The following is a 113098-nucleotide window of genomic DNA, read 5'->3' on the forward strand; positions in this document are numbered from 1 at the left end:
AAAAAGTTAATTGAAGCAGGAAATTTTAATTCATTATTTCCAAAAGAAATTATTGATTTTGACGCCCAATCGGGAAGATTTACCATTCGGAAATAATTATATTTACTGTAATTGTTATTCAAATGAACGAAACTTTTTTATTCCTACTTCTTGCTGCCATCTGCATATTGATCGGTGCTTTTGTGGGCAATTATTTTTCACGTTTGAAGCATACATCTGAAACCGGAAAACTGGAAGAGCGGCTTTTGAATGCAAAGCTGCAGGAAGAAAAATTGAATGAAAATTTTGAAAAAGTTTCTACGGAACGTGAAGAAATACGAAAAGAAAAAGAAATTTTAAGCAATCAATTATCCAGACAAAGCGCAGAATATGATTCACTCTACGCGCAACTTGAAAAGGAAAAAGAGCGCTTCAAAAATTTTGAAAATGATTTTAATGACAAGTTTGAAAATCTTGCCAACAAAATTTTGGATGAAAAATCGAGTAAGTTTACGCTTCAGAACAAAGAAAATTTGGCGATTATTTTAAATCCGCTTCACGAGAAAATCCAAAATTTTGAAAAGCGTGTGGAAGACACCCACAAAGAAAGCATTGACCGCCACGCAATGCTTCGGCAACAAATAATTGGATTGAAGGAATTGAATGAGCAGATGAGCAAAGAAGCCACCAATCTCACGAAGGCTTTAAAAGGCGATAGCAAAATTCAAGGAAATTGGGGCGAACTGGTCTTGGAACGTGTTCTGGAAAAGAGCGGTTTGGAGAAAAACAGGGAGTATTTTGTGCAAAATAGTTTTATCACGGACAGCGGAAAACGAGTTTTACCCGATGTGGTTTTGCATCTACCCGATAACAAAAAAATGATTATCGACTCTAAAGTTTCCTTGGTGGCCTATGAAAAGTTCGTAAATGAGGAAGAAGAAAATTTGCGTTCGCAATATTTGAGGGAGCACATTTCTTCACTGAAAAGGCATATCGAACAATTAAGCTCAAAAAATTATCATACTCTCTACAAAATTGAAAGTCCAGATTTTGTGCTTCTTTTTGTGCCTATAGAGACAGCATTTGCCGTGGCAATAAATAACGATACATCCCTTTATAATTGGGCCTTCGAGAAAAATATTGTAATCGTTACGCCATCAACCTTGCTCGCAACATTGCGAACGGTAGATAGTATGTGGACCAATGAAAAACAACAGCAAAATGCTATTGAAATTGCCACGCAAGCCGGTGCACTTTATGATTCATTTACCAATCTTACAGAAGATTTAATTAAAGTGGGGAAACAAATGGGTACGGTGCAAGGGAGTTATGAAAGCGCCATGAAAAAACTCACGGGCAAAGGAAATTTAATTACCCGCGTGGAAAAATTAAAGAAACTTGGAGCAAAAACCAATAAAAGAATAGATGATAAACTTCTAAAACGAGCTAATAATACCGATTAATTTTTTGAAATATGAAAAAAACACTTTTTATAATTTTGGGATGCCTCCTGGCGCTTTATTTATGCTATTTTGCGTTTGTATACTACGTGCCCTACAGCGAAGGAACGCGTGCTGGCGAACTTATAAAGTTCAGTAATCGCGGGGTTATGATAAAAACCTGGGAAGGCGAAATTAGTCAGGGGATAAGTGGGGCGCAAATCTTTTCTTTTTCAGTTTTGGATAAAAATGAAGATGTAATTGAAAAAATGAAGGAATATCAAGGGAGCTATGTAAAAGTCACTTATGTTGAAAGATATACCACCTTTGCATTTTGGGGCGATACAAAATATTTTATTACCGATGTGGTAAAGGAGAATTCACCACATTTCAATAGAAACTAACTTACTTTTTGGCGATTTTCAATGTAGCCTGAAGCGAGTTTGAAATAACTTTCACAAAGTATAGACCGCTGTTCAAGCGGCTCATATCAATTTGTGTATAGTTTCCACTACCCTTTCCCTCAGCAACCATCGACCCCAACACATTAAAAATCTGATACGAATCAACTTTATAGATCGAAAAAATTGTAAGGTCTGATTTAACTGGATTTGGATAAAAACTAAGATTTTTTACGAATTTGTCCTCCGTGCTTAATTTTTGAACAACCGTTACAGTGCCGTGCATCGCCGGGTTTGCATCATTTTGATAATCATTTGTGCCTGGCTGGGTAAATTTATACGAAAATTTATTGGAGCCTGTAACTACGCCACTATCAAAATTCTCTTTACTATCGGGGAGACTTGTCACACTTTTGGGCGAAGAATCTCGCCAAGACCAAGTAACGGTCTCACCAACTTCAATCGTTGGGCTGGCAATGGTTCCACTAATCGAATTTTCCCAAATAATCTCAACAGCACTTTGCGCTGAAATTATATTGTAAATTAGAAAAAATACACAGAAAGTAATTTTCCCCATAAATAAAGTAGTTAGTAGGTTTTACTTAAAAATACGAAAAAAATTAACACAAATATTGTTGTGTAAAAAACAACATCTATTTACTTAAATACATTTTCCGGCGCGAATATAAGTCATAAAATGCATCGTCCTTCAAATTATCTATAAAAAGTATGCTCTCTCCCGTACTCTTCATTTCAGGGCCCAATTGTTTATTAACGTTCGGAAATTTATTAAAACTGAAGACTGGTTGCTTTATGGCGTATCCTTCCAGTTGGGGGTTGAAATCAAAATCTGTGACTTTATTTTCGCCAAGCATTATCTTGGTTGCATAATTTACGTATGGTTCGCCGTAAGCTTTTGCAATAAATGGAACGGTTCGCGAAGCACGCGGATTGGCTTCAATTATATAAACCATATCATCCTTTATTGCAAATTGAATATTGATGAGCCCAACGGTGTTCAAAGCTTTTGCGATTTTAACCGTGTGATCCTTTATTTGCTGAAGTACAAATTCCCCTAAATTAAAAGGTGGCAATGTAGCGTTTGAATCTCCAGAGTGGATCCCGCAGGGTTCAATGTGCTCCATAATTCCAATAATATACACATTTTCGCCATCGCAAATGGCATCAGCTTCAGCTTCAATGGCACCATCCAAGTAATGGTCCAGCAATAGTTTGTTATTCGGGATTTTCCGAAGCAAATCGACTACGTGCTCTTCAAGTTCCTTCTTGTTGATAACGATTTTCATTCCCTGCCCGCCCAAAACATAGGAAGGCCTTATGAGTAAAGGAAAATCCAATTTATCAGACAGAACCATTGCTTCTTCTGTAGTTTCAGCGGTTCCAAATTCTGGATAGGGAATATTATTTTCTTTCAATAATGTTGAAAAACTTCCGCGATCCTCGGCCAAATCTAACGATTGGTAGGTCGTTCCCATAATTTTGATGCCGTATCTGTCCAATTTTTCCGCAAGTTTCAATGCCGTTTGCCCACCCAACTGAACGATTACGCCTTCGGGTTTTTCGTGACGGATAATATCGTAAATATGTTCCCAAAATACGGGTTCAAAATAAAGTTTATCCGCAACATCAAAATCTGTTGAAACCGTTTCGGGATTACAATTGATCATAATTGTTTCATAACCACATTCTGCCGCGGCAAGTACGCCGTGAACGCAGCAATAGTCAAATTCAATACCCTGCCCTATCCTATTTGGACCAGAACCAAGAACGATAATTTTTTTCTTTTCGGTTACAACACTGTCATTTTCTGAATAAGCTTTTCCATTTGGAAGCTGTATTTCATTTTCAAAAGTGGAATAATAATAAGGTGTTTGAGCCTTAAATTCAGCAGCGCAGGTATCAACCAATTTATAAACGCGCTGAATGTTCAATTCTTCACGTTTTTTATATACTTGACTTTCCAAACATTTCAGCATATGCGCAATCTGTCGATCGCCGTATCCTTTTTGTTTGGCTTCCAATAATAATTCACGCGGAAGCGTATCAAGATTGTATTTTGAAATTTCTTTTTCAAGAAGAAAAAGTTCTTCATATTGGCGTAGAAACCACATATCAATTTTTGTGATTTCGTGAATTCGCGTAAGCGGAATACCAATCTGTATGGCATCATAAATCACGAAAACACGATCCCAACTTGGGTTCTTTAGCTTATCAAGAATTTGTTCATAATTGGTATAGCTTTTCCCGTCTGCACCAATTCCATTTCGCTTTATTTCCAAAGACTGTGTTGCCTTATGAAGTGCTTCTTGAAAAGAGCGACCAATACCCATAACTTCCCCTACGGATTTCATTTGAAGACCCAACGTACGGTCCGAGCCTTCGAATTTATCGAAATTCCAACGTGGGATTTTTACGATAACATAATCCAAAGTAGGTTCAAATAAAGCTGAAGTTGTTTTGGTAATTTGGTTTTGTAACTCATCCAAAGTATATCCTATGGCGAGTTTTGAAGCAATTTTGGCAATAGGATAACCCGTTGCCTTTGAAGCTAATGCGGAAGAACGTGACACGCGAGGATTAATTTCAATGGCAATAATATCTTCAGCTTCATCTGGACTTACCGCAAACTGTACATTGCAACCACCAGCAAAATCGCCAATACTGCGCATCATATGGATTGCCATATCGCGCATTTTTTGGAAAGTCCTATCGCTGAGAGTCATCGCAGGAGCTACGGTAATAGAATCCCCGGTGTGAATACCCATTGGATCCATATTTTCAATAGTACAGATAATAACAACATTGTCATTATTATCGCGAAGCAATTCCAGTTCATATTCTTTCCACCCCATCATTGCCTTATCAATCATCACTTCGTGGATGGGCGAAATTTCCAATCCGTGGGAAAGAAGTGCATCAAAATCTTCTTCCTTATAAACAATGGATGCACCTGCCCCACCCAGTGTATAAGAAGCCCTGATAACCAAAGGAAACCCAAATTCCTGGGCAATTTCCTTTCCTTGAAGGTAGGAATTTGCAGTGGCCTGTGGCGCCATAGGTACGCCAATTTTCTCCATCAATTCCCTGAACTTTTCACGGTCCTCGGTAATATTGATGGCATCAATGTCGACCCCAATAATTTTTACATCAAAATCTTTCCAGATGCCTTTTTCGTCTGCTTCAATACATAAATTAAGCGCCGTTTGACCACCCATAGTTGGCAAAACTGCATCAATCTGTGGGTGTTCCTTCAAAATCTTGATTATTGATTTTGTATTCAACGGCAACAAATAAACGTGATCCGCCATTGCTGGATCGGTCATAATTGTTGCGGGGTTACTATTAATCAATATGGTCTCAATTCCATCCTCGCGAAGTGAACGTAACGCTTGTGACCCAGAATAGTCAAACTCGCAAGCTTGACCAATAACAATTGGGCCGGAGCCGATAATTAGAACTGATTTTAGGGAAGTGTTTTTAGGCATTTTGGTACTTTTTTCTAGGCTTTAAAATTACGATGCATTAGGGTATAAAAAAAAGGTGCTGCTTAGTAAACAACACCTTTTATATATTTTTTATCAACATTATTTTTTGTGACGTGCTTCAGAAGAAACCGTAAGTTTTTTTCTGCCTTTTGCTCTTCGGGCAGCCAAAACTTTTCTTCCGTTTACAGAAGCCATACGCTCTCTAAAACCGTGTTTGTTTCTTCTTTTTCTTTTCGATGGCTGAAATGTTCTTTTGCTCATTTTCTTATTCTTTAACTTCTGTAATATCGTTGTTCATCAATCTTATAAGGTACTACCTTAAAAGTCGGGTGCAAAAATACAAGAACTTTTTACACAGGCAAACCTTTTTCAAAAAAAATAATCTGCTTTCGAAATAGAATTTATTATTAGTTAATCTTAGTTATATAGAACTTTACACATTTTTTAATTTCAAAAAAGAAATAAATGTTTTGAACAATATAAAAATCTTCAATTTTATACCTTTGCAGGCCAATTAAAAAATTATTCATGTTCAATAAAAATATAAAGCTTGTACTTGCCGCTTTGGTCTTGGGCGCAGCCGTTTGGCAATTTACGGAAACAAATATTGGCAATGGAATAATGCTAATATTGCTATCACTCATATTCGTTTTTCTGTATTTTAAAAATGAAATGATATTATTGGCCTTCCTAAGACTTAGAAAACAAGATTTTCCAGGCGCAAAAGTATGGCTGGATAAAATAAAGAATCCGTCTGGAGCGCTTGTTCCTAAGCAGGAAGGTTATTACAATTACCTTAACGGTTTAATGGTTTCACAAACTAACATGAATGAAGCCGAAAAATATTTTAAAAAGGCGGAAAAACTTGGTTTGAATATGTCTGCAGATATGGCGATGACAAAATTGAACCTTGCCGGAATTGCAATGACAAAAAACAGAAAACGCGAAGCCGAATTACTTATGACGGAAGCTAAAAAATTGGATAAGCACAATATGCTGGATGACCAAATAAAAATGATGAAGCAAAATATGAAGCGGATGGGGCAGCCAAAACAGCACTTTGGTCGCGGCGGCCGAGGCGGAAGACCCTATTAACAGTACTCTAAAATTATAGGTTTAAATACCTGCATTTCAACGAGTTTTCTCGTGCGGTAATCGAAAAAAACTTTCAGTTTGACCTATACCCTGTACCTTTGCTACAATGCGTAGGCTTATGGATAGAAAACTACTTTTTTTCGTTTTATTGTTATCCATTTCCGCCCAATCACAGCATTTGGGTCAAAGGACTTTTTTTTCTGAAGCAATTGGTCTAAACATCAAAAAATACACAGCCAAATCTCAATTAGCTTATTTTGAACAAGATTTTGAACGGGCTGAAAATCTCTTCGATTCACTAATAAATAATGTTGTTAACGGAAGTTATCTTGACAATTTTAAAGTGCGCAGAATTTCCGGTAAAAAAATTGAGCTTTATCAATTTGAAAAACCGCTATTCTTAATGACCTATGCTTCGTGGTGCACCCCAGGTGTTGGCGAAATTCCCGCATTAAATGAAATTGCTGAAAAATATAATAGTGAAATTGACTTTGTAGTTTTATTCTGGGATTCCAAAGAAAACGTGAAAAAATCTACACGGGAATATTTCAGTAAAATACACGTTCTTTACGTTGACGAATTAGAAAACACTCACGATCACATTGTTGAGATAATGAAACACAGTCTAGGTTTTCCCACTTCGTTTTTTATAGATGAGAATAAGAAAATTGTGGATGTGAGACGCGGCGTACTGCACCCTTATAACGAACAATATGCCATTTCCTTTGAATTGAACTACAATTCCTTCCTAAACGGAATATCCCTTCTCAAAAATTTAGGTGACGCAAATGGTAGTGACATTGTTGCAAAAGAAAACCCATAGAATTTTATGGGTTCCCTTTTGTTTCTGACAGTTTTCTACAATGTATAATATCCTTTTTCCGGTATCTCTACATAATATTCTTTTCCCGAGGCATTTTTTAAATAAGTATCACGGAGCCAAGGATTATGCAATTTCAAAATCTTATAATTTATTCCGTATGGTTTTGACCATTCTGCCCAATCATCCACGGGCGTATTTACTTTAACCTTGTAGGTTGGGATTGGTTGATACAGATCTTTCTCCCTAAAGTTAAATCCATATTTTTTTGGGTTCGTCATAATTTCCTTTAACGCCAAAATCCTAAAAACATATCGGCTTGTTTCATCGTTAAGAAGTAGATTGTAATAACCTGTGGTATTCTGTCTATCCATTTGCTTATTCATTCCTGCAACCCCAGCATTGTAGGAAGCTGCCGCCATCGTCCAAGTCCCGAATTTCGCTTTCGATTTTTTTAAGTATTCCGCTGCTACCATCGTTGCCTTTTCAAGATCATACCGTTCATCCACATATTCATTAATTTCCAATCCGTACTCACTTCCAGTGGCTTTCATAAAATGCCAAATTCCAGAGGCTCCAACGGGGGAACTTGTGTATTCCAAACCGCTTTCAGCAACTGCTAAATATTTAAAGTCGTCTGGCAGACCATATTTTTTTAGAAGGGGTTCAATCAACGGAAAGTATTTATTGGCACGCTTAAAGAGCAACAATCCATTGGATTGCCAATAGGTATTCACCAATAATTCCCTATCCATACGCTCGCGTATGTCCGGATTTTCCAAAGGCACGGGTTCCCCAGCAAAGTCCATTTTCTCAGGCAAAGGAAGGGCGTAAACATTGTAATCGTTAACTAATTTTTCTTCCAAATTTTCATCTGTGGGCGCATTTTGCACTGCATTTATGCTTACGGCGCAAACAATAAAAATTCCAGTTGCCAGCCCAATTTTTCCTAACATATTCATACGTTCAATTTTTTTTAAAGATACTAATTCTGAATTTTATGTTCTCTTTATTCTTCAATAATATCCACCAGTTTTTGCGATATTTCTTTACCTCTTGTAATAATCATTATATGTGTGCCATCGTGTATAACCTTTGATTTTGAAATATTTTTGATAGGAAAAACTGGGTCTTTGTCCCCGTGCAGATGATAAACTTCTGAAATGGGATTTTTACGTGGCCAGTTTACCATATTAGCTATGGCCCAATCTAAATAATCTTTATCGCGGACGTGCAGATATTCTTGATAAATTGCCAACCTTTTGCGAGTTCTGGGACCAATGGCAAACTTCGTGAGATCTTTTGCACCAAGGACTAAGCGCGTGGGTATCAATTTGTACATCTTTGTGTTGCTTGCCCACTTCATACGCTTGGGAAGTTCATTCCTGGACTTAACACTAGAAATAATTATCAATTTTTTTAATTCCAAAAATTCACTCATTTCCTGAACCATAACACCACCGAAGGAAACTCCCACTAAAACTGAATTGTCATTTTCCACACGTTTCGCCATTCGCTTGGCATATTCCTGTAATTTTTCATTTTTCTTCGGGATTAACCATTCAAGAATATGTATTTCATAATCTTGTTCGGGAAGTTTTATATTTCTGAAAATTTCCTTCCCTGCAGCTAGACCTGGGACAAAATAAACGTGAGTTTTTTCAGATTTCATAAGTCTTTTGTGAATTTAATGGCATAGCCCAAAGATTATTCGTAAATTTACAAAGCAAAATGAATTTCACGAGGTTCTATTCGTAAAGTTGGTGTTTTCAAACCAAAATTTGAAATTTTGCTCTGTCAACTAGATTTTAATTATATCAGTGAATTTATATTCAAATGATTGTTCTCAATCACAGGCTTTCATTTGTAAAAACCTAAAAATGCCCCATTTCGTATATAAAATTAACCATCTTTCTTTTCAACCCATCATTGCTACTAGCTATGGATTGAATTTCAAACTTACCGCCAAAATACGAGTATATAATCTAAAAAAATTACAATGATCGAAGATGTAGAAATTACGGACAACGAATTTTTGAGACAATTTGAACTTGAAATTGGCGATAATATGGCCCGCATTGAATATGCGTTGCAGGACAGAAAAATTTTCTTAACAAAATATCATATGCCAGAAACGCTTGAAGAGCAAGGGTTTCGGGATATTTTTATTAAGGCGGTTTTTGAGGAAATAAAAGAACGTGGAATAAGTCTGGTACCTACAAGTCCCGAAATTGCTGGTTTTATGCGGAAAAATAGAAGAAAATATAAAAGCCTTCTTCCCGTGGGAATTAATATTTAGGCTAAAACGTTATTCAAAATTTCGATCCTAACCATTCCGTCTTCATCGATATTTGAAAGTGTAACCTCGTGTAATGTATTTACCAATTCTGGATTCCACGGATATTTTACCTTGACGTAGTTTTCAGTAAAACCGTGGATATAACCATACTTATTCTCACCTTCAAACAGCACGGTGCGATTTGTTCCCAACTGACTTTCGTAAAACGCTCTCCGCTTTTTTGCTGAAAGCCCGCGCAGCATTTTGCTTCGTTTATTTCTTACTTTCATAGGAACAACATTTTCCATTTCGGCAGCTGGTGTGTTATCCCTTTCAGAATAGGTAAAAACGTGAAGGTATGAGATATCCAATTCATCCAAGAAATGGTACGTTTCCAAAAAACACTCTTCAGTCTCGCCGGGAAAACCTACAATTACGTCCACGCCTATGCAAGCGTGGGGCATTACTTCTTTTATTTTGGAAACGCGTTCCGTATATAATTCACTCATATAACGGCGGCGCATCAACTTCAAAATATCGTTGCTTCCACTTTGTAAAGGAATATGGAAATGTGGTACGAAAGTTCTCGACTTTGAAACAAATTCAATAGTCTCGTTTTTCAAAAGGTTGGGTTCAATTGAAGATATTCGCAATCGCTCAATTCCGTCGACTTGATCCAATGCCTTTACCAATTCCAAAAAGGTGTGCTCGTGCTTTTTATTTCCGAATTCACCTTTTCCGTAATCGCCAATATTAACGCCGGTTAAAACAATTTCCTTTATGCCCTGTTTCGATATTTCAGAAGCGTTATTGAGCACATTCTCAAGCGTGTCGCTCCGCGAAATGCCACGCGCTAGCGGAATGGTACAATAGGTACATTTATAATCACAACCATCCTGCACTTTTAAGAAAGCACGCGTTCTATCGCCAATAGAATACGAACCCACGTAAAAATCAGCATCCTCAATTTCGCAGGAATGTACCTCTGCCCCATTTTTTGAGGTGCGATTGGGGTTGGCGAGCAAATCGTTTATATAATGTGTAAGTTTAAATTTTTCCGTGGCGCCCAAAACCAGATCCACACCTTCAACATCAGCGAGCTCGTGCGGTTTTAATTGGGCGTAACAGCCAACTGCTGCAACAAAAGCTTCGGGATTTATCTTTTGCGCCTGTTTTACAATGGTTTTAAATTTTTTATCGGCATTTTCAGTAACGCTACAAGTGTTGATTACATAAATATCTGCCGGCTCAGAAAACTCAACGCGCTCAAAACCTTCGCCCTCAAAACTTCTGGCAATCGTAGAGGTCTCGCTGAAATTCAGCTTGCAGCCCAGAGTGTAAAAAGCGACTTTTTTTGATGCGTCCATTATCGTACTTTTGGCAATTGTGGGGGCAAAAGTACAAACTTCTGCAAGAAAATACTGATAACTATTTTTTTTTTGAACCACCTTTTGCATTTTCTCTATTTTAGAAAAAGACTGATCAATAACTAAAGATGAATATAAATTTTATGGCTTGGTTCAAAATAGTTCATATGAATACTTTAGTCGCATATTCATTACTTTTTTTATTATCATTTTCTTGCTCCAAATATTCAGAAAAAGATAATGACCATCTCGTTTTCCGCTATAACGAACACGGCAATATTCCCACGCTAGACCCTGCATTTGCAAGAAATCCACAAGCTATTTGGCCTGCAAACCAACTCTATAATGGGTTGGTTCAACTCGATGATTCACTAAATTTAAAACCGGATATTGCAAAAAAATGGCTTATTAACGATTCTACGTTAACCTATACCTTTTTTCTTCGGGATGACGTTTATTTCCATAAGGATAAAGCCTTCGGAAAAGATTCCACGCGCAGGGTAAAGGCAAGCGATTTTGTTTACAGTTTTAATAGGCTGAAGGACGAGCGCGTTGCGTCTCCGGGAAGTTGGGTGCTTCAAAATGTAGAAAACTATTTAGCTGAAAATGATACCATCCTTCATATTCAATTGAAAAAACCTTTTCCCGCCTTTTTGGGGTTGCTTTCCATGCGCTATTGCTCCGTTGTTCCAAAGGAGGCCGTTGATTTCTACGGTAATAACTTCCGAAGAAATCCAGTGGGAACGGGACCGTTCCAGTTTAAAATGTGGGAAGAAAACGTAAAATTGGTTTTCAGAAAAAATCCATTGTATTTTGAAAAAGACAAAAACGGTAATCGGCTTCCCTATCTCGAGGCCGTAAGTATCACATTTTTGCCTGATAAGCAGAGTGAATTTCTGCAGTTTGCGCAGGGAAAAATCGATTTTATTTCTGGTTTGGATAATAGTTATAAAGATGAGTTGCTGACGACCCACGGGAAGCTTCAGAAAAAATATGCGGATTTGGCTTACATGCTTACAACTCCCTATCTCAATACGGAATATTTGGGTTTTTATCTAGATGCAAATTCGCCTGAAATAAAAAGCAAAGCGCTTCGGCAGGCAATTAACTATGGTTTTGATCGAAAAAAAATGGTAACGTATTTACGCAATGGAATGGGAATTGCCGCGAACAACGGCTTTATTCCCAAAGGTTTGCCTGGATTTGCGAACATCGATGGCTACACTTACCAGCCTGAAAAGGCAAGAGAACTTATCCAACAATATACATTAGAAACGGGTGACAAAAATCCCGAGATAATCATCGGGACCAATAGTCAATATCTGGACTTATGTGAATATATACAGCGGGAACTTGAAAAATTAGGAATTGCCGTGACCATAGATGTAATGCCTCCTTCAACGCTACGGCAAATGAAAAGTAGTGGCGAGCTAGATATATTTCGTGCCAGCTGGATTGCAGACTATCCCGACGCAGAAAATTATCTTTCACTTTTTTATAGTCCTAATTTTGCGCCCAACGGCCCCAATTATATGCACTTCAAAAATGAGGTTTATGACAGTCTGTACACGAAATCTCTATCTATTTCCAATATTTTGGAACGAAAGCAATTATACACAAAAATGGATTCCATAATTATTGCCGAAGCGCCCGTAGTACCTCTATTCTATGACATGGCCGTACGATTTGTAAATAAAAAAGTTTCAGGGTTGGGGATAAACCCCCAGAATTTTTTGGTCTTGAAACACGTTAAAAAAGATAGATAAATAAAATTGAAGTGCTTTTGCCAAATTAATTTCAATGGAATTTTAAATATCCAATTTTCTGATTTTAATTTTATATTTATCAGAATCAATAAAAAAAATAAAATGTTCGGTGTCGGTTTTGTAATGGATATGATTCAAACGCATAAAACAATAAGCGAAATCAAAAGACACTTTTTGATAAAGATGCCAACGGATTCAATTCAAACTACGGCAAAATTGTTGACCATAAAAAAATGTCTGCCCAAGAATTTGAAGAATTCAGGAAAAAATTAAAACAAAACGAATTACGCCGACAAAAAAATCTTGCGATTGTTTTCGGCGGCGTAATGCTCGTAATTATTGGTGTTGTTATTTACTTACTCTTTTTTGCTAACCTTTTCTCCACTTCGCAGTTTCTTCAAAAACGTGTTCCATAATTTTTGCATCTATTTCTGAAAATTCAATATTTCTGCGCGCCATTACTACTTTTGCCACTTCAAAAGCTTTATCTGTCTTAAAAGTTGTAAAACCACCGCTACCGCCCCAACTGAAACTGGGAACAAAATTACGCGGAAATCCGCTTCCAAAAATATTCGCGCTTACACCTACCACGGTGCCCGTATTGAACATGGTATTAATGCCGCACTTGCTGTGGTCGCCCATCATCAATCCGCAAAATTGAAGACCAGTCTTTGCAAACCCTTCACTTTCATAATCCCATAGGCGTACTTCGGCGTAATTGTTTTTTAAATTTGAATTGTTGGTATCCGCACCCAAATTGCACCATTCGCCCAGAACAGAATTTCCTAAAAACCCATCGTGGCCTTTGTTTGAATATCCAAAAATCACCGAATTATTCACCTCTCCCCCAACCTTACTGTGGGGGCCAACTGTGGTATTGCTGTAAATCTTCGCACCCATTTTTAGCGTGGAATTTTCGCAAAGCGCAAAAGGTCCACGCACTAGCGAACCTTCCATAATTTCTGAATCTTTACCTATATAAATTGGACCTTCGGAAGCATTGAGTGTACAGAATTCCAATTTTGCTCCTTCTTCGATAAATATTTGCTGCGCATTTTTTGTCCAAATTCCCTCAGGGATTTTTTGTGATTCCCTGCCTTGCGTAAGCATTTGAAAATCACGCTTTATCGCTTCGCCGTTTTTTGAGAAAATATCCCAGGTATGCTCAATTTTCAATATATCGTTATGCTGGTATTGAATAATATCGAACGTTTCAAAATCTATTTCTTGACCTTCTGAAGAAAAAAAAGCAATGGGCTCATCTTCAAAAAAAATCGCTTGATTTTCACTTAGGCTTTTTACAATAGCTGCCAAATTTTCAGAAGGTAAAAAGGCCGCGTTTATCAAAACATTACTTTCCAATTCCACGAATGGGTATTTTTCTGAAAGATAACCTTCTGTAATCGTGGTGGTTGAAGCCCCTAAAAAATATTCCCACTTTTCACGAATGGTTAAAATGCCCACACGAATTTCTGCCACCGGGCGCGTAAAGGTAAAAGGCAACAGCTGGTTGCGAACGTTTCCGTCAAAAAGGATGTAATTCATTTTTAAATTTTAATTGAAATATTCAGTTATAATTTTAAAGCCAAAAGAAAAATGCAAGCCACGATCGCTATAATTGAAATACTTAAACCAATGATTGCGAATTTGTAATTTTTCTCAGCCTTTTGAATGAGGATCAAATTTTGCTGGGTCAATTGCTGAAGTATTTCAGCCTGTTTGAGTTCATTTTTTTCAAGAATTTCAATTCGTTTTATCAAACTTGCAGTATCCGCATCCGCGGTATTATCAATTTTTAGTTTTTCCTTTTTATTCGAAGAAAGAACTTTTCCGGCCATTTCGGCCAACGAAATTGCTGTGGGTATAAGGGTTGTCCAAGGAAGCATTCTTAAATTTTATAATGAAAACTAAAGATACTAAAGTAGCGCCCAACCCCAAACAAAAAGCCTCCGATTTCTCGAAGGCTTTATTTATGTGTCAATAACGAAGATTACTCTTCTGTCTTAGCTTCTTTAGCAGCAGGTTTTTTGAACTTATCGTATTTATTTTTGAATTTATCGATACGTCCTGCGGTGTCTATAAGTTTCGCTTTTCCAGTATAAAATGGATGCGAAGAACGTGAAATCTCCATTTTTACCAAAGGATATTCAACGCCATCTACTTCAATTGTCTCTCTAGTTTCTGCGGTTGATTTTGTAAGGAACACATCTTCATTGCTCATGTCCTTAAAAGCAACTAATCTATAATTTTCTGGGTGGATACCTTTTTTCATGACTTTACTGTTTTTAAAATACACGCTCCCGACCTTTCGGAAATGAGTTTGCAAATTTAATATTTTATTAGAAACGAGCAATATAATTATCCATTTTTTTAATTCGTTTCTGGCAATGTCGCAAATGTAACGTTTTGCTATATTTGTCCACTAACTACTTGAACCAAAAAAACCAACATAATTATGGAAACCCAATCACCTTCGATCAAAAAAATTGCCCTTAATTTCGGTTTACTTTTAGCACTTTTATCTATAGTTCTTCAAGTAATTGCTTTTGTTGTCGATGCTCATATTGAAAGACCTTGGTGGCTCACGGTATTGCAGCTCGGTATTTCAATAAGTATAATAGTTTATGCTTTAAAAATTTTCAAACAAGGTAATTCGGGTTACCTTACATTAGGCCAAGCCATAAAAATAGGTCTTGCCATAAGTGTAATAGCCGGAATAGTGGCGGTACTTTTCAATTTTATTTTCATTAATTATATAGACCCAGAATTTGTTGCCAAAACCATGGACTATTCTAGGGAGCAAATGATTGAACAAAACCCAAATATGACGCAGGAACAAATTGATTCAGCTATGAGCATATCTGAAAAATTTATGTCGCCACTCATTATGTCTGCATTTGCAATTATTGGATCATTATTTTTCGGTTTTATAATATCATTGATTGCGGGGGTAATTATGAAAAGAAATCCTCCACAGCAATTTTAAAAATTCTGAATGCAAATTTCCCTCGTCATCCCGCTTCTTAATGAAGACGAATCTTTAAATGAACTTTATCTTTGGATTGCAAACGTTATGCAATCCAATGGTTTTCTATATGAAGTCATTTTTGTTGACGACGGTAGCACGGATAATTCCTGGAATATTATTGATACACTCTCAAGGGAAAATCCACAGGTAAAAGGTATTCGTTTTCAGAAAAACTATGGAAAATCCCAAGCACTGCACGCAGGTTTTTCGATGGCAGAAGGCGATGTGGTGATTACTATGGATGCAGATTTGCAGGACAGTCCAGAGGAAATTCCTGAACTTTACAGACTCATTTCAGAACAAAACATGGATTTGGTTTCTGGCTGGAAAAAGAAACGCTATGATTCCGTAATCAGTAAAAATCTTCCTTCAAAGTTATTCAATTACGCTGCGCGAAAAACCAGTGGCGTGAAGCTTCACGATTTTAATTGCGGACTTAAAGCCTTTAAAAAAGAGGTTATAAAAACCATAGAAGTTACGGGCGAAATGCACAGATATATTCCTGTTCTGGCAAAAAATGCGGGTTTCACCAATATTGCCGAAAAGCCAGTGGAACACCAAGCCAGAAAATACGGAACTACTAAGTTTGGCGCTGAACGCTTCATTAGAGGTTTTTTGGATTTGATAACCATTTGGTTTTTATCGCGTTTCGGAAAAAGGCCGATGCACCTTTTTGGCGCTTGGGGCGCATTAATGCTTTTTGTAGGTTTCTGTTTCGCTGTTTATTTGGGAATTGATAAACTATTTGTGAACCCTACCGGAAGGCTATTGACAGAACGCCCTCAATTTTTCTTGGCACTTACGTCCATGATTTTGGGCACCCAGCTTTTTCTTGTTGGTTTTTTGGGTGAATTAATCCTTCGAAATAAAAAAGATTCGAAAAACTACATCATCAAAGAACGCCGAAACTTCACAGAATAACCGCTTATATTCCTTATTTTTGCACATTAAATTTGATTCATGATTTACGTAGATCCAAAGACGTTGGAACGCGTCAATAAATGGCTTACTCCTTTTTTCGACCAAAAAACCCAGCAACAAATTAAAGATATGATTGCCAACGACCCTGAAGGACTCGAAGACAGTTTTTATAGGGATTTGGAATTTGGCACTGGCGGAATGCGTGGAGTTATGGGGCTTGGCGATAACAGGATCAATAAATATACATTGGGCAAAAACACCCAAGGTCTTTCCAATTATTTAAAAAAGCAATTTCCAAATAAAGAAATTAAGGTTGCAATAGCTTATGATTGCCGCCATAACAGTAAAGAACTGGCGAAGCTTGTAGCAGATGTCTTTTCGGCGAATGGGATTAAAGTTTTTCTTTTTTCTGAATTGAGGCCCACACCAGAGCTTTCCTTTGCAGTAAAAAAACTCGCTTGCCAGTGCGGTATCGTTTTAACCGCATCTCACAACCCTCCCGAATACAATGGATATAAAGTATATTGGGAAGATGGCGGCCAATTGGTTCCGCCGCAGGATGCTGAAATTATTACGGAGATAAATTCGCTTACGTATGAAAACATTAATTTTCAAGCGAATGGAAATTTAATAGAATCTATTGATAGTGAAGTTGACGAAGCATTCGCGGAAGCTTCGGTTAAGAACGGATCTTTTAACACTTCCCAAGAAGCAAAAAACAATTTAAAAATAGTCTTTACCTCGCTTCACGGTACATCGATTACAATGGTCCCGAAGGTTTTGGAAACAGCCGGGTACAAAAATGTTTTCATTGTAAACGAACAGGCACAGCCCGATGGCGATTTTCCCACGGTAAAATCCCCAAATCCCGAAGAACCCGCTGCTTTACAAATGGCCTTAAAATTGGCTGAAAAAGAGCAAGCAGATATTGTAATAGGAACCGATCCGGACTGTGATAGATTGGGAATTGCCATACGCGATGCCAACAATAAAATGGTGTTGTTGAACGGAAACCAAACCATGGTGGTAATGACGCATTTTCTTTTGGAAAATTGGAAAAAATTGGGAAAATTGAATGGCAAACAATTTGTTGCATCTACCATAGTTTCTACACCAATGGTCCAAAAAGTAACCGAAGATTTTGATGTAAATTATTTTGAAGTTTTAACCGGTTTTAAATGGATTGCCAAACTTATAAAAGATCATCCAGAACTTGAATTTATTGGTGGTGGCGAAGAAAGCTTCGGATATATGGTTGGTGATTTTGTTCGGGATAAGGATGCGGTGACTTCAACATTGCTGGCTTGTGAAATTGCCGCGCAGAAAAAAGCAGCTGGTAGCAGTATATTTCAGTATTTAAATGAGATTTACAATACATATGGCAATTACCGCGAGCATCTTATTTCTATTGTGAAAAAAGGAAAAAAAGGCGCTTCCGAAATTTCTGGAATTATGAAAACCTTACGCGAAAATCCGTTTAAGGAAGTTGGCGGAAGCAAAGTCGTAAAAATTGATGATTACTCAATTGGCAAATCCAAAAATATTAATGAGAACAATAGTTCAGAATTAAATATTCCAAAGTCCAACGTTTTGATTTTTCATACAGAAGATGGCAGTAAAATTGCGGTACGGCCTAGCGGTACGGAACCAAAAATAAAATTTTATATAAGCGTGAATTCTTCGGAAAAGGAAAATTTTGAAGCCATTCTCCAACAAAAAATTGAAGCCATTGCCTCGCAACTAAATTTCGGTTAATGAATTATTTCAAAAAAATATTGCGGTACGCGTATCCGTACAAAAAATTCGCATTTCTCAATATATTCTTCAACATACTTTACGCACTTTTCAGTACGCTTTCCTTTGTGGCGCTTATTCCGGTTTTGGAGATCATTTTCAGCAAAAAACGTACGCTGGGACCGAAACCTATTTATGACGGCTTGAGTAACATAAAAGATTATTCACAGGAATATCTTAACTATTTTGTAATTGACAACATCAATAGAAACGGGGAGTTTCAAGTGCTGATGTATATGGTTGGGATTATAATTTCGCTGTTTCTTCTGAAAAATCTTTGCAACTATTTGGCAATGTTCTATTCCACTTTTTTGAGAAATGGAGTTTTAAAGGATTTGCGAAACGATCTGTATAGCAAAGTGATACAATTTCCTCTCGCTTTTTATTCTGAAAAAAGAAAAGGCGACACCATTTCCCGCATTAGCAGTGATGTGGATGAAGTGAAAAATTCTGTGCTTTCGGTTTTGGAAATGATAGTTCGGGAGCCTTTGACAATTATATTTTCACTGGCAACCATGCTTTTCATCAGCCCAAAGCTAACCTTATTCGTTTTTCTTTTTCTGCCTATTTCGGGGTTTTTGATTTCTAGAATAGGAAAATCCCTTAAAAAAGGATCGCTTCGGGTGCAGCAGGAACAGGGTACTTTTTTGTCAATTTTAGAAGAAACCATGGGCGGTTTGCGCATTATAAAAGCCTTTCACGCAGAAAATCTTTTCCAAAAAAAGTTTGAGGACAGCAACGAGCGATTTTATAAATATTCAAATTCGGTTCTCAATCGGCAGAATTTGGCATCGCCGGTAAGTGAACTTTTAGGAATTATCACCATCGGGGTTTTGCTCGTGTACGGCGGTTTTTTGGTTTTTATAGATAACACTTTGGAAGCTAGCTTTTTTATAGGTTACATTATGTTGGCATATAATATTTTAACGCCGGCAAAAGCGATCGCAAAAGCAAGTTATTCCTTAAAAAGGGCAGATGGTTCCGCGCTTCGTATTTTAGAGATTTTAGAAGCGAAAAATACCATTACTGATATTGAAAACCCAATTCAGAAAGAAGATTTCAGCAATAAAATTTCACTAAAGAATATCTCCTTTAAATATGAAGATCAGTACGTTTTGAAAGATTTCTCATTGGAAATTGAAAAAGGAAAAACTGTTGCGCTCGTGGGCCAATCCGGAAGCGGAAAAAGTACGATTGCCAATTTGCTCACCCGCTTTTATGATGTAAATGAAGGCAGCATCGAGATTGATGGCGAGGATATTAAGAATATTTCAAAAAAGTCATTGCGAAGCTTGATGGGCATTGTTTCGCAGGATTCCATACTTTTTAACGATACGGTTGCGAATAACTTGAAGCTGGGTAAACCATTGGCAAATGAAGCAGAATTAAGGGAAGCCGCAGAAATTAGCAACAGTTACGAATTTATAAAAAATCTTCCCGAACAATTTGAGACCAATATTGGCGATAGCGGAAATAAATTGAGCGGCGGGCAAAAGCAACGGTTGAGCATAGCGCGCGCCGTATTGAAAAATCCGCCGATCATGATTCTGGATGAAGCTACTTCTGCATTGGATACCGAAAGTGAGCGATTGGTGCAGGATGCATTGGAAAAAATGATGAAAAACCGAACCTCAATCGTCATTGCCCACCGACTTTCTACTATTCAAAACGCAGATTTAATTGTGGTTCTTTCCAAAGGAAAAATTGTGGAACAGGGCAGGCACCAAGAGCTTCTTGAGCAAAAAGGTGTTTATTACAGTTTGGTTGAGATGCAATCGCTAAACTGAAATTTTAAAAAATCGATTAAACTTTTCCAAAAACCTTTAGTCATACAATCAATTGCAAAAAAGTGGTTGAAGAAAAGGAACTTGTAAATGCATTACAGCAGGAAGAAGCCAGAGAGGCTGCCTTCCGTGAGCTTGTTTCGCAATATAAGGAACGCCTATACTGGCAAATACGCCGAATGGTTTTGGATCATGATGATGCGGATGATGTTCTTCAGAATACCTTTATCAAAATTTATCGAAATATTGGTTCATTTAAAGGTGAAAGCAAGCTGCACACGTGGATGTATCGTATAGCAGCGAATGAATCCATAACCTTTCTCAATAAAAAGGCGAGACAGAAAAATATTTCCTGGGAACAAGTAAAAGATGGCGCCGCAAAAAAACTGGAAAGCGATGTTTATTTTGAAGGGGATAAAATTCAGTTGCTCTTCCAAAAGGCAATTGCCTCACTGCCAGAAAAGCAACAACTCATTTTTACAATGAAGTATTTTGATGACCATACCTACGAAGAACTTTCAGAAATTTTGGAGACCTCTGTTGGCGGCTTAAAAAGCAGTTATCACATTGCGGTAAAAAAAATTACGGAATTTATTAAAACCCACAATGAAACCCTTTAGCATTTTGAAAGTCAAAAGTTAACAATGAAAAAAGAAACCATAAATCCAAAGTTCAAAACACCGGAAGGGTATTTCGAAAATTTTGAGGAATCAATTTTCCTAAGAATTGCAGAAGAAAAATTTCCGAAGCAGACTGGCTTTACGGTACCTAAAAATTATTTTGAAAGCTTTGATGACAGAATTTTAAATAGGGCAACACATAAAAAACCGAAAGTTCTTCCCCTGTTTAAAAAGCAGTATCTGGGCTATGTCGCCGCTATTGCCGCCTGCACCGTCTTGTTGATTTCTATTTTCAATAAACAAGAAATCAGTTCTGCGGATTTCAACAGTATAGATTCCGCCAGTATTTCTTCTTATATTGAAGATGGCAATTTAGATGTTGACATTGAGGATGTTATGGCAATTTTAGATACAGATGAATTAGGTAGCTTGGACTTTCAGGATGAAATTTTTTCACAGGAAAATCTTGAGGAATATTTAATTCAGAGAATTGATGACAACGATTTTATAAACGAAGAATGATGAAAAATATACTGCTGCTCTACTTATTTTTGAGCTCGACCTTTTTGATTGCGCAAAATAAGCACGAAAAAATTCAGGCTTTTAAAGCTGCCTTTATTACTGAAAGAATGGGTTTTACCCCAGCTGAAGCAGAAAAATTTTGGCCTATATATAATGTATATGAAGAAAAATTCCACGATTTACGTAAAAAGAATAAGGATATTCTCTTAAAACTAAAAAAGGGAACTGATGCGCTAACGGATGCTGAAGCGAATGATTTAATTGACAAGGATCTAAACCTCAACTCAGAACGTGCAACACTTGAAATGAAACGCGTTGCAGCGCTTCGAAAAGTTTTGAATCCCAAAAAAATTATCGTGCTGAAAAAAGTGGAGGAAGATTTTAAAAAAGAACTTTTGGAACACTTTAAACGTGGAAAATTCAAAAATGAAGATTAGTTTAATTTTTATAAGTTAGTGCCAGTTAAAAGCCCCGCAATTGCGGGGCTTTTTTTAAAATTTTGGATGCAAATTTCTACATTGCACCCCACTCTTTTAAAGATTTTTGGTTCAGCGCAACATAGTCCTCATTGCCAGCTTTTTTAGCCAATTCCATTGACTTTTTAGCGGCTTCAATGGCACCTTTTTTATCACCAGATTTCGCATAAATTAAAGACTTTTGTCTCATTTGCCAAAATGCTGGCTCAGGATTCATTTCAATGGATTTATCAATCCACGTTTTAGCTTGCTTTATATCTTTTCCGGATTCAAGATAATAAACAGCGGCGGCATAATAATCATTGGCATTTGGGCCTTTCATCACTTTATCTATACTTGCGGAAACGCTTTTGTCTGTATTGAATTTAATAGGCACGCCCACGTAGGTTTTCTCCCAAAGCATTCCCAACATGACGGAATCATTTTTAACATCATCAAAGGTCATCGTATACGTTTCAATATTCATAGGCATCTGCTCCGTTTTCGCAGTAGCTTTTGCAGCCACTTTGCTGTCATCCCATATTTCTGGATTTCCCCAGTTGTTGGTATCAGTATAAAAATATACCTCCCATTCATTTATTCCCGGTTTGGTATAGATGGCGTACGTACCTTTTTTTAAAGGCTTGCCACCTATCTCCACATCTTCACTGAAAGTTATTTTTGTATTGGCATTAGCCCCAGTTCTCCATATTTTATCGTAGGGTACAAGATCCCCCATAATAGTTCTGCCTTTCATTGATGGTCTAGAATACTCAAGGGTAACATCTGTCAATCCCACTTTTTGCTCGATTTTTTGGGATGGACTTGGCTGTGGCGTAGTGATTTGTGCTTGCGTAGCAAATGCCAAAACAAATGCACAAACAAGTAAAAAAGATTTTTTCATTGGTTTAAGTTTTTTAAAATTTAGAAGTCAAACGAAAGTACAACTAGCACTGCTCTTTGACCGTTAAGAAATCCTTAAAAAACAACTCATTTCATAGCATCTTTAATGACGATTTCATAAATATCAATGCATTATAGATCAGACTTTTAAATGTAGGAATTTTGCAATGTTAATCTTTTCCTTATTCGTTTTGTGAAATATATATTGCAGAGTACTTTTATGAAAAAAATAAAGTTATGTTCAAATTTTTAAAAAATATTTTACGATTTCGGGTTACAAATAAGATTGATGATACCAATCTTTATAGACTTGCACGTATGAATCGAAAAGTTTTTACCGGAAGCAAAAAATTCTGATAAATTCTAAATGAAGATTTACAAACTCGATTCAACTCAGCGGTTACCCATTACACTCGATAATGCGTGGAAATTTTTTTCGGACCCAAAAAATCTGAAGACAATAACCCCGGATTATATGGGCTTCGATATTATTTCTGATATCGATAGCACCATGTTTCCAGGCCAAATTATTGAATACATTGTTACTCCCGTTTTAGGCATTAAAACAAAATGGGTTACGGAGATAACTCATGTTACTGAAAATAAATATTTTGTGGATGAACAACGTTTTGGACCCTATGCACTTTGGCACCACAAACATTTTTTTAAAGAAATTGATGGAGGTGTTGAAATGCGTGATGTAGTACACTATAAAATTCCGCTAGGCATTTTGGGCCAAATGGTACATCCATTATTAGTAAAACCCAAGTTGGACGAAATATTTGAATATCGAAAAAATAAATTAATTGAACTTTTTGGAACTCACCAATAAAACTTAAATGGCGAAAAATATTCTACTCATAGGCGGATCTTACGGCATAGGTGCCGAAATTGCGAATGAGCTAAAAAATGAAAACAATATAATAATTGCCTCAAGAAGCAATGACTCACTTCCAGATGGGGTAAAACATATAAAGTTTGATGCGCTTGAAGATGATATAGAAAAGATAGAACTTCCGGATTGCATCGATGGACTCGTATACTGCCCGGGCAGTATAAATTTGAAGCCTTTCAAATCAATGAGTATTGAATCTTTTCGTGAAGATCTGGAACTAAATTTTATTTCATTGGTGCGGGTAGTCCACGGTCTTTTACCTCGATTAAAAAAATCGGATCAAGCAAGTCTTGTATTTTTCAGCACGGTTGCTGTAAAACTGGGAATGCCGTTCCATACTAGCGTGGCGGCCTCTAAAGGAGCGATTGAAGGTTTTGCGAAAGCACTTGCAGCAGAATATGCCCCCAGCTTTCGAGTAAATGTTATTGCCCCTTCTCTCACTGACACACCCTTAGCCGAAAAACTTTTGAATAGTGATTCAAAAAAAGAAAAAATGGCAGAAAGGCATCCATTAAAAAGAGTAGGAAAACGCGAGGATATTGCAAGTGTCGCAGCATTTTTATTAAGTGAGAAATCCAGCTGGATCACAGGACAAATAATTGGCGTGGATGGGGGATTATCAAATTTAAACATTACATAATTTTGGCTGAAAAAGTAAATATTTTCTGGTTTCGACGTGATTTAAGGTTAGATGACAACATAGGATTTTACAAGGCACTACACGGAAAATTTCCAGTATTGCCTATTTTCATTTTTGATACCGAAATCTTAGACGGTCTTCCCGAGGATGACGCCAGAGTTACTTTCATTTTTGAAAATCTTCAAAAAATGCGTTCAGAATTGCAAGAGCATAAAAGTAGCATTGCAATTTATCACGGAAAACCCGAAACGGTCTTCAAAAAAATTATTTCAGAATTTGATGTTCAGCATGTAATTACAAATCACGATTATGAACCGTACGCTCGAGAGCGGGACCAGAAAATCAAAAAATTACTTTCGGAGAAAGAAATTGGTTTTCACACCTACAAAGATCAGGTAATTTTTGAAAAAGACGAAGTGGTAAAAGCTGATGGCGATCCTTACGTTGTGTATACACCGTATATGAAAGTATGGAAGGAAAAATTCAAAAAAGAGTATTCAGAAAAAATTTATTATACCAGCCAGCATCTTGACAATTTGATTGAAAATTCCAGATTGCCCAATCTTTCATTGTCTGATATAGGCTTTAAAAAGTCTAAAATTGAAATTCCGGAATATGATGTTACCCCTACAACAATTCAGGATTATAAAAAAACACGCAATTTCCCCGCGGCTGATGGCACCTCACACCTGGGCCCCCATTTACGATTTGGCACCGTGAGCATCCGCAAAATGATAAAAAAAGCTACGGCCGAAAAAAATGAAACATTTTGGCAGGAACTTATCTGGCGCGAATTTTTTATGCAAATACTCTGGCATTACCCAGAAACTGTAAACAATGCTTTCAAATCAAAATACGATCGCATAAACTGGAGAAATAATAAGGCAGATTTCAAAAAATGGAAGGAAGGAAAAACCGGTTACCCATTAGTTGATGCCGGAATGCGGCAGCTAAATGAAAGTGGCTATATGCATAATAGGGTACGTATGGTCGTAGCCAGTTTTTTGTGCAAGCACTTACTCATTGATTGGCGGTGGGGTGAAGCTTATTTTGCTGAAAAACTACTGGATTACGAAATGAGTAGCAACGTTGGGAATTGGCAATGGGCAGCTGGAAGCGGCGTAGATGCTGCACCCTACTTCAGAATTTTTAATCCCACTACCCAGATTGAAAAATTTGATAAAGACCATAAATATATTAAGGAGTGGGTACCCGAATTTGAAACGGAAGATTATCCTGAAAAAATGGTGAATCATAAAGAAGCCCGTGAAAGATGCCTCAAGACCTATAAAGAGGCGGTTTCTTAATTATCTTTATATCACAAATGTGGTTGTTAAAAAAAATGTAATTGACGCTTAATTTTAGGCACTTCTACACAATTTTACTACTCTTGCACGTTTTAATAATCACCACCAACAAACTCGAAAAATGAAGAAGATTTTAATTGTTGTCCTTCCCCTATTATTTATGAATTGGAATATTTCTGCCCAAGATTCCATTCAAATACGAAAAAATACATTAAATGAGCAAATGATTGATGCTTTTGAAAAAAGCAATAGCTATCAAGAATACAAAGTGATTAAAAAATCACAACTTAATTCACTACGCAAAAATATTTCAGACTCTATTTCAGCTTATGAAAAGGAAATTTCGCAACAAAAAGTTGAGTTGGGAATTCAAAATACAATTATAGATTCCCTGAAACAAAATTTAAAAATAACTAAGGAAAATCTTGACGTTTCAAAGGAAAAAGAGGATGGCATATACTTTCTCGGAATTTTGACTTCAAAAACAACTTACAATACGATTATGTGGAGCATCATTTTGATTTTACTTTTAGCGGGTGGATTTTTGTTTTACCGTTTCATAAATAGTGCGAAAATTACCAATGCCACAGAATTGAAAATGGCAGAACTTGAAATCGAGCTGGAAGATTACCGCAGAAACAGTTTGGAGCGGGAACAAAAACTTCGAAGAAAACTTCAGGATGAAATTAACAAAAACAGAAAACTATAAATTTAGCTTTCTGTCCTTGTAATTTTAGCTCCTATTGCTCGCAGGCGCTCATCAATATTTTCATATCCACGGTCTATCTGTTCAATATTATGGATGGTACTCGTACCTTGCGCCGAAAGTGCGGCAATCAATAGGGAAATACCAGCACGGATATCTGGAGATACCATAGTTGTGGCCTTTAAATTTGATTGAAAATTATGACCAATTACCGTGGCTCGGTGCGGATCGCAAAGAATTATTTTTGCACCCATATCAATCAATTTATCGACGAAAAACAAACGGCTCTCAAACATTTTTTGATGAATGAGAACACTTCCTTTTGCTTGTGTACACACTACCAATACAATGCTCAATAAGTCTGGCGTAAATCCTGGCCACGGAGCGTCTGCAACAGTTAAAATAGATCCGTCAATATATCCCTGGATTTCATATTCGTCTTGCGAGGGCAAATAAATATCGTCCCCCCTTTTTTCAACTTTTATACCCAGTTTACGAAACGTTTCCGGGATAAGTCCTAAATTTTCCCAGCTTACATCTTTTATGGTTATTTCACTTTTTGTCATTGCGGCCAAGCCTATCCAGCTACCTATTTCAATCATATCTGGTAGAATACGGTGGTTGCAGCCCTGCAGGGATTCTACCCCTTCAATTGTTAAAAGATTTGAACCAACACCGTTTATTTTTGCCCCCATCGAATTCAACATTTTACACAATTGCTGAAGATAGGGCTCACAAGCGGCATTGTAGATGGTAGTCACTCCTTTGGCCAAAACCGCCGCCATTACAATATTGGCGGTGCCGGTAACCGAAGCTTGGTCCAGCAACATATAAGTTCCCGTTAAACCATTGGGTGCTTCTACACCATAAAAACGCTCTTCTTTGTTATATCTAAATTTTGCCCCAAGGTTTATAAAACCTTCAAAATGGGTGTCGAGTCTTCTTCTTCCTATTTTATCACCACCGGGTCGTGGAATATATCCTTTTCCGAAACGAGCCAAGAGCGGGCCCACAATCATAATGGAACCGCGCAACGAACTTCCCTCCTGTTTGAAAAGTTCAGATTCAAGGTAATCGAGGTTTAGATCATCTGCAGTAAAGGCGTATTTACCTTTTGCCAGTTTTTGAATGGTAACCCCTAAATTTTCAAGAATTTTTATGAGTTTGTTTACGTCAACAATATCTGGAATATTCTCTATAACTACTTTTTCCTTTGTTAACAAAACTGCGCAGAGTATCTGCAAGGCTTCGTTTTTGGCACCTTGGGGCGTAATTTCGCCATGAAGTTTGTGCCCGCCTTCTATTTGAAATGTTCCCATAAATTATGGCTGAAATTTTAGTATCGTTTCCGGTTGCGGTTATTGGACTTATAATTTTTCTTCCCGGAATTGTTGGTGTTGTACCGTTTTTTATTCTTCAGCAAATCTGATGCATTTGAAAGATCCTCATCGCTGTTCTTTAAATTGATTTTCCCTTCAGATAATTCAAATAAATGATCAAAAATTACCCCATCATCTACCGTATCCTTGTTCCAATTCAAAAAACATTTTTTCATATGGTTGGCGATGGTAAGAATCAGTCCTTCTTTTTTATCGCCTTCTTCCCAACTGTTTGCCACGTCTATCATTCGCTTTATATTATTTCCATAAAAGCGATATTTTGGATGATTTTGTGGATATTTCAAAGGATCCGGGCGTTCCATTAATTCTTCTTTTGAAGGAATTGGGTATGGAGAGTCCACATCCAGCTTAAAATCTGAAATAATGAACAAATGGTCCCACAACATAGGTTGAAAATCTGGAACATCCCGTAAATGTGGGTTCAAGTTACCCATAACGGCAATAATGCTTTTTGCTGTTTTGTTGCGTTCTTCCTTATTTTCCTGGGAAATGGCGTGATCCACCATTTTTTGAATGTGGCGTCCGTATTCCGGAATAACCAATTTTGGGCGCTCAGTATTGTATTCTATTTGAGTTACTGCTTGTGTCAAATCTGTGTAATTAGTGTGGAAATAAATCTATGGAGAGATTAAAATCAATTTACTTGCAAAATAAGGAAATTAAAGCGAAATAACGCCCTCAACGTTCGAAACTTCGAGATATTTTTCAACAACGGCGTCCGGTGATTCCATCATAACCTTAATTGAAACACTGGTATACGTTCCCTTTGTAGAATCCCTGGTTGTAATTTCTGCGCCACTTCCATCAAATATAGCGCGTATTTCCGCAATTTTCTCAAGTTCAGCTGGTATTATGAATTTAAAAAGATAGGGCGAAGGCCATTCTGTATCCTCTTTCAATTGGTTTCTTAAACGTTCGTAAAATTCAGTGGTATTCTTATCTTGATCCATCGATAAAATTTAGGTTTTGTCCTACAAATATACGTTTTCAGTATCAATATATATTTACGTACTTTGTATAAAAAATTGTTGGATTGAAAACAAAAAGAATTGTGATTACTGGCGGTCCGGGCTCTGGTAAAACTTCAATAATCAAATACATTGAGGAAAATGGATTTTCAGTAATACACGAAATTTCCCGAAGCGTTATTCTCGAAGCACAAAAAGAGGGAATTGAACAGTTATTTCTCACAAATCCCATTCTTTTCAGCCAAAAATTATTGGAAGGACGCCTCAAACAATTCCACGATGCTTCAAAATATACCTCTGATTTTTTATTTTATGACCGCGGAATGCCAGATGTTACGGCATATATGGATTTCGTAAAAACCGATTATCCCAAAAATTTTTCACAGATATGTAATGAAAATCGGTACGATTGTATTTTCATACTTCCACCGTGGAAAGAAATTTACCATACGGATAATGAGCGCTATGAAAATTATGAACAAGCTGAATCCCTGTATCATTATTTGTATGCAGCGTATGAAAATTATGGCTACAATGTCATTAATGTACCAGTTGGGAAAATCGCGGAACGCGTAGACTTCATAGTAAATAAACTGAAAAAATAATTGAGCACACCGCACGAAATCCTTTCAAAATTTTGGGGTTATGCTTCCTTCAAACCAATGCAGGAAGAAATTATAACTTCCATTTTAAAGGGAAAGGATACGGTGGCATTATTGCCCACGGGCGGTGGAAAATCATTATGCTTTCAAATTCCAGCGCTCTCACAGGAAGGAATTTGCATCGTTGTTTCGCCATTAGTTGCGTTGATGGAAGATCAAGTGAACAATCTTAAGGAGCGTGGTATAAAAGCGCTCAAGATTACTGGCGGAATTTCCTTTGATGAGTTGAATACTCTTTTGGGCAACGCCCTTTATGGAAATTATAAGTTTCTATACCTTTCTCCGGAAAGGCTTCAGCAGGAAATTGTACAGAATTACATTCGGCAAATGAATGTGAACTTGATCGCGGTTGATGAGGCGCACTGCATCTCACAATGGGGCAATGATTTTCGTCCGGCTTACAAAAACATTACAATTTTAAGAGAGCTGAAACCCTTGGCGCCCATAATTGCACTTACGGCAACAGCAACGCCAGATGTTTTGGAAGATACCATTTCAGAATTGAAAATGGAACTCCCTGAAATTTTCAAAAATTCATTTGTCCGCCGCAATATCTCGTATCAAGTTTTAAAGGAAGATGACAAACTTTATAGAATCCAGCAATTGCTGAAAAGTAATGTGGGCTCCGCGATTGTTTACGTTCGTAGTAGAAGTGGTTCCGTTGAAATGAGTGAGCATTTGAACAAATTGGGTATTTCCTCCACTTTTTATCACGGTGGTATTTCAAACAAGGACAAAAATAAAAAACTTGAAGAATGGCGAACGGGCGCGGTTTCAACTATGGTGGCTACCAACGCTTTTGGGATGGGAATTGACCACCCTAACGTTCGCTTTGTCATCCACATTCAAATACCGGAAAGCTTGGAAAGTTATTTTCAGGAAGCTGGAAGGGCTGGCCGGGACGGAAATTTTGCCACAGCTATTTTAATTTACAATGAATACGATAAAATTTTAGTCGAAAAACAGTTTGTGGAATCTCTAGCTTCCCCAAATGACTTGAAAAAATTATATAAAAACTTGAATAATTTTTTTCAAGTGCCATACGGCGAAGGCGAATTTGTGGAGCACAGCTTCAGCTTTACGGAATTTTGCAAAACCTATAATCTCAATTCGCTTTTGGCCTATAATGGATTGAACAGTCTCGACAGGTTGGGGATTATTCAACTTTCACAGGAATTCGGTAGAAAATCAATTTTGCAATTCATAATTCCGTCGCAACGTTTGCTGGATTATTTTGAAAAAGATATGGCCGCTTCCGTTATCGGAAAGACTATTCTCCGGATTTACGGTGGCATTTTTGAAACGCCAACTCCCGTAAATTTGGACCTTCTGGTATCGAAAACTGGGCAAAATCTCGATAAAATTGTCAATGTTCTAAAAAAAATGGAACAAGATGGCGTGCTGGAAATGTCTTTGCGCACCACAGATTCAAGCATTACTTTTTTGGTGCCGCGTGAGGACGAACGCACGATTAATGTGATCTCACGTGAGGTGGAACAGCTCAATCAAAAAAAGAGAATGCAAGTAAATGCAATGCTGAATTATGTTGAAAACTCCAAACTATGCAGAAGTATTCAATTGGTTTCGCATTTTGGTGAAGTAGATGCGGAAAAATGTAGAATTTGTTCCGTCTGTGCCAAAGAAAATTCAATTTTGACCAAAACCGAAGCGCGATTGATTTCAAAGGAAATTCTTCAACTTTTGGAGGAAAGAGAAATGTCATCACGTGAAATTTCAGAAAAACTTACCTTTAATGAAACAAAGATTATTAAGGTTATAAGACTTTTGGTCGATTTAAAAAAGATAAAATTGAACCTAAAAAATGAATATTATTTAAGGTAATAATTCTTAAAAAAAACAAATGTCAAAAGATTTACGGATAGTATTTATGGGCACGCCAGAATTTGCGGTAGGCGTTTTAAAGGAACTGGTTGCGGCGGAGAAAAATATTGTAGGCGTTGTTACGGCACCGGACAAACCTGCTGGCCGCGGCAGGCAAATTTCCACATCTGCGGTGAAAGATTTTGCAATGGAGAAAAACCTCAACATTTTGCAGCCTACCAATTTAAAGGATGAAAGTTTTCTGGCAGAATTAAAAAAACTGAATGCCAACCTCCAAATTGTTGTAGCATTTAGAATGCTGCCCAAAATAGTTTGGCAAATGCCAGAATTGGGGACTTTTAACCTTCACGCCTCCCTCCTACCGCAATATCGCGGTGCGGCACCCATAAATTGGGCAATTATAAACGGTGAAAAGAAAACAGGCGTCACTACTTTTTTTATCGATGAAAAAATTGATACCGGCGACATCATTCTAAATAAGGAAGTAGGAATTGAAAAAAAAGAAACAGCCGGAACGCTTTACAAAAAACTCATGGATACCGGGAGCCAGCTTGTTTTGGAAACTGTTTCACAAATTGAAAATGGTACGGTAAAAACTATAACCCAACCCAAAAGGGATATTTTAAAGGACGCCCCGAAATTAACGCCAGAAAACACCAAAATCAATTGGCAAAAAGCTGGGGATGAAATCGATTCTTTTATTAGAGGACTTGCGCCGTATCCCGTGGCGTGGTCGTTTCTCATTAATAATAATGAAAAAGTAAAGGTGAAAATTTATGCCGCAACTTTTTTAAAAGAAACTCATAATATGAATAATGGGCAAATTTTAAGTTCAAAAAAAGAACTCAAAATTGCGGTGAATGATGGTTTTGTTTCAATTACTGAAATGCAACTTCCCGGAAAGCGAAAAATGGACATTGCTTCGCTATTGAACGGATATTCGTTTGAAGCCAATTCTAAACTTTTGTAAAGCCTTGCCATTGCTGCTATTGTAAAAAATGAGTAAAAAAGCTCGTGTTTATTAACAAACCGCCAAAGTTATCAACAAAAAAAGCGATTTAGCGCGTGGTTACTTGCCTGAACCGATAATCCTGTTAAATTTGTAGGGCAATTAATAGAAGTTTAACCAACAATTTAATTTAAAAAAATTATGAACAAATCAGATTTAATCGATGCAATGGCAGAAGATGCTGGTATCACAAAAGCATCTGCGAAAAAAGCATTGGAATCTTTCTTAGGAAATGTAGAAAAATCCCTAAAAAAAGGTGACAGAGTATCTCTTGTAGGTTTTGGATCTTGGTCAGTTTCAAAAAGAGCTGCTAGAGAAGGAAGAAATCCACAAACTGGAAAAACAATTAAAATTGCTGCAAAGAAAGTAGTGAAATTTAAGGCTGGTTCAGATTTACAAAACAGCGTAAACTAATTGTAAATCATATTTTACAAATTCAGAATCCTTCTGGCTCAAGTAGTTAGAAGGATTTTTTATTTTATTAGAAGTAAATTATAATATTCCATTTTATCATTTGCGTCAAAACGAACTTCAAATACGTTAAATCTTGCTTTTTTAGAAATTAATACTTAGATTTAAAAGACCAAAACACGCGTATGACTACCCTTAAGCCAGCCAAAGGATTATTGCTAGTTGCCGAGCCTTCAATAATTGGGGATGTATCCTTCAATAGATCTGTAGTTTTAATCGCAGAATACAACGAAGCTGGCTCTGTAGGTTTTATCCTGAATAAGCCTCTTGACTATAAATTAAAAGATTTTGTGCCAGAGGTTTCCTCAAATTTGCCTGTATATAATGGAGGTCCAGTAGAACAGGATAATCTCTACTTCATCCACCGAATCCCAGAAATGATTCCGGAAAGTATTGAAATTTCCAATGGAATTTATTGGGGTGGCGATTTTAATGCCATACTCCATTTATTAAAGGACGATCAAATAAAAAAAGACCAGATTCGATTTTTCTTGGGATACTCCGGTTGGGGAATTGATCAATTGGAAAAGGAACTTGAAGTGAACAGTTGGGTTGTAGCACCAAATAATTATGATAATTTAATCGTGGGAAAATCAAACAGCAATTTCTGGAAAGAAAAAATGATTGAATTTGGAGGTGATTATCTGTTGTGGTCCAATGCTCCCGAAAACCCGGCCTTTAATTAGTCTAACCGAGCCTTTGCATTCAATCTTGAAATCAAATTTTTAGCCACGGTTGTGGAAAATTCCTTTTTTCTGAATTTCGTTATGGGCCTAATCCCCACAATCACATTCGTTATAAAAATTTCATCTGCTTTTTGAAGCTCGAACGGCGAAATGGATGCTTCTTCAAAAGTATATTCGGAAAAATTTTTCAACAACGAAATTATTTGTTTCCGCATTATTCCGTTTAAGCAACCATCGGATAATGGCGGAGTTTTTATTTGATTTTCTTTAACCAAAAAAATATTTCCGTTTAACGCTTCCACGATTTGTTTGTCTTCATTGATAAGCAAACAATTATCATACTCATTCTCCGAAGCGTAGATACTTCCCAATATATTTACAATTTTACCTGTGGTTTTAATTGTTGAAAGCAGACCGGAATTTATGTAATGGTCCTTGAAAAGTTCCACTTCGTATTCGTTTTCTTCCAATGTATAAAATGGAATTTTGAGTGTCTCGAAGGATATGGCGTATTCAACATTATTTGTAGCTGGTCTATATTTTCCGCCCGTTTTTCGCCAAACAAGCATTTTAACACGAAAGGTCTTCGTATCAGATTTTTCGCTTTCAAGTGTTTTAAAAATTTCATTCTGCAAAAACTCCATAGTAAAGTTCATAGGGATTTCCATTCTTAGAATCCGCATGGAGGCCATTAAACGGAAATAGTGATCTTCCCAAAAAAAAATCTTTCCGCCAGAGACTTTCATGGTTTCAAAAACCGCATCTCCATAATTGAGGCCTCGATTGTGAAGTTCAATTTGCTTTTCTTCTAAAAGTAATGTGCCGTTAAAATTTATCATGAAAAAAACCGTCCTGATTTTTCAAGACGGTGGAAAGATAGTTTTGCATTTTTAGGCAGAACCCAGTATTTGTTTAAGGTTTGAAACCAAATTATCCCAAAGCATTTTGCCTTCCTCGATTTCATCTTCTTCGGCATAGTCTGTAATCATCAAAGATACATCCTTTGTGATTTCGTCAACTTGTATCCGCAGTTCAAAATAAAAGTCGCTTCCCTCATCCTCAACCCATCTAAATTTGATACGCTCAGGACTTTTTTTGCTAAGCAGCTTTGCTTTTTCCTCACTTCCGGACCAAATAAAGGTGTAAAACTCGCCGCGGGAATTTACATTGTCCGCGTACCATTCTGAAAGCCCAGATGGTGTAGAAATATATTGATATAGTAATGAAGGGGATACCTGAATGGGAAACTCCATTTCATATTTTATCTTGTCTTCCATAGTTGTCTGTTAGTTATCGCCCAATATATAGATATTAATTTTAACCTCAAATATAAGTTTGAAAAAAAAATCGCATTTTTCGACTTAGTTTAAAATGAAAATATTTTTGACTAAAAAGCCATACATTATTTGCCGCAGATGAATTTGTTTCTATCTTTGCAAACTCAAAAATACGGCGAGGTAGCTCAGCTGGTTAGAGCGTCGGATTCATAACCCGGAGGTCGCGAGTTCAAGTCTCGCTCTCGCTACAAAAACCTAGTGGAATTCACTGGGTTTTTTTATTTCCGATTTTTCATCCTTTCAACATTTGGTTACAGGTCATCAAAAATATCGTTTGTTGCAATGTTGGAACTTTGATGAATATTCTTACATTTGTTCAAAACAAGTTGATAAGTTATTTCGCACTGCTCTAGTGGTGAGGGCTTTAAGAGTTATCTTTATTTCGAACTCTTAAACCCACATTATTATGAAAAATTATTTTATCGCATTCGTAATGCTAGCAGGCGTAGCTATGAGCTGCACACCAGAAAATCAAATTAGTGATGAACAAGCAATCGACAAAGTCAAAATCTGCCCCCCAGGCGACCGCAACTGTAACGGGATCCTGGATTCTGAAGAATAAAACTAAAATTAGTTTCTATATTACATTTTTGGCAGTCGTGGCTATTTTATCGCCATTCTTACATATTTTTTATCTGCTAAATGACAATGAGGGCATATTTGGCTTTGCTTATATGTCCTCATTTATGTATACCTTAGCACTCCCACTAATGGCTATTTCCTCAGGACTTCTCTTAAAATTTGTCAGTAGTAAAATTTTTGAATTTAAGTCACTTTTTAATTTTATAGGAAACTCTTTCCTTTTTGTGGGTATATTTTTTATGATATATACTTTTATGCCGATGAGTGATTTTTCTAAAGAAGTATATTTCGGCTCCTTATTAGTCCTTTCTTTCATAATCACTTTCATTTTCCATTATGCTCAAAAAGCCGTTCTAAGAACCGAACAACGCCTAAAAAATATTATATCTAAACTTTTTGATTTTATTATTCTTGAAACTCCCCGTAAACACGTTGCTGAGGAAAAGCAGATTGATTATGTGATTTCTTACGAGAAAATCATTAACGATATAAGCGAAGAATGAACGCGACCTTAAAAAATCTCAGAAAATTGTATACGCTTGGTATGCTTTCTGAGGCCGCAAAAAAGCACGCGGAACGCTGCATAAAGGAAAGATATGCTCGCTTTAAAGAACAACCTACTCCTGAAAAATTTGACTTTGTTACAATGGATTATATAAATTAATACTAATCTCTTTATTTTATAGCAGTTTTGAGTTCATCAAAATTTAAAGAGAATTGTTCACCAGTTTTCATGTTTTTTAAAGTATATGCTTTTTCATTCATTTCCTTTTCTCCCGCCAAGACTACAAAAGCAATATTTCGTTTATCGGCATAACCCATTTGTTTGCCCATTTTTGCTTCATCAGGATACAACTCTGCGGCAATCTGGCTCTTACGTAATTTTGAAATTGCTTCCATTGCATATAGCGATTCCTTTTCGCCAAAATTGATAAAAAGAATTTTGGTGTTTGCCGAAACGGTTTCCGGAAACAAGTTTAGTTGCTCCAGTACGAGATAAATTCTATCTAGGCCAAAGGAAATTCCTACTCCACTAACATTCTTAAGTCCAAAAATCCCTGTAAGATCATCATACCTACCGCCGCCGCCTATGCTTCCCATAGCCACACCATCTGGCGCTACAACCTCAAAAATCGCACCCGTGTAATAATTTAAGCCGCGAGCCAGGGTGACATCAATTTCCAGATTGGCCGTTTGTAACCCAAGCTTCGAAATAGTTTCGGTAATAAATCGAATTTCATTTATTCCCATAATACCTACTTCGGAAGTACTGAGCATCTTTTCCAGATTATTCAACTTTTCTTCAGAAGTACCTTTAAATGAAAATAAAGGCTGTAACTTTTCAAGTGCATTTTCAGAAATTCCTTTTTCTCGCATTTCCTTTTTGACACCTTCTTCACCTATTTTATCGAGCTTATCCAGTGCTACAGTAAAATCTATCAATTGTTCTTCGGCTCCCATGACTTCGGCAATTCCACTTAAAATCTTCCGATTATTTATTTTGATGGTAACGCCTTTTAAATTCAGCTTGTTAAAAACATCGTCATACAATTGAACGAATTCCACTTCCTGCCATAGCGATGTAGAGCCAACAACATCCGCGTCACATTGAAAAAATTCACGAAAACGCCCTTTTTGGGGTCTATCTGCACGCCAAACCGGTTGTATTTGATAACGTTTGAAAGGAAATGTAATTTCATTTTGGTGCTGTACCACGTAGCGCGCAAATGGTACTGTTAAATCATAACGCAGCGCCTTTTCTGAAATATGTGAAGTAATTTTATTGCTATCTTTTTCAGTATAAATTTCAGTATCCACTTTGGAAAGAAAATCCCCGCTGTTCAAAATTTTAAAAATCAAACGGTCGCCCTCATCGCCATATTTTCCCATCAGAGTTTCGCTATTTTCAAAAGATGGTGTTTCAATAGGTTGAAAACCGTAAAGTGAGAATGCCTGCTTTATGATGTTCATTATGTAATTACGGCGCGTAACCTCTTCCGGTCCAAAATCTCGTGTTCCCTTGGGGATGGATGGCTTTTTCAAAATAAAATCAATATTAAAATGTAAGGGGCAAAGATAGTTTAATTTTAAAGGTTGCCTCGATTCTTTTATAGTTGAAGAAATACAAATTTTCAAATAATGGTAACTTTATCGTCTATTTAAAGTCTAACCAGTAACTAAACACAACTTATGTTTTCACTTTTTCGGGAAAATGTGCGCATTGCGCTAGATTCTATAAGAGGCCAGCTTTTGCGTACCATTCTCACTATTGTAATTATAGGGATTGGCATTTGGGCACTTGTGGGAATTTTGAGCGCCGTAAAAGCGCTGGAAACTACGGTATCCAGTGGTTTTGCTTCAATGGGTTCCAATACATTTAATATTCAACAATATGAATTTTCAATACAGGGCAACAATGGTAAAAGGGAAAGAATCAATCCTGTAATCAGTTACAATAACGTCCGGGAATTTGTGGATAAATATCAATATCCATTAACAAAGACATCGGTTTCTTTTCAGGGAACCAGTGCTGCGGAAGTACGCTACGGAAGTGAAAAGACCGATCCTGAAGTACAGGTTTATGGCGTAAATGAAAACTACCTCGAAAATACCGGGACCGAAATTGATAAAGGCCGAAATTTTACAATCTTTGACATCGAAAACAATAATAAGGTTTGTATTATAGGATCAGATTTTCTGAAAAAATTGTTTGAAAATGATGATCCCATTAACAAAACGATCAGTATTCGCGGTGCAAAATTCAAAATTATTGGTGTTTTGGAATCAAAAGGTTCCACCTTTGGGAATAATCAGGATTTGAAAGTACTTATTCCCATTCAAGTGGCGCGGGGTATGTATACGCAAGCAAATATAAATTATACAATAAGTGTGAAAGTGGGCGAACAGGAAATGATGGAAGGCGCGCAGGATGAAGCCATTATCACATTTAGGAATATAAGAAGCCTTAGCCCCGTTGAAGAAAATAATTTTGGGATTGAGCGCAGTGACGATTTACTGAACCGGATTGCCACAATTTCAGGCTATCTAGAAGTTGCCGCTTGGATTATAAGCATTATTACAATTTTAGGGTCATCCATAGCGCTTATGAATATAATGTTGGTTTCGGTTACGGAACGCACACGGGAAATAGGTGTACGAAAAGCTTTGGGCGCAAAACGCTCCACAATTTCAACACAATTTTTTATGGAGACCATTGTAATTGGTCAGTTCGGGAGTGTGTTGGGAATTATCTTGGGAATTTTGACCGGTTTCGCGTTTGCGAAAATTTTTGATTTTGAATTTACAATTCCTTGGGCTGCGATGATTTGGGCAACCATAATAACTTTTATCGTCGCAGTTATTGCGGGTAGTTATCCAGCTTCAAAAGCGGCACGGCTTGACCCTATTGAAAGTTTGAGATACGAGTAATCTTAAAATTGAGTTTCAGCAAAAACTCAATTCATTATTCATTCAATAAATCACTAAAATAATCGAAAAGTTCACCTTTGGTGATGACTGCGCCTTGTTGTATCAATGCAAAAATATCTTTATTCCGATCGTCGCTTATCGCTTTCGCGGAAGTATACATACTCACGCTATCGTTCTGGATGTTTTGCTGAAGCCATTTATATCCATACTTAGTTGTTATGTCCACATTCTCCTCTTCAACTTTAATTGCCACCAATTGCATATCAAATTCTGAAATGTGAAATAAAAAAAGTTGCTTGGGCGAAAAATGTTCTAAATATTTCACTTGATTCAATACACCTTCCCAAATCAAATCACTGAAAATATCCAATTCCTTCTCAGCAACTTCAGGTTTGCCTTTTTTTATTTCATCCCATTCCTTCGCAGTAATAGATTGAGTGGCCAAAAAATTGATGAATTCTTGATGCAATTCCTCAAATTGCTCCTTTGTAAGACGTGCGTATTTCATATGTATATAAAAAAATAAAACCCTTCCCGATAACGGAAAAGGTTTTAAAACAATTAATAGAGTGTATTATTCAGCCTCGGCCTCTGGCGTAGCATCCTGCTTTGCCTCTGGTTTTGGCTCAGACTTCGTTTTATTTGCTGGCTTTGCTTCTGCAACCACATCAAAAGATAAATTGCTTATCACTTCTCTGTGGAAACGGACAGTAGCATCGTATTGTCCGGTACGTTTTACGGCACCACCTGCAACGCTGATGTATTTCTTATCGATTGAAACCCCTTCTTTCTCAAGAGCTTCTGCAAGATCAGCATTAGTTACGGATCCAAAAAGTTTATCACCTTCGCCAGTTTTGGCAGTGATTTTTATTTCAATTCCATTCAATTTATCTGCTTGGCTCTTTGCGTCGTCAATAGATTTTTTCTCTTTAAAAGCGCGTTGCTTCAACATTTCAGCCAAAACTTTTTTAGCTGAAGGTGTTGCAAGTACTGCGTGCCCTTGCGGAATCAAAAAATTTCTTCCATAGCCGTTCTTCACGGTTACTATATCATCTGTAAATCCCAGATTTTCTACGTCTTTCTTTAATATAAGTTCCATAATACTTTCTGGTTTTATTTTAATAAATCTGCTACGTATGGCATAAGTGCAAGGTGACGCGCTCTTTTAACGGCAACGGCTACCTTACGTTGGTATTTCAATGAAGTTCCGGTAAGTCTTCTAGGAAGGATTTTACCTTGCTCATTCACAAATTTCAATAAGAAATCTGGATCCTTATAATCAACATACTTAATGCCCGATCTTTTAAAACGGCAGTATTTCTTTGTTTTGCTTGTCTCTATGTTAAGAGGAGTAAGATATCTTATCTCTCCGTCTTTTTTTCCTTTTGCTTGTTGTTGTAATGTAGCCATAATTTATGCTGATTTTTTATCGCGGTTTCTTCTCTTTTCTGCCCAAGCAATTGCGTGCTTGTCTAGGCTCACTGTAAGGTAACGCATAAAACGCTCATCCCTTTTGAACTCTGTTTCAAGTTCGTGTACAACTTCACCGTCAACGGTGAATTCAAAAAGGTGGTAGAATCCACTTTTTTTGTTTTGGATTGGGTAAGCAAGTTTTTTCAAGCCCCAATTTTCTTTGGATATCATCTTAGCACCTTTAGAAACAAGAAGATCTTCGTATTTCTTTACTGTTTCCTTTATCTGGTCTTCAGATAAAACGGGATTTAAGATGAAAACAGTTTCGTAATGATTCATAAAAAATCGATTAAAATTATTATTTGAACTCATGGCTTTCTGCCAAGAGCGTGCAAAAATACTACTTTATTTTAAATATTCAAACATCACCGATAATTAGATTTTTTGAAGCATTTATTAGATGAAATGCATATTTTTTTCGACAAATGAAAAAATAGTTGCATTTCATCGGATTTTTTGATAATATTGCCTAAGTAAACCTACTACTGTGGAGAAGACAATTCTTAAATGTGCGATTGTAGACGATTCTACATTGCAAAGGCTTTCAATTGTAAAGCTTGTTCAAATGCACCCATCTCTTGAACTTGTCGGAGAGTACAAAAACGCCATTGAGGCCAAAATGGGACTTGCCTCAACCGAAATTGACCTCGTTTTTTTGGACATTGAAATGCCCATTCTATCAGGTTTTGATTTGCTGGACGATCTTCTGCGTAAGCCTCAGGTCATTTTCGTTACGGGAAAGACCAAATATGCATTTAAGGCATTTGACTACGATGCTGTAGATTATCTGCGAAAGCCAATTTCGAAAGAACGTTTCTTGAATGCGGTGCATAAGGCAATCACTAATTATAAAATGAAACACGAAGAAGGTTTTGACGATGAAGATTTCATTTTCGTGAAAAGTAATTTGAAAAAAAGAAAAGTTTTCTTAAATGAACTTCGTTACATTGAAGCACTTGGCGATTATGTAAAGCTTGTTACAGAACACGATTCCTTAGTAGTTCTGTCCACAATGAAGGCATTTCAAGCCTTGTTGCCCGATGAACGGTTTTTGCGCATACATAAATCCTATATTGTAAACCTGGAAAAAGTGCAACGCTACAACAGCAAGACCATTGAACTGGAAAAGGAAAAATTGCCGTTAAGCCGCAACCGAAAAGCAGATCTCGCCGAAGCGCTTGCCGCAAGCAGCAACTAGTAGCTATCTACATCGATATTCACGCGAACGCTAACAAATTCCTTTATGGAATTAAAACTGCGCTCCACTCCCAATATGTATTTTTTGGTTTTCTCCAGCGATTGTGTTTTTGGAATTTTAACCAATAAATGGATAATATATTTATTTTTAATTCTACCCACCGGCGGGGCTTCCGGTCCTAATACATTTTCATGTAATTTCAATTCCAATGCCTGCCCAAACCACGTAGCGGCTTTTTGTACCCTTTCCAAATTTTTATCCTTAAATACTATTTTTATAATTCTGAAAAATGGCGGATACTTGTATTGATAACGCTCCTCAAGCTGTTCCTTATACATAGCTCTATAATCATTTACACTAACCTGTTTCAATATTTGATGGTATGGATTATAAGTCTGTATCAATACCTTGCCACGCTTTTTCGTACGGCCTGCCCTACCGGAAACCTGTTGCAGTAAATGAAAACTTCTTTCGTGCGCCCTAAAGTCGGGGAAATTCAAAAGATTATCTGCGTTCATTACACCCACCAGGCTTATATTTCTGAAATCGAGTCCTTTTGCGAGCATTTGTGTGCCGACCAAAATATCAATTTCTTCGTTTTCAAGGGATTCAATCAATTTTCCGTAGGCATTTTTTCCCTTCGTGGTATCTTGATCCATGCGAGCAATGGTAGAATTTGGAAAAAGCGATTTTAATTCGGTTTCAATTTGTTCGGTTCCAAAACCTTTCGTGTCCAGCGTTTGGCTTCCGCAAGCCATACAGCTTTGCATCATTGCCATGTGGTAACCGCAGTAATGGCAGCGCAGCTGATTTTTATGCTGATGAAATGTCAAACTAACATCGCAATTGGGACATTGGGGAGAAACACCGCAAGTAGTACATTCCACAACCGGAGAAAAACCTCTTCTATTCTGAAAAAGAATTGCTTGTTCACCGTTTTTCAAAACTTCACGCATTTCTTCCAAAAGCCTATCACTAAAATGCCCAGTCATCAGTTTCTTCTTGTTTTTCTCTTTAATATCAACCAATTCGATATCAGGCATCAACACATCACCAAAACGTTTTTTTAATGTAACCAGACCATATTTTCCAATTTCAGCATTGTGGTAACTTTCCAACGAAGGCGTGGCAGAACCCATCAAAAGTTTTGACTTGTGAAAATTTGCCAAAACCACAGCGCTATCGCGGGCGTGATAACGTGGAGCGGGACTGTATTGTTTAAAGGAAGGCTCGTGCTCCTCATCCACTACAATAAGCCCCAAATTTTGGAAAGGCAGAAAAAGTGACGACCGCGCCCCTATTACAATTTGAGCTTTCGGTTTTTCGTTTAAAACATTTTTCCAAACTTCAACCCGTTCGTTTACTGAAAATTTTGAGTGATATACGGAAATTCTTTCGCCAAAATATTTTTGCAGTCGGCTGATGAGTTGGGTGGTCAAGGCAATTTCCGGAAGCATATACAAAATCTGCTTGCCAGCTTCCAGCATTTCTTCGATCAACCGAACGTAAATTTCAGTTTTACCGCTGGAGGTTACACCGTGCAACAACACAATTTCGTTTTCTTTAAATGAAGTTTTTATCTCTTGAAAGGCATCAGACTGAGCAGCGCTAAGCTCCTTTATTTCTGAATTTGATTCGCCAGCGTATTCAAATCTATCTTTTTGGATAAAATATTCCTCTAAAATACCCTTGTCAATCAACGTTTTCAACGTGCTGGAAGTGCTTCCACTTTTCTTTTGAAGGGAAATGGAACCAACCGGTTTTCTGGTTTGTGCCGAAAGCATAAAAAGCGTCATTAAAACCTCTTTTTGTTTAGTGGCATTCGCGTTGAGCGAATCCAACAGCAAACGCAATTTTTCTTCAGAAGTGTACTGTGGCGCTAGTTTTATAAATCGCTTTAATTTTGGGGTATACTGTTCGTAAATTTTTTCTTCGACGGTAACAATGTTCTTCTCGATTAATTTCTGAATAACGGCAACCACATTTTTTCGGTCCAAAATGGAACGCGCATCATTTATATGAAGCGAGGACTGATGTTGAAGCGCTTCGTAAAGCAAAAATTCATCATCACTCATATTCTCATCCTTCACATTTCTATTGGAGCCAATTTTTATAATTGTTTCACTTTGCAAAAGAAATGCGCTTGGCAGTGCAGCTTTTATGACCTCTCCCAGCGAGCACAAATAATAATCCGCAATCCATTGCCAATGCTGTAATTGAAGTGGAGTAATTATTGGCTCTTCATCCAGAATTTGGTCTATGGATTTTGCCTCGTACCCCAGCGGTGGCGTGTCGTGGACTTGATAGACAATTGCAGTATAGATTTTTGACTTCCCAAAAGGAACCGAGACACGCATTCCCTGTTTCAAAAATGCCGCCTCATGGCTATTTACCGTGTAGGTAAATGCTTGCTTTAGGGGAATGGGCAAAATTACATCTATAAAATACACTGGGTCTCGTTGAAGTTTAGCGATTCTAGTTTTTTGAAAAAAAGTACGGAAATTGAAATAAAAAAGCCACCAAAAATTGGTGGCTTAAAGATACTATATTTAATATTTTAATTGACGCGCTGCCAATATTGTGTTCTTCCCAAAAGTGAAAAACCGATATATCCACGAACCTTCAATTTATTTTCGCCTTCAAGTTCAATATAGGATTTATAAACTTTTCCTGATGTAGGATCGGTGATGGTTCCATCATTGTATTCAGAACCATCTTTTGTAAGACCTTTTAAAATTACCATTCCCATAATTGGTTTGCCCTTATCACTACCGGTACATTCTGAGCATACTGCTTTCTGTTTTGCGGGATCAAGTATTTCAACAATTTTTCCATACACTTTCCCATCCTTTTTATAAATTTCAATAATGGATTTTGCCTCTCCGGTTTCATCATCTATTGTTTTCCATTTTCCAGTAACATCTTGTGCCACAACGCTCATAACGGTAAGCGCAATAAGTGAAATTGATAAAAATAGTTTTTTCATAGTTTCTAATTTAAGTTTGTCTTTCTAGTTTTTCTTTTAAACGTTGCAGTGAAATATTCAACTCAAATCCCAGCAACAGCAAATTTGAGTTAATCCAAATATATAACATCAAAATTAAAAGTGCACCTATAGAGCCATATAACTCGTTATAATTTGAAAAATTATTTATATAAACGCCAAAAAAATAGGTCGTCAACATAAAGAGTATAGTTGTTACTACCGCGCCCAAAGAGAAAAACCGTGAAGACTTTCCTTCTTTGGTTCCATAATAATAAAGGGTAGCAATTACAACATAAATCATTACAACAAAGACCGCAAGCTGAAAGGCCGAAAGCCAGAAAACATCATTAACAATGTAGGCCCTGCTTTCCAAGTCATTAATTACATATTCTCCGTATAAAATGACCCCAACCGAAGTTAACAACAACAATGCCAAGAAAATGGAAACGGCCAAAGCCACGAAATACTGACGAAAAAATGTTCGATTTATGGTTACATGAAACGAATATTCAAAAGCGCTAAAAATAGCATTTACGCCATTTGCCGAAAGAAAAACCGATAGAAAAAAAACGAATGACAATAACCCAGCACGTGGATTCACAGCAATATCCGCAATTACTGGATAAAAAAATTCAGTTGTCTGTGCCGGTAATAACGCTTCAATGAAAATCAAAAAGCGGGTTTGAAATCCCTCTACGGGAATTATTGGAATTAAATTTAAAAGCAAAAGCAAAAAGGGAAAAAGTGCCAAAAAAAAACTATAAGCTATAGAGCTGGCGCGTGACGAAAATGTACCCCTTATAATTCCAGTGCCATAAATGTCTAGCAAATTATAAAGAGTAAGGCCATCTAAGCCCGGCAATTTTATGCGCTTGCTATACCGCACCAAGTTCCGGATTACCGGAATATTTATTTCATCATCTTCAGTTTTATTCATTTCACCGCTTTTAGGCTCAAATCCATATTATAAACTGAGTGCGTTAGCGCGCCACTGGAGATAAAATCAACACCGCAATCAGCATATTTTCTAGCGGTTTCCAAGGTAATGCCACCACTGGATTCCGTTTGGCATTTGCCATTTATAAGTTGAACGGCCCTTCGGGTGTCTTCATAATTAAAATTATCAATCAATATTCTATGGATACTCTCATTTTGCAGAATTTCCTCAATTTCTTTAAGATTTCTCGCTTCAATTATAATTTTCAAGTCAAGTGATTTTTCGGCTAAATATTGCTTCGTTTTATTGATTGCCTTTGTAATACCACCACAAAAATCGATGTGATTGTCTTTCAGCATAATCATATCATAAAGTGCAAACCGGTGATTTTCACCACCGCCAATTTTTACCGCCCATTTTTCCAAAGCACGGATTCCTGGCGTTGTTTTCCTCGTATCGAGAATCTTTGTTTTTGTGCCCTCAAGCAGTTTCACATATTCATTCGTTTTTGTGGCAATGGCACTCATACGCTGCATCGCATTCAGCAGTAATCGTTCTGCCTTCAGGATGGATTGCGAATGGCCTTCCACATAAAAACAAACATCGCCATATTTTACTGGTGTACCATCGGTAATTTTCACATCCATTTTCAGGCCCGGATCCACATATTCCAGAACTTGGCGCGCAAAATCAACTCCAGCAATAATCCCTTCATCCTTAACTAAAAGCTTCGCGACACCGGTCGCTTCCTCTGGGATGCAAGCCAATGAACTATGGTCGCCATCTCCCACGTCTTCGCGGATGGCGTTTGCAATTATTACATCTATTTCTTTATTGAATTGTTTTTCGGAAATCATGACAAGCCATTTTCTGCTAAAATACTTTAAAAAGTTTGAAGCTGGAAGCACGAAGCTGGAAGCAGCGCAATTATCTTTGTATTTTTGAATTCTGAAAATTTTTTAAATGAAAATTACACTGCTCGCCATTGGGAAAACGGACAATAAACAACTGCAATCTTTAATGGATGATTACAGCAAGCGTTTGGGATTTTATGTTTCTTTTGAAATGGAAGTGATTCCAGACGTGAAAAATGCTAAAAATCTTTCGGAAATGCTTCAAAAGCAGGCAGAAGGCGATGAAATTTTAAGGCGAATCACAACTTCTGAAATGTTGATACTTTTAGATGAAAAGGGAAAAAGTTTTTCTTCGGAAGGTTTTTCAGAATTTCTTCAGAAAAAAATGAATAGCGGGCTAAAAAATTTGGTTTTTGCAATCGGCGGCCCTTATGGTTTCAGCGATGCAGTCTATCAACGGGCGAATGGCAAAATATCGCTTTCGGCAATGACGTTTTCGCACCAAATGGTTCGGCTTTTTTTCATTGAACAAGTGTACAGGGCATTTACCATTTTAAGAAACGAGCCCTACCACCACCGTTAAATCTGCAATTTTCGATAGTTACTTTTATCTGCAAACAAAAAACTGTACGTATTATTACCTTCGAAGTTGGGCGGGACGGTTACTTTCACAACATACGACCTATTTTCGTAGATTTTTTCAATATTTCCATTTTCAGGTCTTGAAGATTTCATTTTGAATTTCAAATTATCCAACTGAGTCATAAAATTGTCGTACAGTTCCTTATTCTTAAAAATCATTTTAAGCGCCATCGCGGATTGGTCTTCCGAATAAAAATAGGTAATGAAATAACTGGCCCGCGAAGTTCCTACCTTAAAATCCGGCACATCAAAAACAAATTTTGCGCTGCCGTAGGTTTTGTCCGTTTCCTCAGTAGCCTGATAGAAATACCATGAAATTTCACTTAAATTTTCCTGAACCTCCCCAATGCTTTGTTCGCTAAGTTCCAGCAATTGGCTAACGGATAGGTTTTGTCCAGATAGCATTATGGATGCAAATAAGGCGAAACAAAGAAATATTCTTTTCTTCATAATTAAAATTTGGATTGCTTATTTAGGTGGGGATGGCGGCAAATTTATTAAAATTAATTAAAAAACCGAAGCCAATTGCAATCCACAAAATCCGTGAACATATGGAATAAAAGCCCCACTGCGATTATTCTGGTTGGCTTGAAGAATAAGCCGATGAAATAGATTACCATTGCCCAATACCCGTGCAGTGGATGAAACCCTATGCTGCATCTATCTGCTTGAAAAATAGGAGTTGCCAGCAAATGATCCAGATCTACCAGCATAGTTGCCAGCATAATGAGCCATGCTTTTTTCCATTGGCTATGGAAAAAGACCAGCGCAATAATCCCTGGTGCCAAAAAATGAAGTGAGTAATGTACAAGAGTTTGCCACATTTTCAGCAATTAATTTTCTTGCCAAAGCAATTTTTGTGCGGTGCCATTATCGCCTAATTGATAAACACTGAGAGAAGTGGGCGTAAATTCAAATTTTTCAAACCGATTTGTAGAAAGGCTATCCAAAAAATCTTTTTTTGCAACGCCTACGGTTACGTGCGGATTATACTTATCATAACAGCTTTCATTTAAAAAACCATTTACATAATCTACCGTAAATTTCCCAATGGATGAACCATCAGGATTTTGAATGAATGCGCTATCATCACCCTTGGCCGCCATAAAAGGCCTGACACGCTTTATCACTTCTTCGTGAAGTTTCAGCAATGGCTCGCTTTTTTGAATATTAATCATAGCAAAGCTAGGGTCATTTTCTTTTGAATAATAAAATGCCTCAGCAAGCAAATTTTCTTCTTTAATTGATTCGTAACTACCTTGTAAACGCTCAAAAATGGCAGGTAAGTCCTTTTCAAAAACGTAGCATTGCAACAGTGTAATGTGTGGGACGTGGTTTTCATCAAGGCTGAAACCCGCATTGTAGTTTTGTTTTAATTGTTTGTTTATTGAAACAGCCTTCTCGTGCATTTTAGAGGAAGGAGTGAGCAAAACATCTATGGCCACTGTCTTCTCCGTTTTTGGAGAACAGGCAACAGCTAAAATTGCAAATGTTATGGCTGCGGAAAATTTCATATAAAAATTTTTAAATGAAAAATAGGCAATTGATAAAGAAATGATTTGTTCTCTAAATAAAAAAAAATGAAGCGCCCTACTCTTTTTCCCTGTTCAAAATTTTATACTCTTCATAACAGCTACTTATGGCATCCAGAATTTGAAGATCATTTGCAGTCCGGATGAAATCTTTGGAATAGCTGCATTTATTTAAAATTTCATCGATATCGGACTTTTCAAGCTGGAGAACGGCCATCAGCGTTTCACGATCATATTTACTTTGAAGCAGATTTCTTATTTCATCATCATCCTTCATTTGGCGCAACTTTTTCATTTGTCGCGGCCGTTTCCCAAAAATATTATAGAGGAAATCCGCTGGGTTAAAAATGGAGCTCAAAACTTTGCTCACCGCGCTGGGCTGGTTGCTACCGCCCTCGTAACCCGTACTAAGTCCCGCAATTCTGTATCGATAATTATCATATACGGGTATCAGTTTCGCATCAATTTCCACATATCCCGTAAGCTGCACGGGGCGTACTACTACCTCTTCCAAGGCAATTCCCAATTCGGTCATTTTTACCTTGATATCGCCAAATTTCAACCAGTCATTCGTTACCCGAACGCGCAAGGATTTAAAACCCAAATACGAGAAATACAATGTATCATTCACGGAAGCCTTGATGGCAAATTCACCTTTTTCATTTGTGGTAGTACCCACAACTTGATTCAGGTTTACGATGTTTACATTTTCCAGCAGTGCATCATCCGCATCATTCTGGACAATACCCTTAACTGTGGTAATTTCCTGCGACCAAGCAAAGCCAACAATAAATAGAAAAGCAAAAAATAGAATAATCTTTTTCATAGCAAAGCGTAATATACCAAAAAGTATAAAAACGGGCCCTAAAATAGGGCCCGTAAATATAGTTATATAGACATAATTTTTTCTGAAAAGTTTCAGAATAACTATTCTAAAAATCTATCCATTGCGGCGACGGCGTCCGCCCGTACCCTTGGTATTGGGGCGCTCGTTTTTTCTTCGGCTTTTACCTTTGAATGCAGGCCTATCGTTGCCTCCATCATTTCCGCCACTTCTCTTTTTGAAGCCTCTGCGACCACCGCCATCGCCTCGATCATTTCTGTCCCCACGTTTTCTGTTGCGGTCACGGCCTCCACCTTTTGATTTTCTTCCAGAATCTTTGCTAATCTCAACATTAATCTGCCTTCCATCCAGTTTGAAATCCTTAAAAATCCCCATTACCAATTCTTGGTGCTTGTCATCTGTATTGAAAAAGGAGAAACTGTCTTTCACATCCACCTTATAGACATCATCTTTTCCTAACTGAAGCAAATCACGAAGGAAATCCTTCAAGCTCATCCAGTCGAAATCGTCTTTGTTCCCAATATTGATGAAATACCTCGTGCTATCCTTGGCATCTTCGTCAGAAAAATTCCTTTCACCGGAAGCATTGAGATCTTTTGAATTTTTATAATAATTGAAGAAACGCGTGAATTCAACCGAAAACACCTTTTTAATGAGTTCTTCTTTGGTAAAATCTTCCAAAACTTCATTTATATTGGGAAGATAGGCATCAATCTCGTGATTTATTTTAGTATCCTTGATGCTATTTGCCAAATGGAAAAGTTGCACTTCGCAGATTTCCATTCCAGAAGGAATATCCTTCGCAATAAATTTTTTCTGGATAATTTTCTCGATACTATGGATTTTCCGCACTTCACTTTTTGATACAATTACCATAGAAACCCCAGTTTTACCGGCACGCCCGGTACGGCCGCTCCGGTGCGTATAGGTTTCAATCTCATCGGGCAGCTGGTAATTTATTACGTGCGTAATATCATCCACATCAATTCCCCGAGCGGCAACATCAGTAGCTACCAGCATCTGGATTTGACGGTTTCGGAAAGACTTCATCACCAAATCTCTTTGGTTTTGGCTCAAATCTCCGTGAAGTGCTGCGGCGTTGTAACCGTCTTCGATTAAATTTTCGGCAACCTTTTGCGTATCGCGTTTCGTTCTGCAAAACACAACTGAAAATATATCTGGATTTGCATCTGCCAAACGTTTTAGCGCGTTGTATCTATCACGGGCATTGACCAAGTAATATTCATGTGAAACCTGGTCTGACCCCACATTTTTTGTTCCCACGGTAATTTCCACGGGCGTGTGCATAAATTTTTTGGCAATTGTCGCTACCTCTTTTGGCATGGTGGCACTAAACAGCCACGTACTTTTTTCTTTTGGCGAGTGTGAGAGAATCTCTGTAATGTCTTCATAGAAGCCCATATTCAGCATTTCATCCGCCTCATCCAGCACGCAATATTCAATTTTTGATATATCTACCAATCCGCGGCCTATCATATCTTTCATACGGCCGGGCGTAGCTACCACAATTTGTGCTCCTCTTTTTATCTGTTTTGCCTGGTCCGTGATGCTGGCTCCGCCGTAAATTGCGGTAACATTAAGTCCCGGAAGATATTTACCGTAACTTATCAATTCATTGGTAATTTGAAGGCAAAGCTCACGTGTTGGAGAAAGAATGAGACCCTGCGTGGTGCGGCTGTTGACATCAATTTTTTGAAGCATCGGGAAACCGAATGCCGCCGTTTTTCCAGTACCAGTTTGTGCCAGCGAGACCATATCTGTCTCACGATCCAAAAGAATGGGAATTGTTTTTTGTTGAACTTCCGATGGGGTTTCAAAACCCATATCGGCAATGGCTTTAAGAAGATTTTCTTCCAAGCCGAGTGCTTTGAATGCAGTCATTTTTTTAAGAAATAAATTTTATATGTGTGCTAATGGGAAGCAACTGGACATATAAAACGGACAGCTTCACGATAGCACCTCCCCACCCTGGGGATTTTTACAAGGGCGCAAAAGTACTATTTTTATTTGATTTAGGATGAAATACATCTGTTAAGAAAAACCAAATGCAATTCTTTCATATTTTTATATTTGCAACCATAAAATAAATTATGAAACGAATTCTACTTACAACGGCATTACTATTAATTTCAATTCTTGGTTTTGCGCAGACCTTTGAGTTTGGTCCACTACTTCAATATCATCGCACTGCTTTTACTTTTGAAGATGATTCAAAAATTGTTGTCAGTAATAATTCTATTGATAATGGTAGCACGACTACTGAAACTAGCCCGCACGTGGCCTTTGGGGGTTATGCGGCATACTATACGGAGAATACCTTTTCATATGCGGCAGACTTATTTTATGTGTCAACTTCTTCCCCTAACTATGGAGACAATGTTTTCCATAGCATCAACCTTATCCCCACAGTAGGCGCAGAACTTGGCAATAGCAATATTCATTTTAATTTGGGAATTGGCGCCGGATTTATCTTAAATGAACCTAGTTTTGAAAATCTAAAAGACGTAGAACCCATTAATTACAAATCCATAGACGGAATCATTAAACTGGCTCTGCAATACAGAATTAAAAAAGTTTTGAGTATTGACGGCGGTGTTTTGTATGGCATCAATACCATTGTGGATGAACAGCGCAGATTCCATTTTTATCTGGGTGCGCGGGTGCCGGTGAATTTATTTTTCGAATAGATAATTATTTGGAAAGATAATCAATCAATTGCCGCATGGCTTTTCCGCGGTGGCCAATTTCACTTTTTTGGGTCAAGGTCATTTCAGCAAATGTTTTATTGAAACCCTTTGGCTGAAAAATGGGATCATAGCCAAAACCCTCGTCCCCTCTCGCAACTTTGGTAATTTCGCCCTCACAAATTCCTAAAAACATAATTTCCTCGTGCTCTAAATTTAAAGCAATAGCGGTTTTAAATCGGGCGCTTCGGTCCTGTTTTCCTTCTAAATTTTTAAGCAATTTTTCCATATTTGCTTGCGCATTGTTGGATTTTCCGGCATAGCGCGCACTATAAACACCGGGCTCATTGTTTATGGCTCTAACTTCTAGTCCAGTGTCATCGGCGAAGCAATTCAAATCATATTTCTTTCGAACGTAATTTGCTTTCAAAATGGCATTGCCCTCAATCGTTTCCGCAGTTTCTTCAATTTCCTCATTGCAGCCAATGTCATCCAAGCTCAACAATTCCAAATAATCGGGAAGCATAGCTTTTACTTCTAAAAATTTATTCTGATTATGGGTGGCAAAGACAAGTTTCATTGAAAACGTTATTTCTAATTACTATTTTTTGGAATGTTCAGCATAATATCTATCGATAATTTCTTCCGAAGCCTTTATCGTTTTCTTCAACCATTCCATTTCAATTTCGGCAATTTCAGCTGTTGGAAGTTTCCAATTTATTTTTTGTTGCTTCATTTTTGTCACAACACTTTGTAGGATTATAGCTGCAGAAACTGAAATATTCAAACTCTCGGTAAAACCGTACATCGGTATTTTCAAATAGCCATCGGCCGCGTTCATAACAGTTTCGCTTAAACCATCGCTTTCCTTTCCGAAGAAAAATGCGCTTTTTTCAGAAATATCAAAATCCTGAAGCATCGTTGCGTTTTCGTGTGGCGTAGTCGCAATAATTTTGTAACCTGAATTTCGCAGGCTCCCAATGCATTCATTTATGTAGTTATATCGCTTTAAGCTTACCCATTTTTGGGCGCCCATTGCAATTTCCTTGTCCACGCGCTTGCCCAATCGTTCTTCCACAACATGTAAATCCTGAATTCCGAAAACATCGCACGTGCGCATTACGGCACTGGTGTTATGCAGTTGGTACACATCTTCAGTAACAACAGTAAAATGCCGGGTTCTTTCAGAAAGAACTTTTTGAAAAAGATTTTTCCTTCTTTCAGTAAGATAACTTTTAAGATATTCCAGTAAAGCTAAATCCAACGAATATTTATTATTTTTAAGCGAAGATACTTATTACAATTCAGTTGACGGCCGTAGTGGTCAATTCAAAAATGAATTAAGTTATATTAAAAATTTCTATTGAAATATGAAAATAGCCGTATTGACAGGTGCTGGCGTGAGTGCGGAAAGTGGCTTGAAAACGTTTAGGGATAGCAATGGATTATGGGAAGGGCACGATGTTACCAAAGTTGCCACGCCTGAAGGTTTTGCCGAAAATCCCGTATTGGTTTTAGACTTTTACAATCAACGCCGCAAGCAATTGCTCGAAGTTTCGCCCAATGCGGCGCACAAAGCACTTGCAAAACTGGAGACCGCACACCAAGTCACAATTATTACACAAAACGTGGACGATCTGCACGAACGCGCTGGCAGCACAAACGTAGTCCACTTGCACGGCGAACTTTTAAAAGTACGTTCCACATTTGATGAAAATTTGATTTTGGACTGGAAAAAGGATCTCAATATTGGCGATTTCTGCGAACACAATCACCAATTGCGGCCGCACATTGTTTGGTTCGGAGAAATGGTACCCATGATTGAAGTTGCCGCCGAAATAGTATCAAACGCAGATGCAATAATCGTTGTGGGAACTTCCATGCAGGTTTATCCGGCTGCGGGCTTGGTACAATACGCGAAAGAAGATTCACATATTTATTTTGTAGATCCAAAACCTTCCATTTCAGAAAACAAACGTATTACCATTTTTGCGGAAAATGCCTCTACCGGAGTACCCAAGGTTGTTGAAATTTTAACTAAATAACACCAGCTATGCTTCCAAAAGATATTGAGGAAAAACTGAAAGAGGTAGACAGCAGCAGAAATAAGCGGCTGGAAATTGCCAATTGGATAACAAAAAAACCACATTATGTTCGTGAAACTTTGGAATTCGCATTTATTCCCGAAGGCGAACTCTTGGTTCAGGCTGCGTGGACCTTGGAATTTATATGCGAATTCAAGCCGAATTTTTTCTTAAAGTATATGCATCTTTTCTTTGAAAGACTACCCAAAATTAAAAATGATTCCGCTTTGCGTTCCTGCGCAAAAATCTGCGAGCTGCTTTGTCATTATCATTATATGAAAACTCTCGACATTTTTAGCTCCATTTTATCTAAAGAGGAAAGAAAAATTATTACTGAATGCAGTTTTGATTGGCTCATTACCGACCAAAAAACGGCTTGCCAAGCACCGGCAATGCAATGCCTATATTATTTGAGCTGGGATTATGACTGGATAAAACCAGAACTTAAGAACATTCTTATGGAAAATATGGCAAATGGAACGCCAGGATATCAAGCGCGTGCCAGAAAAATCTTAAAACGACTTTAAATACGAAGCTTTTACTATAAAATTTTCGGACGGCAACCAGATTTCAACATATATTTTTATAGTTTTATCCTTTAAAATTTCTTTAGATGAAAATAAAATTTTTGGCATTTTTTGCCATCGCCACCTTATTATTCGCTTCGTGCAAAAATTCCAACGAGGAGAATCAACAAATTTCAGAAGATCCAGCACCTACGGAGTCCCCATCTACTTCTCAAGCCGAGGAAATTCACCAGGATATCCCGCCGGTAGAATCAATTGAAAGCGGAATTATGCGCGGAGGTGGCGGAGAGCCATTTTGGAGCATAAAGCTTACGGCAAGCATCATCAGATTTCAGTCTGAAAGAAATGATTTCAAAGAATTTACTGCGCCGTTGGGCGATCCCACAAATACAGCAAACGGAACCACCTACACTTCAAAAAATGAAAATGGTACGATTACCGTAACACTTCTGCGCGAGACCTGTAAAGATGGGATGTCCGGTCAAAACCACACCCATAAAATTTCGGTAGAACTTCAAAATAAAAATGGAATAACCTCGCAATTTTCTGGTTGTGGTTCCTATCTTAAAGCTGAATAATTTTAAAAGTTTATGAGTATGAAAAACGTGCTTTTCGCCACGACCATTTTTTCTCTTTTGTTTTTTTCCTGTAAAAATGTAACGAAAGATGCCGATTCTTTCAAAGAAAATACCGAAACAGAACCTATAGAAAAAATTGCCACAGATAGCGGCAAACAATGCTACAGGTATACTACAGCTAAGGATACGGTTGTATTGAAATTTGAAAAAACAGGAAATGAAGTAACGGGAGAATTGCGTTACCAATATTTCGAAAAAGATAGAAATAACGGTATAATCAAAGGAAAAATGGTTGGCGATACACTTTTTGCCGATTACACCTTTAATTCTGAAGGACGTTCCTCCGTGCGTGAAGTTGCTTTTCTTCTGCAAGAAAATAGTTTTGTGGAAGGCTACGCTGAAGTAGAGGAAATTGGCGGAAAATTCAAATTCAAAGAAAATGCATCATTTACTTGGAATAACACGATGCCACTTAAAAAAATGGACTGCGCGAATTTATAATTTCCGTTTTAAAAAAATGTTGAGCCCGATTCCCCAAGAATCGGGCTTTTTAATTTTAAAAAATAACTAAGAAAAAAAAATTAGGTGCTTAAATTTCAGATTCTTATTGCTAAAATTTGCACAAAATTTTGGACTGAAATATTTCGCTGTGTGAAATATGATTTAAATTTAAATACATTTTTCAATCACTATTTAAAATCTTCAATTATGAAAAAATTGCACTTTGAGACTGAAATCAACTCGCCAGCGCAAAAAGTTTGGCAGGCATTATGGGAGGACAAAAATTATAGGCTATGGACCGCTGCTTTTGAAGCGGGTTCCCATGCGGAGAGTGATTGGAAAGAGGGAAGCTCTATAAAATTTTTGGGGCCTTCAGGCGATGGAATGTATAGTGTTATTGAAAAGAAGATTGAAAATAAACAAATGACGTTCAGGCATTTGGGAAGTATTAAAGATGGAAAACAAATTCCTGAGACGGATTGGACAAACTCCATTGAGGAATATATTTTAGAAGAGAACAATGGTACAACCAACCTTAAAGTTTCTGTGGATGTTGTGGAATCTTACATAGATATTTTCAAAGAATCTTTTAAAAAGGCGCTTCAGATTGTGAAGGAAATTTCAGAAAATAAATAAGAGAAAATAAATAAATATGTTACAAAAAGCAGAAGTATTCAGCAGTTATTCGGTCAATGACGTTGACGAGGCGAAAAAGTTCTACAGTGAAAAATTAGGCCTTGCAGTAAAAAAAGTTGAGATGGGAATTCTTGAATTTGAATTCCCAAGCGGCCAAAAGCTCATGATTTATCCGAAGGAGGATCACAAACCGGCAACGTTTACGGTTTTCAATTTCATTGTTGAAAATATTGAGGATACGGTGGATAAACTAACGCAATCCGGTATCAAATTTCTTCAATACAAAGGATCAATAAACACAGATGAAAAAGGAATTTCGCGCAGTGGCGATGGTCCAACGGTCGCTTGGTTCAATGATCCGGCTGGCAATATTCTTTCGGTTATGCAGCTTTAGATTTTATCTGGAGAATTTATAGTATTCCAAATATGGATGCGGAGTTTCATTGATGGAATGCACAATTGCCTCCATTCCCATCACGCTAAAAGTTATTCCATTTCCACCGAAACCAAGGATGTAATGCTCATTTTTATCCGCATCGGGTTTGCCAAAAAATGGCAGACCATCTTTTGTTTCACCAAAAGTACCAGCCCAGGAATAATCTGGATAAAACGGAATTTCAGGAAAACATTTTTTAAAACTTTTTGACAGTTCCTTTTCCTTTTTATGCAAAAGCGCATCCCGGCGAGCCGCATTTTTGAAATCGCGATCGCCGCCGCCCATAATAATCCGGTTGTCATCCGTTGCACGGAAATATAAATATGGTGAATCCGTATTCCAGAAAATTCTTTTTTTGAAAGGCTTCGGTACTTTTTCAAAAGCCTCGGTCGCCAATGCATACGTACTTTTCAAATCAACAATATTTTCTTTTAGGGTTTCGGTACTTTCATAACCCGTGCAATGTACAATGTGTCCAGCCTCAATAGTTTTTCCATCGTTAGTAATTGCTAGAAGCAAATTTTTCTTTTGTTTGATCTCTGAAATTTCAGTTCTGTCAAAAATTGAAGCACCTTTTTCTTCGCAATAAATTAATAAATCATTGGCCAATTTATATACGTCCATCACGGCGCCAGTTTTCGATTCTATGGCGGCATAGGCTTTCAAACCAAGACTTTTAATTTTTTCTTTTGAAAGCCATTTCACGTTGAAACCGTGGGATTTTCTTGCTTCAAATTCCCTTTCCAAAAATGAAATATCTTTTTTTGATGAAGCAAAATATACACTCTTTTTATATTCAAAACCACAGTGGCTTTGTATATCAACAATTACTTTCTTTAGTTCTTTTATAGCGTTTTCGCAGTTTTGGTAGCTCGATACGGCACACGTCAACCCTACTTGTTCTATCAATTTGTGCAGTGGCACGTCAATTTCATATTGAAGCATGGATGTGCTGGCGGCACTGCTTCCACTGCAAATGTCCCGCCGCTCGACTAAAACAACTTTTTTACCTTCTTTTAAAAGTTGGTAGGCTATCAACGCGCCTGTTATTCCGCCGCCAATAATCAATACTTCAGTAGAGATAGATTTCTTCAATGAAGGATAACTTTTTGGCAATGCATTTTTTATAAGTGAATACGGTTCGTTGGAGCGTACATCCATAATTTTTTTTCTGAAAGTTAGAAAATTGGTAAATACATACGACAACTTTCGAATTTATTTGCTTTGAAAAAACTTTAAAGAGTCGTTAACACCTTACGTTAAACACTTCTCAATTGGGAAAGCCATAAGACCGTTGGAGCTTATTCAAATGTAATTTTAAGAAAAAAATAAATAGTTATGAAAACAACAAAAGAAACTGCAGACCAAAACATTCACGATAATATTGTGAATAATCTTCAAGATTTACTGGAAAAAAATTATGATGCCGAAAAAGGTTTCAAAAAAGCAATGGAGGATTCAAAAAGTCCACAGCTTAAATCCTTTTTGAAAGAGCAGGCGGTACAGCGCAATCGTTTTGCGACGGAATTATCCCACGAGCTTCGAAATTTAAATGAAAAGCCAAAAGAAAGCGGAAGTGTTACGGGAAGTTTGCACAGAACCTGGATCGATATTAAAACGGCCGTAGCTGGAAATTCTGATGAAGCCGTACTCGAAGAATGCATACGCGGTGAAAAAGCAAGTGCAGACGAGTATAAAGAGAAACTGGAAAAACAAAATTTTCCACCACAGATTTCAAACTTGCTGCAAAAGCAAGCGACTGAAATCAACTCGACTCTTTCACGAGTAAAAACACTGGAAGACCTTGCCGAGCGACAATAAGAATTATGTAATTTGAAAATGGCGAGATTGGCCCCGAAGAGTAATATGCTTCGGGGCTTTCTGATTTAAGGTCGTAACGAAGCACATTTTCACAAAACTTTTGCTTTATGGCATGTAACTTATTTTATCTTTACCGCACAAGTAAATCTAAACCAAAAATATTATGAAAAAGTTATTAGTTATTTTATCCGCATTTTTAGTATTATCCTGCGCAGACAACAAAGCGAACGATCAAGACGAGGTCCGTGAAGTAGCGAAAAGGGATATCATTGAAAAACTTGATTTGCCCGAGGGCACAAAATTCAATGATGAAAATATTGAAGTAACGGAAACCGAAATGGAAGATGGGAGTTTAGGATATAACTATTTGGTAAAAATCACGGTTAAATCCCAAGACCGTGCCGGCAATGAAATTGTAAAAACGCATACGATGCAATACAAAAAGCTGGAAGATGCAAAAGACTACGAGCTCACTGCTTTTGAATAACCATTAAATTTATTTCTCTATGAAAATATTTCTGTATGCTTTTCTGTCTTCAGTATTACTTTGTTGCAATTCAACCAGTAAATCCACGGGTGGGGAGAAAACAAATCTTGATTATGCCGAAACCATAACCGCACAAGATTTAAAAAATCATTTATATACGTATGCTAGCGATGAGATGGAGGGTAGAATGACCGGAACTCCAGGCCAAAAAAAAGCAGCTGAATATCTACGTGATTTCTATAAAAAAGAAGGGATCAAAGCTGCAAAGGAGGATGGTGATTATTTTCAAAATATTCCAGCCAACTTTTTTGCCGGTAGAAATAATCCAAAAGCATCAGAAAATGTGGTTGCTTATATAAAAGGTTCGGAAAAACCTGATGAGCTTATTGTCATTTCAGCACATTTGGACCACGTGGGTGTAGATGCGGATGGCAACGTTTTTAATGGAGCAGATGATGATGGTAGCGGGACTGTGGCTCTCTTGGAAATGGCCCAGGCATTTCAACAGGCCGTAAAAGATGGTAACGGCCCAAAACGTTCCATTTTATTTTTGCATGTTACAGGTGAGGAAATTGGGCTTTTTGGTTCCAGATATTATGTTGAGAACCCAATTTTTCCGCTGGAAAATACAGTTTGTGATTTAAATATTGATATGATTGGAAGAATTGATCCAGATAAAGCGAGCAATCCAGAATATCTATATTTGATAGGTAGCAATAAGTTAAGTCAAGAATTGCAAGATGTTTCCACTGAAGTGAATGATAAATATACCAATCTGGAGTTGGATTATAAATATGATGATCCAAATGATCCCAATAGATTTTACTACCGAAGCGACCATTATAATTTTGCAAAGAACAACATTCCAATTATTTTTTATTTCAATGGGGTTCACGCAGACTACCATAAAATAACTGATACGCCAGACAAAATTGAATATGATTTAATGGCAAAAAGAGCAAAGTTGATTTTCTTGACAGCTTGGGAACTTGCCAATAGGGAAAAAAGAATTACGGCCGATAAAGCCTAGTAAACAAATTTCAATCGGAAAATCAACGTATATGAAACGAAAAAATCCTCCCAAATTGGGAGGATTTTTTTTCGGGTGGAAGACCGGGTTCGAACCGGCGACCTCTTGAACCACAATCAAGCGCTCTAACCAACTGAGCTACAACCACCATGTAATACTTTGCCGTTAATCGGACGCAAATATAAATCAATTCTTACGGTTGCGCAACATCAAAATTGAAGAAAATTATATCAAATCAAAAATTGTTTTTACCGCAACGTGGCGTTCGGCCGTAAATCCTTCACCGTATTCAGTGCCAATCAATCTGCCCAAATCCATAGCCCGATAAGTAAGGCTCTCCTTAAAATTTTGCGAAGCAATCGGCGTCATTGGTTCTTTGGATTCGGCATCATGAAATTGGCTCTTGTAAGCAAAAACAGCTTCCAGTTTTTTTTCCATAAATCCGGTTACATCTACCACAAAATCTGGTTCTATATTTTTCCATTGTATATAATGATATACATGCTTGGGCCGCCACGCCTTTTGATTATTGCTATCATGAATCGTTTCTATCTTTCGCAATCCGCTTAAAAAACAAGCGTCGCTCGCTAATTTGCTTGCCTTTGCGTGGTCAATATGTCTATCCTCGATGGCATTGCAGAGCACAATATCTGGCTGGTATTTTCTAATAACCTTAATAATTTCTAGTTGTGAAGCTGGATTGTTCACTAAAAATCCGTCGGCAAAACCTAGGTTGTGCCTAAACTTCACACCCAAAATTTCAGCAGCATTTTTAGCCTCTTCGTCCCTTATTTCAGCGGTTCCGCGGGTTCCCAATTCTCCTCGGGTTAGATCGAGAATACCCACTTTTTTTCCGTTCTCAATTTCCTTTGCTAGGGTTGCAGCACAGCCCAACTCTACATCATCCGGATGTGCGCCGATGGCAAGAATGTCGATTTTCATATATAATTCCGTTTACATGGATGGTTTTAATTAAACTAAACTTTTATTTGAAATCTGCTGAAATGCGCCTTCCAAATCTGCAATCATATCTTCGGTTTCCTCAATTCCTACGGAAAAACGTAGAAGCCCATCACTTATATTTTGATTTTTTCGTTCTTCCGCAGAAAGAAGCGAATGTGACGTTTTTGCCGGGGAAAGAATTGTAGATTCCACGCCAGCTAAGCTCATGGATTGTTTTATCATTTTGAGGGATTTCATAAATAGATTGGCGTCCAGCTTTTCCTTCAGCTCAAATGAAAGCATACCTGTATAACCTTTCATTTGCTTTTTTGCCAGTTCATGATCTGGATGGCTGCTCAATCTGGGGTAATAAACTCGTTCCACAAGTGGATGCTTTTCCAGCCAACGGGCAATTTTTTTCGCATTTTTATTTTGGGCTCTCACGCGCAGCGCCATGGTTTTCATACTCCGTTCCAAAAGCCAAACCGTATAATCGCTCAAACTTCCACCTAAATTTTTAGCGAGGTTCCAAATTTTATCAATGTGCTTTTCTGAAGCCGCAACCGCGCCGGCACAAATATCACTATGGCCGCCCATATATTTTGTAGCACTGTGGATTATAATGTCAATCCCGAAATCTGCTGGGGTTTGGTTAATTGGCGAGGCAAATGTGTTATCGATCATCGTCACAATTCCTCTCGGTTTTGCCAGGTCTCCAATCATTTCCAAATCCGTAATCCGCATCAATGGATTTGAAGGTGTTTCAATGTAAATTACTTTCGTATTTTCCTGAATTACTTCCAAAAAATCTTTTTCTGAAAAACCCTTTGCAAATGAATATTCTATTCCGAATTTTTCAAATTCCTCAACAATAAAATTATAAGTGCCGCCATAAAGAGTCTGAGGAAATACTACGTGGTCGCCCTTATGAAGAAATGCCAACAGTGCGGTACTTACGGCTGCCATTCCGCTTCCAAATATCAATGCGGACTCACATTTTTCCAGCATTGCAATTTTTTTGCACAAGGCCTCTTGATTTGGTGTATTGAAATACCGAGGGTATCTTTTAACATCCACATCCTCGTACGCATAACTGCTGGACATAAACAAGGGCGAAATGGCACCCTTGAATTGGGTGTCCTCCACCTCACCAATGTGCGTACAAATGGTATTGACTCCTAGGTTTTTCTGTTTCATTGCATTGCTTTTTCTGAATGGGACTAAGGTATAAATTACTTTGAAGAAAAGTGTGAAATCAAAAAATGAATTCCAAAAGATATCAAATTTTGAAATCCCAAAAATCCATCTTTGGAACAACAATTATCAGTTTTTAGGAATTTTGTTTTTCTATCTTTATAAAAAATTTGCAATGAAGCTACTTCTTATAAATATAAAAGAACTCTTACAAGTTCGAGAAACCACGCCCACAAAATTATATGGACACCAAATGAAAGAATTGCCCACCCTTAAGAATGCGTGGGTTTTTCTCAAAAATGGAATTATTGAAAGTTTTGGAACCATGGATAACATTGGGCCACAACAAGGTTTTAAAACGCTGGATTGTACTGGTAAAATTGTATTGCCGGCCTGGTGTGACAGCCATAGTCACTTGGTTTATGCTGGAAATCGGGAACAGGAATTTGTTGATAGGATCAATGGTTTAAGCTATCAAGAAATTGCCGAAAAAGGCGGTGGTATCGTAAACAGTGCTAAAAAATTGCAGGAAACCAGTGAGGAAGAACTATTCAAACAATCCAAAAAAAGACTGAAAGAAGTAATGCGCTTGGGCACGGGTGCGCTGGAAATTAAAAGCGGGTATGGCCTCACTACAGAAGCTGAGCTGAAAATGTTGCGCGTTGCGAAAAAACTGGCAAAGGAATTTCCCGTAACCATAAAGACCACATTTTTGGGCGCGCACGCCGTCCCAAAAGAATATAAAAACAATAAGGAAGCCTATATAGATTTAATTTGCAATGAAATGCTTCCAAATGTTGCCAAGGAAAAATTGGCACATTTTGTAGATGTTTTTTGCGAGGAAGGCTATTTTACGGTACATGAAATGGAACGAATTCTTACCGAAGCCAAAAAATATAAATTAGTACCTAAAGTTCACGTGAACCAATTCAATTCCATCGGTGGGGTTGCCGCAGCTGTTAAATACAAAGCTTTGAGCGTAGATCATTTAGAAGTAATGACCGACGAGGATTTGGAGGTTTTAAAAGATACGGAAACAATGCCCGTGGCTCTTCCCTCCTGCTCCTATTTTCTGAGCATACCATACACTCCAGCACGAAAAATGATTGATGCCGGCCTTCCACTGGCAATCGCAACAGATTATAACCCCGGCTCTACGCCAAGCGGCAATATGAATTTTGTGGTAGCGACAGCCTGCATAAAAATGCGAATGACACCGGAGGAAGCCATTAATGCGGCGACCATAAATGGCGCTTATGCAATGGGCTTGAGCCGCACTCACGGTAGCATTACCAAAGGGAAAACGGCAAACCTCATCATTACAAAGCCTATCCCATCCTACGGTTATTTACCGTATGCTTTTGGCAGTAACTTAATTGACTGTGTAATCTTAAACGGAAAAGAAATAAAATGAGTCTTTTGAAGATTTATTCTGAAAATTCAATTTCGCATTTTATTAAAAAAAGAGCTGGCGAGACAAAGTTTGGTGAAAAAACAAATTTTGTCGAAAATCTTGATTCGCTTAAAGATTCTGATGCGAAACATGTGCTATTAGGAATTCCAGAAGATATTGGTGTACGCGCAAATTACGGAAATCCCGGCACTTCAAAAGCTTGGGAAGCAACGTTGGGAAGCCTTTTAAATATTCAGCATAACGCCTTTACCAATACCGAAAATGTTATTCTTTTAGGTGAAATAGATTGCGATAAACAATTAGAGCAAGCTCAAAAAATTTCCAAAGAGGAAATACATTCCGCTGAAATGTTGGGTGAGCTCGTTACCCAAATTGACCACAAGGTTTCTGAAGTTGTAAAAGTTATCATTGAAATGGGTAAATTCCCAATCATCATCGGTGGTGGGCACAACAACAGCTATGGCAATTTAAAAGGGACTTCACAAGCGCTTAAAAATCCAATCAATTGTATCAATTTTGATGCGCATACAGATTTCAGAAGTTTAGAGCACAGGCATAGCGGCAACGGATTTTCCTATGCTTTTGAAGATGGATTTTTGGATAAATATTTTATAGTTGGCCTTCATAGAAATTATACTTCAGAAAAAGTTTTTGCTTCCATCGAAAAAAATTCAGACAGGATAAAATTCAATCTGTTCGAAGACATTGCATTTCAAAAAAGAATATCATTTTTGGAAGCCCTGAAAGAAGCTGAAGATTTTTGCACAGAACAAGATTTCGGGATTGAACTTGACCTTGATGCTATTGTAAATATGGGGAGCAGCGCCATTTCGCCCAGTGGTTTCAATGTAACGCAGGCTCGAAATTTCGTTTTCCATTTCGCAAAAAATATAAATGCCCGTTACCTTCATGTTTGTGAAGGTGCGCCCAGAGCGGGTTTATTTCCCAATCAGGTGGGCAAAACAATTTCTTATTTGGTGAGCGATGCCATTTCAAATTCATAAAGAATTGCAAAAGCCCACTTTAAAGTGGTGTTTCTTAGTATCTTCATTTAAAAATCTAAAAACATGAAACGTATCTACTTCATTTTAGCCATTTCAATGACGCTTTTCAGCTGTAAAGACAACGCAAAAGCAGATGAAAATTCTGAAGCCATAACTGAACCGCCACAGCAAGAAATTGATGGTGGCGAGGCGGCTGATGATATAGGCTTTGCAATAAATCCCGTTCAGCACGCCTCCATGGTGCTTCAATGGGACGATGCCATTATTTATGTGGATCCCGTGGGCGGAAAGGAATTATTTTCCCAATACACGGCACCGAGCCTTATTTTGGTGACCGATATCCACCAAGACCATATGGATGCTACAACACTGGCCGCGATTATGACCGATAGCACAAAACTTATAACGCCACAGGCTGTTGCCGACAAATTGCCGCAGGATTTGAAATCAAAAGCGATTGTAATGAATAATGGTGCAACGAAGAATGAATTGGGCATCTCAATTGAAGCGATGCCAATGTATAATCTTCGCGAGGAAGCCAAAAAATTCCACGAGAAAGGCCGTGGCAATGGTTATGTATTGGAAAAAGACGGAAAACGTATTTATATTTCCGGCGACACCGAAGACATTCCCGAAATGCGAAACTTGAAAAATATAGATATCGCATTTGTATGTATGAATTTACCTTACACAATGCCTGTTGAAAAAGCCGCAGAGGGCGTTTTGGCATTTAGACCAAAAACCGTCTATCCCTATCATTACAGAGGAACAGACGGTCTTAGCGATGTAGATAAATTTAAAAATTTGGTAGAAGCCGGTAACCCAGATATTAAGGTGACACAACTGGATTGGTATCCCAAACAATAAATTTTTAAATTATTGCTTTTCACAAACAACTCCCCAGATATTGAGGGAGTTTTTTGATGTATTAATTTTCACGCTTTTATCATCAATTACGTTGAAATCTGCGCTGCCGGCGTAATTTTGGTCAAAAATGGCATCTACTGAAAATTTTGGATTTTTGAAATATAGCGTTTTCCAGTTTCCATCTGAAGTATAGGTTCCCTTCTCTGAAATTCTGGCCGGCTTCTCATTGCTTTCTGGCTGCGGAATGCTTTTGAAATCGAAAAGAAATGTGTTGTTTTCATATAATTCCAAAGAAATGGAAGCAACGCCGTTGCCCAAACTTTTATAAGAAATTGCCTGACTTTTACCCAAAACCACATCTTTTGATTCTTTAGGAGTCATCGTTTCATCTGAATTTTCCACGGCCGCTTTTTTGCTTCCGCAAGCCGTCAACACCAAAATCATCCCTACAATTGCGATATTCTTGATCATAATCTATCGAATTAATTTTTTGTATTTAATACGCTTCGGCATTAAATCTCCACCCAAACGTTTCTTTTTATTCTCTTCGTAATCACTGAAACCGCCTTCAAAGAAATAAACTTCACTGTTTCCTTCAAACGCCAGAATGTGCGTACAAATTCTGTCCAAAAACCAGCGATCGTGACTTATAACTACGGCGCAGCCTGCGAAGTTTTCCAAACCTTCCTCCAGCGCTCGAAGTGTGTTTACATCTAAATCATTCGTGGGCTCATCCAGCAACAACACGTTTCCTTCTTCTTTTAAAGTCATTGCTAAATGTAGCCTGTTGCGTTCTCCCCCGGAAAGCATCGATACTTTTTTGTTCTGTTCGCTTCCACTAAAATTGAAACGGCTCAGATACGCTCTTGAGTTCACTTGTTTGCCCCCCATCATAATTAGTTCCTGGCTATCGCTGAAATTTTCCCAGATGGTTTTATTCACATCAATGTTTGAGTGTGATTGGTCCACATAAGCGATTTTAGCTGTTTCGCCTACTTCAAAGCTTCCTTTGTCCGGTGTTTCCTCGCCCATGATCATTTTAAAAATGGTGGTCTTTCCTGCTCCGTTTGGGCCAATGATACCCACAATTCCCGCTTGCGGTAATTTAAAGTTTAAATCTTCATAAAGAAGTTTATCTCCAAATGCTTTTGAAACTCCTTTGGCTTCAATAACATTTGTTCCCAAACGGGGCCCATTGGGAATGTAAATCTCAAGTTTTTCGTCCAATTGTTTTTGGTCCTGGCTCAATAATTTGTCATAATTCTGGAGACGCGCTTTCTGTTTGGTTTGGCGGCCTTTTGCTCCCTGCCGAACCCATTCCAGCTCGCGCTCCAAAGTTTTTTGCCGTTTGCCCGCCTGCTTTTGTTCCTGAGCCAATCGTTTCGATTTCTGGTCCAGCCACGATGAATAATTTCCCTTCCACGGAATGCCTTCTCCCCTATCCAATTCCAAGATCCAGCCAGCGACATTGTCCAAAAAGTACCTATCGTGCGTTACGGCAATCACCGTACCTTTATATTCTGAAAGGTGGTGCTCCAGCCAGTGGACGCTCTCCGCATCTAGGTGGTTGGTAGGCTCATCGAGCAAAAGAACATCCGGCTCCTTTAAAAGCAATCGGCATAAAGCGACGCGGCGTTTTTCACCACCGGAGAGCACACCTATTTTCTTATCCGGATCTGGAGTGCGCAAGGCATCCATTGCAATTTCCAGTTTTGTATCGAGCTCCCACGCATTGGTAGCATCAATTTTATCCTGAAGTTTTGCCTGTTTGTCCATCAACTCATCCATTTTTGCCGGGTTTTCATAAACCTCTGGCAACCCGAACATATCGTTGATTTTATTATATTCATCAAGAATATCCACCACTTCCTGAGCTCCTTCTTTTACTACTTCCAAAACGGTTTTATTTTCATCCAGTTTTGGTTCCTGTTCAAGATAGCCCACACTGTAGCCAGGGGCAAAAACCACATCCCCTTGATAATTTTTTTCCTCTCCGGCTATAATGCGCAGCAACGTAGATTTACCGCTTCCATTAAGACCCAGAATACCGATTTTGGCACCGTAGAAAAAACTTAGATATATGTTTTTAAGAACGGGAGTCTGGGCGCTTTGGTAGGTTTTGGTAAGCCCAGACATTGAAAAAATAACTTTTTTATCGTCACTCATTTTGTTGGTTAATTTGAGAGTTTATATTGTATTAATGTAGATTCAATAATCTTAAAATAATGAGCATTTGGCCAGTATGGTATGCGGTGTGTTCAATTACCAGAATTATTTCGCGCAAAAGTGTCTGTTCATTAGTACCATTTTTTACGGGACTGGTAAGGCCATTTTCAAAATTAAGAAGAAAATCCTTTAACTCTTTTCGTGTTTCAAAATAATCGGCCTTGAGATTTTCCCAGTCTTTTTCCGTTTTACATTCTTTATTCTCTGACCAATAATCTTCAGGCCAATTGTGCTCGCTGTATTTTTCTGAAACGCAAAAATCTAGGATATCTTTTTGCGCAAAGGTAATGTGGTAGAATAATTCGTAAAAAGAATAAGGTAAGTTCTTTGGTCGTTTGTTTATTTCACTGAAGGAAATTTCATCCAACATTTTATCCACTGGCAGAAAGGCTTCTCCACCCTCAAGATGTTTAGCGAGCCGCTCTCGGATTAGTTTGTTTTCTGACATCTGTTTGAAATTTTATCCAACTTTCATTCTCAAATCAAATAATAAAGTATTGCAAATGTTCAATTATACTCTTCCCTTTAAAGCATTGAAAACCCATGCAATGGCGAAAAAGCCAATTCCCACCGTTGCAAAACCCCAACCCGCAACGTCGTCATAACGAAAGGCACCCATACCAATGAGCAGTACACCCATAATCATCATAATAAATGTAGCCCACGCCAGTACCGTATTTTTATTCATTCCCATAATTTATTTTTTTGTATTGCTGAAAAAGTAGCTATTAAAACAAATATCGATATTAAAATAGGTTTTTTCCGTTAACAAAAAGCCATTGTTTTAACTTTGGATTTCTGCAGCTAGTTATGCTGTATTACTTAAACTTTCGATATTTGAACCCAAAACTTTCCGGCATTTTGTATTTTAGCGCAAACATACTATTTCTATGGATTTAAACTTCAACAAAAACGAAGATCACAATAAACTTTTGGTTTCAGAATTAAAGAACAAGCTCACAAAAGTGAAGCTTGGCGGGGGACAGAAAAGAATAGACAAACAGCACCAACAGGGCAAACTAACTGCTCGTGAGCGCATTGACTATCTCCTTGACCCCAAAAAACCGACAATTGAGATTGGAGCCTTTGCTGGTGATGGAATGTATGAAGAGCACGGCGGCGCGCCTGGAGGTGGAGTCGTAGTGAAAATTGGGTATGTAAAGGGCAAACAGTGTATTGTGGTGGCGAATGACGCAACGGTGAAAGCCGGAGCGTGGTTTCCTATTACAGCGAAGAAAAATCTTCGTGCGCAGGAAATTTCAATTGAAAACAGATTGCCCATCATATATTTGGTTGATAGCGCGGGCGTTTATTTGCCAATGCAAGATGAAATTTTTCCCGATAAGGAACACTTCGGAAAAATTTTTCGCAACAATGCCGTTATGAGCAGTATGGGAATTACCCAAATTGCGGCCGTAATGGGAAGCTGCGTTGCCGGCGGTGCATACCTTCCCATTATGAGCGATGAAGCACTTATCGTGGATAAAACAGGAAGCATATTTTTGGCCGGAAGCTATTTGGTAAAAGCCGCCATTGGTGAAAGTATTGATAATGAAGAGTTGGGCGGCGCCACAACGCATTGCGAAGTGAGCGGGGTTACTGATTATAAAGCGAAAGACGACAAAGATGCGCTGGATACCATAAAAAATATTGTTTCCAAAATTGGAGATTTTGACAAGGCTGGTTTCAACCGTGAGAAATCCAGTAAACCGAAAGAAAAACAAGAAGAAATTTACGGAATCCTTCCCAAATCGCGCGCCGAGCAATACGATATGCGCGAGATCATAAAACGAATTGTAGATGATAGCGATTTTGAGGAATATAAAGAAGGCTATGGACAGACCATCCTGACTGGCTACGCCAGAATTGATGGTTGGGCGGTTGGCATTGTTGCGAACCAGCGGAGCTTGGTAAAAACCACAAAATCCAAAACCAAACCCAGCGAAATGCAGTTTGGTGGTGTTATTTACAGCGACAGTGCAGATAAGGCCACACGTTTTATCGCAAACTGCAACCAAAAGAAAATACCTTTAGTATTTTTGCAGGATGTTACCGGGTTTATGGTTGGTAGCAAAAGTGAGCACGGCGGCATTATTAAAGACGGCGCTAAAATGGTAAATGCAGTGAGCAATAGCGTAGTCCCAAAATTTACCATCATAATTGGTAACAGTTATGGCGCAGGTAATTATGCCATGTGCGGTAAAGCTTACGACCCCAGGTTGATAGCTGCATGGCCTAGTGCGGAACTTGCGGTAATGAGCGGCAATAGTGCCGCAAAGGTTCTGCTTCAAATTGAAACTGCCTCGCTTAAAAAACAGGGCAAGGAAATTTCAAAAGAAGAAGAGACCGAACTTTATGATAAAATTAAAGCGCGTTATGATGAGCAAATTTCGCCATATTACGCAGCTTCGCGCATTTGGACTGATGCCGTGATTGATCCACTTGATACACGCAAATGGATTTCCATGGGAATTGAAGCAGCCAACCACGCACCTATAGAAAAGCCTTTCAACCTGGGCGTTATTCAGGTTTAAAATAATTATTATCTCCCCCTTAAAATGATTAAAAGCTTTATTAATGAAATATGGAAAGACGTTGAATTTGACGATAAGATTTCCGAAAAAGAAAAATTTCAGATATCAAATTTTGGTAGGATTATAAACTGCAAGGGCCCAGAACCTTTTTTGGTAAAAGAATCCTACATAAATGGATATCAAAACTTGCCTTTGAAGCAAAAACGCAACGGAAAATCCACCAGCCGCTATGTCCATAAACTGGTTGCAAAACATTTTTTGGAAAGAAATGACGGCGAATTTGTTATTCATTTGGATTATGAAAAGACAAACAACCGGTGGGACAATCTGAAGTGGGCCACAAAAACCGAAAAGGAACAACACCAATTCAGCAATCCGGAGTTTAAGACCAGAATTAGGACAAAACCAAAAACGGCAAAGCTCACCGAAACAAAGGTCAAGCTGATAAAAAGAAAAATTAACGACCCAAACCGAAGGACCCGATTAAAGATGATCGCAAAACAGTTCGGGATTTCCGAAATGCAATTGCACAGGATAAAAACCGGGGAAAACTGGGGCGAGGTTACGGAATATTGAAAATGAAGGAAGGACGCTTGCGCGCCCTTCCTCCTTTCAAAAAAAACCAAACCACACTACATTTTTCTGTTAAATTTATTCGCTGCTTTTTACCAGCCTGATAAATTCTGCCCTATAACCATCTGCATCGGTTCCTTTTCCAGCTTCGGCCAAGGAAATTACATCTTGCCTTTTTTTCGTATTTATAAATTCAGAATTGCGAAGTTGCATCCCGAACAGCGCAACGGCGGCTGAAAATTTCAAATCCTCGTTTGCATTTTCGATAGAACTGTTTTCATCCTTCACGGTTTTCACGATCAGTTTGCTCACGTCGCCATCGGGCTCTTTGTACCGAAATTTCACGGTGAGCATTTCATCCTTAAAATTCCCAGTGGTTTGCTGTGTATATTTTAAGCCTTCCACTGCCTTAATATATTTACTTTTTACGCCCACGGGAATAATTTCGTACAGAGCGGTAACTGTGTGCCCGCTGCCCAATTCTCCGGCATCTTTGGTGTCATCTTTAAAATCCTCATCATTCAGCAGACGATTTTCATACCCAATCAATCGATATGCCTGAACTTTTGCAGGATTAAATTCCACTTGAATTTTCACATCCTTGGCAATGGTGTAAAGTGTGCCGAAAAATTCGGTTCCCAAAACCTTTTGTGCTTCTTGCATTGTATCAATATAAGCGTGGTTTCCGTTGCCTTTATCGGCTAAAATTTCCAGCTTACTGTCTTTGTAATTTCCCATTCCAAAACCGAGACAGGTCAAGAAAACGCCACTTTTACGTTTCTCCTCGATCAAATTTTCCATAGAACGGTCGCTGGAGGCGCCTACGTTGAAATCCCCATCGGTAGCCAAGATTACGCGATTGTTTCCCTTTTTACTGAAATTTTCCTCCGCAATTTTATATGCCAATTCAATGCCAGCCCCTCCAGCGGTTGAGCCACCGGCGCTCAAGTTTTCAATGGCTTCGCGAATTTTGTCTTTCTCCGCTCCGGAAGTTGGCGCAAGCACCAGTCCCGCGGCACCGGCATAGACAACAATTGAAACCTTATCCGTCTCGCGAAGCTTATCCACCAAGACTTGTAGCGCAGCTTTTAACAGTGGCAATTTATTTGGCTCATTCATGGAACCCGAAACATCCAACAAAAAAACCAGATTTGACGCAGGGACGTTGTTAAGAGAAATATCCTTTCCTTTCAACCCAATCCGCACTAATTTTGAATCGCTGTTCCACGGGGAGTTTACAACATCCGCAGTGATGGAAAAGGGATCATTACCTTTAGGCTGTGGGTAATTGTAGGAAAAATAATTAACCATCTCCTCAATTTTTACAGCATCCTGCGGTATTTCCTGTCCGTTGTTCAGCATCCGGCGAATGTTACTGTAGCCAGCTTTATCAACATCAATTGAAAATGTGGAAAGTGGTGCTGTTTCTACTCTTTTAAAAATATTTTCTTCTATACGGCCATAGCTTTCGTTTTCGGGTAAATAATTTGAAACAGAGACATTGGTAGCATATTTAATCCGTTCTTTATGTTTACGCTCTGGCCTTGGGGAAGAATAATTGTTATTTCTTACTACACCATAACCCATTGCCCTTCTAATAGCATCATTGTTTTGAGAATATCCCGTGACTACAACTTCTTCGAGGGCAGAACCAGGTGACAATTGAATATTTATGGGCTTATCAGATTTTATTTTTACCTCTTCCGTTTCAAAACCCACGTAGGAAAAAACCAATTTTTGACCAATTTGTGCTTGGATTTCATAATTCCCGTCAAAATCGGTTTGGGTTCCGGTGGAAGTTCCTTTTACAATTACGCTCGTGCCTGGTAATGGCAAACCTGTATCGTCAGTTACGTTTCCGGAAATTTTTACTGTTTGTGCGCCCATTTGCAAACCAAATAACGCGATTGCTAAAAATGTGAATAATGTTCTCATAATCTGTGGTTTTATGTTTAACTTGAGGTAAAACTACATTTGCAATAGTTCAGAAAAAATGGAAAATGAGGGAACGGGCACTTTGATTGAGCGAAGCGACAACCGTTTTGGTGCGCTGTATTATTTTATTTTGAAAAAAAATCTGCGAAAATTTTCAACTTCTCAAAAAATGAATACCTTCCCCATTCAATAAAAGAAAAAGATGGCAAAGAGAAATGCTGAAAATATAAGCCTTGGCGATGTTTTAAAAGATTTTATCCAAAGCAACCGGCTCGAAAAAGGATTGAACAAAGTAAGCGCAAGGGAAGCATGGAATGAAATGATGGGAACGGCAATTTCAAATTATACAACAGATGTTAAGCTGGATGGCGACACGCTGTATGTTCAACTTTCATCTTCCGTATTGCGTGAGGAATTAAGCTACGGTCGTGAGAAAATAATAAAAATGCTCAACGAGGAAATGGGTAAAGACTTGATCAAAAAACTGGTTTTACGATAAAAAAAGCGCACAATTTCTTGCGCGCTTTCATTCCTATATACTTTATTTTAAAAATGCATTAAAACATTTCGCGACCGGCAAAATGGAAAGCGCCCTCAATGGCAGCATTCTCATCGCTATCGCTTCCGTGAACCGCATTTTCACCAATAGAAGCAGCGTACAATTTACGGATAGTTCCCTCAGCAGCGTCCGCAGGATTGGTGGCACCTATCAATGTACGGAAATCCTCCACGGCATTTTCCTTTTCAAGAATAGCGGCAACAATAGGCCCGCGCGTCATGTACTCTACCAATTCCCCATAAAATGGACGCTCGCTGTGCACTTCATAAAATTTCTGTGCATCTGCGGTGGTCATATGCGTAAGTTTCATCGCTACGATTCTGAAACCGGATGCGTTTATTTTTTCAAGAATTGCTCCAATGTGGCCTTTTTCAACCGCATCTGGCTTCAACATAGTAAATGTTCTGTCTGTTCTCATTGTGTTTTTAAAATTTCGGCAAAAATACTATTAATATATTCAATTGCAAGGAATCAGTATACAATTACAGTTTTAAGAAAATTTCATTTAAATCTAGTCTTTGGTACCAACAGCATTTCTTCTGCATTGGAGTATAAAATCCATTGTCGTATCTTCGCAGCGATGAATAAAGAAACTACACAGGCCGTAAAAAAATTATTGGAAAACCCACGGAAAATCGTGATTGTAGCCCATAAAAATCCAGATGGTGATGCCATTGGGTCTTCATTGGGACTATGTTTTTTTCTAAAGAAAATGGGCCACGATTGCCAAGTAATTATGCCGAATGATTTTCCGGATTTCTTAAAATGGATGCCGGGCGTCGATGAAATTTTAGTTTTTGAAAAAGATCTAGAAAAAGCGAAGCAGTCAATAACGGATGCGAATCTAATTTTTACTTTGGATTTTAACAGCCTCGATAGGGTTGGCGATCTGCAACCACTTTTAGAAAATAGCGAAGCGGATTTTGTGATGATAGACCACCACCAGCAACCTGCAACTTATGCGGTAGCTACCTACAGCGATGTAAGTGTAAGTTCAACGGCAGAAATGGTTTACCATTTTATAAATGCCTTGGGCGAAGCCGAAAAAATCACGGAACCCATTGCCACCAATCTATACTCCGGCATATTGACAGATACGGGCTCCTTCCGTTTTCCCGCTACCTTGCCCACTACCCATCGCGTAATTGCAGCGTTGATGGAGAAAGGGGCAGATAATGCGGTTATTTATCAAAATATTTATGACACGTTTACACCAGACCGCATGAAATTGTTGGGCTTGGCGTTGAATAACCTTACCATTCTTGAGGAATACAATACCGCATACATAACATTAACGCAGAAAGAACTGGATGAGCATAATTTCAAAAAGGGCGATACAGAGGGATTCGTAAATTATGCGCTTATGATTAAAGGAATTGTTTTTGCGGTAATATTTATTGAGAACAAACAGGAAAATATTGTCAAAATTTCTTTCCGAAGTAAGGGCAGATTTTCAGTAAACGATTTTTCCCGCTCGCATTACAACGGTGGCGGACACATAAACGCGGCAGGCGGTAAAAGTTCACAATCCCTTAGCAATACGGTAACCGAATTTATTAGTATCTTGCCCCGCTATAAACAAGAGCTCTCAAATGCTTAAAAAACTGATATATACAAGCATCGCAATAGCGTTTTTTGCTGCCTGCAAAAGCCCGGAAGCGCGACGTCCCGTGCAAACCCGTTCGGGAAGTTTCATAAATGAGTCCGTGGTGCGCAACAAAGAAATTTACGATCAGGAAAAAATGTACATTGAAGAATTGATTGAAAAAGATTCGCTCAAGGATTACATTGCTTCAGAAAGTGGATTTTGGTACTACTACAATGTAAAAGATACAACTTCAACTGAAATGCCCGATATTGGCGATATTGTTGAATTCACTTACGATATTAAAAATCTTGATGGTAGTACAATTCTTTCAAAAGAAGAAAACGGCCTACAGCAATACCGCGTAGATGAAAGCAATCAAGAACTTATTTCCGGTGTGCGGGACGGTATAAAATTGATGAAGGAAGGCGAGACCATAACCTTCTTTTTTCCTTCCTATAAAGCGTTCGGCTATTATGGCATCGAAGAAAAGCTTGGTACAAACGTGCCAATACAGAGTACAATAACACTACATTCTTTAGAACAATCAAACGAAAATTAATTTCAAAATGAAAAAACTAACATTAGCATTTTTATTACTTACACTTTCCTTTGCATCCTGCCAAGACAAATATCCAGATTTGAAGGATGGCGTCTATGCTGAATTTGTTACTAACAAAGGAACTTTTTTGGCAAAGCTGAAAAATGAAAGCGCTCCCCTCACTGTTTCAAACTTTGTGGCACTTGCCGAAGGGACCAATGGTATGGTGGACTCAACCTACAAGGGCAAACGCTTTTACGACAATCTTACTTTCCATCGCGTCATAAAGGATTTTATGATTCAAGGAGGCGATCCTGTGGGTGACGGGACAGGAAGTCCAGGTTATACATTTCCCGATGAAATTACAGACACGATTCGTTTTAACCGAAAAGGACTTTTGGCAATGGCAAATTCGGGTCCCGGAACCAACGGAAGCCAATTCTTCATTACTTTGAAAGAAACACCGTGGCTGGACGGACGCCACACCGTTTTCGGCGAAATAGTTAAAGGACAGGAAGTTGTGGATTCCATAGGAAGCGTGGAAACTTCAAAGCCAGGTGATAAACCAGTTTCTCCCGTTACCATTGAAAAAATCAATATTATAAAGAAAGGCAATGTAAAAGTTCCTTATTTCACTGAGGAAATGGGTAAACTGGAGCAAGAGAAAAAGGAAAAGGAAGAGCGCATCAATAAAGTAGCGGCTCAGAAAGCATCAGAATTGAATGCTTTAAGAAGCCAAGCAGATTCATTACCCTCTGGCGTGAAAATGTATTACAATCAAAAAGGAACTGGCGAGAAACCCGCCGAAGGTTCTAAGGTTTTAATGAATTACGCCGGCTTTCTAGCGGATGGACATCTTTTCGATTCCAATATTCTTTCAAATGCTGAAAAATTTGAAACCGTAGATGAAATACGCAAAGCTGCGGGCCAGTACGCTCCGGTTCCTGCGGATTATAGCCAAAATGCAGGCTTGATCCCCGGTTTCCGCGAGGCGTTGCTGAATATGAAAATTGGAGATAAAACTACCGTTTTCATTCCATCTCATTTGGCTTATGGAAAACGTGGAATTCCTGGGGTAATTCCTCCAGATTCCGAACTTATTTTTGAATTGGAACTCGTTGGCTTAGCGCAATAATCCCGATTTTACCCATTAAAAAAAGGAACCAAACCTTGGTTCCTTTTTTTTATGGCATTCATTTTTGATGAATTTACTTCTTCGGAACATTCTTTAGAATTTCCAACACAAATTCCCAATATTTTTGTGCCGATGAAATGCTCGCGCGCTCATCCGGGGAGTGAGCACCTTTTATTGTTGGCCCAAAGGAAATCATATCCATATCTGGATAATTTTGGCCCAGAATACCACATTCAAGCCCAGCATGGCAAGCAGCTACGTTCGCCTTTTCACCATTAAGTTTTTCATATAAATTGTCAAGAACTTTCAAAATTGGGCTATCCATATTGGGTGCCCAGCCGGGATAGTGACCGGCCTGAGCTACTTTATAGCCTGCCAGTTCAAATACAGAAGTCAACGAATTAGCCAAATCCTCCTTTGAAGATTCAACCGAAGAGCGCGTTAAACATTCAATTTTTAAATTGCCATCTTTAAGTGTGATTTTAGCAATATTATTTGAAGTTTCCACCAAGTCTGAAATATCAGGACTCATTCTATAAACACCATTGTGGGCGGCATAAATTGCGTTCAAAAATTTATTTTGATCGCTTTCTGAAATAACTTTTTGTATTTCAGAATTGCTTTTTTCCGCTGAAATAGAAAGCTGCGGCTCCAATGATTTATATTCAGAAATAATTTGCGACTTCACCTTTTCAAATTCAGAAATAAACTCCTTTTCTGAAGTAACGGCAACCTCGGCTACACTTTCCCTCGGGATTGCATTTCGAAGACTTCCGCCGTTTAATTCGGACAGCTTTATAAAGTCCTTTGTAGCGAAGAGCAAACGGTTCATTAATTTATTGGCATTGCCCAAGCCTTTGATGATGTCCATTCCGCTGTGGCCGCCTTGCAAGCCTTTCACTTTTACGGTGAAGGCCACAGTGTTTTTTGGCACATCTTCTTCCTTGTAATTTCCCGTAGCTGTAACATCAACACCTCCGGCGCAACCTACACCAATTTCATCATCTTCCTCCGTATCCAAATTCAGAAGGATATCACCTTTCAGCAAACCACCTTTTAAGCCTTTAGCGCCCGTCATTCCCGTTTCCTCATCAATAGTGAAAAGTGCCTCAATCGCTGGGTGTTCAATTTCCTTGCTTTCCAAAATCGCCATAATTGTGGCAACGCCAAGCCCATTATCGGCTCCCAACGTAGTTCCCTTTGCGCGTACCCAATCGCCGTCCACGTACATCTCGATACCTTGTTTATCAAAATCGAAATCGGTATCATTATTTTTTTGATGCACCATATCCAGATGGCTCTGCAATACTACCATTTTTCGATCCTCCAGTCCTTTGGTTGCAGGTTTTCTGATAATCACATTGCCCACCTCATCCTCAATAGTTTCCAGATTCAGGTTTTTACCAAATTCCTTCATAAAAGCAATTACGCGCTGCTCCTTTTTTGAGGGTCGGGGCACCGCGTTCAAATCGGCAAATTTGTTCCAAAGAGCTTTAGGTTCTAAGTTTCTTATTTCTTGGTTCATAAAAATTTTATTTGATTTTATTTTACTGCGAATTAGCAAAAGTTTTTATTGAATTTCAAAAGAGAAATAATCACTACACACTTCTATTTTAAAATAAAAAACTTGCGTGTTCTCACATATTTCCACAAAATTACCATTTTGTAAGCGCTATAAAAATTATGTGGAAAAAGAATTCCTTTGTAAGTTTGGTTCATGCAAAGAAAAACCGCGGTAGTGCTTACCATCCTGCTCCCATTGCAAATTCAGGGATTGCAAATACTGAAAAAATTTCCATCTTTTGTCGAGAAATATTACAGTCTCGGTTTTTATCCCGTTTTATCAAAAATTTCGCGTTATCTGTTCGGGTGGATTCCATTTTCGGTGGGCGATGTTTTCTATATACTCATTACAATTTTAGCGCTTCGGTGGATTTATAGAAATTTTCGCCGATTGCGATTTGAGCCCATTCGGTTTTTTTTGGATATTATCGCTTCAATTTCAGTAGTATATTTTGTGTTCCATTTATTCTGGGGCTTCAATTATTATAGGCTTCCGCTTCACCAATCTTTACAAATTCAAAGTGAATACACCTACGAGCAACTTTTGGAAACAACCAAAAAATTCATTTCAAAAAGTAATGAAATGCACCGAGAATTGGGTTATGCAGACAGCGTTAAAATTGATTTGCCGTACTCCCAACCCGAAATGTTCGAGAAATCCCTAAATGGATATAATAATCTTGAAAAAGAATTTCCGCAGTTGGCTTACGCACCCAAGAGCATAAAAAATAGCGGGTGGAGTTTAGGCCTAACCTATATGGGGTATAGCGGATACATAAATCCATTTACGGGTGAGGCGCAAGTGAATAATTTAATAAAAACCTATAAATTCCCAGTGGTAAGCTGTCACGAGGAGGCGCACCAAATAGGCTATGCCGCAGAAAATGAGGCTAATTTTATTGCTACGCTTGCTACTATAAATAATGATGACGCATACATTCAATACGCTGGTTATATTTTTACATTGCGGTATCTTATTAATGAAGTGGCGCGTGCGGATGAACCCACATATCACGAATTACTGAAAACCATAAATCCCGGGATTTTAGAAAGTTATAAGGAAATGCGCGATTTTTGGGATGCCTACGAAAATCCCTTTGAAACGTTTTCAAAGAATTTTTGGGATATTTTTCTGAAGGCAAATAATCAATCCCGCGGAATTTTAAGCTATGATTATATGGTTGCTTTGGTCGTGAACTATTTTGGCGATAAAACATTGTAAACTTCCGGAAAAAAGAAAAGCGTGAATGCCATTTTTGCATCACGCTATTCATCAATCAAGTGGGGAGTAATACTTTATGCTTTTACATATTCCGCTTCAGCAGGTTTTTTGAAAACTGACGGATCAAGTTTTGTTTCGGTAGCAGTAATTTTGTCAAATTTTATATCCATTTTTTCATCGTGCGGCTTGCCATTTTCTACGTTCCACCACGTTATTTTCTTCGGAAGTTGCAATCCATTCACATCTTGCCATTTGTCGTATTTTATCCAGTGCCAATCGTCACTCTTTTTTTGGTCCATAAAGGTTACGGTGTACGCCAGCCAAGTCATTCGCTCGGTTTCTGGATCAAAATAAAGTATGTATTCATCTTTTGATGAGTCGCCTACACCATCGTTGTAGCTCACTTTATAACCATTGTACATTTTCCCATCTAGCTCTGCGGGTTCAACGGCTTGATAATTGGTTCCCGGATCTGCCAGAACGAACGGCATTGCATAGAAATAAAACATCAAATTATGGTAAAACCGAGGGTTTCCCTCATACGCAAGATCGTGTTTTAACAGCCAGACATCTTTCCCATCATAACCAATGGACCAATCCTTTGCTTCAATTTTGGATTTTCTGTCCGGCAAAGAAACGGTGTGCACCTCATCCCCATTTTTCCCCTTCATTTCAAAACAAAGATTGTTCATTTTTTTCCAGTTGGAAAGACCGCCGTGGGCAGTAAAAATACTCTGGAGTTCTACCGGATAACTTTTGGCCTCATTTGCACTGCTGCGCTCGAGAGCTTCAGTAGCATCGATGGTATCGTTTTCAAGACCCTCGGTTCTCGGGGTGTCCATTTCGGTATCTGGGGGATTTTTTTTATCGTCGCGGCAAGCTGTGAGGGAGACAATTATAGAAAGTAAAAGAATCAATTTTTTCATAGCGGTTGTTTTTTGATTCCTAAAAATAAGAAAGCTTCCCCAAAACGGGGAAGCCTTTTAGAAACCTTTATGATTGGATTCTTTTTAAAATCCAGATTTCAATGGTTTTCGAAAACTATTCCTTCACTAATTTTTTAACCACTGAATTTTCTTCCGAAGAAATTTTCACAAAATACATGCTATTTTCCAAAGAAGAAATATTTACATCAACCCTACCGCTGGCAGGGATTATTTTTTCTGAAAAAACCAATCTTCCCTGCACATTATAGATTTCAACTGAAGTTTCTGAAACTAATTTTGAAGATTGAAAGGTAACAATTCCGGAAGTTGGGTTTGGGTAAAGTTTTAAACCTGACAATTCATTTGAAACTACCGAAAGAAAAACAGCACTGTCCAAAAAGTCTGGAATTCCGTTATTGTTTGTATCATCATCCAGCGGGCTGCCGCTATTATTGTAGTCTTCATTTATTGTTAGCGTGCCATCACCATCATCATCGTTATCCAGATAATTTTCAATCCCATCGATATCGGTATCAATAAAAATATACGCCGAAGAACGTAGACCAGCGCCAATGCCCGTAATTTCGTCAATGGTTACTACATAATCGCCGTCGTCATCACCGTCTAAATAGTTCGGGATGCCGTCGCCGTCTGTATCATCATCATTAAAGTTTCCATTGTTATTAAGATCTTCATCGCCATTGGCAATTCCATCATCGTCACTATCGGTTAAAGGATTGGCCTCGTCGGTTGCAATTTCAAAAGAGGTAATTGTAAAGCACCCAGTCGTAAAATTTTCAACGCGGACGTAAATAGTCTGTGGGTTCGTGATATTCAAATAAGCAGTAGGATCCATAATGGCCAATGTAGGATTTTGAGCATCTGCTTGAGATTGGTAATACGAAACAGAATAATCCGCGGGGTTTAAGTTCCCCAAGATTGCCTGTTCATTTACCGTAAGATCAAAAATCGCAAAACCGTCGCCATCGCCTTCATTAATAAATAAATTGGGGGGTTGATTGATGGTTGGTTGTTCAATTACTATCAAATCCAATTCAACTATAGCATAACAACCAGTTACATTATCAAGGCGAGCATAAATGGTCTGTGCGAACGCAATTATATTTTGGTAAGGGCTTGGAATAGCGAAAGTCCCATTTTCTGCATCCATAAGAGTTTCGTGATACGTTATACCCACCGCTGGATCTCCATTATTTATTTCCGTATCTTTTTCAGTTAAATCAAATATTGAAAAACCATCGTTGTCATCATCACACACTTCAAGTGGGGTTGGTTGGTTGGGAGTTGGTGTAGGATTTACCCGTATTTGGAAATTTGTAATATCAAAATCTCCAGATATTAAATCTTGAAGCCTTGCATATATTACCTGTGGATTAGTGAAATTTACATATGCTTGGGGATTTGTGATTGTTGGTGTTCCCGCCTGTGCATCAGTTTGGCTTTGATGAAAACTAACTTGTAAATTATTTGGATTTTGAGACCCAATAATCTCTGGATTTTTAGTAGTTAAATCGAAAATTGCGTACCCGTCATAGGGAAGATCATCACAAATTTCGTAAACTGAAGGTTGATTTGCGACAACCTGTGCCACCGCAGCGATACTCACAAATAAGACACCAATAAAAAGTAATAATTTCTTCATAATCAAAAAGTTTGGGTGCAAGATACTATTTTTTTATAATTAAGATTTTATTAACCTTTACTCAAATGTTGCGAATTGCGTTCGATTTCTCTATCATTGTTTTTCCAAATTGAATTATTATGAAAAAAATCATTTCAGTTTCATTCCTAATTGCGGTCACACTTTTATTTTCGGGCTGCTTTGGCGATGATGTGGATATAAAAAGTAACCGACGTTTATTGGTTCAGGGAAAAATTACAGATTCCACAGGTGTTCCTATCCCCAATATTACCGTGGTTACCAGCGGCAACGGCGATAAGTTGGGACAAAGTAAAACCGATGCAAACGGCGACTTCTATTTTGTTTCACTGGATGAAAAATTTGATCCGCTCGACATTCTTATCAATGTAGGTGATGATCCATTTTTCGGGGTTTCAAACAATCCTGAATACAGTACAATTTCACTTCTTTCTGAAGAGCGTACCGACCGTTTATCATACAATCTCGGCACATTTACGCTTTCAAGAAAGGCAAAACTGGATATAATTCTTGATGCCGTTGATGAAAATAGCACCATACAATTCACAGCTGTTTATACTCCAATTGACTGTCGTTTGCCTTTAATGGAAAATACTTCAATTAATTGCAACCAATCAGCAACTTTTGAAGAAACGGTTACTGCTCAAAGTGCTAATCAATTCTTTGAAATAAGACCGGTCCTAGGCAGCTTTGTAATCTTAGAATATTCGGCCAACGGCGGCCCAATCCAAACCACTGAAATATTTATAGACAATGAAGAAAATTCACTTACACTTCAATACTAGCTTTCTCTTTCTTTTCTTATTTCTGGCTACTTCATCATTCTCCCAAACAGAAAACAATACCTTACCAATTCAAGATAATTCTGAAGAAGAAATTGAGAACGAACCACACAGAATTGGAACAATCTCAATGGGGGCTTATCTTCCTATTGCTTTTGGTGACAATTACGTAAACAACGGCATAGAGGTAAACGGTGGTATTCGGTTTACTTTCAAGGTAAATACGCTCCCCAATATATTTGTTGGTCCTTATGTGAGCTTTTTTAACGGCTCTGTGGAAAAACCGCTCGAGGTTGGCGATTTCAACAGCACTGCCAACACAGTAGTTGGGGTTATCGCTGGCTATGAAAAACAATGGAATGATTGGTTTTTTCCGCAGGGATTGGTTTTGGCTATTCCGATTACTCAAATAAAAAAGATACCGAAAAATTCTCTGATACCGGTACTGCCCTTTGGCTGAGCCCAGAGGTTAGCTATCAATTTATCAATTCGCTTGCGGTATTTGTTTCCCCAGAATTGCGCCGTGATTTTATGGCTATCAATGTACCTGATGAATTGGAAGATACCTTTGGCGGCGTTAATTATTTTGCCCTCAGTTTTGGAGTTCGCGTCCATTTGGGGCGGGGTTATAACGTTCCATAGCGTATCTTTGCGCCATGCAAAAAACCATTTCCAGTTTACAGAATCCACTCATTAAACAAGTTGCTTTATTACAGGAAAAATCACGGGAACGCCGTAAATCCGGCTTATTTGTAATTGAAGGTCTACGTGAAATTCTTCTTGCGAACAAAGGCGGTTATATTTTAAAAACCATTCTTTATTGTGCCGAAATAATTTCTGAAAAAGATGTTGTTCAACTGAAGCAATCCATTTCAGAAGCCACCGAATTTATAGAAATAACTTCAGAAATATATCAAAAAATAGCCTATCGCGGTTCAACCGAAGGCGTTTTGGCGATAGCAAATGCAAAAGATTTAACTGTTGATAACCTGCAACTTCAGCAGAAAGATATTTTAATCTTAATCGCCGAAGCGCCCGAAAAACCTGGGAACATCGGTGCAATCCTTCGCACGGCGGATGCCGCAAAGGTAGACGCCGTAATCGTTGCCAACCCAAAAACCGATATGTGCAACCCAAACATTATCCGTAGCAGCGTGGGTTGTGTATTTACGAATACAATTGCAACGGGAAGCACTTCTGAAATTATTTCATTTTTAAAGAATCACAATATCAACATCTACTGCGCCGCCCTGCAAGCCTCGCTGCCATACCACACCATAGACTTTACAGAAAATAGTGCCATTGTAATGGGTACCGAAGCCACGGGACTTTCCGAAGAATGGCTGCAAAACAGCACCCAGAACATCATCATCCCTATGAGTGGTGAAATAGACAGTATGAACGTTTCGGTAGCTGCGGGAATACTTATATTTGAGGCGAAAAGGCAGCGGGGTTTTAATTAATAATTAATGATGAATAATTAGTGATTTATGAAAGAGAATATTATTGCTACAAAATCATATCAGTTTGCTATAAAAATTGTAAAACTCACAAAGTCATTGGTTGAAAAAAAAGAATATGTTCTTTCAAAACAAATTTTGAGATCGGGCACTTCCATTGGTGCAAATGTTGAAGAGGCCATTGGAGGAATTTCAAAAAAAGATTTTAGGGCAAAAATGTCGATCGCGTATAAAGAAGCGAGAGAAACCCACTATTGGTTACGACTTTTAAAAGACACGGAATATATTGCAGTCGAAGAGTTTGAAGTCTTAAATACCGAACTTACTAGTATTTTAAAAATTCTTTTCAAAATAATAGATTCATCAAAAGAGTAAAGTTTTTAAATAAATTATTCATTATTCATTATTCATTATTCATTATTCATTATTCATTATTCATTATTCATTATTCATTATTCATTATTCATTAAATGACAATTTTCAACATACTAATAGTCATCCTCTCCGTAAGTTTTATCATTGACCAACTTTTGGATTATCTGAACGCGCGGCATTTTGATGATCCGTTGCCGGCCGAATTGCAGGATGTTTTTGATGAAACCGAATACAAAAAATCCCAACGGTATAAAATGGAACGCTATAGGTTTGCAACCCTTACCGCCACCATATCCTTTGTGGCCACGCTCCTATTTTTCTTTCTGGATGGCTTCGCGTATGTGGATACCTTGGCACGTTCCATTTCAGAAAATGAAATTGTTATCGCATTGGTTTTCTTCGGAATTATATTGATTGCCAGTGATATTCTCAGCACGCCCTTCGGTTATTACAGCACTTTTGTAATTGAGGAAAAATACGGTTTCAACAAAACAACCCGCAAAACCTTCTTTCTCGATAAACTGAAAGGTTGGCTTATGGGCGCCATTCTCGGCGGAATTATCCTAAGTGCCATCATCTGGTTTTATCAAACTACGGGCAAGAATTTCTGGCTTTACGCTTGGTTGCTCATAACCGTTTTTACCATATTTATGAATCTATTTTATGCGAAATTGATCGTGCCGCTTTTCAACAAACAGACTCCGTTGGAAAATGGCCCACTACGTTCCGAAATTGAAAAGTATGCGCTCAAAGTAGGTTTTACCCTCGAAAAGATTTTTGTGATTGACGGCAGCAAGCGCAGTACAAAGGCAAACGCCTATTTTTCTGGCTTTGGAAGTGAAAAGCGCGTAACGCTGTACGATACGCTGATAAAGGATTTAAATGAAGATGAAATTGTGGCAGTGCTTGCGCACGAAGTGGGTCACTATAAAAAAAACCACATCATCTTCAATCTATTTGCTTCCATAATCACCACCGGATTCACGCTTTGGCTGCTTTCGCTGTTTATTGGCAATCCCTTACTTTCCGAGGCCTTGAATGTTTCTGAACCCTCGTTCCATATTGGCTTGATTGCCTTCGGCGTGCTTTTCAGTCCCATTTCTGGAATTACAGGCTTGCTCATGAATTATTTAAGCCGAAAATTTGAATACCAAGCAGACGATTACGCCAAAACAACCTTTGCCGGGCAACCGCTCATTAACGGACTCAAAAAGCTTTCAAAGAATAGTCTTAGCAACCTTACCCCGCATCCGCTGTACGTATTTGCGCACTATTCGCATCCCACGCTTTTACAGCGTTTCAACAATTTAAAGAAGAAATAAAAAAATAAATCCCCCATGAATCAAATTGAAAAAATTGAAGCAGAATTGCTTCCGCTTCGTAACCAACTCAAAAACCACCGCCTTTACAGCAATCTTTCATCACTGGCTGATATTCGTACATTTATGGAGCAGCACGTGTATGCCGTTTGGGATTTTATGTCGCTTTTGAAGGCGCTGCAACGCGACCTTACCACGGTTACCCTTCCCTGGGTTCCGGCAAACAATGCAACCTTGGCGCGGTTTATCAATGAAATAGTCCACGGCGAGGAAAGTGATGTAAATGAAGTGGGCGAACCCCGCAGCCATTACGAAATGTATATTGAAGCTATGCAGCAAGTTGGCGCCGATACCGCCCCCGCAAACCAATTCATTTCAAAAGTAAAAGAGGGAAAAAGCGTGGCTGAAACGCTACAAGCAACCCAACTCCCACAACGCACAAAGGATTTTGTAAACTTTACGTTTGAAACCATTGCTTCCGGGAAAACGCACACCATTGCCAGCGCATTTACCTTTGGCAGGGAAGATTTGATACCTGATATGTTTATCGAAATCCTAAAAAGTGCCGACGCAAAAAACCAGCAATACAACAAACTGAAATATTACCTAGACCGCCACATTGAATTGGATGGCGATGAGCACGGACCGCTTTCCGTGCAAATGATAACCGAACTCTGCGGAAACGACGATAAAAAATGGAACGAAGCCCTAGAAATCGCCAGACAAGCGCTGCAGCACAGAATCGCCTTATGGGACTGCATCGCGGATAGAATAGCGATTAGCCAATAGCCAATAGCCAATAGCCAATAGCCAATAGCCAATAGCCAATAGCCAATAGCCAATAGCCAAAACTAATATTTCTAACATACCATTCAACATTTAAAATTCAAAATTCAACATAATTAGAAAAAATTGCCTAGACAAGTCCCAAAATCCATAACCGATAAAGAAAAAACAAGCGTCCGTGATTCCTTCAAGGCGTTACGCACCATTCCACGGTTTTTTAGGGAAATCTACCGCGCCAGCCCCAAGTTGTTTTTTGTAAATACCTTCAGCAGGTTGCTCAATGCCTTTACCCCCGTGGTGATCCTGTGGGTGGGGAAAATGATCATTGATGAAATTATCCAGCAGGTTTCCCTCGAAGATAAAGACTTCACCCAACTATGGAACCTCGTGCTTATCGAGTTCTGTGTGGCAGTGCTTTCCGATTTACTCGGAAGATTGATAAACCTGACTGACGGACTCCTGGGCGACCTCTACAGCAATGCCTCTTCCGAAAAAATAATCCGAAAGACTGCTGAGCTTACCATCGCGCAACTGGAAGACCCCGAGTTTTACGATAAACTGGAGCGCGCACGTACGCAAACCAACAGCCGCGTGGACTTGATGAGCAACGCCTTGGGCCAAGCCGAAAGCCTTATTTCCATGGTATCGCTCATTGCGGGCTTGGTCTATTTTGAACCCATCCTTATATTGATCCTCGTCCTTAGCATCATCCCCTCATTTATCAATGAGGCCAAATTCAGCAGTACGCGCTATTCCGTGGCACGCAGTTGGACCGCCGAACGCCGCGAACTGGATTACCTCCGCTTCATTGGGGCCAACAACCAGACCGCCAAGGAAATCAAACTCTTCGGGTTAACCGATTTTATCGCCGAACGCTTCAAAAACCTTTCAACCGACTATTACCTCATCAACAAAAAACTGTCGCTCAAGCAGAGCCTGTACGGGTCGCTGTTCAACATTTTGGGCGTGCTCAGCTATTACGGCGCGTACGTTTACATTATCCTGCGTGTGCTGGCGGGCGCCATCACCATTGGGGAGCTTACCTTCCTTTCGGGTTCCTTCAACCGGTTGCGCAACAACTTGCAGGGTTTCTTTTCGCGCTTTACCCGCATTTCAGAAAGTGCGCTGTACCTTCAGGATTACTTCGATTTTATTGATTTAACGGTTGAGCAGACTGCTGAAACCAAGACCCCCATCCCCGAAACCATCACGCAAGGTTTTCAAGTGAATAATCTGCACTTCGCCTACGCCGGAAGCGAAACCGAAGTCCTAAAAGGCGTAACCTTTACCCTAAAGGCAGGCGAAAAAATGGCGTTTGTGGGGCAGAACAGCGCGGGCAAGACCACGCTCATCAAACTCTTTCTCCGCTTTTACGAACCCACGCAGGGCGAGATCCTTTTGGACGGCATCAACATAAACCGGTTTGATGTGGACGAATACCGAAAACGGTTTGGCGTCATCTTTCAGGACTTTTTTAAGTATGAATTCACACTGCGCGAAAACATAGCCGTGGGCAATATAGACCAAGTGCAGAACGACGAAATAATAAACTACGCCGCGAGCAGAAGCCTTGCCGAACAGGTGGTGGGCGAGATGGCGCACGGCCTCGAGCAACGCCTGGGCCGCAGGTTTTACAAAGGCACCGAACTTAGCGGTGGTCAGTGGCAAAAAGTGGCATTGGCGCGCGCTTATATGAAGGATGCGGATGTTATGGTGCTGGACGAACCCACCAGCGCGCTGGATGCGCAGGCGGAGTACGATGTTTTTGAACGCTTTATCGCCCTTACCAAAGGCAAGACCAGCATTATTATTAGCCACCGCTTTAGCACCGTGCGTATGGCAGACCGTATTTTGGTACTGCAACACGGCCAAGTGCTGGAGCTGGGCACCCACCAAGAGTTAATGGAGAATGGAAAACTGTATGCCGAGCTGTTTAGGTTGCAGGCGGCGGGGTATCAATAATTATGAATTTTGAATGGCGAATTTTGAATTATTAAAATTATTCTAAAACTTTTCAATCATTGTCCGGTTGAGCAATTACAATGGCTGGTCGAGCGCAGTCGAGACCTCCTCTTGAAGAAAATTATTAAAATATATTGTAAATTGAAGACATAAAAAAAACCCGGATTCATCACCAGCATCTAATATCTGGGAGAGGAATTACCGGGACAGCAGGGTACAAATATACATAAAAATGGACAGACATTTCTACGAAAAAGTTTTTTCCACACAACGAATGGATAAATACTTCAAACGTTATCCAAAAGATGAAGCAAAAGCTATCATCCATTATAAAACAAATATTGAACTTTCTGAAGCATTTTATGCCGTTCTTTCATTATATGAAGTGGCTTTCAGAAATAGTTTGAATAGAGAATTAACCGAATATTTTGGAACTGTTGATTGGTATTTAAAAATTGGTTCTGTTCCAGGATTAAAAAATTTGAATGGCAGTATTCAAAACGCTCAAAAGCACATTGCCAATAGAAGCGAAACAATAACTGCTAATAAGGTTATCGCTGAACTAACAATGGGTTTTTGGGTAAGACTGTTTAATGCTGAGTATGAACTTATATTGTGGAAACCCTTACGGAAAGCTTTTCCGTATTTGGAAAAAAGTGAAAGACAACGTAACAATGTTTCTGCCCCAATAAACAAAATTCGCGATTTCAGAAATAGGGTTTTCCATCACGAACCTATTTCGTGGAATTTAGATAAATTAGCTGAAACACACGAAAGAATTTTGAAAGTAATGGGCTGGTTGAATGAAGATTTGCCAAAGGTTGCTAAAGAAATTGACCGAGTTCCGCAGATTATTAATCAAGCTAAGCAATTAAATATTTAAAACCTCACCCAAAACTGTATGCCGAGTTGTTTAGGTTGCAGGCAGCGGGGTATCAGTAATTATGAATTTTGAATGCAGAATTTTGAATTGATTTTAAAAGGAAATTTTAGAGTAATTTGTAACGGAAGAGCACGAGCGAGACGCTCGCGCTAGCGGGGTATCAGTAGATTAAAATAAAAATATTTGTTATAGTAAGTATTGAAAATAAATCTATGGAAGTAATTAATTCATTTTTCAGCAACATAAAAGATAAGTTAACAAATCCATTTTTCGGAACACTCATTATTGTTTTGCTGATAGATTATTGGGAACTATGGTATGCTTTGTTCAATTTTGATGAAGGGTTTACTCTTAATGATAAAATAATTTTCATTGAAAACTATGTATTGAACAACATAACCTTTTGGTCATTTGTATGGAATATCGCGCAAGCAATAATTTTCATGTTTGCTGGATATCTAATTGTGGTGGGGACTAGAAGTATAGTTCTTTGGATTGAATTTTACCTGATGCCTCTAATTACTGGAAAAATTATAAATAAAAATGTTGTTCGTAAAAAAGAATATGATGATGTGGTAAAAGAACGTGAAGAATATTTTGATCAATATGAAGAACAACGTCAAAATGTTAGAAATTTTTCTAAAACAATTGATGAACAGACAGAACAAATTAAATTAAAAGATCAGCAACTTTTGGAACAAAGTGATAAACTCAGTCACACAATTGGAGAGTTAGATTTAAATAAAGAGAGATGGGGTCAATCTCAAAAATTGAATGAAGATAAAGATAGAAATATTGAGGTATTGACAAATAAATTAAGTCAACTTGAAAGTCAATACGCCTTTGAATTGAGAAGATCAAAAAAATATAGAAATCTCTTTTTTGGAAGTGAAAACACTAGTTATTATAACTCAACAGTAAAATTTCCCCCAGAAATAATAAACAAAGTAAAAGAATTAAAAAATTATGGAAAATGGAATGGATTTTTAGGTTTGGGTAATTTTTTAGAATATGGTGGATCTATCGGAGGGGAATTAATTACGGATATGGTAGAAAGAGGTATTATATTTAAACGAGGCGAGCACGAAGAATTTACTCCTCTAGGCTTAATTATATGGAAATATCGAAAAATTTTCGAGAATAGTAATTCTGACTTTGGTCCTGAATAATTCCCCCCGCTAGCGCGAGCGTCCAGCTCGTGCAAATTACCCCCCCAACTCATAATCAATAAAAAACCAAGCTTGGTTTCATACAAAACAAAGCTTGGTTTGGAGTAAAACACAGTTGTGTTTTGGGTAAAACATAACTGTGTTTTTTAAAAAAGAAGGCTATGTTTAGGAATTCTTCTTAAAACCTGCGTTTTTCATAGCATCCAGAATGCGCTTGCCGGCACGGTAGCGTACGCTCACCTTTTCTATCATGGTGTTGGCAGAAAAAGCATTTTCATTGTCTGACCCCTTACTGCTGATGGATGGATAGAGCGAACCTAACTTTTCCAAACGCACTACCTTACTATCTGCAAGTGCTTTTTGGATTACGTTTTCCAGCGCTATAATCACTCCCTTAATATCAGGCTCACTAAGCGCGCTGAACTTTTCAATTTCAGACACTAGGTCGTCAATTGTCACTTCACCATCATTTACAATGCTGGCATACCATTTTCTGTTTCCGCCCCCTGCAACACCGGGCTCCACTTTTTGAACTAATTTGTACTTGATAGGCATACTAATTAAATTTAAAGGTTAATATAAATAATTAAAGATGTCCAAAAATGTCAGCGTTACAGACCATAATCCCACAGCAAGCCTAGTACTGTTTCATGATAATCAGCTGGTAAAAGTGGTAATGCTGTAATGCTATAAAATGCCGAAGGTCTGTTAGGGGAGAGAAGTTGACCCACTGCGTTGTTTAATTATCATAAATATAGGAAAGTGTTCCTAAAAGAACAATTTATCTTTCGGCTTTATGTGCATGCTATAATTTCCGTACTTTTAAACAAAATCAGCCACACCATGAAACACGCACTCATCATCACCCTTGCCCTGCTCCTATTGGCTTCGTGCAAAGAGGAAAACACTTCAGAAAAAAAATACATGGAGATTACCGGGGTAAATACCGCCCTTAATCCGGGCGATGATTTCTTCCGCTACGCAAACGGAAAGTGGTACGATTCCATCACCATCCCCGCCTCACAGGCCGGCGTGGGCGCGTATATGTTTATGAATTATCCGCAGCGCCTTAGGTTGCAGGGCATTTTGGACAGTCTTTCCAAAGAAACCCACACCCCCGGCAGCCTACAGCAGTTGGTGGGAGATTTCTATGCCGCCGGGATGGACACCGTCACCATTAACGAGCGCGGCTATGAGCCACTAAAACCCACCCTTCAGAATATTGAGAACATTACCGATATACCTTCGCTGATGGATTACGTTGCAGACCAACTGAAGGTGGACCACGGCACGTTGATGGGGTTTGCCATTGGCGCAGATGACAAAAACAGTACGATGACCATTGCCCACGCCTACCAAACCGGGTTGGGCCTGCCGGACAGGGATTATTATTTTAATACCGATGCGGAAACCGTTGCCATACAGGAGGCTTATAAGCAGTATGTGGCGAATTTGTTTCAGCTTACGGGCAGCAATGCCGAAGCTTCAAAAAAAGATGCAAACCGCGTGTATGAAATTGAAAAGGAAATCGCCGCTGCCCACAGAACCCGCACCGAAAGACGCGATGTTATTGCCAATTACAATATGATGGCGGTAAACGATCTTGAAAAAACCCAGCCCAACATCCACTGGAATGCTTTTCTGGAAGCCTTGGGCGCCAAGGTGGACTCCATAGACATTGGCCAGCCTCCCTATTATGAAAAATTGAATTCCCTTTTGAAGTCCGTTTCCATTGCAGATTGGAAAACCTATTTAAAGGCGAACGCCCTCACCAGCTACGCTGATAACCTGAGCCAACCGTTTGTGGATGCTTCGTTTGAATTTACCAAAGTGATTTCCGGTCAAGAAGTTCAAAAATCGCGGGGCGAAAAGATGGCAAGCGCGGTAGATAGTTATTTGGGCGAAGCCTTGGGGCAATTATACGTAAGTAAATATTTCACTGAAGATGCCAAAAAACGAATGCTCGATTTGGTGAACAACATCCAAAAAGCATACGCAAACCGAATCGATAAGCTGGAGTGGATGAGCGACAGCACAAAAACGAAGGCGAAGGAAAAGCTTTTTGCCATGACGAAAAAAATAGGCTACCCAGATGTGTGGAAGGATTATAGCCAAGTAACCATAGGAAGGGATACCTATTTTGAAAATATACAATCTGCAGCAGCCGCCAACTATAAACGGGAAATGGCGAAACTCGGCAAGCCAGTGGACAGGTCAGAATGGTACACCACGCCCCCAACCGTAACGGCGTACAACAATCCCGCCGCCAATGAAATTGTATTCCCGGCCGGCATTCTGCAATCCCCTTATTTTGATAATAACGCAGATGATGCCCTCAATTATGGCGGCATTGGGATGGTGATAGGCCATGAGATTACCCACACGTTTGATGATCAAGGCGCGCAATATGACAAGGATGGCAACGTAAAAAACTGGTGGACGAAGGATGATTATGCAAAATTTAAGGAAAGAATCCAGCAGGTGATAGATCAGTACGGCACCTTTACCGTTTTGGACAGTCTTCACATTAATGGTGCCATGACGGTGGGTGAAAATACGGCAGACATCGCCGGGATTGCCGTGGCGTACGATGCTTTTAAAATGACCAAGCAGGGGCAGGACACCACAAAGGTGGGCAACTTTACACCAGACCAGCGCTTTTTCCTATCCATCGCCAGAATTTGGAAAGTAAAGATGAAAGATGAATTTTTACGGCTATGGCTCAATAGCAATTCGCATTCACCACCAGTTTGGCGTGTTAATGGCCCGCTGATGAACACCACGCCGTTTTACAATGCTTTTGATGTTCAGCCAGGCGATAAAATGTATCTGCCAGCAGAGGAAAGAATCACCATTTGGTGATTCCATAAAACGGAAAATGCCGAAATTTTATTAATAGAAAAAAATACATTTGCCTTTTATTTGAAACCGTTACAGATGCAAAAAACAATCATACTTCTCTTCTTCGCAGTAACTACGCTACTCTCGTGTAAAAATGACGAAAACAATACCGAAACAGCCACAACCAATTTAAGAGGCGAATGGTTGCGAAGCGATGCTTCTGAAAATTATGGGTACACGCTGTTTTTCAATGCAGAAAACAAAGGCTACAGTACGGAATATATAAAGAATCCGGACGGCACCGCTATTTCGGGACTACGGGAATATATTTGGAATACAGAAGGAAATATTTTGACGTTGACGTACACCGCCGGAGGTTCAGAAACTTCGCCTTTTACAATAAATTCTGAAGGGCAATTGATTGTAACAGGCATAAGCGAATTGCCATTCAATAAAGTGGAATAAATTTTTGTAATATGAAAAACGATAGAATCTACAAGATGATTTTCGCGGGCGTATATCCGCATTACGTCACCAAAGTAGAAAAAAAGGGACGCACAAAGGAAGAATTGCACACTGTGATCCATTGGCTTACGGGCTATGATGAAAAAGCACTCCAAAAACAAATAGATAATAAAGTAACCTTTAAAAACTTTTTTGACGAAGCGCCTCAACTCAATCCCAACGTTTCAAAAATCACGGGCGTAATCTGCGGCTACCGCGTAGAGGAAATCGAAGAACCCTTAATGAAAAAAATACGCTATCTCGATAAATTGGTAGACGAACTCGCCAAAGGCAAAAAGATGGAAAAAATCTTGAGGGAGTAATAGCAATTAGCAATTAGCAATTAGCAATTAGCAATTAGCAAAAATAAATATCTTAACTGATAATCAAAAACAGCCAAAAACGGCCAAAAGCCAAAGGCTAACAGCTAGCAGTCAACAACCAAAAACCAAAAACCAACAACCAACAACAAATTGAAACCAACCAAAACTATCCCCCTCCTCCTAGGCCCTCTTCTTTTTATCGTATTGCAATTTCTGGAGGCGCCGGAGGGAATGTCCACTGCGGCTTACAGCGTTCTTTGTGCAACCTTGTGGATAGCCATTTGGTGGGTTAGCGAGGCAGTGCCCATTGCCGTGACTTCGCTTTTGCCCATTGTTCTTTTTCCGCTTACGGGCGCGCTGGATCTTTCTACTACCACAGCAGCATACGGGCACAAATATATATTTCTATATCTAGGAGGTTTTTTGATAGCCATCGCCATTGAAAAATGGAATCTCCACAAACGGATAGCTTTGTTCATTATAAGAAACATCGGCACCAATGTTTCAAAGATTATTTTAGGTTTTATGGTGGCTACCTCATTTCTTTCTATGTGGATTTCAAACACAGCCACAGCCGTAATGATGTTGCCTATTGGGATGAGCATTGTGGCGCAACTTACGGACAACCCAGCAACCGATGAAAATGAAAATTTACTTTTCGGGAAGGCATTGATGTTGGGCATTGCCTATTCGGCATCCATTGGCGGGATAGCAACATTGATTGGCACCCCACCCAACCTTATATTGGTGGGCTATGTGGAAGAAGTCTATAACATTGAAATCAGTTTTTGGAAATGGATGAAATTTGGTTTTCCCATTGCTTTGGTGCTTCTCATTATCTGCTGGTATTACTTAACGCGGATTGCCTTCAGCTTTAAACAGAAAAAATTTCCGGGTGGCAAAGAGGAAATTGAAAGACTCATCAGAGAATTAGGACCAATGAAAAGCGAAGAAAAAACCGTACTGACCGTTTTTACGCTTACCGCCATTTGCTGGATAGGCAGGGAATTTATGCTTCAGCCATTTATTCCAGGAATTGACGATACCATCATAGCTATAGCTGCTGGAATTTTATTGTTCACGCTTCCAGCGAAAAAAGGGCAGGAAAAAATAATCAACTGGGAAGAAGCCGTGAAATTGCCGTGGGGAATCATTCTTCTTTTTGGGGGTGGAATGGCTTTGGCCGCAAGTTTTGAGACTTCCGGACTGGCGGCTTGGCTCGGCCAGCAAGTAACCTTACTTAAAGGATTGCCGCTGTTCCTATTGATTTTATTAGTAATTGCAGCAGTAAACTTTCTAACGGAAGTTACATCAAACACAGCGACTACTGCGATGTTGCTTCCCATCTTGGCGCCCATTGCCATAGGTATGGGCGTAAATCCCTATGTGCTTATGGTTGCCACGACAGTGGCCGCTTCCTGCGCCTTTATGCTCCCCGTTGCAACGCCGCCCAATGCAGTGGTGTTCGGTTCGGGCAACTTACGGATTTCAGATATGGTGAAAAGCGGTTTGGCAATGAACATACTTTCCATATTTTTGCTTGCGCTCGCCGTTTATTTCTTATTGCCATTTCTATGGAATTTCAACCCAACGGAACTTTCCGCAGAATTTATTTTAAGCGAATAGTGAGGAATGAGGAATGAGGAAAATTAACTTTTTTAACTTGAAACTTTGAACTTTCAACTTTGAACTAAAAAAACATGCAATCCAAAGCCACAACCCCAGACCAGTATATGCAGGAGCTTCCGGAAGAGCGAAAAGCGGCAATGCAACAATTACGGCAAACTATTTTAAAGAATTTACCCAAAGGTTTTGAGGAAACAATGCAATATGGAATGTTGGGTTACGTGGTACTGCACAGCAAATACCCCAGCGGCTACCACTGCAACCCAAAAGATCCGCTGCCCTTTATGGCAATTGCTTCGCAAAAAAACTATGTCGCTTTTTACCATATGGGGATTTATGCCGATGAAAATCTAATGAATTGGTTCAAGGAAGAATATGCAAAAATTGCTAAGGGAAAACTAGATATGGGCAAAAGTTGCATCCGCTTCAAAAAAATGGAATCCATTCCCTATGAATTGTTGGGCCAGTTATGCTCAAAAATATCGGTAGATCAATGGATTGAGCAATATGAAAACAAGATAAAACGATAAGAATATCGCTACGGAGCATTTACTTCAACATTTCAAAGACATTCCTGATTTCAGGATAAACAATGCCAATTATTCTTTTGAAAGTTTTCTGTTTCGTGATGAAAAAATTATTGGGGAAGATTTTAAATTTCCCTCTTATTCAGTTCTTGGAATACAAGCTGAAGCCTGTTTTAAAGCATATTTACAGCAATCCCCATATTTTGAAGTGTTAGCATCAAACCTTCAAATTCAAGGTGAGACCGAAACTTTGGGTGAGCTGGATTATATTGTAAAAAACCTTATTACGAAAGAAAACATCCATATAGAATTAGCTTGTAAATTCTATTTATACGATGAAAACAGATCAAAAATTGAAGAACAAAAATGGATTGGCCCAAACCAAAAAGACACCCTTTTTGAAAAGTTGGAAAAATTAAAATCGAAACAATTTCCATTGCTTTACGCTTCAGAAACAACGAAAACTTTAAACGAAATGGAAATTGAAATTCCTTCCAAGCAACAGCTCTGTTTAAAAGCATTTCTCTTTATCCCGAAGGATTCAAACCAAAAATCTTTTCCGAAGAACTATAGAAATTGCATCGTTGGCCATTATTTAAAATGGGAAGAATTTTCCGAGGAAAAGCAGGCGAAATATTATCTACCCTCTAAGAAAGAATGGCTATTGCCAGAAAATTCCATCCACAACTGGCAATCCTTTTCAGAAATAGGAAAGCAAGTTGAAGAACAAATCAGAATAAAAAAATCACCGTTGGTCTATGAAAAAACACAAAATAATGTAGAACGGTTTTTTGTAGTTTGGTGGTAAATTTTATTTTGTTCCGTATTTATCGAATAGATAAACCAAACTGGCCATACTGGCCGCACCCAGTTCCAATTCACGTTTATTGACTGCGTCAAAAGTATCGTTAGCAGCGTGATGATAATCAAAATACCGCTGACTGTCTGGGCGCAATCCTGCCAAAACCTCCGCATTTTCAGCTAACGGGCCAATGTCGGCACCGCCGTGTCCTTTTTCAAAAAGATGAATGTTATACGGTTTAAATAGCGGTGCCCAAGACCGTACCTGCGCCAAAGTTGCGGCATTGGATTCAAATGAAAATCCACGCGGGGTGAAACCGCCCGCATCGCTTTCCAGCGCCAGTAGATGTTTTTCGTTTTTGCGTTTGGCTTCTTCGGCGTATTTCAATCCGCCACGCAATCCGTTTTCCTCATTCATAAACAGAACTACGCGCAACGTGTGTTTTGGCTTATAGCCAATTTCCTTTAAAATGCGCAACACTTCCATACTCTGCACGCAACCTGCACCATCGTCGTGCGAGCCGTCGCCCAAATCCCAACTATCCAAATGGCCGCCAACGACTATATATTTGTCAGGTTGCTCGCTGCCCGTAATTTCACCAATTACGTTATAGGACTGCACATCATCAAAGGTTTTGCAATTCAACTTATAATAAAATTTCAAATTAGGTTGAAGGCTCAATAAATTGCTTAAATATTCAGCTCCGTTGGTACTTATGGACGCCGCAGGAATGCGCTGATTTGTGGGAGTATCTCCGTAATTCATAGCACCGGCGTGTGGAAAATCGTCCAAACGTAAATTCATGGAACGCACCAAAACGCCAACGGCTCCATACTTTGAAGCTTCTGCAGCACCCCGTGAACGCTGGTCTACCGCGCCGCCATACGCCTCAAAAGTTGATATTAAACTTGCGTCCATCGGCCGATTGAAGAAAACAATCTTTCCTTCAATTTTATCTTTTCCCAGCATTGCCAAATCTTCCAAGCCCTTTACCTCAACAACCTCTGCCTTTATCCCAAGATTTGGTGTAGGCACGGAACCACCCAACGCACAGATGTCCGTAACCGTGGTTTCCCCGGATAGCGTTTCTATGTATGCATACTCCTTGAAACCGCGCGTCCATTTGGGTACCATTACTGGTTGAAGCCAGACTTTGTCAACGCCCAATTGTTTCAATTCTTCCTCTGTATATTTTACCGCATTTTCAGCTTCAAGGGAACCGCTTAATCTTGAACCAATCTGATTGCTCAAATAATCCAACCAATCGTAGGATTTACCTTCAGTTAATGCTTTTGTAAAAATTTTTCTCAGCATTAACGAGTCTTCGGAAGTGTTTTGCGAAATTAACGTGGAAGAAACCAGAAGGAAGCAAAGCGAAATTATAAACGAATAGTTTTTCATCTGAAGTATTTAAATTTCATTCCAATAGTAACTGAAACGAAGAGCAATTTAGTCATTCTGGAGCCTTTTTCTATATTCAGCAATTTTGGCGTGAATATCGGGACTTAGTGTAGGTTCTTTTATGTCTGGATATTTCTGAAGTTCCTGCAACATAATTTCGGCTACAATCAACCGCGCCGCCCGTTTATCATCTGAAGGAATGAGATACCAGGGTGCATTTTCCTTTGAAGTTCTGTTGATAGCGTCTTCGTAGCAATTCAAATATTCTTGCCAAAGCTCACGCTCATCGAGGTCGCCGGGTGAAAATTTCCAGTTTTTTTCTGGTTTATCCAACCTTCGCAGCTGCCTGTGCTTTTGTTCTTCTTTGGAAAGATTCAGAAAAAATTTAAAGATTATCGTTCCGTTTTCTTCGATGGTTTTTTCAAAATTATTAATCTGTTCAAAACGTCTATCCCAAAATTGTTCATTGATATCCTCAAGTTTATTCACATCGGGAAGTTTTTCGCCTAAAATATAATTGGGATGCACTCTGGTGACCAGAACATTTTCATAATGTGTCCTGTTGAAAACACCAAATTTTCCGCGTTCTGGCAACGCTATGTAGTGGCGCCACAGATAGTCGTGCTTTTTCTCAAGCTCGGTGGGTGTTTTAAAACTGTGCACCACAACACCGCGTGCATTAAAATCCTTGAAAACTTCCCGTATCAAACTATCTTTTCCCGCCGTATCCATTCCCTGAAGGCACACCAAAACCGCATATTTTCCGTGGGCATAAAGTGTATCCTGCAATTTCCCAAGCTGTTTTCGGGTTTTCTTCAATTGCTTTTCAAGTTCTTTTGAGGAAGCATCCAAATCTATGGAGGTGCGCGATCCGTCCAATTTAATTGTGGAATTAACTTTATAATCGGCTGGAAATATGGATTTCATTTTTAAAAAACAATTTTATTATTTACTCGCAAAAAGCTTAACGTCTTCTTCCGTAATTTCTGAACCTCCCAAAATAATTAGTCTTTCTACTACATTACGAAGTTCGCGGATATTCCCTGTCCAGTCATATTCCTGCAAAAGTTTTAATGCTTTTTCTGAAAATTTCTTTTGCGCAGTCCCGTGTTCTGAAGCTATTCTTCCCGTGAAATAGTCTACCAAAAGCGGAATATCATCACGTCTGTCATTAAGCGCGGGAACTTTTATTAAAATAACCGCGAGACGATGGTATAAATCTTCCCGGAAATTACCGTCCTCAATTTCCTTTTTTAAATTTTTATTTGTGGCAGTTATTACGCGAACATCTACCTTAATATCTTTATCGCTTCCCACTCTTTGCACTTTATTTTCCTGCAAAGCTCGTAACACTTTTGCCTGCGCTGAAAGACTCATATCCCCTACTTCATCCAAAAATATGGTTCCTCCGTTTGCAGCCTCAAATTTTCCAGCCCTGTCTTTATTGGCCGAAGTAAATGCACCTTTTACGTGTCCAAAAAGTTCGCTTTCAATCAGCTCACTTGGAATGGCGGCGCAGTTAACTTCAATCATCGGGCCGCTGCTGCGATCACTTTTTTGGTGTAGCCAATGTGCCACGAGCTCTTTTCCCGTTCCGTTGGGTCCCGTAATCAAAACGCGTGCTTCGGTAGGCGCTACCTTTTCAATCATTTCCTTTATTTGGCCAATGGCTGGCGATTCGCCTACCATCTCGTAATTTTTTGAAACCTTTTTCTTCAGCAGCGTGTTTTCAACCACAAGTTCCTTTCTATCCAAAGCTATACGGACTGTATTCAATAAACGGTTGAGATCCGGTGGTTTTGAAATATAATCGAAAGCGCCCAAACGCATTGTATTTACTGCTGTGTCAAGATCTCCGTGTCCGGAAATCATTACCATGGGAATTTCGGGTTTTATCTTTTTGGCAGCCTCGAGTACTTCTACGCCATCCATTTTTGGCATTTTGATGTCGCAAAGCACAAGATCGAAGTCCTCATTCTTTATAAGTTCAATTCCCGAAAGTCCATCTTCGGCTTCAGAAACTTCATATGAATTGTTTTCTTCAGATAAAATTTTGACCAAAACCCTGCGGATGGCGGCTTCGTCTTCAATAATTAATATTTTGGGCATTTTAAAATTTAAATTTGAATCCGGTACGTAAATACGGACTTAGTTCATCATTTATGATATAAATTTTTTCACCATCCCCATCTTCGAGCCTAAAATCGTTGTAGACCGAATGAGCCGCATATACATAAAGCAGCAGATGATCTGTAAAAAAATGCTCGTAGCCTAAACCGCCAATAACAATGGTCTGCTGAATACTTTCGGCGAAGGCATTAGTAACATTTTGTGGAGAAGTGGGAATGAAATTCTGCTGAATATTGGCATAAATGTTATCCAATGTGGCAAAAAGCTGAAGCGCATCTTTGTGATTATCATTCAAATAATGGCGGATATTGGTTTTAGGAACCCCGAGCGTGTAGGTCCAATTCGGTTTAAATTCTTTGTAATAATTAAGGATGGGAAGTGGAAAATTACGTCCGGGCGTGGTAGAATAGGACAATCCCAACACAAGGCGGTACGGTTTTTTGAGTTCCACCGTATCATTTTTTCTATCTAAGATGGCATACACGGCAGCTTCATATATGTAATCATCGCTTTGTAATTTCTGTTCAAAATCACTTTGGATTTTTACACCTGCCCTAGCACCGAAGCGCCAATTTTCAGAATGTTTCCAGGTGTAACCCAAATAAATATCCATTTGCTGTACGGATGTTACGAGATTATCCTGTACAAGCTGGGTTTCCTGGTTTAATCCAGAAAATGCATTCATATCTTCCATATCCTTCAGGTTGATATCTACATATCTGTACTCCAGACCTACAACGAGAAAATTCTTTTTTTCTAAATTAGTGGGAATGGGGCCCTGCAAAATAGCTCGATAACGACTGATGTTGTTATCCGATTTTGAGAATGGAATGTTGAGATATTCAATCCGTGCCAGATCTGTGGTCTGTGCGAAAAATGCCGTGGTAAAAAACAACAGCATAAGTGGTACTAAATTTTTCTTTTTCATAGTTTGATTTATATTAATCTGCCTTCAATTTAGGTTCTCCGGCAGCGGCAATTTGAGACTGAAATAAATGTACATCGCGTTGCGGAAATGGAATCGTAATATTATTATCCCTAAAAGTTTTATCAATCTCAAACCGTATGGCACTTTTAATCCGTGGATCTGAAAAGCTATCGCTCAAGAAAAAATAAACCCCGAAATTTAAGGATGAATCCCCAAAATCCTCAAACAACACAAATGGTTCGGGAGATTCGTGCACTCCCTGTTGACCCTTTACGCATTGAATCAAAAGTTTTTCTACCAGCCGGGTATCGCTTCCATAAGCAACACCCACTTTTACCGCCTCACGGGTCATATTCTGATTTTGGGTATAATTGAATATGGTATCGGTTATGAATTTGTGGTTGGGTATAATTATAATCTTATCATCCCTCGTTATTGCTCTAGTCGTGCGCAGTTTGATTTCTATTACACGGGCTACTTTATCTTCTGTTTCAATAACGTCGCCTACTAGAAGGGATTTATCCAGAATAATATAAATACCCGCAATTACATCTTGAAAAAGTTCCTGCAATGCGAGCCCCAAACCCACCAACAATGCCGCCGAGGCCGCCAAAAACGGAGTAACATTCACACCAGCAATGCTCAGCACTGCAAATACAACAATGATATAGGTAATATATTTTATGAATTTAAAAACGCTGATAAACTTTAGCTTATCCGTCGTATTCATTTTGCGTGTAAAGAGCAAGCGCAATCCTTTCAACAAAAAGCTCGCCAGCAAAAAGGAAATTATAACAAGGAGTAATAGGCCAATGGTTATATGTATGGTTTTATCACCCGAGCCATAAGTAAATCCAAGATTGAGAAAATCCTGAATCCCGCCCCAGATATCCTCCTTCACCACCTCGGTAATTTGATCCTCTACTTTTTGCTGCAAACCTATTAATATTTAAGCCACTTGAAAATTTCCTTGTATGTAGGTTTTTTGCCATACATCAAAATTCCTACACGGTATATTTTTGCCGCAAACCACACTGTGGCGCCAAATGATAAAAACAGGATAACAACCGAAAGAATTTGCTGCCATAACGGTACACCGAAGGGAATACGCATAAGCATAACCACTGGGGAAGTAAATGGAATGTATGAAAAAACCTGCGAAACCGTACCGTGCGGATTATCAATTACAGTGAAAAAACCTACATACACGGCCAGAATTAATGGCATCAATATAGGCATCATAAATTGTTGCGTGTCTGTTTCGCTATCCACTGCCGCGCCAATTGAGGCATATAGTGATGCATAAAGTAAATATCCGCCCACAAAGAACAGAATGAACATAATGATTAAATTCAATATCGGGAGGTTATTTATTTCCATCAGTACTTGTCTAATTACCTCTTGTGCGCCTCCATCCACACCCTGTTCAAGTGCCTGTTGTTGTGGCGATACCGAAGCGGGATCTATCCCAAAAAGTGATGTTACAATGGTTGATAGAATTCCTATTAAAATGACCCACACTAAAAATTGCGTTATCCCGGCCAGCGTAGTTCCAAAAATTTTTCCCAAAAGAAGCGCCCTCGGTTTTACCGAAGAAATAATAACTTCAATAACCCGACTCGTTTTTTCTTCTATCACACTGCGCATAATCATATTTCCGTAGATGATGATGAACATAAACAGCAAATATCCCGCTGCTCCACCAAATATCAACTTCAACCCAGATCCAAGCTTTGAGGTTTCCATTCCCTGAAATGTTTCTTGATTTGCATTAATATTTATATGAAGATTTTTTATGGTTTCAGAATCAATCCCCTGTTCCCTCAGCTTCAGATTGTTTGCCTTGGTTTCCAAGACATTGTTGATATCTTTCATAACGGAAAGCGATGGAGAATCTTCAGAATAAAAGGTTATAGTATTTGAAAATTCATCTATGCCCTTGGTTTTGGGAATATATAATAATCCATAAACTTCAGATTTTTCCGCTTCTTCTTTCGCTTTTGAAAGCGGCGTATTCTGAATAATTTTGTATTGCATTTGCGGTGTACTTTCAAATTCATTGGCAAAAAGTCCGCTCTCGTCCAAAATAGAAATTTGCCGAACCGTATTGTTGTTCAAACTAGAAAGATAAGCCACCAACGCAAAAATAGCCACAATCAAAAGAGGACTTAAAAACGTCATAATAATAAAGGACTTGTTTTTGACCTTCGTTAGATATTCCCTTTTTAAAATAAGTGAAAGATGGTTCATCGTTATCTATTTTTTTGGATGGTTTCAATAAATATGTCGCTAGAGGAAGGTATAACTTCAACAAAATGTGTAAGTTGTCCTACAGAAGTGAGATAAGAAACCAAATCATTTGAAGATATGGTTTCAGGAATTTTGACCCTGTATTGAAGTTCATTATTGATGCTTTTAAATGATGCGGGCGAAATTTCAAACTTATCACGCAACGTAGCAGAAACCGCATCCGGATTTTGCGTGAGCAATCCTATTTCAAAAGTATTAGATTTATAGGCGCGTTTTATATCAATCAATTTCCCGTCTAGGATTTTATTCGATTTATTGATAAGTGCTATGTGGTCACACATTTCCTCCACGGATTCCATTCTATGTGTGGAAAAAATAACGGTAGCTCCATCGTTGCGAAGCTGGAGAATTTCATCTTTTATAAGGTTTGCATTTATGGGATCAAAACCGCTGAAGGGTTCGTCGAAAATAAGTAGTTTTGGTTGGTGCGAAACTGTTACCACAAACTGGATTTTTTGCGCCATCCCTTTTGAAAGTTCCTGTATTTTTTTATTCCACCAATCCCTAATATCCAGGCGGTCAAACCAATATTTTAAGCGCTCCTTTGCCTGCTTTTCACTTAAACCTTTCAATTGGGCCAAATAAAGAGCCTGCTCTCCCACTTTCATCGATTTATAAAGTCCACGCTCTTCGGGAAGATAGCCTATATATTGAATATGATTGGGTTGAAGGGGTTCTCCGTCAAGAATTACCGAGCCAGAATCTGGCATTGTAATCTGATTTATAATTCTGATTAAGGTTGTTTTTCCAGCTCCATTGGGACCCAATAGGCCAAAAATGCTTCCTTTCTGCACTTCCAGCGACACGTTGTTGAGGGCCGTATAATCGCCGTAAGATTTGGAAACATTGTTTACTTCTAAAAGTTTTTCCATAGGTTGTTGTTGAAGAATGTAAATATATATATTAGCCAGCGAAGCACCGTAAATATTAAGAACATTTTAAGTGGACGCTCTTTTTTTTGAATTTCTGGTCAATTATTTTTCTCATAAATTTCAGTTACGAAACCGTTATAAAAGCAAAACCCACCCAAGAAATTAATCTTGGGTGGGAAAAAAAATTGCTATGAAAAAGAAAAATTATCGTTTTAGAAAACGATAGTCAAATATATGAATTTTTTTTAATTAACGTTTATTTAAGAAAACATATCTTTCACTTTTTCAAAAAAAGATTTGTCCTCTTTTTCCGGTTTCGGCTGAAAATGCTCGTCTTGACTCATTTTTTCAAAGAAATCTTTTTGTTCCCTTGAAAGTGATTTTGGTGTCCAAACATTAATATGAACCAGCAAATCACCAGTACCGTATCCATTAATGCTCGGAATTCCTTTATTGCGTAAGCGGAGAATTTTTCCACTTTGTGCGCCGGCATCAATCTTTATTCGAACCTTCCCGGTAACTGTTTCAATTTCCTTCGAAGTTCCCAAAACCGCATCAGAAATGCTTATGTATAAATCATAATGAAGATTGTCCCCTTCCCTTTGAAGTGTATCGTGCGGTTTTTCCTCAATGGCAACCAGCAAATCCCCGGCTATTCCATTCCCAGGAGCATCATTACCTTTACCAGATACCTTGAGCTGCATGCCGTCCACCACGCCTGCAGGAATTTTTATGGAAACAGTTTCTTCCGTTAACAGCATACCTTCAACATCTGCATTACTTGGCTTGCTCTCTACAATTTGACCCAAACCGCCACAAGCGCTACACGTAGCTGCGGTCTGCATTCTTCCCAAAATTGTATTTTGAATGCGGGTCACTTGGCCCTGCCCGTTGCAAGTAGCACACGTTTTATAGGTAGTGCCCTTTGCTAATTTTTTTCGTTTAACTTTTATTTTTTTCTCGACACCGTTGGCAATTTCTTCCAATGTAAGCTGAACACGGATACGAAGGTTGCTACCTTTTACAGTTCTACGCCCGCCACCAAAGCCGCCGCCGCCAAAACCACCGCTGAAGGCACCGCCAAAAATATCACCAAACTGGCTGAATATGTCATCCATATTCATTCCGCCGCCGCCGAATCCGCCGCCCTCAAAGGCTCGATGGCCGTATTGATCGTAACGGGAGCGTTTATTTGGGTCGCTTAAAACTTCATAAGCCTCAGCAGATTTTTTGAACATTGCTTCCGCTTCAGCATCGCCCGGATTTTTGTCTGGGTGGTATTGAAGCGCTTTTTTCCTATAAGCCTTTTTTATTTCTGCTGCCGAGGCACTTTTCGAAATGCCCAGAATTTCATAATAATCTTCCTTCATATTATTGTCCTATAACTACTTTTGGATATCGTATTATTTTATCGCCCAAGGCATATCCTTTTTCCAAGACGTCAATTATTTTTCCTTTCAGCTTATCCTCCGGCGCCGGAATTTGTGTAATTGCTTCGTGCGTATCTGCATTAAAGTCATCGCCCACCTGTGTCTCTATAGTCTGTAGACCCTTTACACGTAGGGTTTCACGGAGTTTACTGCTAATCAATTTTACGCCTTGAAAAAGATTGTCATCGTCGCTTTTTTCAATTTCTTTTAAAGCTCTATCAAAATCATCCAAAACAGGTAGCATGGAAACCATGATTTCCTCACCGGCAGTTTTAAACATTTCAATACGCTCCCGCGCAGTCCTTTTTTTGAAGTTCTCGAATTCAGCAAATAGCCTTAAATACCTATCTTTTTCACGCTCCACCTCTTCTTGCAGTTTAGATATCTGTATCGTTTCTGCATCATTTTTTGAATCAGCTTCTTCATTAGCGGTGTTGTTTATTTTCTGATCCTGCTCTTTCATATCCATTTCTGCTTCTTCAACGGAAGACTTTTTCTTTGTGCTCATAAAAAATTAATTTTCGTCAACGGAACAAAAGTACTGCCATTCATTTATAAATGTCAAAATGTCATTGATAATATTTAATAATATATTAAGAATTATTACCTCTTCAAATACTACTTTTGCGCCTTAATCCAAACCAATATTTTATTATTATGAAAACAACAATATTAAACTTAGCTCTTATAGCTTTTATAGGATTTGGTGCTACTTCTTGCAAAGATGGCAACAAAGAAACTGAAATGGAAACCGAAGAAGCTGCAACTGCTTCTGAAATGGCCGTAGATTACAAAGTTGATACTGCTGCTTCTGAAATTTTATGGGAAGGTTCAAAACCTACAGGTTCCCACAATGGAACAATTAAATTGGCTTCTGGTACCATTTCAGCAAACCAAGGCGCTCTTGAAGCTGGAAACTTTACCATCGATATGAAAAGCATCACAGATACTGATCTTGAAGGTGAGCAAAAAACCAACCTTGAAGCTCATTTGATGGGAACTGTGGAAGGACAGGAAGGCGATTTCTTTAATGTAAATCAATATCCTACCGCTATGTTTGAAATGACCGGAGCTGAAAATAATATGATTAAAGGAAACTTGACCATAAAAGATAAAACCAACGCAGTAGAATTTCCTGCAACGGTTACGATGGATGGTGACAAGTTGATGATTAAAAGCGAGCCGTTTACTATAGACAGAACAAAATGGGGAGTTAACTACGGATCAAAATCTGTTTTTGACAACCTAGGTGATAAGTTTATTAACGATGATATGAAAATCACCGTAAATGTAGTTGCTAACAAAGCGTAACTAAAGAAATTGAATAGTATTAAAAAGACGGCATGAAGCCGTCTTTTTTGTTATAGCAAATCCTGGAGCGCGGATTCTATGTTGTAGAATTTGAAATTATATCCCAATTCCTGAATTTTTCTGGAACTGACCAATTGACCTTCCAAAACCAAAATGGACATTTCCCCTAGCAATAATTTAATAACAAATGCTGGGATATTTGGTAACCACAAGGGTCTGTCCAACTGGATAGCTATTTGTTTCGTGAGTTTTTTATTGATAACTGGGTTGGGCGCAACGGCATTAAATTCCCCTTCGTGTTGATTTTTTAGAAGAAATAAATAGATACCCGCTATATCTTTAATATGAATCCAGCTTTGCCACTGTTCCCCACTTCCCAAGGGCGCGCCAAGTCCAAGTTTTATTGGTTTTACAATTTGCGGTAATGCTCCATCATCTTTGGCGAGAACCATTCCCGTTCGCACCTTGCTCACCTCCATTCCCAAATTTTTAAATTGTGATGCTGCGGCCTCCCAAGCCACCACAACCTTAGCAAGAAAAGAATCATCCACTTCTTTGTTTTCTTCGGTATAAAGTTTGGTTTTTGAATTTGGATAGACACTAATCCCGCTTGCGGAAATAAAATGTTCAATGGCGTGATCTATTTTTTGAAGAGTTTCATAGATTAAATTCATCGATTTAACCCGACTGTCCATAATTACCTTCTTGTAACTTCTGGTCCATCGTTTGGAAATCGTAGCCCCTACCAAATTCACTATTGCCGAAACTCCCTCGAATGCGGCTACGTCAATTTCGCCTTTTTTTGGATTCCAATAATAACCGTAATAATCTTCGGTTTTCTCAATTTTTTCCCTATCTGTAGTGAAATAATTTACTGAAATGCCCTCAGCACGGCATAACTTTACCAGTTCACTCCCGATAAGACCCGTAGCTCCTGTTATGAGTATTTTTTTATTCATACCCTTAAATTTATATATTCAAAAAATGAGTGCAATAATTGTTAACGGAAGATTGTGATAACTTTTGGTGTTTAACAAAATGCATTTCAAGGGATTTTAAAAAAGCGACTTTTGAAAGAAAATTATTTTTTTGTACCTCTTAGCATTTCTTTCTTTCCCGGTGGCCCAGCTAATCTCTCCACAGAAAAACCTACGGCTTGCATTGCTCTTCGGGCGTTTCCGTTCGCCGCATAGGTTACCAGCATACCACCATTCTTTAAAGCTGTAAACATTTTTTGAAAAATGGATTCGGTCCAAAGTTCTGGTTGAACCCTTATGCCAAAGGCATCAAAATAGATGAGATCAAATTCTTCCGTTTCATTAATTTCTAAAAAAAAACGCTGTTGCTTCAGAAGGAAGAAATTCTGGGAAATTGCAGATAATTTATCCCACGGCGAATCATGGAGTTTTAAAAAATCTGACTTCGGAAAATTTAAAAGTTCGGGATAGTTGAGTTTATTTATTTCCTCCAAGGGTAATGGATAACCTTCCACACCTACATAGTGAATGTTGAAATTGTTTTTTTGGGCTTCCTGAAATGTCAAAAAGGCATTCAGGCCCGTCCCAAAGCCTATTTCCAAAATGGCCAGCGAAGCATTGTTGTGAGAAGAAACCCAATGGTGCAATCCTTCTTTTATAAACACGTGTCGCGCTTCATTAATAGCGCCGTGCTTGCTGTGGTATTGTTCATCCCACTCCGGGAGATGGATGGTAAGTGAGCCATCTCCCGTGGTTAGGAATTTTCTTTCCAAAATTAATTTATTTCAGATTCTGGTATTAGCACTCCGTTGGCCTCAAAAGCTAGGGTGCGTTTTGGTTCGGTGATTTCAGCTAATTCAGCTTCAGTTGCGCCGCCATCTTCAGCGTAATGGCGTTGGTCCTCTACGCTCATTTCCTCAACATATGCTTTTCCTTCAACAATTACATCCTTTCCAGCAATATCCTTCGGCATAAAAAATGCGTAATCCTTAAATCGTACCATCGTTTCATCTTCTCCCATTTCTAGATTCATCCAGCATCCTTTATTCTGGCACACATCTTTTACCTTTGAAGTAAATTTCACATTTACGGTATCCCCTGTTTTAAGACTTTTATATTTTTCAATCATTTCGTCTTTGGTCATTACTCCTTCATCCGTAATCTCATCACCAAAAGATTGATAGTTCATCGCCATTTCTTCAGCTTGGGGCTGGGTGGCTTCCTCGCTTTTTTCATTTTTACAGCTTACCACGGCTGCCGCAAGTGCTAACATTAAGAATATTCTTTTCATTTTAATTACTATTTATGTGAAAATTAATTTATTGATTGATAACAGTTTGCAATTTTAATAAATTTTTGAATTTAAATTGGCCTAAATTTTACCTATTTTTGCACCTAAACCAACACAAATGAGTCTTTCCTCCACGAAATCGATTTCGGTACAAAAAGTTGAAAAAAGCCGAATTGGGCAAGTAGATTTTGACAATCTAACGTTTGGTGCTACTTTCAGCGACCACATGTTTGAATGTGATTACAAAGATGGTGAATGGCAGAATCCTACCATAAAACCTTACGGAAATATTAGCATTTCGCCGGCAGCAAAGGTTTTTCATTATGGCCAAGCGGTTTTTGAAGGAATGAAAGCCTATAAGGATGATAACGGAAAGATTTGGTTATTCCGTCCCGAACAGAATTTTCTTCGTATAAATAAGTCATCAAAGAGAATGGCAATTCCCGAATTTCCGAGAGAAATTTTCTTTGAAGCCCTTGAGCAATTGGTAAAGCTCGATAAAGAATGGGTTCGTCCGGGAATGGGAAATTCACTTTACATCCGTCCCTTCGCAATGGCCTCGCAAGTAGGTGTTTCCGCATCGCCGTCAACCGAGTATAAATTTATGATTTTGATGTCACCAGCCCAAGCATATTATACGGGTGATGTGAGAGTGGAAATTGCCGAACATTACAGCAGATCTGCGAACGGCGGCGTTGGGGCGGCAAAGGCCGCTGGAAATTACGGCGCACAATTTTACCCCACAAATCTCGCTCGCGAAAAAGGGTTTCAGCAAGTAATCTGGACGGACGCAAGTGACCACAAATATTTGGAAGAAGCTGGTACAATGAATGTTTTCTTTAGGGTAAATGATACTCTTTTAACTGCACCAATAAGCGACAGAATTCTTGATGGAGTTACCCGAAAGAGTATTATTGCACTGGCTAAAAATGATAATATTAAGGTAGAAGAAAGACCCGTATTGGTTTCTGAAATAGTTGAAGCCGCAAAAAATGGTTCTTTGAAAGAAATTTTTGGAGCTGGAACAGCGGCCGTTATTAGCCCCGTTAGTGCTTTCAGTTATAAAGATACTGTTTATGAAATTGATAAGCAGGAAGATAGTTATGCTGCCCAATTCAAAAAAGAATTACTGGATATTCAATATAACCGAAGTGAGGATCCATTTAACTGGAGATACGAGATCATTTAGTAATAATCCAATAAGATTAAATTCCTAATTCAAATATATTTGAATTAGGAATTTTTTTTTGCCAAAGAATTACTTTTCGAGAATTGATTTTATATCTGGCTTAAAATAATTCGGCCCCTTTAAAACTTTGCCATCCTCGCGGTAGATTGGTTTTCCATCAGCGCCAAGTTTGCTCATATTGCTTCGTTGAATTTCATTGAAAACATCCTCAATTTTCTCTTGCATTCCGTGTTCTATAATGGTTCCGCAAAGGATGTAAAGCATATCGCCCAATGCATCTGCAACCTCAACCATATCTCCATTATTTGCTGCTTCCAAATATTCCTCATTTTCTTCCCGCATCAATTCATAACGTAGCAGGTTTTTTTTGATTCCAAGATTTGCAGTAGGTTCAGCATTATTTCCCAAACCGAATGCTTCGTGAAAGGCAGCCACTGCCGCTATCTTATTCTTCATAATATAATTTTAAGGTTGTAAATTTGTTGGGTAAATCTACAATTTTATGATAAGTACCGGCCAGATAGTTTTTGCAATTTTATTCATTATTGCTTTTGTTATAATTTTAATCTATAGCTATCGCGGCGATTTGAAGCTGCACAGAAAATATTATAAGAATTCCGTCTGGATTTTAGTGGGCTTTATTATTTTTCTTTTGTTCTTAATGGGACTTAAAATACTTTTTAAGGAATAAAAAAAGCCCCTCAATCTAGAAGGGCTTTTGAATGGTTTAAAATAAAACCTTAATTTTTAGCGGGTAGATTGCTGTAATTCTTTGAGTAATAAAGCATTTGCTCAGCGAACGTTTCGGGCTGTTGGATGGTAAAACTCTCAATCTCGCCAGCACTGTCCATTTTTGGAACAAGCATCGGGTTTACAAAACCACTATATGGGGCTGATGTAAATTGTTTGTTACGGTCCAAAATTTCCTTGTGCAGATTTTGGTCCACTTTTACACCGTAGGTTTCGACAAGGTTTTCAACAGCTGCGTAGTCACCTTCAGATTTTATACGTTGCGTTTCGCGCAGTAGTTCTCCGAAAAGTTCGTGTAACTTATCATAATCATTGATGTTATAATAGGTCTTGCCATCTCTCGTTATTTTTTCAATAACATTATCTTTTTTACCTTTTTCAAAAACCCAGGCAGAAACCCATTGGCGGTTTCGCATATGTGCCTCTTCCACATCATCGCCCACATTTAGTCTTATCAATTGTGTCATTAGTCCATTGCGGATGTAACCATCATACGCTGCCATACCTACTTTTTTCCAATCTTCCACCAAGCCAAGTTCCTGTAATTTTGGATTGTACAGATAATATAGCCCAACTAAATCTGCACGCCCTTCTTCTAAAGTGGAGGCATAATTTTTCAATGTTTCTTTGGTCTCGCCAACGCCAGGATTCAGTTGTCCGGATGCGTGACCAATTACCTCGTGCAGTGCGGTATGTAGCTTATCTGCAATTTGTCCGTATTCTTCTTCTAGAGCAAATTCTGTTGAATCGTTTACAAATTCTTTCAATCTTCCAGAACTTCCCGCATTGTTATAAGAATCTATAATATTTCCAAGCGAAACCGATTTGCTGCCCACTGCCGCCCGGATCCAGTTTGCGTTGGGAAGATTTACGCCGATTGGCGTGCTAGGTGAAGCATCTCCAGCTTCCCCAGCAACATTAACGACCTTATAGGTTACACCCACAACATTTTTCTTTTTGTGTTCCTGCATCAATGGAGAATTATCCTCAAACCATTGTGCATTATCTGAAAGTACAGACATCTTCTCGCTCATATCAAAATCCTTTATTTGAACAATGGTTTCGTAAGAACCTCTATACCCCAATGGATCATTATATACTTCAATGAAACCGTTTATATAATCAATATTCCCAGCAGTGGCAGCCGTCCAAGCCACATTGTAATCATCCCAAGTTTGTAAATCTCCCGTTTTGTAATATTCAATCAAAAGGCCTATTGCATCAGCTTGTTCCGGGTTATCTGCAACACCTTTCGCTTTCTCCAACCACTCAATGATTTTATCAATGGCAGACCCATAAAGACCTCCGGATTTGTAGACCAATTCTTTAATTTCACCGTTTTCCTTTACCAATTTTGAATTAAGCC

The 113098-nt window shown here is 38.5% G+C and carries 124 protein-coding genes and 2 tRNA genes (2 of these 126 running past the window's edge); 67 read left to right on the plus strand and 59 right to left on the minus strand.

Going from position 1 to position 113098, the window contains the following annotated elements; all coding sequences use genetic code 11:
• The 3 genes in view from KIV10_RS08115 to KIV10_RS08125 are tightly spaced (at most 26 nt apart) and all read left to right on the plus strand, a layout consistent with a single transcriptional unit that may run on beyond the window.
• Window positions 1-96, plus strand: partial view of an ABC transporter ATP-binding protein gene (locus KIV10_RS08115; protein ID WP_214113007.1) — the end only. Its footprint begins 699 nt before the window's first position; 96 of the gene's 795 nt are visible here — the last part of the coding sequence; its start codon lies off the left edge, out of view; the stop codon is at window positions 94-96.
• Between the two features lie 26 nt (window positions 97-122).
• Complete coding sequence (gene rmuC / locus KIV10_RS08120; protein ID WP_214113008.1) at window positions 123-1442, plus strand: DNA recombination protein RmuC; 1320 nt, start codon at window positions 123-125, stop codon at window positions 1440-1442.
• 11 nt (window positions 1443-1453) lie between these two features.
• The gene (locus KIV10_RS08125; protein ID WP_214113009.1) at window positions 1454-1822 is read left to right on the plus strand and encodes a 6-phosphogluconate dehydrogenase; all 369 of its coding nucleotides are present in this window, start codon (window positions 1454-1456) and stop codon (window positions 1820-1822) included.
• 1 nt (window position 1823) lies between these two features.
• On the opposite strand, the gene KIV10_RS08130 is transcribed toward KIV10_RS08125, so the two are convergent.
• The 3 genes from KIV10_RS08130 to rpmH form a co-directional block, all read right to left on the minus strand.
• Complete coding sequence (locus KIV10_RS08130) at window positions 1824-2396, minus strand: T9SS type A sorting domain-containing protein (RefSeq protein ID WP_214113010.1); 573 nt, start codon at window positions 2394-2396, stop codon at window positions 1824-1826.
• 76 nt (window positions 2397-2472) lie between these two features.
• A complete protein-coding gene (gene carB, locus KIV10_RS08135) occupies window positions 2473-5325 on the minus strand; it encodes a carbamoyl-phosphate synthase large subunit (RefSeq protein ID WP_214113011.1) in 2853 nt (950 codons plus the stop codon).
• Window positions 5326-5424: 99 nt separating this feature from the next.
• Complete coding sequence (gene rpmH, locus KIV10_RS08140; protein ID WP_154193171.1) at window positions 5425-5586, minus strand: 50S ribosomal protein L34; 162 nt, start codon at window positions 5584-5586, stop codon at window positions 5425-5427.
• Between the two features lie 267 nt (window positions 5587-5853).
• On the opposite strand from rpmH, the gene KIV10_RS08145 reads away from it, so the two are divergent.
• Entirely contained in the window at window positions 5854-6420 is a 567-nt protein-coding gene (locus KIV10_RS08145) for a DUF2892 domain-containing protein (RefSeq protein WP_214113012.1), read from the plus strand.
• Between the two features lie 118 nt (window positions 6421-6538).
• Window positions 6539-7243, plus strand: coding sequence for a TlpA family protein disulfide reductase (locus KIV10_RS08150; protein ID WP_214113013.1), 705 nt, complete (start codon window positions 6539-6541; stop codon window positions 7241-7243).
• Window positions 7244-7278: 35 nt separating this feature from the next.
• On the opposite strand, the gene KIV10_RS08155 is transcribed toward KIV10_RS08150, so the two are convergent.
• Both KIV10_RS08155 and KIV10_RS08160 read right to left on the minus strand, forming a co-directional pair.
• Window positions 7279-8202 carry a lytic transglycosylase domain-containing protein gene (locus KIV10_RS08155; protein WP_214113014.1) on the minus strand — a complete coding sequence of 308 codons (924 nt, stop codon included), beginning with the start codon at window positions 8200-8202 and terminating at the stop codon, window positions 7279-7281.
• 47 nt (window positions 8203-8249) lie between these two features.
• On the minus strand, window positions 8250-8912 hold the full coding sequence (locus KIV10_RS08160; protein ID WP_214113015.1) for an alpha/beta hydrolase: 663 nt from the start codon (window positions 8910-8912) through the stop codon (window positions 8250-8252).
• Between the two features lie 327 nt (window positions 8913-9239).
• On the opposite strand from KIV10_RS08160, the gene KIV10_RS08165 reads away from it, so the two are divergent.
• Entirely contained in the window at window positions 9240-9539 is a 300-nt protein-coding gene (locus tag KIV10_RS08165; protein ID WP_214113016.1) for a GNAT family N-acetyltransferase, read from the plus strand.
• On the opposite strand, the gene mtaB is transcribed toward KIV10_RS08165, so the two are convergent.
• Complete coding sequence (mtaB, locus tag KIV10_RS08170) at window positions 9536-10885, minus strand: tRNA (N(6)-L-threonylcarbamoyladenosine(37)-C(2))-methylthiotransferase MtaB (RefSeq protein WP_214113017.1); 1350 nt, start codon at window positions 10883-10885, stop codon at window positions 9536-9538. The genes KIV10_RS08165 and mtaB overlap by 4 nt on opposite strands.
• A gap of 167 nt (window positions 10886-11052) precedes the next feature.
• On the opposite strand from mtaB, the gene KIV10_RS08175 reads away from it, so the two are divergent.
• Entirely contained in the window at window positions 11053-12651 is a 1599-nt protein-coding gene (locus KIV10_RS08175; RefSeq protein ID WP_214113018.1) for an ABC transporter substrate-binding protein, read from the plus strand.
• Between the two features lie 369 nt (window positions 12652-13020).
• Here the strand turns inward: KIV10_RS08175 and KIV10_RS08180 are convergent, their stop codons facing one another.
• The 3 genes from KIV10_RS08180 to KIV10_RS08190 all read right to left on the minus strand — a co-directional run bounded on the left by KIV10_RS08180 (window position 13021) and on the right by KIV10_RS08190 (window position 14923).
• Window positions 13021-14196 (minus strand): GlmU family protein, encoded by a 1176-nt coding sequence (locus KIV10_RS08180; protein ID WP_214113019.1) that lies wholly within the window; start codon window positions 14194-14196, stop codon window positions 13021-13023.
• Window positions 14197-14222: 26 nt separating this feature from the next.
• Window positions 14223-14537, minus strand: a complete 315-nt coding sequence (locus KIV10_RS08185; RefSeq protein ID WP_214113020.1) for a hypothetical protein — start codon at window positions 14535-14537, stop codon at window positions 14223-14225.
• 104 nt (window positions 14538-14641) lie between these two features.
• Window positions 14642-14923, minus strand: a complete 282-nt coding sequence (locus KIV10_RS08190) for a type B 50S ribosomal protein L31 (protein ID WP_214113021.1) — start codon at window positions 14921-14923, stop codon at window positions 14642-14644.
• A gap of 183 nt (window positions 14924-15106) precedes the next feature.
• Between KIV10_RS08190 and KIV10_RS08195 the strand changes: the two genes are divergently transcribed.
• The 7 genes from KIV10_RS08195 to KIV10_RS08225 all read left to right on the plus strand — a co-directional run bounded on the left by KIV10_RS08195 (window position 15107) and on the right by KIV10_RS08225 (window position 21757).
• A complete protein-coding gene (locus KIV10_RS08195; RefSeq protein ID WP_214113022.1) occupies window positions 15107-15637 on the plus strand; it encodes a DUF4199 domain-containing protein in 531 nt (176 codons plus the stop codon).
• Window positions 15638-15646: 9 nt separating this feature from the next.
• Complete coding sequence (locus KIV10_RS08200) at window positions 15647-16600, plus strand: glycosyltransferase family 2 protein (protein ID WP_214113023.1); 954 nt, start codon at window positions 15647-15649, stop codon at window positions 16598-16600.
• Between the two features lie 39 nt (window positions 16601-16639).
• Window positions 16640-18355 (plus strand): phospho-sugar mutase, encoded by a 1716-nt coding sequence (locus KIV10_RS08205; RefSeq protein ID WP_214113024.1) that lies wholly within the window; start codon window positions 16640-16642, stop codon window positions 18353-18355.
• Window positions 18355-20181, plus strand: a complete 1827-nt coding sequence (locus KIV10_RS08210; RefSeq protein WP_214113025.1) for an ABC transporter ATP-binding protein — start codon at window positions 18355-18357, stop codon at window positions 20179-20181. Before KIV10_RS08205 ends, KIV10_RS08210 begins: the two co-directional genes overlap by 1 nt.
• A 62-nt stretch (window positions 20182-20243) precedes the next feature.
• On the plus strand, window positions 20244-20798 hold the full coding sequence (locus tag KIV10_RS08215; RefSeq protein ID WP_214113026.1) for an RNA polymerase sigma factor: 555 nt from the start codon (window positions 20244-20246) through the stop codon (window positions 20796-20798).
• Between the two features lie 24 nt (window positions 20799-20822).
• Window positions 20823-21320 carry a hypothetical protein gene (locus KIV10_RS08220; protein ID WP_214113027.1) on the plus strand — a complete coding sequence of 166 codons (498 nt, stop codon included), beginning with the start codon at window positions 20823-20825 and terminating at the stop codon, window positions 21318-21320.
• Window positions 21320-21757, plus strand: coding sequence for a sensor of ECF-type sigma factor (locus KIV10_RS08225; protein ID WP_214113028.1), 438 nt, complete (start codon window positions 21320-21322; stop codon window positions 21755-21757). The genes KIV10_RS08220 and KIV10_RS08225 overlap by 1 nt, the downstream gene beginning before the upstream one ends.
• Window positions 21758-21833: 76 nt before the next feature.
• On the opposite strand, the gene KIV10_RS08230 is transcribed toward KIV10_RS08225, so the two are convergent.
• Window positions 21834-22679: a DUF2911 domain-containing protein gene (locus tag KIV10_RS08230; RefSeq protein WP_214113029.1), complete on the minus strand. Its 846-nt coding sequence runs from the start codon at window positions 22677-22679 to the stop codon at window positions 21834-21836.
• Between the two features lie 366 nt (window positions 22680-23045).
• Between KIV10_RS08230 and KIV10_RS08235 the strand changes: the two genes are divergently transcribed.
• The 4 genes from KIV10_RS08235 to KIV10_RS08250 all read left to right on the plus strand — a co-directional run bounded on the left by KIV10_RS08235 (window position 23046) and on the right by KIV10_RS08250 (window position 26229).
• Complete coding sequence (locus tag KIV10_RS08235) at window positions 23046-23510, plus strand: SRPBCC family protein (protein ID WP_214113030.1); 465 nt, start codon at window positions 23046-23048, stop codon at window positions 23508-23510.
• Window positions 23511-23517: 7 nt separating this feature from the next.
• Window positions 23518-24213, plus strand: coding sequence for an SDR family NAD(P)-dependent oxidoreductase (locus KIV10_RS08240; protein ID WP_214113031.1), 696 nt, complete (start codon window positions 23518-23520; stop codon window positions 24211-24213).
• A 2-nt stretch (window positions 24214-24215) separates the two neighbouring features.
• A complete protein-coding gene (locus tag KIV10_RS08245) occupies window positions 24216-25520 on the plus strand; it encodes a cryptochrome/photolyase family protein (RefSeq protein WP_214113032.1) in 1305 nt (434 codons plus the stop codon).
• Between the two features lie 121 nt (window positions 25521-25641).
• Window positions 25642-26229, plus strand: a complete 588-nt coding sequence (locus tag KIV10_RS08250) for a hypothetical protein (protein WP_214113033.1) — start codon at window positions 25642-25644, stop codon at window positions 26227-26229.
• A 2-nt stretch (window positions 26230-26231) separates the two neighbouring features.
• On the opposite strand, the gene murA is transcribed toward KIV10_RS08250, so the two are convergent.
• The 3 genes from murA to KIV10_RS08265 all read right to left on the minus strand — a co-directional run bounded on the left by murA (window position 26232) and on the right by KIV10_RS08265 (window position 28576).
• Complete coding sequence (murA, locus tag KIV10_RS08255; RefSeq protein ID WP_214113034.1) at window positions 26232-27545, minus strand: UDP-N-acetylglucosamine 1-carboxyvinyltransferase; 1314 nt, start codon at window positions 27543-27545, stop codon at window positions 26232-26234.
• A gap of 17 nt (window positions 27546-27562) precedes the next feature.
• Window positions 27563-28216: a DUF4290 domain-containing protein gene (locus KIV10_RS08260; protein WP_214113035.1), complete on the minus strand. Its 654-nt coding sequence runs from the start codon at window positions 28214-28216 to the stop codon at window positions 27563-27565.
• Between the two features lie 69 nt (window positions 28217-28285).
• On the minus strand, window positions 28286-28576 hold the full coding sequence (locus KIV10_RS08265; RefSeq protein WP_214113036.1) for a DUF493 family protein: 291 nt from the start codon (window positions 28574-28576) through the stop codon (window positions 28286-28288).
• Window positions 28577-28659: 83 nt separating this feature from the next.
• Here KIV10_RS08265 and KIV10_RS08270 point away from each other — a divergent pair, with 83 nt between their 5' ends.
• From KIV10_RS08270 to KIV10_RS08290, 5 genes are all read left to right on the plus strand, one after another.
• Window positions 28660-29199: an AAA family ATPase gene (locus KIV10_RS08270; RefSeq protein WP_214113037.1), complete on the plus strand. Its 540-nt coding sequence runs from the start codon at window positions 28660-28662 to the stop codon at window positions 29197-29199.
• On the plus strand, window positions 29200-31098 hold the full coding sequence (locus KIV10_RS08275; protein ID WP_214113038.1) for a RecQ family ATP-dependent DNA helicase: 1899 nt from the start codon (window positions 29200-29202) through the stop codon (window positions 31096-31098).
• Window positions 31099-31117: 19 nt separating this feature from the next.
• Window positions 31118-32068: a methionyl-tRNA formyltransferase gene (fmt, locus tag KIV10_RS08280; protein WP_214113039.1), complete on the plus strand. Its 951-nt coding sequence runs from the start codon at window positions 31118-31120 to the stop codon at window positions 32066-32068.
• Between the two features lie 180 nt (window positions 32069-32248).
• Entirely contained in the window at window positions 32249-32521 is a 273-nt protein-coding gene (locus KIV10_RS08285) for an HU family DNA-binding protein (RefSeq protein WP_214113040.1), read from the plus strand.
• 182 nt (window positions 32522-32703) lie between these two features.
• A complete protein-coding gene (locus KIV10_RS08290) occupies window positions 32704-33264 on the plus strand; it encodes a YqgE/AlgH family protein (protein WP_214113041.1) in 561 nt (186 codons plus the stop codon).
• On the opposite strand, the gene KIV10_RS08295 is transcribed toward KIV10_RS08290, so the two are convergent.
• Together KIV10_RS08295 and KIV10_RS08300 are read right to left on the minus strand one after the other, a co-directional pair.
• On the minus strand, window positions 33261-34103 hold the full coding sequence (locus KIV10_RS08295) for an aminotransferase class IV (protein WP_214113042.1): 843 nt from the start codon (window positions 34101-34103) through the stop codon (window positions 33261-33263). The genes KIV10_RS08290 and KIV10_RS08295 overlap by 4 nt on opposite strands.
• 51 nt (window positions 34104-34154) lie before the next feature.
• Window positions 34155-34541, minus strand: coding sequence for an START-like domain-containing protein (locus tag KIV10_RS08300; RefSeq protein ID WP_214113043.1), 387 nt, complete (start codon window positions 34539-34541; stop codon window positions 34155-34157).
• A gap of 174 nt (window positions 34542-34715) precedes the next feature.
• Between KIV10_RS08300 and KIV10_RS08305 the strand changes: the two genes are divergently transcribed.
• The 3 genes from KIV10_RS08305 to KIV10_RS08315 all read left to right on the plus strand — a co-directional run bounded on the left by KIV10_RS08305 (window position 34716) and on the right by KIV10_RS08315 (window position 35847).
• A tRNA-Met gene (locus KIV10_RS08305) sits at window positions 34716-34789 on the plus strand.
• A gap of 294 nt (window positions 34790-35083) precedes the next feature.
• On the plus strand, window positions 35084-35686 hold the full coding sequence (locus KIV10_RS08310; RefSeq protein ID WP_214113044.1) for a hypothetical protein: 603 nt from the start codon (window positions 35084-35086) through the stop codon (window positions 35684-35686).
• Window positions 35683-35847 carry a hypothetical protein gene (locus KIV10_RS08315; RefSeq protein WP_214113045.1) on the plus strand — a complete coding sequence of 55 codons (165 nt, stop codon included), beginning with the start codon at window positions 35683-35685 and terminating at the stop codon, window positions 35845-35847. The genes KIV10_RS08310 and KIV10_RS08315 overlap by 4 nt, the downstream gene beginning before the upstream one ends.
• Window positions 35848-35858: 11 nt before the next feature.
• Here the strand turns inward: KIV10_RS08315 and hisS are convergent, their stop codons facing one another.
• Window positions 35859-37229, minus strand: a complete 1371-nt coding sequence (hisS, locus tag KIV10_RS08320) for a histidine--tRNA ligase (protein ID WP_214113218.1) — start codon at window positions 37227-37229, stop codon at window positions 35859-35861.
• Between the two features lie 144 nt (window positions 37230-37373).
• Here hisS and KIV10_RS08325 point away from each other — a divergent pair, with 144 nt between their 5' ends.
• On the plus strand, window positions 37374-38612 hold the full coding sequence (locus KIV10_RS08325) for an ABC transporter permease (RefSeq protein WP_214113046.1): 1239 nt from the start codon (window positions 37374-37376) through the stop codon (window positions 38610-38612).
• A 34-nt stretch (window positions 38613-38646) separates the two neighbouring features.
• Here KIV10_RS08325 and KIV10_RS08330 read toward each other — a convergent pair whose 3' ends face one another.
• The 4 genes from KIV10_RS08330 to rpsF form a co-directional block, all read right to left on the minus strand.
• Complete coding sequence (locus tag KIV10_RS08330) at window positions 38647-39120, minus strand: DUF6495 family protein (protein ID WP_214113047.1); 474 nt, start codon at window positions 39118-39120, stop codon at window positions 38647-38649.
• A gap of 66 nt (window positions 39121-39186) precedes the next feature.
• Complete coding sequence (rplI, locus tag KIV10_RS08335; RefSeq protein WP_214113048.1) at window positions 39187-39711, minus strand: 50S ribosomal protein L9; 525 nt, start codon at window positions 39709-39711, stop codon at window positions 39187-39189.
• 14 nt (window positions 39712-39725) lie between these two features.
• Entirely contained in the window at window positions 39726-40022 is a 297-nt protein-coding gene (rpsR, locus tag KIV10_RS08340; RefSeq protein WP_214113049.1) for a 30S ribosomal protein S18, read from the minus strand.
• Window positions 40023-40025: 3 nt separating this feature from the next.
• Window positions 40026-40364: a 30S ribosomal protein S6 gene (gene rpsF, locus KIV10_RS08345; RefSeq protein ID WP_214113050.1), complete on the minus strand. Its 339-nt coding sequence runs from the start codon at window positions 40362-40364 to the stop codon at window positions 40026-40028.
• A gap of 208 nt (window positions 40365-40572) precedes the next feature.
• Here rpsF and KIV10_RS08350 point away from each other — a divergent pair, with 208 nt between their 5' ends.
• Window positions 40573-41283, plus strand: a complete 711-nt coding sequence (locus KIV10_RS08350; protein WP_214113051.1) for a LytR/AlgR family response regulator transcription factor — start codon at window positions 40573-40575, stop codon at window positions 41281-41283.
• Here KIV10_RS08350 and priA read toward each other — a convergent pair.
• From priA to nadC, 4 genes are all read right to left on the minus strand, one after another.
• Window positions 41280-43733, minus strand: coding sequence for a replication restart helicase PriA (gene priA / locus KIV10_RS08355; RefSeq protein WP_214113052.1), 2454 nt, complete (start codon window positions 43731-43733; stop codon window positions 41280-41282). The genes KIV10_RS08350 and priA overlap by 4 nt on opposite strands.
• A gap of 107 nt (window positions 43734-43840) precedes the next feature.
• Complete coding sequence (locus KIV10_RS08360) at window positions 43841-44269, minus strand: DUF2147 domain-containing protein (RefSeq protein ID WP_214113053.1); 429 nt, start codon at window positions 44267-44269, stop codon at window positions 43841-43843.
• A gap of 10 nt (window positions 44270-44279) precedes the next feature.
• Window positions 44280-45206: a YihY/virulence factor BrkB family protein gene (locus tag KIV10_RS08365; RefSeq protein ID WP_214113054.1), complete on the minus strand. Its 927-nt coding sequence runs from the start codon at window positions 45204-45206 to the stop codon at window positions 44280-44282.
• A complete protein-coding gene (gene nadC, locus KIV10_RS08370; RefSeq protein ID WP_214113055.1) occupies window positions 45203-46063 on the minus strand; it encodes a carboxylating nicotinate-nucleotide diphosphorylase in 861 nt (286 codons plus the stop codon). The genes KIV10_RS08365 and nadC overlap by 4 nt, the downstream gene beginning before the upstream one ends.
• Window positions 46064-46169: 106 nt before the next feature.
• On the opposite strand from nadC, the gene rlmH reads away from it, so the two are divergent.
• Window positions 46170-46643: a 23S rRNA (pseudouridine(1915)-N(3))-methyltransferase RlmH gene (rlmH, locus tag KIV10_RS08375; protein WP_214113056.1), complete on the plus strand. Its 474-nt coding sequence runs from the start codon at window positions 46170-46172 to the stop codon at window positions 46641-46643.
• Here rlmH and KIV10_RS08380 read toward each other — a convergent pair.
• From KIV10_RS08380 to KIV10_RS08400, 5 genes are all read right to left on the minus strand, one after another.
• The gene (locus KIV10_RS08380; RefSeq protein ID WP_214113057.1) at window positions 46640-47152 is read right to left on the minus strand and encodes a hypothetical protein; all 513 of its coding nucleotides are present in this window, start codon (window positions 47150-47152) and stop codon (window positions 46640-46642) included. The genes rlmH and KIV10_RS08380 overlap by 4 nt on opposite strands.
• Before the next feature lie 53 nt (window positions 47153-47205).
• Window positions 47206-47526: a DUF6122 family protein gene (locus KIV10_RS08385; RefSeq protein WP_214113058.1), complete on the minus strand. Its 321-nt coding sequence runs from the start codon at window positions 47524-47526 to the stop codon at window positions 47206-47208.
• Window positions 47527-47535: 9 nt separating this feature from the next.
• Complete coding sequence (locus KIV10_RS08390; protein WP_214113059.1) at window positions 47536-48216, minus strand: 2'-5' RNA ligase family protein; 681 nt, start codon at window positions 48214-48216, stop codon at window positions 47536-47538.
• 76 nt (window positions 48217-48292) lie between these two features.
• Entirely contained in the window at window positions 48293-49060 is a 768-nt protein-coding gene (locus KIV10_RS08395) for a carboxypeptidase-like regulatory domain-containing protein (RefSeq protein ID WP_214113060.1), read from the minus strand.
• 114 nt (window positions 49061-49174) lie between these two features.
• A complete protein-coding gene (locus KIV10_RS08400) occupies window positions 49175-50980 on the minus strand; it encodes a DEAD/DEAH box helicase (protein WP_214113061.1) in 1806 nt (601 codons plus the stop codon).
• Window positions 50981-51189: 209 nt separating this feature from the next.
• Between KIV10_RS08400 and KIV10_RS08405 the strand changes: the two genes are divergently transcribed.
• Window positions 51190-51786, plus strand: coding sequence for a hypothetical protein (locus tag KIV10_RS08405; RefSeq protein WP_214113062.1), 597 nt, complete (start codon window positions 51190-51192; stop codon window positions 51784-51786).
• A 4-nt stretch (window positions 51787-51790) separates the two neighbouring features.
• On the opposite strand, the gene KIV10_RS08410 is transcribed toward KIV10_RS08405, so the two are convergent.
• Together KIV10_RS08410 and KIV10_RS08415 are read right to left on the minus strand one after the other, a co-directional pair.
• A complete protein-coding gene (locus KIV10_RS08410) occupies window positions 51791-52363 on the minus strand; it encodes a non-canonical purine NTP diphosphatase (protein WP_214113063.1) in 573 nt (190 codons plus the stop codon).
• Window positions 52364-52384: 21 nt separating this feature from the next.
• Window positions 52385-53047 (minus strand): TrmH family RNA methyltransferase, encoded by a 663-nt coding sequence (locus KIV10_RS08415; protein WP_214113064.1) that lies wholly within the window; start codon window positions 53045-53047, stop codon window positions 52385-52387.
• Window positions 53048-53153: 106 nt separating this feature from the next.
• On the opposite strand from KIV10_RS08415, the gene KIV10_RS08420 reads away from it, so the two are divergent.
• The 6 genes from KIV10_RS08420 (at window position 53154) to KIV10_RS08445 (ending at window position 56503) form a co-directional block, all read left to right on the plus strand.
• Entirely contained in the window at window positions 53154-53828 is a 675-nt protein-coding gene (locus tag KIV10_RS08420) for an SIR2 family NAD-dependent protein deacylase (protein ID WP_214113065.1), read from the plus strand.
• A gap of 8 nt (window positions 53829-53836) precedes the next feature.
• The gene (locus tag KIV10_RS08425; RefSeq protein ID WP_214113066.1) at window positions 53837-54394 is read left to right on the plus strand and encodes a hypothetical protein; all 558 of its coding nucleotides are present in this window, start codon (window positions 53837-53839) and stop codon (window positions 54392-54394) included.
• An 86-nt stretch (window positions 54395-54480) separates the two neighbouring features.
• Window positions 54481-54972, plus strand: a complete 492-nt coding sequence (locus KIV10_RS08430; RefSeq protein WP_214113067.1) for a COG3650 family protein — start codon at window positions 54481-54483, stop codon at window positions 54970-54972.
• A gap of 18 nt (window positions 54973-54990) precedes the next feature.
• Entirely contained in the window at window positions 54991-55473 is a 483-nt protein-coding gene (locus KIV10_RS08435) for a hypothetical protein (protein WP_214113068.1), read from the plus strand.
• Between the two features lie 207 nt (window positions 55474-55680).
• On the plus strand, window positions 55681-56109 hold the full coding sequence (locus tag KIV10_RS08440; RefSeq protein ID WP_214113069.1) for an SRPBCC family protein: 429 nt from the start codon (window positions 55681-55683) through the stop codon (window positions 56107-56109).
• A gap of 16 nt (window positions 56110-56125) precedes the next feature.
• Window positions 56126-56503, plus strand: a complete 378-nt coding sequence (locus KIV10_RS08445) for a VOC family protein (RefSeq protein WP_214113070.1) — start codon at window positions 56126-56128, stop codon at window positions 56501-56503.
• A gap of 3 nt (window positions 56504-56506) precedes the next feature.
• Here the strand turns inward: KIV10_RS08445 and KIV10_RS08450 are convergent, their stop codons facing one another.
• Window positions 56507-57706 carry an NAD(P)/FAD-dependent oxidoreductase gene (locus KIV10_RS08450; protein ID WP_214113071.1) on the minus strand — a complete coding sequence of 400 codons (1200 nt, stop codon included), beginning with the start codon at window positions 57704-57706 and terminating at the stop codon, window positions 56507-56509.
• 177 nt (window positions 57707-57883) lie between these two features.
• On the opposite strand from KIV10_RS08450, the gene KIV10_RS08455 reads away from it, so the two are divergent.
• The 3 genes from KIV10_RS08455 to KIV10_RS08465 all read left to right on the plus strand — a co-directional run bounded on the left by KIV10_RS08455 (window position 57884) and on the right by KIV10_RS08465 (window position 59883).
• The gene (locus tag KIV10_RS08455; protein WP_214113072.1) at window positions 57884-58366 is read left to right on the plus strand and encodes a ferritin-like domain-containing protein; all 483 of its coding nucleotides are present in this window, start codon (window positions 57884-57886) and stop codon (window positions 58364-58366) included.
• Window positions 58367-58529: 163 nt separating this feature from the next.
• Window positions 58530-58853 carry a hypothetical protein gene (locus KIV10_RS08460; protein ID WP_214113073.1) on the plus strand — a complete coding sequence of 108 codons (324 nt, stop codon included), beginning with the start codon at window positions 58530-58532 and terminating at the stop codon, window positions 58851-58853.
• 19 nt (window positions 58854-58872) lie between these two features.
• Window positions 58873-59883, plus strand: a complete 1011-nt coding sequence (locus KIV10_RS08465) for a M28 family metallopeptidase (protein ID WP_214113074.1) — start codon at window positions 58873-58875, stop codon at window positions 59881-59883.
• A gap of 73 nt (window positions 59884-59956) precedes the next feature.
• Here the strand turns inward: KIV10_RS08465 and KIV10_RS08470 are convergent.
• The 3 genes from KIV10_RS08470 to KIV10_RS08480 form a co-directional block, all read right to left on the minus strand.
• Window positions 59957-60032: transfer RNA gene (locus tag KIV10_RS08470), tRNA-His, on the minus strand.
• A 76-nt stretch (window positions 60033-60108) separates the two neighbouring features.
• The gene (bshB1, locus tag KIV10_RS08475; RefSeq protein WP_214113075.1) at window positions 60109-60825 is read right to left on the minus strand and encodes a bacillithiol biosynthesis deacetylase BshB1; all 717 of its coding nucleotides are present in this window, start codon (window positions 60823-60825) and stop codon (window positions 60109-60111) included.
• A 30-nt stretch (window positions 60826-60855) separates the two neighbouring features.
• The gene (locus tag KIV10_RS08480) at window positions 60856-62022 is read right to left on the minus strand and encodes a trans-sulfuration enzyme family protein (RefSeq protein ID WP_214113076.1); all 1167 of its coding nucleotides are present in this window, start codon (window positions 62020-62022) and stop codon (window positions 60856-60858) included.
• Window positions 62023-62194: 172 nt separating this feature from the next.
• On the opposite strand from KIV10_RS08480, the gene hutI reads away from it, so the two are divergent.
• From hutI to KIV10_RS08495, 3 genes are all read left to right on the plus strand, one after another.
• Entirely contained in the window at window positions 62195-63433 is a 1239-nt protein-coding gene (gene hutI, locus KIV10_RS08485; protein WP_214113077.1) for an imidazolonepropionase, read from the plus strand.
• A complete protein-coding gene (locus KIV10_RS08490) occupies window positions 63430-64437 on the plus strand; it encodes a formimidoylglutamase (protein WP_214113078.1) in 1008 nt (335 codons plus the stop codon). The genes hutI and KIV10_RS08490 overlap by 4 nt, the downstream gene beginning before the upstream one ends.
• 63 nt (window positions 64438-64500) lie before the next feature.
• Complete coding sequence (locus KIV10_RS08495; RefSeq protein WP_214113079.1) at window positions 64501-65304, plus strand: MBL fold metallo-hydrolase; 804 nt, start codon at window positions 64501-64503, stop codon at window positions 65302-65304.
• Between the two features lie 9 nt (window positions 65305-65313).
• Here KIV10_RS08495 and KIV10_RS08500 read toward each other — a convergent pair whose 3' ends face one another.
• The 4 genes from KIV10_RS08500 to KIV10_RS08515 form a co-directional block, all read right to left on the minus strand.
• Window positions 65314-65775, minus strand: coding sequence for a hypothetical protein (locus tag KIV10_RS08500; protein WP_214113080.1), 462 nt, complete (start codon window positions 65773-65775; stop codon window positions 65314-65316).
• A gap of 3 nt (window positions 65776-65778) precedes the next feature.
• Complete coding sequence (gene ettA, locus KIV10_RS08505; protein ID WP_214113081.1) at window positions 65779-67470, minus strand: energy-dependent translational throttle protein EttA; 1692 nt, start codon at window positions 67468-67470, stop codon at window positions 65779-65781.
• A gap of 31 nt (window positions 67471-67501) precedes the next feature.
• Window positions 67502-67978, minus strand: coding sequence for a DinB family protein (locus tag KIV10_RS08510; RefSeq protein WP_214113082.1), 477 nt, complete (start codon window positions 67976-67978; stop codon window positions 67502-67504).
• Between the two features lie 63 nt (window positions 67979-68041).
• On the minus strand, window positions 68042-68224 hold the full coding sequence (locus KIV10_RS08515) for a CAL67264 family membrane protein (protein WP_214113083.1): 183 nt from the start codon (window positions 68222-68224) through the stop codon (window positions 68042-68044).
• A gap of 196 nt (window positions 68225-68420) precedes the next feature.
• On the opposite strand from KIV10_RS08515, the gene KIV10_RS08520 reads away from it, so the two are divergent.
• Both KIV10_RS08520 and KIV10_RS08525 read left to right on the plus strand, forming a co-directional pair.
• Entirely contained in the window at window positions 68421-70064 is a 1644-nt protein-coding gene (locus KIV10_RS08520; protein WP_214113084.1) for an acyl-CoA carboxylase subunit beta, read from the plus strand.
• Between the two features lie 24 nt (window positions 70065-70088).
• Entirely contained in the window at window positions 70089-70640 is a 552-nt protein-coding gene (locus tag KIV10_RS08525; protein WP_214113085.1) for an HNH endonuclease, read from the plus strand.
• 75 nt (window positions 70641-70715) lie between these two features.
• Here the strand turns inward: KIV10_RS08525 and KIV10_RS08530 are convergent, their stop codons facing one another.
• Window positions 70716-72572, minus strand: coding sequence for a vWA domain-containing protein (locus KIV10_RS08530; RefSeq protein ID WP_214113086.1), 1857 nt, complete (start codon window positions 72570-72572; stop codon window positions 70716-70718).
• 58 nt (window positions 72573-72630) lie between these two features.
• On the opposite strand from KIV10_RS08530, the gene KIV10_RS13995 reads away from it, so the two are divergent.
• The gene (locus KIV10_RS13995) at window positions 72631-72765 is read left to right on the plus strand and encodes a hypothetical protein (RefSeq protein WP_262898420.1); all 135 of its coding nucleotides are present in this window, start codon (window positions 72631-72633) and stop codon (window positions 72763-72765) included.
• Between the two features lie 9 nt (window positions 72766-72774).
• Window positions 72775-73071 carry a DUF721 domain-containing protein gene (locus KIV10_RS08535; protein ID WP_214113087.1) on the plus strand — a complete coding sequence of 99 codons (297 nt, stop codon included), beginning with the start codon at window positions 72775-72777 and terminating at the stop codon, window positions 73069-73071.
• 58 nt (window positions 73072-73129) lie between these two features.
• Here KIV10_RS08535 and KIV10_RS08540 read toward each other — a convergent pair whose 3' ends face one another.
• A complete protein-coding gene (locus tag KIV10_RS08540; RefSeq protein WP_214113088.1) occupies window positions 73130-73549 on the minus strand; it encodes a nucleoside-diphosphate kinase in 420 nt (139 codons plus the stop codon).
• 162 nt (window positions 73550-73711) lie between these two features.
• Between KIV10_RS08540 and KIV10_RS08545 the strand changes: the two genes are divergently transcribed.
• From KIV10_RS08545 to KIV10_RS08555, 3 genes are read left to right on the plus strand one after another with little or no spacing between them, the layout of a single operon-like run.
• Window positions 73712-74731, plus strand: coding sequence for a DHH family phosphoesterase (locus KIV10_RS08545; protein WP_214113089.1), 1020 nt, complete (start codon window positions 73712-73714; stop codon window positions 74729-74731).
• Window positions 74724-75278 (plus strand): gliding motility-associated peptidyl-prolyl isomerase GldI, encoded by a 555-nt coding sequence (gene gldI / locus KIV10_RS08550; RefSeq protein WP_214113090.1) that lies wholly within the window; start codon window positions 74724-74726, stop codon window positions 75276-75278. The genes KIV10_RS08545 and gldI overlap by 8 nt, the downstream gene beginning before the upstream one ends.
• Window positions 75279-75285: 7 nt before the next feature.
• Window positions 75286-76392 carry a peptidylprolyl isomerase gene (locus KIV10_RS08555; RefSeq protein WP_214113091.1) on the plus strand — a complete coding sequence of 369 codons (1107 nt, stop codon included), beginning with the start codon at window positions 75286-75288 and terminating at the stop codon, window positions 76390-76392.
• A gap of 73 nt (window positions 76393-76465) precedes the next feature.
• On the opposite strand, the gene KIV10_RS08560 is transcribed toward KIV10_RS08555, so the two are convergent.
• On the minus strand, window positions 76466-77917 hold the full coding sequence (locus KIV10_RS08560; protein WP_214113092.1) for an aminoacyl-histidine dipeptidase: 1452 nt from the start codon (window positions 77915-77917) through the stop codon (window positions 76466-76468).
• A 192-nt stretch (window positions 77918-78109) separates the two neighbouring features.
• Between KIV10_RS08560 and KIV10_RS08565 the strand changes: the two genes are divergently transcribed.
• Window positions 78110-79177 (plus strand): DUF3810 domain-containing protein, encoded by a 1068-nt coding sequence (locus tag KIV10_RS08565; RefSeq protein ID WP_214113093.1) that lies wholly within the window; start codon window positions 78110-78112, stop codon window positions 79175-79177.
• A 74-nt stretch (window positions 79178-79251) separates the two neighbouring features.
• On the opposite strand, the gene KIV10_RS08570 is transcribed toward KIV10_RS08565, so the two are convergent.
• Both KIV10_RS08570 and KIV10_RS08575 read right to left on the minus strand, forming a co-directional pair.
• Window positions 79252-80103 carry a DUF6503 family protein gene (locus KIV10_RS08570; protein WP_214113094.1) on the minus strand — a complete coding sequence of 284 codons (852 nt, stop codon included), beginning with the start codon at window positions 80101-80103 and terminating at the stop codon, window positions 79252-79254.
• 115 nt (window positions 80104-80218) lie between these two features.
• A complete protein-coding gene (locus KIV10_RS08575) occupies window positions 80219-81766 on the minus strand; it encodes a T9SS type A sorting domain-containing protein (protein ID WP_214113095.1) in 1548 nt (515 codons plus the stop codon).
• A gap of 119 nt (window positions 81767-81885) precedes the next feature.
• Between KIV10_RS08575 and KIV10_RS08580 the strand changes: the two genes are divergently transcribed.
• From KIV10_RS08580 to KIV10_RS08620, 9 genes are all read left to right on the plus strand, one after another.
• Entirely contained in the window at window positions 81886-82569 is a 684-nt protein-coding gene (locus tag KIV10_RS08580) for a carboxypeptidase-like regulatory domain-containing protein (RefSeq protein ID WP_214113096.1), read from the plus strand.
• Window positions 82538-83026, plus strand: a complete 489-nt coding sequence (locus KIV10_RS08585) for a hypothetical protein (protein WP_214113097.1) — start codon at window positions 82538-82540, stop codon at window positions 83024-83026. Before KIV10_RS08580 ends, KIV10_RS08585 begins: the two co-directional genes overlap by 32 nt.
• A 196-nt stretch (window positions 83027-83222) precedes the next feature.
• On the plus strand, window positions 83223-84029 hold the full coding sequence (locus KIV10_RS08590; RefSeq protein WP_214113098.1) for a TrmH family RNA methyltransferase: 807 nt from the start codon (window positions 83223-83225) through the stop codon (window positions 84027-84029).
• 27 nt (window positions 84030-84056) lie between these two features.
• Entirely contained in the window at window positions 84057-84401 is a 345-nt protein-coding gene (locus tag KIV10_RS08595; protein WP_214113099.1) for a four helix bundle protein, read from the plus strand.
• Between the two features lie 95 nt (window positions 84402-84496).
• Entirely contained in the window at window positions 84497-85723 is a 1227-nt protein-coding gene (locus KIV10_RS08600) for a M48 family metallopeptidase (RefSeq protein ID WP_214113100.1), read from the plus strand.
• Window positions 85724-85738: 15 nt separating this feature from the next.
• Window positions 85739-86509, plus strand: a complete 771-nt coding sequence (locus KIV10_RS08605) for a DUF3050 domain-containing protein (protein WP_214113101.1) — start codon at window positions 85739-85741, stop codon at window positions 86507-86509.
• Between the two features lie 123 nt (window positions 86510-86632).
• Window positions 86633-88468 carry an ABC transporter ATP-binding protein gene (locus KIV10_RS08610; protein WP_214113102.1) on the plus strand — a complete coding sequence of 612 codons (1836 nt, stop codon included), beginning with the start codon at window positions 86633-86635 and terminating at the stop codon, window positions 88466-88468.
• 232 nt (window positions 88469-88700) lie between these two features.
• Window positions 88701-89351 carry an Abi family protein gene (locus KIV10_RS08615; protein ID WP_214113103.1) on the plus strand — a complete coding sequence of 217 codons (651 nt, stop codon included), beginning with the start codon at window positions 88701-88703 and terminating at the stop codon, window positions 89349-89351.
• A 212-nt stretch (window positions 89352-89563) separates the two neighbouring features.
• The gene (locus tag KIV10_RS08620) at window positions 89564-90520 is read left to right on the plus strand and encodes a hypothetical protein (RefSeq protein WP_214113104.1); all 957 of its coding nucleotides are present in this window, start codon (window positions 89564-89566) and stop codon (window positions 90518-90520) included.
• A gap of 165 nt (window positions 90521-90685) precedes the next feature.
• Here KIV10_RS08620 and KIV10_RS08625 read toward each other — a convergent pair whose 3' ends face one another.
• Window positions 90686-91075: an HU family DNA-binding protein gene (locus KIV10_RS08625; RefSeq protein WP_214113105.1), complete on the minus strand. Its 390-nt coding sequence runs from the start codon at window positions 91073-91075 to the stop codon at window positions 90686-90688.
• Between the two features lie 288 nt (window positions 91076-91363).
• Between KIV10_RS08625 and KIV10_RS08630 the strand changes: the two genes are divergently transcribed.
• The 6 genes from KIV10_RS08630 to KIV10_RS08655 all read left to right on the plus strand — a co-directional run bounded on the left by KIV10_RS08630 (window position 91364) and on the right by KIV10_RS08655 (window position 97149).
• On the plus strand, window positions 91364-93382 hold the full coding sequence (locus KIV10_RS08630) for a M13 family metallopeptidase (RefSeq protein ID WP_214113106.1): 2019 nt from the start codon (window positions 91364-91366) through the stop codon (window positions 93380-93382).
• Between the two features lie 75 nt (window positions 93383-93457).
• Entirely contained in the window at window positions 93458-93826 is a 369-nt protein-coding gene (locus KIV10_RS08635; protein ID WP_214113107.1) for a hypothetical protein, read from the plus strand.
• Between the two features lie 11 nt (window positions 93827-93837).
• Window positions 93838-94188 carry a DUF2200 domain-containing protein gene (locus tag KIV10_RS08640; RefSeq protein ID WP_214113108.1) on the plus strand — a complete coding sequence of 117 codons (351 nt, stop codon included), beginning with the start codon at window positions 93838-93840 and terminating at the stop codon, window positions 94186-94188.
• A 150-nt stretch (window positions 94189-94338) separates the two neighbouring features.
• Window positions 94339-95814 carry an SLC13 family permease gene (locus KIV10_RS08645; RefSeq protein WP_214113109.1) on the plus strand — a complete coding sequence of 492 codons (1476 nt, stop codon included), beginning with the start codon at window positions 94339-94341 and terminating at the stop codon, window positions 95812-95814.
• 74 nt (window positions 95815-95888) lie between these two features.
• Window positions 95889-96344, plus strand: coding sequence for a DUF1801 domain-containing protein (locus KIV10_RS08650; RefSeq protein ID WP_214113110.1), 456 nt, complete (start codon window positions 95889-95891; stop codon window positions 96342-96344).
• Between the two features lie 109 nt (window positions 96345-96453).
• Window positions 96454-97149, plus strand: a complete 696-nt coding sequence (locus tag KIV10_RS08655; protein WP_407650175.1) for a DUF1853 family protein — start codon at window positions 96454-96456, stop codon at window positions 97147-97149.
• A gap of 3 nt (window positions 97150-97152) precedes the next feature.
• Here KIV10_RS08655 and KIV10_RS08660 read toward each other — a convergent pair whose 3' ends face one another.
• From KIV10_RS08660 to KIV10_RS08700, 9 genes are all read right to left on the minus strand, one after another.
• Complete coding sequence (locus KIV10_RS08660; RefSeq protein WP_214113111.1) at window positions 97153-98544, minus strand: M20/M25/M40 family metallo-hydrolase; 1392 nt, start codon at window positions 98542-98544, stop codon at window positions 97153-97155.
• A gap of 48 nt (window positions 98545-98592) precedes the next feature.
• The gene (locus KIV10_RS08665) at window positions 98593-99471 is read right to left on the minus strand and encodes a PPK2 family polyphosphate kinase (protein ID WP_214113112.1); all 879 of its coding nucleotides are present in this window, start codon (window positions 99469-99471) and stop codon (window positions 98593-98595) included.
• Between the two features lie 18 nt (window positions 99472-99489).
• On the minus strand, window positions 99490-100653 hold the full coding sequence (locus KIV10_RS08670; protein WP_214113113.1) for a sigma-54-dependent transcriptional regulator: 1164 nt from the start codon (window positions 100651-100653) through the stop codon (window positions 99490-99492).
• Between the two features lies 1 nt (window position 100654).
• The gene (locus tag KIV10_RS08675; RefSeq protein WP_214113114.1) at window positions 100655-101602 is read right to left on the minus strand and encodes a DUF6268 family outer membrane beta-barrel protein; all 948 of its coding nucleotides are present in this window, start codon (window positions 101600-101602) and stop codon (window positions 100655-100657) included.
• 13 nt (window positions 101603-101615) lie between these two features.
• Window positions 101616-102539 (minus strand): mechanosensitive ion channel family protein, encoded by a 924-nt coding sequence (locus KIV10_RS08680; RefSeq protein ID WP_214113115.1) that lies wholly within the window; start codon window positions 102537-102539, stop codon window positions 101616-101618.
• A 5-nt stretch (window positions 102540-102544) separates the two neighbouring features.
• Window positions 102545-103852 carry an ABC transporter permease gene (locus KIV10_RS08685; RefSeq protein ID WP_214113116.1) on the minus strand — a complete coding sequence of 436 codons (1308 nt, stop codon included), beginning with the start codon at window positions 103850-103852 and terminating at the stop codon, window positions 102545-102547.
• A 2-nt stretch (window positions 103853-103854) separates the two neighbouring features.
• Entirely contained in the window at window positions 103855-104784 is a 930-nt protein-coding gene (locus KIV10_RS08690) for an ABC transporter ATP-binding protein (RefSeq protein WP_214113117.1), read from the minus strand.
• Between the two features lie 260 nt (window positions 104785-105044).
• On the minus strand, window positions 105045-106154 hold the full coding sequence (dnaJ, locus tag KIV10_RS08695) for a molecular chaperone DnaJ (RefSeq protein WP_214113118.1): 1110 nt from the start codon (window positions 106152-106154) through the stop codon (window positions 105045-105047).
• A gap of 1 nt (window position 106155) precedes the next feature.
• Complete coding sequence (locus KIV10_RS08700; RefSeq protein WP_214113119.1) at window positions 106156-106722, minus strand: nucleotide exchange factor GrpE; 567 nt, start codon at window positions 106720-106722, stop codon at window positions 106156-106158.
• 149 nt (window positions 106723-106871) lie between these two features.
• Here KIV10_RS08700 and KIV10_RS08705 point away from each other — a divergent pair, with 149 nt between their 5' ends.
• Window positions 106872-107525: a YceI family protein gene (locus KIV10_RS08705; RefSeq protein WP_214113120.1), complete on the plus strand. Its 654-nt coding sequence runs from the start codon at window positions 106872-106874 to the stop codon at window positions 107523-107525.
• A gap of 50 nt (window positions 107526-107575) precedes the next feature.
• Here the strand turns inward: KIV10_RS08705 and KIV10_RS08710 are convergent, their stop codons facing one another.
• The 3 genes from KIV10_RS08710 to KIV10_RS08720 form a co-directional block, all read right to left on the minus strand.
• Window positions 107576-108484, minus strand: a complete 909-nt coding sequence (locus KIV10_RS08710; protein ID WP_214113121.1) for a TIGR01777 family oxidoreductase — start codon at window positions 108482-108484, stop codon at window positions 107576-107578.
• A gap of 122 nt (window positions 108485-108606) precedes the next feature.
• Window positions 108607-109275, minus strand: coding sequence for a tRNA (5-methylaminomethyl-2-thiouridine)(34)-methyltransferase MnmD (gene mnmD, locus KIV10_RS08715; RefSeq protein WP_214113122.1), 669 nt, complete (start codon window positions 109273-109275; stop codon window positions 108607-108609).
• 2 nt (window positions 109276-109277) lie between these two features.
• Entirely contained in the window at window positions 109278-109793 is a 516-nt protein-coding gene (locus KIV10_RS08720) for a DUF4920 domain-containing protein (protein WP_214113123.1), read from the minus strand.
• Window positions 109794-109911: 118 nt separating this feature from the next.
• Here KIV10_RS08720 and KIV10_RS08725 point away from each other — a divergent pair, with 118 nt between their 5' ends.
• Entirely contained in the window at window positions 109912-110982 is a 1071-nt protein-coding gene (locus tag KIV10_RS08725; protein ID WP_214113124.1) for a branched-chain amino acid aminotransferase, read from the plus strand.
• Between the two features lie 69 nt (window positions 110983-111051).
• Here the strand turns inward: KIV10_RS08725 and KIV10_RS08730 are convergent, their stop codons facing one another.
• Both KIV10_RS08730 and KIV10_RS08735 read right to left on the minus strand, forming a co-directional pair.
• Window positions 111052-111438: a pyrophosphohydrolase domain-containing protein gene (locus KIV10_RS08730; protein WP_214113125.1), complete on the minus strand. Its 387-nt coding sequence runs from the start codon at window positions 111436-111438 to the stop codon at window positions 111052-111054.
• Window positions 111439-111722: 284 nt separating this feature from the next.
• A protein-coding gene (locus tag KIV10_RS08735; RefSeq protein WP_214113126.1) for a dipeptidyl-peptidase 3 family protein crosses the window boundary here: on the minus strand, window positions 111723-113098 show its 3' portion. Its footprint extends 664 nt past the window's final position; 1376 of the gene's 2040 nt are visible here — the last part of the coding sequence; its start codon lies beyond the right edge, outside the window — the gene reads right to left on this strand; the stop codon is at window positions 111723-111725.

The sequence above is a fragment of the Aequorivita echinoideorum genome (genome assembly GCF_018476645.1).
In the GTDB taxonomy this organism is placed as follows: Bacteria; Bacteroidota; Bacteroidia; order Flavobacteriales; family Flavobacteriaceae; genus Aequorivita; species Aequorivita echinoideorum.

What these genes read in the sequence shown, in the direction of transcription:
- KIV10_RS08165 (WP_214113016.1), top strand. Translation starts at nt 9,240, where the DNA reads ATGATCGAAGATGTAGAAATTACGGACAACGAATTTTTGAGACAATTT.
- KIV10_RS08460 (WP_214113073.1), top strand. Translation starts at nt 58,530, where the DNA reads ATGAAAAAGTTATTAGTTATTTTATCCGCATTTTTAGTATTATCCTGC.
- KIV10_RS08330 (WP_214113047.1), bottom strand. Translation starts at nt 39,120, where the DNA reads ATGAAATACGCACGTCTTACAAAGGAGCAATTTGAGGAATTGCATCAA.
- KIV10_RS08495 (WP_214113079.1), top strand. Translation starts at nt 64,501, where the DNA reads ATGAAACGTATCTACTTCATTTTAGCCATTTCAATGACGCTTTTCAGC.
- KIV10_RS08725 (WP_214113124.1), top strand. Translation starts at nt 109,912, where the DNA reads ATGAGTCTTTCCTCCACGAAATCGATTTCGGTACAAAAAGTTGAAAAA.
- KIV10_RS08710 (WP_214113121.1), bottom strand. Translation starts at nt 108,484, where the DNA reads ATGAATAAAAAAATACTCATAACAGGAGCTACGGGTCTTATCGGGAGT.
- KIV10_RS08130 (WP_214113010.1), bottom strand. Translation starts at nt 2,396, where the DNA reads ATGGGGAAAATTACTTTCTGTGTATTTTTTCTAATTTACAATATAATT.
- rplI (WP_214113048.1), bottom strand. Translation starts at nt 39,711, where the DNA reads ATGGAACTTATATTAAAGAAAGACGTAGAAAATCTGGGATTTACAGAT.
- rmuC (WP_214113008.1), top strand. Translation starts at nt 123, where the DNA reads ATGAACGAAACTTTTTTATTCCTACTTCTTGCTGCCATCTGCATATTG.
- KIV10_RS08400 (WP_214113061.1), bottom strand. Translation starts at nt 50,980, where the DNA reads ATGACTGCATTCAAAGCACTCGGCTTGGAAGAAAATCTTCTTAAAGCC.
- KIV10_RS08585 (WP_214113097.1), top strand. Translation starts at nt 82,538, where the DNA reads ATGAAGAAAATTCACTTACACTTCAATACTAGCTTTCTCTTTCTTTTC.
- KIV10_RS08560 (WP_214113092.1), bottom strand. Translation starts at nt 77,917, where the DNA reads ATGAACCAAGAAATAAGAAACTTAGAACCTAAAGCTCTTTGGAACAAA.
- hutI (WP_214113077.1), top strand. Translation starts at nt 62,195, where the DNA reads ATGAAGCTACTTCTTATAAATATAAAAGAACTCTTACAAGTTCGAGAA.
- KIV10_RS08420 (WP_214113065.1), top strand. Translation starts at nt 53,154, where the DNA reads ATGAAAATAGCCGTATTGACAGGTGCTGGCGTGAGTGCGGAAAGTGGC.
- KIV10_RS08195 (WP_214113022.1), top strand. Translation starts at nt 15,107, where the DNA reads ATGGAAACCCAATCACCTTCGATCAAAAAAATTGCCCTTAATTTCGGT.
- KIV10_RS08225 (WP_214113028.1), top strand. Translation starts at nt 21,320, where the DNA reads ATGAAAAATATACTGCTGCTCTACTTATTTTTGAGCTCGACCTTTTTG.
- KIV10_RS08555 (WP_214113091.1), top strand. Translation starts at nt 75,286, where the DNA reads ATGAAAAAACTAACATTAGCATTTTTATTACTTACACTTTCCTTTGCA.
- carB (WP_214113011.1), bottom strand. Translation starts at nt 5,325, where the DNA reads ATGCCTAAAAACACTTCCCTAAAATCAGTTCTAATTATCGGCTCCGGC.
- KIV10_RS08380 (WP_214113057.1), bottom strand. Translation starts at nt 47,152, where the DNA reads ATGAAGAAAAGAATATTTCTTTGTTTCGCCTTATTTGCATCCATAATG.
- KIV10_RS08605 (WP_214113101.1), top strand. Translation starts at nt 85,739, where the DNA reads ATGAATCAAATTGAAAAAATTGAAGCAGAATTGCTTCCGCTTCGTAAC.
- KIV10_RS08480 (WP_214113076.1), bottom strand. Translation starts at nt 62,022, where the DNA reads ATGAAACAGAAAAACCTAGGAGTCAATACCATTTGTACGCACATTGGT.
- KIV10_RS08515 (WP_214113083.1), bottom strand. Translation starts at nt 68,224, where the DNA reads ATGGGAATGAATAAAAATACGGTACTGGCGTGGGCTACATTTATTATG.
- ettA (WP_214113081.1), bottom strand. Translation starts at nt 67,470, where the DNA reads ATGAGTGACGATAAAAAAGTTATTTTTTCAATGTCTGGGCTTACCAAA.
- murA (WP_214113034.1), bottom strand. Translation starts at nt 27,545, where the DNA reads ATGGGAACATTTCAAATAGAAGGCGGGCACAAACTTCATGGCGAAATT.
- KIV10_RS08500 (WP_214113080.1), bottom strand. Translation starts at nt 65,775, where the DNA reads ATGATCAAGAATATCGCAATTGTAGGGATGATTTTGGTGTTGACGGCT.
- KIV10_RS08145 (WP_214113012.1), top strand. Translation starts at nt 5,854, where the DNA reads ATGTTCAATAAAAATATAAAGCTTGTACTTGCCGCTTTGGTCTTGGGC.
- KIV10_RS08720 (WP_214113123.1), bottom strand. Translation starts at nt 109,793, where the DNA reads ATGAAAAGAATATTCTTAATGTTAGCACTTGCGGCAGCCGTGGTAAGC.
- KIV10_RS08155 (WP_214113014.1), bottom strand. Translation starts at nt 8,202, where the DNA reads ATGAATATGTTAGGAAAAATTGGGCTGGCAACTGGAATTTTTATTGTT.
- KIV10_RS08405 (WP_214113062.1), top strand. Translation starts at nt 51,190, where the DNA reads ATGAAACGAATTCTACTTACAACGGCATTACTATTAATTTCAATTCTT.
- KIV10_RS08570 (WP_214113094.1), bottom strand. Translation starts at nt 80,103, where the DNA reads ATGAAAAAATTGATTCTTTTACTTTCTATAATTGTCTCCCTCACAGCT.
- KIV10_RS08240 (WP_214113031.1), top strand. Translation starts at nt 23,518, where the DNA reads ATGGCGAAAAATATTCTACTCATAGGCGGATCTTACGGCATAGGTGCC.
- KIV10_RS08595 (WP_214113099.1), top strand. Translation starts at nt 84,057, where the DNA reads ATGAAAGAGAATATTATTGCTACAAAATCATATCAGTTTGCTATAAAA.
- KIV10_RS08175 (WP_214113018.1), top strand. Translation starts at nt 11,053, where the DNA reads ATGAATACTTTAGTCGCATATTCATTACTTTTTTTATTATCATTTTCT.
- KIV10_RS08600 (WP_214113100.1), top strand. Translation starts at nt 84,497, where the DNA reads ATGACAATTTTCAACATACTAATAGTCATCCTCTCCGTAAGTTTTATC.
- KIV10_RS08220 (WP_214113027.1), top strand. Translation starts at nt 20,823, where the DNA reads ATGAAAAAAGAAACCATAAATCCAAAGTTCAAAACACCGGAAGGGTAT.
- KIV10_RS08590 (WP_214113098.1), top strand. Translation starts at nt 83,223, where the DNA reads ATGCAAAAAACCATTTCCAGTTTACAGAATCCACTCATTAAACAAGTT.
- rpsR (WP_214113049.1), bottom strand. Translation starts at nt 40,022, where the DNA reads ATGGCTACATTACAACAACAAGCAAAAGGAAAAAAAGACGGAGAGATA.
- KIV10_RS08465 (WP_214113074.1), top strand. Translation starts at nt 58,873, where the DNA reads ATGAAAATATTTCTGTATGCTTTTCTGTCTTCAGTATTACTTTGTTGC.
- KIV10_RS08635 (WP_214113107.1), top strand. Translation starts at nt 93,458, where the DNA reads ATGCAAAAAACAATCATACTTCTCTTCTTCGCAGTAACTACGCTACTC.
- KIV10_RS08310 (WP_214113044.1), top strand. Translation starts at nt 35,084, where the DNA reads ATGAACAAGCAATCGACAAAGTCAAAATCTGCCCCCCAGGCGACCGCA.
- gldI (WP_214113090.1), top strand. Translation starts at nt 74,724, where the DNA reads ATGCTTAAAAAACTGATATATACAAGCATCGCAATAGCGTTTTTTGCT.
- KIV10_RS08490 (WP_214113078.1), top strand. Translation starts at nt 63,430, where the DNA reads ATGAGTCTTTTGAAGATTTATTCTGAAAATTCAATTTCGCATTTTATT.
- KIV10_RS08730 (WP_214113125.1), bottom strand. Translation starts at nt 111,438, where the DNA reads ATGAAGAATAAGATAGCGGCAGTGGCTGCCTTTCACGAAGCATTCGGT.
- KIV10_RS08190 (WP_214113021.1), bottom strand. Translation starts at nt 14,923, where the DNA reads ATGAAAAAAGGTATCCACCCAGAAAATTATAGATTAGTTGCTTTTAAG.
- KIV10_RS08705 (WP_214113120.1), top strand. Translation starts at nt 106,872, where the DNA reads ATGAAAACAACAATATTAAACTTAGCTCTTATAGCTTTTATAGGATTT.
- KIV10_RS08625 (WP_214113105.1), bottom strand. Translation starts at nt 91,075, where the DNA reads ATGCCTATCAAGTACAAATTAGTTCAAAAAGTGGAGCCCGGTGTTGCA.
- KIV10_RS08430 (WP_214113067.1), top strand. Translation starts at nt 54,481, where the DNA reads ATGAAAATAAAATTTTTGGCATTTTTTGCCATCGCCACCTTATTATTC.
- rpmH (WP_154193171.1), bottom strand. Translation starts at nt 5,586, where the DNA reads ATGAGCAAAAGAACATTTCAGCCATCGAAAAGAAAAAGAAGAAACAAA.
- KIV10_RS08630 (WP_214113106.1), top strand. Translation starts at nt 91,364, where the DNA reads ATGAAACACGCACTCATCATCACCCTTGCCCTGCTCCTATTGGCTTCG.
- KIV10_RS08295 (WP_214113042.1), bottom strand. Translation starts at nt 34,103, where the DNA reads ATGATAAATTTTAACGGCACATTACTTTTAGAAGAAAAGCAAATTGAA.
- KIV10_RS08445 (WP_214113070.1), top strand. Translation starts at nt 56,126, where the DNA reads ATGTTACAAAAAGCAGAAGTATTCAGCAGTTATTCGGTCAATGACGTT.
- KIV10_RS08535 (WP_214113087.1), top strand. Translation starts at nt 72,775, where the DNA reads ATGGCAAAGAGAAATGCTGAAAATATAAGCCTTGGCGATGTTTTAAAA.
- KIV10_RS08360 (WP_214113053.1), bottom strand. Translation starts at nt 44,269, where the DNA reads ATGAAAAAACTATTTTTATCAATTTCACTTATTGCGCTTACCGTTATG.
- KIV10_RS08180 (WP_214113019.1), bottom strand. Translation starts at nt 14,196, where the DNA reads ATGAATTACATCCTTTTTGACGGAAACGTTCGCAACCAGCTGTTGCCT.
- KIV10_RS08665 (WP_214113112.1), bottom strand. Translation starts at nt 99,471, where the DNA reads ATGAAATCCATATTTCCAGCCGATTATAAAGTTAATTCCACAATTAAA.
- KIV10_RS08385 (WP_214113058.1), bottom strand. Translation starts at nt 47,526, where the DNA reads ATGTGGCAAACTCTTGTACATTACTCACTTCATTTTTTGGCACCAGGG.
- KIV10_RS08440 (WP_214113069.1), top strand. Translation starts at nt 55,681, where the DNA reads ATGAAAAAATTGCACTTTGAGACTGAAATCAACTCGCCAGCGCAAAAA.
- KIV10_RS08670 (WP_214113113.1), bottom strand. Translation starts at nt 100,653, where the DNA reads ATGCCCAAAATATTAATTATTGAAGACGAAGCCGCCATCCGCAGGGTT.
- KIV10_RS08640 (WP_214113108.1), top strand. Translation starts at nt 93,838, where the DNA reads ATGAAAAACGATAGAATCTACAAGATGATTTTCGCGGGCGTATATCCG.
- KIV10_RS08675 (WP_214113114.1), bottom strand. Translation starts at nt 101,602, where the DNA reads ATGAAAAAGAAAAATTTAGTACCACTTATGCTGTTGTTTTTTACCACG.
- nadC (WP_214113055.1), bottom strand. Translation starts at nt 46,063, where the DNA reads ATGATTTCCGAAAAACAATTCAATAAAGAAATAGATGTAATAATTGCA.
- KIV10_RS08185 (WP_214113020.1), bottom strand. Translation starts at nt 14,537, where the DNA reads ATGCTTCCTTGGACAACCCTTATACCCACAGCAATTTCGTTGGCCGAA.
- KIV10_RS08510 (WP_214113082.1), bottom strand. Translation starts at nt 67,978, where the DNA reads ATGTCAGAAAACAAACTAATCCGAGAGCGGCTCGCTAAACATCTTGAG.
- KIV10_RS08565 (WP_214113093.1), top strand. Translation starts at nt 78,110, where the DNA reads ATGCAAAGAAAAACCGCGGTAGTGCTTACCATCCTGCTCCCATTGCAA.
- KIV10_RS08660 (WP_214113111.1), bottom strand. Translation starts at nt 98,544, where the DNA reads ATGAAAAACTATTCGTTTATAATTTCGCTTTGCTTCCTTCTGGTTTCT.
- KIV10_RS08545 (WP_214113089.1), top strand. Translation starts at nt 73,712, where the DNA reads ATGAATAAAGAAACTACACAGGCCGTAAAAAAATTATTGGAAAACCCA.
- KIV10_RS08315 (WP_214113045.1), top strand. Translation starts at nt 35,683, where the DNA reads ATGAACGCGACCTTAAAAAATCTCAGAAAATTGTATACGCTTGGTATG.
- KIV10_RS08650 (WP_214113110.1), top strand. Translation starts at nt 95,889, where the DNA reads ATGCAATCCAAAGCCACAACCCCAGACCAGTATATGCAGGAGCTTCCG.
- rlmH (WP_214113056.1), top strand. Translation starts at nt 46,170, where the DNA reads ATGAAAATTACACTGCTCGCCATTGGGAAAACGGACAATAAACAACTG.
- KIV10_RS08300 (WP_214113043.1), bottom strand. Translation starts at nt 34,541, where the DNA reads ATGGAAGACAAGATAAAATATGAAATGGAGTTTCCCATTCAGGTATCC.
- KIV10_RS08620 (WP_214113104.1), top strand. Translation starts at nt 89,564, where the DNA reads ATGGAAGTAATTAATTCATTTTTCAGCAACATAAAAGATAAGTTAACA.
- KIV10_RS08530 (WP_214113086.1), bottom strand. Translation starts at nt 72,572, where the DNA reads ATGAGAACATTATTCACATTTTTAGCAATCGCGTTATTTGGTTTGCAA.
- bshB1 (WP_214113075.1), bottom strand. Translation starts at nt 60,825, where the DNA reads ATGAAAATCGACATTCTTGCCATCGGCGCACATCCGGATGATGTAGAG.
- KIV10_RS08390 (WP_214113059.1), bottom strand. Translation starts at nt 48,216, where the DNA reads ATGAAATTTTCCGCAGCCATAACATTTGCAATTTTAGCTGTTGCCTGT.
- KIV10_RS08125 (WP_214113009.1), top strand. Translation starts at nt 1,454, where the DNA reads ATGAAAAAAACACTTTTTATAATTTTGGGATGCCTCCTGGCGCTTTAT.
- KIV10_RS08685 (WP_214113116.1), bottom strand. Translation starts at nt 103,852, where the DNA reads ATGAACCATCTTTCACTTATTTTAAAAAGGGAATATCTAACGAAGGTC.
- KIV10_RS08540 (WP_214113088.1), bottom strand. Translation starts at nt 73,549, where the DNA reads ATGAGAACAGACAGAACATTTACTATGTTGAAGCCAGATGCGGTTGAA.
- KIV10_RS08365 (WP_214113054.1), bottom strand. Translation starts at nt 45,206, where the DNA reads ATGAATAAAACTGAAGATGATGAAATAAATATTCCGGTAATCCGGAAC.
- KIV10_RS08230 (WP_214113029.1), bottom strand. Translation starts at nt 22,679, where the DNA reads ATGAAAAAATCTTTTTTACTTGTTTGTGCATTTGTTTTGGCATTTGCT.
- KIV10_RS08615 (WP_214113103.1), top strand. Translation starts at nt 88,701, where the DNA reads ATGGACAGACATTTCTACGAAAAAGTTTTTTCCACACAACGAATGGAT.
- KIV10_RS08205 (WP_214113024.1), top strand. Translation starts at nt 16,640, where the DNA reads ATGATTTACGTAGATCCAAAGACGTTGGAACGCGTCAATAAATGGCTT.
- KIV10_RS08325 (WP_214113046.1), top strand. Translation starts at nt 37,374, where the DNA reads ATGTTTTCACTTTTTCGGGAAAATGTGCGCATTGCGCTAGATTCTATA.
- KIV10_RS08200 (WP_214113023.1), top strand. Translation starts at nt 15,647, where the DNA reads ATGCAAATTTCCCTCGTCATCCCGCTTCTTAATGAAGACGAATCTTTA.
- KIV10_RS08235 (WP_214113030.1), top strand. Translation starts at nt 23,046, where the DNA reads ATGAAGATTTACAAACTCGATTCAACTCAGCGGTTACCCATTACACTC.
- KIV10_RS08455 (WP_214113072.1), top strand. Translation starts at nt 57,884, where the DNA reads ATGAAAACAACAAAAGAAACTGCAGACCAAAACATTCACGATAATATT.
- KIV10_RS08700 (WP_214113119.1), bottom strand. Translation starts at nt 106,722, where the DNA reads ATGAGCACAAAGAAAAAGTCTTCCGTTGAAGAAGCAGAAATGGATATG.
- KIV10_RS08285 (WP_214113040.1), top strand. Translation starts at nt 32,249, where the DNA reads ATGAACAAATCAGATTTAATCGATGCAATGGCAGAAGATGCTGGTATC.
- KIV10_RS08450 (WP_214113071.1), bottom strand. Translation starts at nt 57,706, where the DNA reads ATGGATGTACGCTCCAACGAACCGTATTCACTTATAAAAAATGCATTG.
- KIV10_RS08395 (WP_214113060.1), bottom strand. Translation starts at nt 49,060, where the DNA reads ATGAAAAAGATTATTCTATTTTTTGCTTTTCTATTTATTGTTGGCTTT.
- KIV10_RS08210 (WP_214113025.1), top strand. Translation starts at nt 18,355, where the DNA reads ATGAATTATTTCAAAAAAATATTGCGGTACGCGTATCCGTACAAAAAA.
- rpsF (WP_214113050.1), bottom strand. Translation starts at nt 40,364, where the DNA reads ATGAATCATTACGAAACTGTTTTCATCTTAAATCCCGTTTTATCTGAA.
- fmt (WP_214113039.1), top strand. Translation starts at nt 31,118, where the DNA reads ATGTCAAAAGATTTACGGATAGTATTTATGGGCACGCCAGAATTTGCG.
- KIV10_RS08290 (WP_214113041.1), top strand. Translation starts at nt 32,704, where the DNA reads ATGACTACCCTTAAGCCAGCCAAAGGATTATTGCTAGTTGCCGAGCCT.
- KIV10_RS13995 (WP_262898420.1), top strand. Translation starts at nt 72,631, where the DNA reads ATGGAAAATGAGGGAACGGGCACTTTGATTGAGCGAAGCGACAACCGT.
- KIV10_RS08160 (WP_214113015.1), bottom strand. Translation starts at nt 8,912, where the DNA reads ATGAAATCTGAAAAAACTCACGTTTATTTTGTCCCAGGTCTAGCTGCA.
- dnaJ (WP_214113118.1), bottom strand. Translation starts at nt 106,154, where the DNA reads ATGAAGGAAGATTATTATGAAATTCTGGGCATTTCGAAAAGTGCCTCG.
- KIV10_RS08265 (WP_214113036.1), bottom strand. Translation starts at nt 28,576, where the DNA reads ATGGATCAAGATAAGAATACCACTGAATTTTACGAACGTTTAAGAAAC.
- KIV10_RS08525 (WP_214113085.1), top strand. Translation starts at nt 70,089, where the DNA reads ATGATTAAAAGCTTTATTAATGAAATATGGAAAGACGTTGAATTTGAC.
- KIV10_RS08150 (WP_214113013.1), top strand. Translation starts at nt 6,539, where the DNA reads ATGGATAGAAAACTACTTTTTTTCGTTTTATTGTTATCCATTTCCGCC.
- KIV10_RS08575 (WP_214113095.1), bottom strand. Translation starts at nt 81,766, where the DNA reads ATGAAGAAATTATTACTTTTTATTGGTGTCTTATTTGTGAGTATCGCT.
- KIV10_RS08425 (WP_214113066.1), top strand. Translation starts at nt 53,837, where the DNA reads ATGCTTCCAAAAGATATTGAGGAAAAACTGAAAGAGGTAGACAGCAGC.
- KIV10_RS08435 (WP_214113068.1), top strand. Translation starts at nt 54,991, where the DNA reads ATGAAAAACGTGCTTTTCGCCACGACCATTTTTTCTCTTTTGTTTTTT.
- KIV10_RS08250 (WP_214113033.1), top strand. Translation starts at nt 25,642, where the DNA reads ATGAAGAAGATTTTAATTGTTGTCCTTCCCCTATTATTTATGAATTGG.
- KIV10_RS08580 (WP_214113096.1), top strand. Translation starts at nt 81,886, where the DNA reads ATGAAAAAAATCATTTCAGTTTCATTCCTAATTGCGGTCACACTTTTA.
- mtaB (WP_214113017.1), bottom strand. Translation starts at nt 10,885, where the DNA reads ATGGACGCATCAAAAAAAGTCGCTTTTTACACTCTGGGCTGCAAGCTG.
- KIV10_RS08520 (WP_214113084.1), top strand. Translation starts at nt 68,421, where the DNA reads ATGGATTTAAACTTCAACAAAAACGAAGATCACAATAAACTTTTGGTT.
- KIV10_RS08690 (WP_214113117.1), bottom strand. Translation starts at nt 104,784, where the DNA reads ATGGAAAAACTTTTAGAAGTAAACAATGTTTCCAAATCTTACGGCGAT.
- KIV10_RS08410 (WP_214113063.1), bottom strand. Translation starts at nt 52,363, where the DNA reads ATGAAACTTGTCTTTGCCACCCATAATCAGAATAAATTTTTAGAAGTA.